We start from the raw sequence: 114019 nt of genomic DNA, 5'->3' as shown, positions 1-114019 counted from the left end.
ACCGAGGCGACCGGCGTGATTGCGGCGAACGCGCCGAGGAGCGCGTCAGAGTGACTGCTGCCTCGACCGACAGTGTCTCCGCCGATGAGGTCGACGTAGTTGAAGTCGTCGCCGGTGAACATGCGCACGTGCTCAGGCAAGCGCGAGCGCACCGAGATCTCGGACTCGGCGTTGAGCAGACTCATCTTGACCCCGGCGATCTTTCCCGGGTTCTCCTCGATGATGTCCAACAAGACCGCGGATGCGCTCTGCCAGTCCTCCGCACCGAAATAGCCACGGAGCTCTGGGTCAAAAGCGGTACCGAGCCAATGCAGCACCACGGGCACGGTCGCCGACTGCAGCACCTCGCGGTACACGCGGCGGTAGTCCGCGGCATCCGTCGCCACACGAGCGAGGTGGCGCGAAGCCATCAGCACTGGGGCTGCGCCCTGTTCCTCAGTGAAGTGCAACTGTTCCTTGTAGGCGTCGATCACGGCGCTAAGCGAGATGTGCGATTCGGCGACGTGATCGGTGTTGACACCGACGACGACCGAACCGCCCTCCTCACGGGCTACTTCGGCGCTGCGGGCGATGAGTTCGCGTGTGGCTGCCGCGTCCAGTCCCATGTTGCGCTGCGCGGTGTCCATCGCATCGGCAACCCCGAGGCCCCACGAGTAAACGTTGCGACGGAATGCGAGAGTTGCATCCCAGTCGATGTCTGCTGGCTGCCCAGGAGTGTTGTCAGCATGAACCTTGGGGACAACGTGCGCGGCGGCAAAGGCCACGCGGCTGCGCAGCGGCGCGATCGGGCGGGTGTACGCGCCCGTGTCGTTCAGCGTGGCATCCGACAGCAGACCATCAGCGGAGAGAAGGCGAAGCATTGTCATGGGTCAGTCCAGCGTCAGAGCTTCGAGAACGACCTTGCGACCCTCGGCGCTGGAGGTGAGGCCCGCCTCGGCGAACTGCACGCCCTTGGCCCCCGCAAGAAGGTCGAATGGATAGTCGGTGCCGAGCACGAAGGACTCCAGATACTCCTCCCACTGCTGGCGAAAACCGTTCAGGAAGATCTCGTTGGTGGGAACCTGCTGCCAGTCAGCGTCGTAGTCGTGAGTGTCCTCAAGGTCAGGGTTCCAGACCGGCTTGGGCGTGGCGTTACGCGGCTGGATCTTCGCACCGAAGAGTCCGACCACTGCGGATCCGTGCGTACCGTCGACCTGGAACTCGACGAGCTCGTCGCGGTTCACGCGCACCGTCCAGCTGGAGTTGATTTCGGCGATGACGCCGCCTTCGAGCTCGAAGATGCCGTAGGCGGCATCCTCGGCGGTAGCGGTGTATTTCTCACCGTTCTCGTCCCAGCGCTCGGAGATGTGGACCGCGGCCTGCGCGTAGACGCTCTTGACCTCACCGAACAGGTTCTGCAGCACGTAGTTCCAGTGCGGGAACATGTCGGTGATGATGCCGCCGCCATCCTCGGTGCGGTAGTTCCAGCTCGGGCGCTGCGCTGGCTGCCAGTCGCCCTCGAACACCCAGTATCCGAACTCACCTCGGACCGACAGGATGCGACCGAAGAAGCCCGAGTCGATGAGTCGCTTGAGTTTCTGCAGGCCTGGCAGGTAGAGCTTGTCATGCACCACACCGGTCTTCACGCCGGCATCCTTCGCCAGACGTGCAAGTTCGAGCGCCTCTTCGAGAGTCTCCGCAGTGGGCTTCTCGGTGTAGATCGCCTTGCCCGCCGCGATCGCCCTGCGGATGGCGGATGCTCTGGCCTTCGTCACCAGGAAGTCGGCGTAGATCTCCCACCGCGGATCAGCGAGCGCCGCGTCCAGATCGGTCGTGTAGTCCTCGATGCCGTGCAGAGCCGCAAGTTCAGCGAGCTTGATCTCGTTGCGACCGACAAGAATCGGCTTCACCGTCACCTTCGTGCCGTCGGAAAGCTCGATGCCCCCCTGATCCCGGATTGCGAGGATCGACCGCACCAGGTGCTGCCGGTAGCCCATTCGCCCGGAGACGCCATTCATGATGATGCCGATCTCGCGCACCTGGGGGCGAGTGGATGCCGCGGGGGCGGTAGCGAGCGTGGTCGTCTCTGACACTTTCGTTCCTTTTCTCCGGCCCACCACAACTCGGTAAGCGCTTTCCAATTGATTTATCATGACACCGGAACGCGCTTTCCGCAAGCCGCCCCGCACGCTGTTGCTCAGGCCAACCGCAGCGCCACCCAAGAGACCGCCGGCAGGCTCAGCAAGAGCTCGACGCCGGAGGTTGTTGCATCAGCGGGGCGCACGCCCACGCGCTCGGGGTCCTGGAGCGTATTGGCTGCGTAGATGTCGTCATCGTGCAGCAGGTGCGACTCGATGATGGTGAGCTCACGGCCGAAAGCCGCCCCGACCTGCGTCAGATCGAGGCGCAGCTGCGCGGCATCCGTCGTCGAACGGTTCACCACGAACACTGAGACGCCATCGTCGTCGATCGTCGCAACCGCGTTCACGGCGGCCACCTCGCCGAACCGCTCGCTCGTGAAGGTGCCGCCTGTCACAGGCACACGCACCGCGCGCTCGCCCGCCAGGCGGGAGGTGATCGAGAACGGGAAGAAGGTCGTCTGCCGCCATGCCGGCCCGCCGGGCTCTGTCATGATCGGTGCGATCACGTTGACCAGCTGCGCGAGCGACGCCGAACGAACGCGGTCAGAATGCTGCAGCAGGGTGATGAGCAGGTCTCCGAAGACCACGGCATCGAGGGCGTGATACTGATCCTCGAGCAGCCTTGGAGCGACCGGCCAGCCCTTGTCCTTCAGTTCCTCCCCCGACTGCGTTCCGTCCTCCCGGTGGAGATACCAGACGTTCCACTCATCAAACGAGATCATGATGCGCTTATCGCTCTTCCGCGTCGCCGCGACCGAGTCGGCGATCGCCACGACCGAATCGATGAACTTCGCCATGTCTACGCCGGATGCCAGGAACTCCTGCGCATCTCCGCCGTGCTCCTGATAGTAGGAATGACACGAGATGAAGTCGACGTCGTCGAACGTGTGCTCGAGCACGGTGCGCTCCCACGAACCGAACGTCGGCATGCCTCGCGAGGATGAGCCGCACACGACGAGTTCGATACCGGGATCGAGCATCCGCATCGCCTTCGCCGTACGCGAGGCGAGCTTGCCGTAATCGTCGGCGTTGCGGTGCCCCACCTGCCATGGGCCGTCCATCTCGTTACCCAAGCACCACATCTTCACACCGAACGACTGCTGCTGCCCGTTCGCGGCGCGCTGGCGCGTCCAGTCAGTGTCTGCAGAACTGTTGGCGTACTCGAGCAGATCGAGCGCCTCCTGGGTCCCGCGCGTGCCGAGGTTGACCGCGAGCATGAGGTCGCTGTCGACCCTGTCGAGCCAGCGCTGGAACTCGTGCAGCCCGACCTCGTTGGTCTCAGTGGAGTGCCAGGCCAGGTCGAGGCGTCGGGGCCTCTCCTCTACGGGGCCGACGCCGTCTTCCCACCGGTAACCGGAGACGAAGTTGCCGCCGGGATAGCGGATCGTCGAGACCCCGAGCTCAGTCACGAGATCGATCACATCGGTGCGGAAGCCGTCAGCGTCGGCACTCTCGTGCGTCGGCTCATGGATGCCGTCGTAGATGTGACGTCCGAGGTGCTCGACGAAGCCGCCGAACACACGTCGGTCGATGTCGCCGATCTCGTAGTGGGGGTCAAGGCGGCCGAAAGCGTCAGTCATCTGGCATCCGTTCTGAGAGAGGAAGCCGGTGGTCTTACCGGCTCAAAGGACCGCGGTCAGCGGGAACGGTGACGTTCTGGGATCGCGACGACAGCGAGTGCCGCGCATCCGATCGCCGGGACAAACAATGGCGGGAGCGCCCACGTGGTCGCGACGACGAACACTGCCGCAGCGACGAGATAGCAGGCGCCGACGACGTCGACCCTGACGACGCTCGGGATCGCACGCAGCGCACCCCTCCAGCCGAGCTCGGGCGTCCACGCGCCGGCGGCGGTGAGTAGCGCGAGTGCGCAGGCGGCGAGGCCAACCCAGCCGATGACCTCGATCGCCGCCCCTCCGGGCAGGAAGCCTGACCGCGCCAGATCGATGTCGAGCAGAAGCACGAGGGCGAGGAGGGTCGCGCCGAGACCGAGCGGCACGCCTGGCAGGATCGCCGACTTCACGTCCGCCCAGAACAGACTCAGTCGCGAGTCCTCCGCCGCGATGAACCGGCGCAGGTGACGCACGCCAGCGGCCAGCGCCGCTGGCAGTGTGACGACCAGCACGCCGACGATCGTGATGAGGAGCCCCGTGAGCAGCACCTCGCCGAACAGTGCGAACTTCGCGCCGGCACCCGGGAAGCGCGCGGGCGGCACGTCGCCCCTGGTGGGGCCACTGCCCGAGAGTGCAGCCCGGCGGGCGGTGCGCTCCTCGCGACGGGACATCGTCATCTCCTCCTGCATGACCACGCCGACTTAGCCTTTCAGTCCCTGAGTGGCGACGCCGTCGACGAGGAACCGTTGGAAGGCCAGGAAGAACAGCAGCACCGGCAACAGCGCGATGAACGAGGCCGTCACGGTAGCACCGTAGTCGCTGCTGGACGTCTGGTCGTTGTACAGACGCAGAGCGATCGGTAGCGGGTAGTTGTCAGGGCTCGTCAGGTAAAGCAGCGGCCCAAGGAAGTCGTTCCACGACCAGATGAACGAGAAGATCGCGCAGGTGATCAGGGCGGGCTTGATCAGCGGCAGGATGATCGCCCAGAAGATCCGGAAGTGCCCAGCGCCGTCGATGCGCGCAGCCTCGTCCAGGTCGCGCGGCATCTGCCGAATGAACTGCACGAGCAGGAACACGAAGAACGCTTCGGTGGCGAGGAACTTCGGCAGAACGAGCGGCCAGAAGGTGTCGACCAGTCCGAGGTTGTTGAAGATGATGTACTGCGGGATGATCACGACGTGGAACGGGAGCAGCAGCGTCCCGATCATCGCGGCGAAGAGGATACCAAGGCCCTTGAACCGCACGCGGGCGAAGGCGTACGCGGCCAGCGCCGAGGACAGCACCGTGCCGACCACGGCCGCGACGGCCAGGATGAGCGAGTTGAGGAAGAACCGCCACATCGGCACGCCGGCGATGCCGTCTGCGACCTTGATGTAGTTCTCGATCGTGGGCGAGTTCGGCAGCAGACCGGGGTTCTGGCCGAACTCCGCGTTGGGCTTGAAGGTGGAGAAGAACAGCCACAGCAGGGGGTACAGCACAATCGCGGTGAGCACCAGCAAGACAACAAGCCACACAACGGTCTGCCAGGTCTTGCGCTTCACCCGGCGGCGGGCGGACGGGGGGCCGACCGGTGTCGTCTGCTGCGCGGCGAAGACCGGAGTGGAGGCCGCACCGGACGTCGTGGCGGCATTGGAAGTACTCATCGGTTGTCTCCCGCGTAGTGCACCCAGGAACGCTGGGTTCTGAAGAGGATGAAGGCGATGATCGCTACGACGACGAGCAGCACCCACGCGATCGCCGCGGCGTAACCCATCTGGCCGTCGGCGAAGCCGCGCTTGTACAGATAAAGGGTGATGAAGTTCGTCATGCCGGCGGGGCCACCAGAGCCATTGGAGATGATGTACGCCGATGCGAACACCTGGAAGGCGCCGATCAGGCCGAGCAGCAGGTTGAAGAAGATCACCGGGGAGAGCATCGGAAGCGTCACTGCTCGGAAGCGGTGCCACGCGTTCGCACCGTCCATCTCAGCGGCTTCGTACAGCTCCTTCGGCACCTGCTTGAGGCCGGCCAGGAAGATCACCATCGTGGCGCCGAACTGCCAGATCGCCAGCACGATCATCGCTGGCAATACGAGTGCGGGGTTGCCGATCCAGCCACCCAGGTCGAGGCCGATGGAACTCAGCGCACTGTCGACGGGTCCGTCAGATCCGAACATCGCCCGCCACACGATCGCGACCGACACCGAGCCACCGATCAGGCTCGGGGCGTAGAACGCCGAGCGGAAGAAACCGGAACCCTTGTCTCGGTAGTTCAGCAGCATCGCGACCCCTAGGGCCGCGGCCAGAGTGATCGGGGTGCCGACCAGCACGTAGATCAGCGTGATCTGCGCCGACTGCATGAACTGCGGGTCGTTGGTGAACAGCCGCACGTAGTTGTCGAAGCCGACCCAGCGGGGCGGCTGGAAGATGTTGTACCGCGTGAACGACAGGTAGAGGGAGTACACCATCGGGATGATCGTGAGACCGAAGAAGCCGATCAACCACGGGATGAGAAAACCATATCCGGCGGCCGTCTCGCGCAACTGGCGACGCTTCTGACTGGGGCGGTTCAGGCTCTCGGGCCGGCGGCGACGCAGCGGCTGGCGCCGCTTCTCGCCGGTGACGATGACTCTCGTCTCAGTCGTGCTCACGGGGACTCCTGTGGTGATGAGGGCAGTTCGGATGGTGTCCGGGACACGGGGTCCGGGCGGTGATGATACCGCCCGGACCCCGAGTCCGTCAGCCAGATCAGCCGTTCAGGACGACGTCGATCTCTGTGAAGAGCTGCGCAACAGCGTCGTCGACGGTGATCGTGCCGAAGTTCAGCTCAGCGCCGAGCTGGCGGAACTTCTCTTCGATGGTGCCGTAGCCGACGATCGGCACCGGCGGGGCATCGCCGAGGCGGTCGGCGATCGCGGTCTCGTGGTCCTTGATCTGCAGGCTCAGCGGATCGAGGTCGGCCGCCTCGAGTGCGGTGCTCGACGCAGGCAAGCCGCGGTTTGTACCGAAGATCTCACCCGACTCCGGCGAGTTGATCAGGAAGTCGACCAGCGTGGCGGCGGCCGCGGGGTGCTCGGTGTTCGCGGAGATCGCGTGCAGCATCGAGGGCTTCAGGTACAGGTCCTTCGCACCTTCAACGGTCACGGGTGGAGCCTGCAGATTCAGTTCGGTGTACCCCTCGCCGAGGTTGCCGAGGTAGCCGCTGCCGAAGTTGTCCCAGGTGAGCTCGCTGGCGACCTTCGCCGCATCGAACGGGCCGAGGGGGTTCAGCTCTTCGACGAGCTGCTGTGAGACGCCGATTCCGTCGCGGATCTCTTGCCCTTCTTCCCAGAATTCGGCGAGGCGATCCTCATCGAAGCCGAGCGTGCCATCCTCATTGAAGAGGTTCCCGCCCTCTGCACGCAACTGGAGCTCGAAGTTCTGGATGCGACCGGTGTAGTCACTGCCACCCCAGAATTCGCCGCCTGCGGCCTCAGTGACACCGGCCATCCAGTCGGTGTAGTCGGCCCATGTGCCGCCGGTGAAGTCCTCAACGCCGACCGTCGCGAGCAGCGTCGGGTTAGTGAACAGACCCCACGCGTTGGTAGAGGTCGGGATCGCATAAGTGGTGTCAGCCACAACGCCGATCGACAGGATGTTCTCGGAGAGCGGCTCGGTCTGAATGATGTCACCCAGGAACGGGTCAAGGTCGAGGAGAAGCCCGTTCTCGGCGTACTGACGAAGGTACGAGTAGTCGAACTGCATGACGTCCGGCAGGTTCTTGCCTGCAGCCTCGGTCTGGCGCTTCTCCCAGAACTCGGGGAAGCCCAGGAAGGTGGCGTTCACCGTGATGTTCGGGTGCTCCTCGTTGAACGCCTCGATGACCTGGTTGTACAGGTCCGCGCGCACGTCGTTTCCCCAGAATGCGAGGTCGAGCGTGACTTCTGCCTCCGGGTCGAGCTCCTCTGCTGGCTCGTTGCCGCCGCCGGCGCAGCCGGCGAGGGCCAAGGCGGCGCCGGTGACGAGCGCGACCGCTGCGAGTGACCGCTTCTTGTTGAACATCTTTGTCCTCTCTGTGAACGTCAGCGTTCTCTGTGCTCTGGCGAACGTTCATTGTCCATGTGGGTGCAGTGTGGGCGCTATTCGTATCGAACAGAAGATCGCATTTTGGGAAAGCGCTTGCCGGTCACGGTACTACGCGTTGAATCGTTTTGCAAGCTTGGGAGGCAAACGCTTTCCGTCAATGGTGAGCAGACCGTCGATGACACCCAATGGCACCCGGTACACCGCGCAGCGTCGATCATCCATCGTCTCGACTTCGGAGCCGGGGATGACTGTACGAGCGGGGTGGCCGAAGAAGTAGAACCAGGATCGCTCCCCCTCGCGCACAGCCGCGCCGTGGTGGCCGAAGCCAGTGCCTGACACCTCGCCAGCGCCGAGGATCACCGCGTCCGGCCCACCTTGACGCTGCCAGTCGATCGCGTCGGAGGAGCGATACACCGCCATCCCCCGCCACTCGTCGACGATCATCCACCACCAGCCACCGAGCTCGAGCACGTACGGACCCTCGTGCGGGCGTCCCCCGATCGCGACACCCTCCACTGACCATTCGCCGAGATCGGCCGACACGGCAACCATGGTGACGCTGTCGGCTGCCTCGTCCTTGTACCAGATGCGCCAGCTGCCGTCCGGTGTCTGGGCGACCGCCGCGTCGATGACACGGTCGCTCGACAGCGCGATCGGTCCGCGGCGCGTCCAGAGGGCGAGATCGTCCGAGACGTACTCGACGATGCGGCGCGCGTGGCCGGGCCACTGGTCAGGGACGCCGTCAATCTCGGTGAGGTACATGCGCCAACGCGTGCCATCGTGAATGACATCTGGCGCCCAGTGCGTGCGGTCGGTGGTGCCTGGAGGCCCCGATGCCAACTGCAGTCCGGCGCCCTCCGGTTCGAGGGTGCCGGCATAGTGCCACTGCACCCCGTCATCGGAGTGAGCGACGCCGATGCGGCTGCCATGGACCCACGCCACGCCCGGTCCAGGATCAGGGTGGGTCGCGCGCCGCTGCGTGTAGAACATCCACCAGCGGCCGTCGGCGATGACGACCGTGGGGTCGGTCGCGCCGTCATAGACCGGGTCCCGATAGAGCTCGGTGAGCGTCATGCGTCGGCGGCCCGCATGTCGGTCACCGGGCTCGCGAAACCGGCGCGATGCGTCGGATGCGAACCGAGATCGGCCGGCGTGATGACGGCCCCGTCCCTCGCTGCTGAGGCGTAGATCGCAGCGACCAGCTCGAACGAACGGGCCGGTTCGTCTGCGGTCTCTGGCAGGTCGCGGCCGTCCAGCAGCGCGTCGAACACGTCGCGAAGCAGCACCGCGTGGCCGCTTTGTTCTTCGACGTGCGGCAGAGCCCAGCCGCCTGACTCGACTTCGAAGCCGGGAGCCGGCGTGACCGCCCAGTTCGCATGGCCGTGCCCGTAGAGGTGATCGACGGTCACGGTTGCCTTCTGGGTGTCGATACGGATCGAGCTGGTTTCGCGTGGCGAGACCGCACTGGTGGTTGCCTGCGCGACGACGCCGTTCGCGAAGGTGATGGTGGCCGTGGACGCGTCTTCGGTCTCGGTCTCGCGATCGAGCCGCCACAGCCGCCCCTGCACGCTCGCCCAGTCGCCGAGGAGAAACCCGAGCAGATCGAGCTGATGGATGCCGTGACCCAACGTCGTGCCGCCGCCCTCGGTCTCCCACTTGCCGCGCCACGGCGCCGCGAAGTAGTCCTCGCCGCGATACCAGAGCGTCTGGCAGACGGCGATCAGCGGCCGACCCAGCGTGCCCTCGTGCAGCAGTCGCCGGACGTGCGCGGCGGCGGTACCGGTGCGCTGTTGGAACACGACCGCCAGCTGACGATCGGCCGCCGCAGCCGCGGCGCGCATGTCTTCCAGTTCGTTCAGCGACGGCGCCGGCGGCTTCTCCACCACGACGTGCGCACCGGCGGCCAGCGCGGCGAGCGCCTGCTCGCGGTGCACCACCGGCGGAGTGCAGATGAGGACGACGTCCGGATGCTCCGCGTCCAGCAGCGCGTCGAGCGTGTCGTACACAGCCGGCCCACCGTGCCGCCCGGCGAAGGCGTCAGCCGCGACGCGGGACAGATCGGTCACGGCGACAAGCTCGGCGCGCGGATGCACCGCCACCGCCTGCGCGTGGAGGTTGGCGACGGATCCGGTGCCGACGATCGCGGCACGGAGGGGGGAGATCATGCGGGAACCTTAGAGTCTCGAAGAAGGAACGCTTAGAACTTTACGACGCTCGCCGGAAGACATCGCGCAGGTGCCGGTCACTCGTCGGTCCACTGCCAGGTGCGCAGTCGTCCGCACATGCCGAAAGTCCGCTCGGCGGCGGTCGGTGCGGCGCGGGTGACGGATGCCGCTGACATCAGTCCTGGCTCCCCCGCGGCGAGCGCAGTCAGCTGTTCGCCGACGCGCGCCGTCTCGGCGGCGACGGTTTCCTCCCACTGTGCGCGCCACTGCGCGGTTATCGGGCGGACGAGACGGACTGCTCGTTCGTGGAAGGCGATGAGCGCCGCGGCTCCGCCCTCACGAAGCTCGGCGAATCCCGCGAGGGCGAGGTCACGTCGGGCGCGAGCGGCGTCCGCCCGGCCGTCGCCTGCGGGCAGTGCAGCGGCGGCGGCGTAGGCGTCCGGATCGTCGAGTACCTCGGCAGGGAACGTGAGCACGGCATCGCCGGCCTCAGGGAGGCCAGCGTTGGACATCACGACCAGCAGACGCAGCTCGCCCTTGTTGACGAGGCGGTGCACCGTGCCCGGCGTGAACCACACGACGTCGCCTGGCACGAGCTGGTGCTCCTCGAACCCTGCGGCCGATAGCGTCTGCACGGCGCCTGTGCCGCCGATCACGACGTAGCCCTCGCTCGACGCGGTGTGCAGGTGGGGCGATCCTCCGCGGCATCCGTCGGCGGCCTCCCAGTCATACACCTCGAGGTCGGAGACGGCGACGCCGCCGGGAAACACGCCGGTCACAACAGCTCCCGTAATCGTGCCGCGAGATCCGCAGCGGCATCCGCCCCGGCATCCGCGATCCCGACCGCGTAGCGGAAGGTCGCCGTCTCACCCGGCGCGATCGTGAACTCTTCGCTGAAGAACGGCGCCGGATTCAACGCGGCGAACTCCTCGGAGCGTGCGAACCACTGCGGCGGATGATGCGGGTTGGACGCCGCATCGACCATCACGAGCAGCGACGTCTCATCAATCTCGTCATGCCGACCGGCGAAGCCCATCCACTCGTGACGCTGGCCACGGACATCCGACCCAGACCCGGTCCCGTCCACCGTCACAAGCGTGCCATCGGTGAACGAGCGCGGGCCACGCCAGAACAGCCCGCCGTATCCGGCGTTCTCCCGACCCTTCGTCGTGGGCGAACCGATCACGATCGGTGCGTCAGTGACGTTGGTCAGGACGGTCTCGAAGGTGAGCGCCCACGCATCGGCGTCTAGCGTGCGCGCAGTCAACTCCCGGCGCTCGGCGAACATGCGACGGCCGTCCTGGGCGATCCACTCAAGGTCGTGCGCGAACCGGGCGAGCGCGCCCTCCTCGACGAGGGCGACCGAGACGTGCGCCTGCGTGCCGTCGTTGGGAAGCTGGACGTACCCCTCACCTCGCACGTATGTGGGGCCGCCCCAGAAGTTCTCGTCGTCCACGACCGGCAGGGACCAGGCGATGCCCTTGTGCCAGACGTGATCCCATGGCCGGTACAGGCTCACCACCCGCCCGGCCCGCGTGCGCAGCGGATCGAGGTAGGGCTTCGGTGACTCGAGCTGCGGCGAATCAGGAACGAAGACGTAGCGGAACAGCTCGACGTCGCCGTCGCGGACGACGATCTCGCTGGCGGCACGATCGATGGTCAGGGTCATGCGATGACCTCCTCAGGACGGGCTTTGACAGCATGCCACGGCACGGCGCCGCCCGACATCGATCGAACGAACGGATCATCGCCGGTGAGCTCCCCCGCGGCGACCGGTCGCCCGCGGAAGGCGGACGCGTAGGTCGCCGCGGCGAACTCGAGGGTGCGGCGGGCATCGTCGACGCCCACCCCTGGTTCTTTCCCGGCGGCGAGCGCGCCAAGGATTGCGGCGACCTGGGCGCGATGCCCGCTGCGCTCACTCGAAGGCTCTGCCACCCAGCGCGCGGCCAGCTCTTCGTGACCGGGGGCTGGCGTGAACGTCCAGTCGGCGTCGGTGTAGCCGTAGACGTGCTCGACCTCGACGGTCGCGTGCTCGAAGTCGAAGCGCAGACGCGAGGATTCCCGCGGCGACACGATCGAGTTGACGACCGTGGCGAGTGCGCCGCTGTCGAACTCGACGAGCGCCATCGAGACGTCCTCGGTGTCGGTCGGCAGCGACTGGCGGGCGGCGAAAGCAGAAAGCCGCGCCCAGGGCCCGAGCACGGCCAGCAGCAGATCGAACTGGTGAATGCCGTGGCCCATCGTCGGACCACCGCCTTCAACCTCCCAGCGTCCACGCCACGGCAGGTCGAAGTAATCGGGAGTGCGGTACCAGAGCGTCTCGCAGGTCGCGACCAGTGGGCGTCCGAGCACCCCGTCGCGCACGAGGCCAATGAGTCGCTGGGCCGCCGCGCCGTAGCGATGCTGATACACGGTGAGCGCCGGCACACCCGTCTCGCGAGAGACGGCGACGAGCTCGTCCATCTCGGCGAGACTCAGCGCTGTCGGCTTCTCCACGAGCGCGGGCACGCCTGCACGCAGTGCCTGGATCGCAAGCGGCACGTGGGTCTGCGGCGGAGTGCACACGTGCACGAGATCGAGATCCTCCGCGTCGAACAGGGCGTCAGCTGTCGAATGCACTGCGGCCGCTCCGAATCGCTCCGCGAACGCGCGCGCACGGTCCTCATCGAGATCGACAACGGCGGCAAGCTGCACACGCGGCGCGAGGTCGACGATCGCCTGCGCGTGGGCGTGCGCAATCGACCCTGTGCCGATGATGGCGACTTGGAATGGTCGGTCCTGTGTCATTTCACTCCTTCGTGGATTCGGACGCGAGGCGCTAGCTCAGGTGAGCCCCGCCTGTGTGAGGTGCAGTTTCGCGTAGCGTCCTTCTGCGGCGAGCAGGTCGTCGTGGGTGCCGCTCTCGACGATCTGACCGTGCTCGAGCACGACGATGCGGTCAGCCTGCCGCACAGTGGACAGACGGTGGGCGACGACGAGTGTGGTGCGCCCGCGCATGAGCCGTTCGAGCGCTTCCTTGACGAGCCCCTCCGATTCGGGGTCGAGCGCCGAGGTGGCCTCGTCGAGCAGCAGGATCCGCGGATCGCGCACGAGCGCGCGGGCGATCGCCAGACGCTGCCGCTGCCCGCCTGACAGTCGCGCACCCCGCTCACCGACGACGGCGTCCCAGCCCTTCGGCTGGTCCTGCACGAACTCCCACGCGTTGGCATCGCGCAGCGCCTGGCGGATGCGTTCGTCCGTGGCATCCGGCATCCCATACGCAATGTTGTCGCGGATCGATCCTTCGAACAGCACCGACTCCTGCGGCACGACCGACACGAATCGGCGCACGGTGCGCATATCGAGTTCCCGCATGTCGGCGCCGTCGAGCAGGATGCGTCCCCCGCTCGGACGCACGAAACCAAGCACCAGGTTCATGAGCGTCGACTTGCCCGATCCCGACGAGCCAACGAAGGCGACTGTCGTTCCGGTGGGGATCACGAGATCGATACGATGCAAGGCGTCGACGTCCGCGCCGTCGTAACGGTGCGAGGCATCCTCGAGCGTGATCGAACCCTCGACGGCGTCGACCGAGAGCTTGCCCTCGTTCAGCTCGAGGTCTGGCTCCTGCAGCACCTCGGCGATCGAGCGCACGGACTCCAGGCCACGCGCACCGACCGGAATCAGCATGAGCAACTGGGTCAGCCCACCGGTGAGTAGCGTGAAGTATGTCGACAGCAGCACGACCTCGCCGGGAGTGACCGGCAGGAAGCCGGTGAGCGAGAACACTGCGGCGAGCACGAGGCAGCCGACCCCGAGCAGTTGCATCGCGACCCAGGAGATCGAGGCGACGTGCCCGTTGAGCATGTCGAGGTGAAGGCCCGCACGGCGCACACCATCGGCGCCGCTGGCCACACGGGTGACCGCGGTCTGCTCGAGGCCGTGCGCTCTGGTGATCGGGATGAGCGAGGCCATCTCCCCCACCCTCGCCGATAGCGTCTCCACCTCGCGGCGGAACACCTCGTTGCGCGTACGCGAGCGGTTGCGCATGCCGTATCGGATGCCGATCGCGATCGGCACGGTCAGCGCATAGACCGGCAGGAACTGCGGCACCACGATCGACGTCATCGCGATCGCCCCGGTCATGACCATCGCCGCGGACAGCAGTGGATGGGTGACCTGTTGAAGCATGAGTTCGACGTTCTCGACGTCACGCACGACCTTGGTCTGCACGATCGAGGAGCTGACTCTGGTGTGATATCCGATCGACAAGCTCTGCAGTCGCGCAGCCAGCGCATTACGCAGATCTGCGCCGGTATCACGCACGACCGTCATGAAGTTGCGGGTGTAGAGGATGTGGTTCGGGTAATTCTGCAGCAACAGGACAGCGGCGAGTGCGAACCACCACAGCACGGCGGATGGCTCACCCCGTTCGGCCACGATGTCGATGATGGCCGCCGTGACGACGGGGAGGAACCACAGTGGGATCTCCTTCATCGTGAAGGCGAGAACGGCCACAAGTATCCGTCCGGGGCGGCGCATGAGCAGCCGTAGCACCGACCACGTCGGGTGAGACCCATCGATGAGGTCGGGGATACGGGAAAGCGCTCTCCGTGTCACGGCTCCATGCTAGCCCCTCGAGTGTGGCATCCGTCCGCTGCGCAGCAATACAAGACGATTCACCGACCCTCCGCGACAGGAAAAGGCGTACTGGAGGCCACTAGGCTGACGGCGTGACTTCCCGATTCTGGGTCGGCGAGACCGACTTCTTCCCACGCGCCAACAAGGCCATGCTGCTGCGCGGCTCGAAGCCGGCGCACCTCGCCGAGGTCACCGAATGATGACCTTTTCCGCTGCATTCGACTGGGTCCGCCAGCACGTCGAGGCTGACCGCCTGCCCACCGCCGTGCTCGGTATCGCCTCCGCCGACGGCACGGTCGCCCTGGAGTCGTTCGGCGACGCCGGCGTTGACGACCGCTATCCGCTGTTCTCGATCACCAAGCCTCTCGTCGGCATCGCCGCGGCACGCGCGATCGAGCGCGGCCAGCTCACGCTGGATACGCCGCTGACGGCCGCGCTGCCTGCGTTCGGCGCCACGCGGGGCGGCGACGATATCGGCGACGACATCGTGCGGCTGCGGCATTTGGCCAGCCACACGTCCGGGATCAGCGAACCCCCAATGGACTCCGCGCCGCCGCTGCGCGAGGAGTTGCTCGCACAGGGCCGCGACTTCATCGCTGGCACAGCATCGCGGTACTCGACACTCGCTTTCGAAGGCATCGCCGCGCTCATCGAGCAGGCCACCGGCAGGACATGGGACGCCGAGGTCGCCACCTGGGCCGCCGAGATCGGCGCCGACGGGCTGAGCCTCGACCTGTCCGACGCGCATCCGGTCGCCGATGCGGCGGCGGCGGGTATCGATATGACCCTCTTCGCGCGCAAGCGATCCCCCGGCGCGGGTCTTGCCGGACGCGCCGACGACCTGCTGCGGCTCGGCACAGCACTGTTGCGCATCGGCGAGGGCGAGCACGGCGGGATCCTGCATCCGGCGACCCTGGAGATGATGCGTCGCCCGTTGACGGGCAAGATCCCCCGACATGAGCCGTACACCGTCGAACGAGGGCAGGATTGGGGCTTCACCTGGAACCTGCGCACGCGCGCGCCCGGCCTCGTCGACCGCGATGCGTACGGCCACGGGGGCTGGGCCGGAACGGAATTCTGGGTACATCCGACCGCCGGCGTCGCGTGGGTGCTGCTGACAAACCGGGCGATGCGTGAAGGCGTCAATATTGACGAGCTCGACAATGCGATCGTCGGAGGGCTCTGAGGCTCACGCCTCGGCCGTGACCTATACCGCCCGAGTGCTGGCTCGGTCGATGAGCGTGGCGGGAATGACTGCGGGCGGAACCGCCTCTTTCCCCTCGATCTCGGCAACGAGCGCCGAGACTGCATCGTTCGCGAGCGCGGCGAAGTCCTGCCGGATCGTCGTCAACGGCGGCCGGTAGTTCGCAGCATCCGGAACGTCGTCGAAGCCGATCACGCTGACGTCCTCCGGAACGCGGCGACCCTGCTCAGCGAGAGCACGGATGAGGCCGAGCGCCATCTGGTCGTTGGCGCTGAAGATTGCTGTCGCTGCGTCGAGGGCGGCCGCCGCCTCATGGCCCGACTCGGCCGACCAGTCTCCGCGCACGATGGAGTTCGGCGCGATGCCCTCGGCCTCCAACGTCTCCCGCCAGCCGCGCTCGCGCTCAGCCGCAGCGAAGGAATCTGCGGGACCCGCCAGGTGCCACACGGTGTCATGTCCGAGATCGAGCAGCCTCCTGGTCGCCGCCGCTGCGCCCCCGGCGTGGTCGCTGTGAACGACGTGAAGATCGGATGCCGCTGGCGCATCGACCACGACCGCGCGGAGCCCCTCTGGCAGATCGGCGGCCTGCATCATCGCCGAGGCCTCGTTCAGGACGATCGCACCGTCGACGCCCTGATCGTACAGACGGTCGAACGCCGTTGCGACTGAGTCGCCAACCGTGACGACGAGCAGCGCGTAGCCACGCCGCTCGGCCGCTTCTGCGGTGGCCTGCAGCATCCGCGAGTTGCCGACCGTGGCGAGGGTCGTGACGACGAGACCGACTGTCTGAGTACGCCCGGTGCGCAGGGCGCGGGCGGCGCGATGAGGCCGGTAGCCGAGTTCTGCCATCGCCTTCTCGACGCGCACACGAGTAGCGGGGTCGACACGAGGGCTATCATTCACGACGCGTGACACGGTCTGACCGGAGACTCCGGCGCGGCCGGCGACCTGCGCCATCGACACCCGACCGGACGAAGGCCGCGCCTTGCGCGCCCGATTGGGCTGGATCAGGTCATCTTCCCCGAGCATCCGTCTCCCTCAACCGTTTCGCCGTTTCGCCGCTCACAACTCCGCCACTTCGCCACTCATAACTCCGCAATGTTGACGTTACCACCGCCCAGAAGGTACCGTGTTTACGTGAACATGCAAGAATCTGCGGAGTTACGAACGACCGAACTGAGCGCCGGCGTCGTCAAGCGCGCCACGAAGCTCGCCGACGGCCGCGATCTCGTCTACTACGACGACCCGGGCACCACACTCGGCGCGGAGCGCGCGGTCGATGCCCGTGCGCTCGACCCGCGTCCTGACACCGCGAACATGCGCTTGGATGTGCTCACCGGAGACTGGATCACCGTCGCCGCAAACCGCCAGAACCGCGTCATGATGCCCGGCGCCGATGCCGACCCGCTCGCACCGCAGTCGCCGACGAACCCCTCAGAGGTGCCGTCGCTCTACGACGTCGCGGTGTTCGAGAACCGTTCCCCCGCCTTCGGCCCCGCCCTGCCCGATGGTTTCGGCGGGGTGCCGCTCGCATCCAACCCGCCACGCGGACTGGATGATCTCGCCGCGCTCGGCCTCGGCCGCACCCGCACCTCGGTCGGCCGCTGCGAGGTCGTGTGCTTCAGCCCAGACCACTCGGGTTCTTTCGGCACCCAGTCGGTGACCCGTGCCCGCACCGTGATCGAAGCCTGGGCAGACCGCACCGCCGCGCTGTCGCAGATCCCCGGCATCGAGCAGATCTTCCCGTTCGAGAATCGCGGCGAAGCGATCGGCGTCACGCTGCCGCACCCGCACGGCCAGATCTACGCCTACCCCTATGTCACCCCGCGCACCGCCCGTGCACTGGAGAGCATCGACCGCACCGCGCCGGATCTGTACCAGCGCATCCTCGAGTCGGAGCAGGCGTCGGAGCGCGTCGTGTTCCGCGGCGAGCACTGGACCGCCTTCGTGCCCTTCGCCGCACGCTGGCCTCTGGAAGTGCATCTCATGCCGCACCGCCACGTGCCAGACTTCGCCGAGACGACCGTCGCCGAACGCGATGAGCTCGCTCCGCTGTACCTCAAGCTGCTGAAGGGCGTCGACGCTCTCTACGACACCCCCACACCGTATATCGCCGCATGGCATCAGGCTCCGGTGAACGTCGGTCGCGAGACGGTGCGTCTGCACTTGCAACTGACAAGTCCGCGTCGCGCCGCCGACAAGCTGAAGTTCCTCGCCGGTTCCGAGGCTGCCATGTGGGCCTGGGCTGCTGAAGTCACTCCAGAGCAGGGCGCCGTCCGCATCCGAGAAGCCATCGAGCGCGCAGAGGACAGCGCTGATAACAACAGTGCAGAGGAGTTCAGCGCATGACCACTCCTCAAGATTCCGCACGCACCCTCTTCGAGCAGCTCACCGGGCACGCCCCCGCAGGCGTCTGGTCGGCGCCGGGCCGCGTCAACCTCATCGGCGAGCACACCGACTACAACGACGGCTTCGTGCTGCCGTTCGCGATCCCGTACCGCACATATGCCGCTGTCGGCATGCGTCAGGACGGCCGCATCCGCGTTGCCTCGACGTTGGCCGAGGAGCCGGTCGAGGTCGCCCTCGACGAGCTGAGCACCCTCTTCCCGACGCCGACCGGCTCAGAGCCGGCAGTGCAGGAGTGGGCCGCATACCCGCTCGGCGTCGCCTGGGCGATGCAGCTGGCCGGTGCCACAGGAGTGGGCGTCGACATCGCAATCGCCTCGGATGTTCCGGTCGGAGCCGGCCTCTCTTCTTCGGCTGCGATCGAGGGTGCAACGGCATCCGCCCTGAACGATCTCTGGAACGCGCAGCTCGACCGCAGGGCCCTCGCCCGCATCGGCCGCCGCTCCGAGAACGAGGCCGTCGGTGCCCCGACCGGGATCATGGACCAGATGGCGTCGATGCTCGGCGAGACCGACGCCGCACTGTTCCTCGACTGCCGCACTCTCGACGCAAATCTGGTGCCCCTCAGCTTGGCGGAGACCGGCCTGGCCATCCTCGTCATGGACACCCGCGTCAAGCACGCACACTCGACTGGCGGTTACGGCGAGCGGCGAGCGGCGTGCGAGCGGGGAGCCGCGACCATGCGCGTTCCGTCGCTGCGCGACGTGTCCGTCGATGACCTGCCCCGTGCCGAGGAGCTCATGGATGACGTGACCTTCCGTCGCGTGCGCCACGTCGTGACGGAGAATCAGCGCGTGCTCGACACCGTCACCGCGCTGCGCGAACAGGGGCCGCGGGCGATCGGCGACCTGCTCGTCGCATCCCACGCCTCGATGCGCGACGACTTCGAGATCTCGGTTCCCGAACTCGACACCGCCGTGGAGACGGCCCTCGCCGCAGGCGCAATCGGTGCCCGCATGACCGGTGGCGGCTTCGGTGGCGCGGCGATCGCGCTGATCGAGCAGTCTGATGTCGAGGCGGTGTCGGATGCCGTGACCGCGGCGTTCGCCGCATCCGGGTTCACCGCACCGCACATCTTCACGGTGACTCCCGCCGCCGGCGCCCAACGCGACGCCTGACCTCTGGGAGAATGAGAAGGAACACGAGGAAGAGGGAACGAATGTCCTGGATCGTCACCGGCGGCGCCGGCTACATCGGAGCGCACGTCGTGCGCGCACTTGCGGATGCCGGACTCACCCCGGTGATCCTGGATGACCTGTCCAGCGGGCAGAAGTCGTTCGTCCCGGAAGGCGTGCCGTTCGTGCAGGGCAGCATCCTCGATCGCGAACTCGTCGAGAAGACACTCCGCGACCACAACGCCGAGGGTGTCATCCACGTCGCAGGCTACAAGTACGCCGGGGTCTCGGTGCAGCGCCCGATGCACACCTACGCGCAGAACGTCGAGGGCACTCGCGTGATCCTCGAGGCAATGGATGCCGCGGGCGTCGCGAACATCGTGTTCTCCTCGTCGGCCGCTGTCTTCGGCACCCCCGACGTGTCGCTCGTCGTCGAGGAGACCGCGAAGAAGCCCGCCAGCCCCTACGGCGAGTCCAAGCTCATCGGCGAGTGGCTGCTGCGTGACCAGGCCATCGCAACCGCCGACTCTGACAAGCCGCTGCGCCACACCTCGCTGCGGTACTTCAACGTCGTCGGATCCGCAGACCCCACGGTGTACGACGTCAGCCCGCACAACCTCTTCCCGATCGTGTTCGAGGCGCTGATCGCAAAGAAGACTCCAAAGATCTTCGGCGACGACTACGACACCCCTGACGGCACCAACGTCCGCGATTACGTGCACGTCGGCGACATCGCCGCAGCGCACGTCGAGGCCGCGAAGCGCCTTGCGTCCGGCGCATCCATCGAGGCCGCTTACAACCTCGGATCCGGTGACGGCCTGAGCGTGAAGCAGATCATGGATGCCGTAGCCCGCGTCACCGGCATCGACTTCACCCCCGAAATCGGGCCCCGCCGCCCCGGCGACCCCGACCGCATCGTCGCCACCGGCGAGCTCGCCGCCCGAGATCTGGACTGGAAGATGCGCTACACCGTCGACGAGATGGTGCGCACCGGCTGGGAAGCTCGCCGCAACGCCGAGTAGTCCCTCGCGCGCTGCGTAGCCCGCCGTGCCCTCGCGTATCCGATGCCGCGTCACAGAAGCTGCGGGTGCCACGGCATCCGACCAGCAGGTACTGCGACGCGCTCGCGGCGCATGTCACTGAACCTGCGAGGTGTCGCACGTTGCCGCGAAGACGGCGATCCGGCGGCCATCTGCGACACCTCGTCGCGGCATCCTCCCGCGCCCGCGGGCGAGGTGTCACACTTTGCCGCTTCCACCGCCCGCAAGCGGCCATCTCCGACACCTGCCCACAGCCATACCCATCGTCCGCGCCACCGCCACCGCACGCGCCACAGGACGCGCCACATCCGAGGGGGCGGACATTGCCGCATTCACCGCCCGCAAGCGGCCACCTGCGCCACCCGCCACCCGCCACCCGCCACCCGCGGCGCGGCTTCTGTGACACGCGGCCCCGCGGCGCGACCGCGACCGGCGCGCTCAGGCCGAAGCGACCTCGACATCGCGCACCTTGATCGGGTACATCCAGAAGCACACCCACGCGAGCGCGGTGAACGCCATCGGCACGACGGCGAGCATGATTCGGATGCCACCATCCACGTCCTCCGGCTGCACATCGCCGAGCGTGGCATCGAAGCCGCTCGCGTTCAGCACCCAGGCGGCAACGATCGCCTGCAGCACCACGGAGCCCTTCACCACGAAGCCGTTGACCCCGAAGTACACGCCCTCACGGCGAAGTCCGGTGCGTCGAGCATCGTCGTCGATGATCTGCGCGAGCACGACCTCGAGCAATTGCAGCAGGCCGCCCACCCCGACGCCGACCGCGACGCCGACCAGCGCTGCGCCGAGCACGCCCGAGGGCAGCAGATAGCCGAGCACCGCGATGCCGAATACTCCGACTGCCCACAGCAGCGCAGCACGCGGCGAGGTGCGACGGACGACCCAACTCCACAGGAAGATCGCCGGCACCGCGACCACGAAGATCACACCCAGCAGGATGCTGCTCTCTCCCTCTGCCGCGTGCAGCGAATAGCGCACGTAGAACGGGATGGCCGCAAGAATGACGGCGATCGACGTCTGCACGAACAGCGACCCGAGCACATACGGCACGAAGGCACGGTTGGCGAAGGTGTACCGCAGCTGGTCCCTCCACGTCATCGACATCGATGACGAAGACGAGACCGCGACCTCACCCCGACGCTCGACCATCCCGCCGGCGAATGACCAGCCGAACATCACCAGGCACACGAACCCGAGTGCGATTGCCATCCCAGGCCAGCCGATGCTGTCGTAAAGCAGCGGTGCTCCGGCCGTGCCGAGAATCATGCCGACGATCGCGAAGACCTGTCGCGGCACATTTCCCCTGGCGCGTTCCTCGGTCGTGCGGAAGATCTCCGGAAACAGCGCCGAGATGTTCAGCACGACGACCACGAATGCGATGTCGTACACGGCCACGACGACGAGGAACCACACGATCAATCCGCCTGCGGGCAGCTCCGGCGGCATCCAGACCAGCGCGAACGCGACGACCAGCGGCACAATGCCGAGCCCGATCCACGGGATGCGTCGCCCCCAGGGCGTGCGAATTCGATCAGAGAGCGCACCGACCAGTGGATTGAGCACGGCGTTCAGGATGCCGTGGGCGATCATCGCCGCAGCCACCCACTCTGCAGCAACGCCGAGGTGGGCGACGTAGAAGTAGACGACGAAGGCCGAGAAGGTCTGACCCATCAGCTGCACAGGGAAACCCGATGCACCGAAAGCCATGGATTGTGCGCGGGTGGGCGCGGCATCCAGACGACGGTCGCGGATACGCACGGTGAGACTCATCTGCGGGGCTCCTATCGGCGCTGCACGTCGCGCAGCGCACGCCAGCCTATCCGGATGAGCCCCTCTTTCTCGATGGTCTGGCGAACAATCGGATCAGCGAGCAATCGACGCTCGTAGCCACGTTTGCTCGCACTGTGATCGACGGCCGCGCGCAGCTCTACAGAGTCGACCATCGGATGCAGGTAAATCTCGGTGACTCCGGCCGGCACTGCGCGCAGCAGTTCGAGGAACCCGTCCCTCACCTGTGCGTATGTTTCCTCGGCATCCGTGCCCTCATCTGCCAACGCGAACGGGTGCGTCCACAGCCTGTCCAAAATGACGATCCCCGCGGCATCCGCCGCCTGCGTTGCACGATCGAGCACCGGCTGGAGGTCTGCCCCGAACTCAGCACCGTCAACAACCCGTGGCAGCCGAAACGGCAGACCGTGCCGCACTGCAAGCTCGAAAACCGGGGCGAGCAGGTCACGTCCGGTGTGCAGGCCGTAGACCGAACCCATGTGGTTATCGATGTGGGTGACGTCGACGCCAGCAGCCAACGCCGCGACGAGCTGTGCCTCAAGCTCGGCGGCGACGTCAGCGGCAGTGACACCCTCTTCGACAGAGCGGACTTCTGCCGGGAAGTAGCCATCCGCATCGACGAGGGTGGATCCGATGCCAGTCAGCGGACGCCAGCGATACCGGCTCCACTCACTGGTGAGCACCAGATGTACTCCGACATCCAGCGTCGGGTTGGCCGCGGCGAAGGCGAGCGCTTCCGGCGCCCACGCGCAGGGCACCATAACGGTCGTCGAGTCGAGATACCCGCCGACGAGAAGCTCGGTGATGGCCTCATTCGCCGCATGGCACATGCCGAAATCGTCCGCGTTGAGAATGATCACTCTTGCATCACTCGCAAGGCCGAGTCGGGAAACGAGCGATGTCATCGCGTCGCCCTGACCTTTCCAGAGGGGCCGAGCTTTCCCGAAAGGATGCCGGTGAACTCGCGCTCGCGCAGCGCCGAAGTCGCCTCACCGATCGCACCAATCATCGTCGCTTCTCGCCCGAAGGCGGAGGTCACGAAATGCAAGGTCAGCAGATGAGACATCGCTTCAGCGGCCCGGACCACTGCCGCAAAGAAACACGGATGTGCCGCGTGCCCGGCCAGCACGAAGGCCTCTGGGTCGACGACCAGTGTCACACTTCCTGCAACGAGCACCAGCCGCCGAGCCAGCTCATTGATCATCGCCTGGGCAGCGTCTTCGCCGGCCGCGCACGCGTCGAGGTGTACGGAGAGCAGGTCAGCCGGATCACGCCCATTGCTGAGCGCGAGGTCTTCGACGATCGTTTCGTTGATGACCGGAACTCCGATCGGCACCGGCGGCTGCGGCAGATACTGCACTTCGCCAGCAACGCCGGCAAAGCCGCGATGCAGAACGCCGCCCAGCACTGTGCCCGCACCAAGGCCCTGATCGATCAGCAGCAGGGTGAAGCTCTCCAGCTCACGCCCGACACCGGACTCTGCTTCGGCGAGCGCCGCGAGGTTCACGTCGTTTTCGACCTGCACCTGGCAACCGAGAAGCCCTTCCAAAGCCGCACGGAAGGCACCGCCATCCGGGCCCTGGTCGTCTCTGATCTCACCGTCAGGCCGGACGATCCCCGGCATAGCGACAACCGCATGGCGCAACCGGCCTGGGGCGGTCTGGGCGCAATCCGCGATCATGCGGGCGATGTCGGCGGCGCGGTTCTCGACGCTGCCGAGCGGGGCGTCATGCTGCGCGCGTACGGTGCCGGTTGGGTCGATCAGGCTGACGTGCATCGCGTAGTGGTCGACGTGCACTGCGGCAGCGAAACCCAGCCGAGGATGAAGGGAGACCCGGGTTGCCGCCGGTCCTCGCGTGTCTCGGTCCACCCCAGCGGATGCTACGGCGTCCCCAGCCTCGAGCATCCTAAGGACCTGAGTCACAGCAGTCCGTGACAACCCGGTCTCGCCCATCAACTCCGCACGAGTCAAAGGCCCACGCTGAGCCAAAGCCTCCAGAATCGCTCTCGAATTCAGCGTACGCAGCAGGGTTTGCGGCCCCGCCAGAGGTTTCGTCACAGTATGTCCTCGTGCATCGTCGGCAACAGTATGACATGAAGTGTCACACAAGAGCGACACTTCTCGTCACATTTCTCCACCGACGCGCCGCTACGCTGGCGATGCCGCCCACATCCGAGGAGACAACGTGTCGCAAGCCCCCGTCGTCATCACCCACGCAGGGCCGGTGCGTGGTCTCACGCGGGACGGGTCGTTGGCGTTTCTCGGCATCCCCTTCGCGGCGCCGCCCGTCGGTGACCTGCGATTCGCAGCTCCCGTCCCACCAGAGCCGTGGAGCGAGGTGCGCGATGCGACCGAATACGGCGCAACCGCACTGCGCACGACGGGCACAGACACTCTCATCCCCGAGCCCGCAGTTCCGGGCGACAGCACTCTCAACGTCAACGTATTCACACCGTCGACCGTCGGATCGTTGCCAGTGCTGGTCTGGATTCACGGCGGCGGCTACACCGAGGGCTCCCCGGCCAGCCCCTGGTACGACGGCGCCCGGTTCAATCGCGACGGCATCGTCACCGTGTCACTCTCGTACCGGCTGGGCTTTGACGGCTTCGGCTACATCGAGGGCGCTCCACACAATCGCGGCGTACTCGACTGGATCGCCGCCCTCGAGTGGGTGCAGCAGAATATCGCGACCTTCGGCGGAGACCCGAAACAGGTGACGATCGGTGGACAGTCAGCAGGTGGCGGCGCCGTGCTCACCCTGCTCGCGATGCCATCCGCGCAGCACCTTTTCCACCGGGCGCTGTCTGCATCCGGAGCGCTGGCCGACGTCCCGATGGCAGAGGCCAAAGCGCGTTCGGCCCGGCTGGCGAAACTGGCCGGTGTCGACGCCACGGCCCAGGGCTTCCGCTCTGTCGACGAGACGACACTGCATGGGTTCCAGGGCAAGGCTGCCAGTGCCAAACGCGGGCTCGGAGTCATCGCCGATCTCATCGAGAACGGGCTGCCGTGGGGACCGATGATCGACGGCACATTGATCGCTCAGCCCACGGTGGATGCACTGCGGGCAGGAATCGGCGCCGACAAGCCGTTGTTGCTCGGCGCGGTCGACGACGAATTCACGATGATCGCCGAGCGCGAGGGCGCAGCGCTGCGCCGAATCCCGGCGCAGCTGCTGCTGCGCCCATTCCTGCGCGACCGCACGATACGGGAGGCGTACCTGGAGGCGAACGCCGCGCAGCATGCGAAGGGCACCGCCGCGATGGTCGGCCGCTACGTCAGCGACCACATCTTCCGAGTGATCGTTCCGCGAGTGGCGGAGGCCAGGCAGAACGCGGATGCCTCCACCTGGGCGTATCGATTCTCGTGGGTCTCCCCCACCAAGGGCTGGGCGTGCCACTGCCTGGACGTGCCGTTCTGGTTCGACGGGCTCGACAGAGTGCGCGTCGACGCACTCGCGGGCCCGCACCCACCGCAATCACTGGCCGACGATGTGCACGGCGCTGCGGTGGCGCTCATCACCGCCGGAGATCCTGGTTGGGCGACGTGGCGCACAGACCCCGGCACGACCCGGATCTTCGGCGGGTCAGGCGAAGACGTCACCAACGACGCCTATGACAGCGTGCTCGCACTGATCTGAGCAGCCAGCCGCTCGAGGATCTCCTGCACGAGCTCGTCCGGCCCCCGATCGACGATGGTGACGAAACCGGCCTCATCGGCGCCCAGCGTTTCCAGCGTTGCGAGCTGCGAGTCGAACAGCGCGGCAGGCATGAAGTGATCAGTCCTGGCCTGGGCGCGCTCGAGCAACAGGTCGCGTGAACCATGCAGGTGCACGAACAGCACATCGGGTGCGACCGAGCGGATCCGGTCGCGGTACACCCGCCGAAGTGCGCTGCAAGCCATGACGAGACCGGTGTCGGCGCTGCTGCGGAAGCGGTCACCGACCGTTTCCAGCCACGGCCAACGGTCATCATCTGTCAGCGGTGTGCCAGAGACCATCTTGGCGCGATTGGCGTCCGAATGCAGCGCGTCGGCGTCAGTGAACGGCACGCCCAACTGCTCGGCGAGGGCGATGCCGACGGTGGATTTACCCGCCGCCGACACACCCATCACGCAGATCAACGGCGCGTTTTCACCAATCATGCCCACTCACCAATCATGCCCATTCACCAATCATGCACTGTTCCGTCGGCGAGGCGGTTGTAGGGCAGGTAGGCCTGCTCGTACGGGTACTTGCCTGCTTCGTCGACGTCCAGAGTGACGCCAAGGCCTGGCTGGTCGCCGGGGTGAAGCATGCCGTTCTCCCAGGTGTACGACTGCTGGAACACCGAATCCGTCGCTGCGGAGTGCTGCATGTACTCCTGGATTCCGAAGTTGTGAATACTCAAGCCCAGATGCATCGCCGCAGCCATCCCCACCGGGGAGATGTCCGTCGGTCCGTGCATACCGGATTTGATCTGGTACTGCGCCGCGTAGTCCAGCGTCTTCTTCAACGGGCTGATTCCACCCATGTGCGTCACCGCACCGCGGACGTAGTCGATCAGCTGCTCACTGATCAGGTCCTTGAAGTCCCAGACCGTGTTGAAGATCTCACCGATCGCCAACGGCGTCGTCGTGTGCTGGCGAACCAGGCGCAGTGCTTCCTGGTTCTCGGCCGGCGTGCAGTCCTCGAGCCAGAAGAGGTCGTACGGCTCCAGCGACTTGCCAAGCTGCGCCGCCTGGATCGGCGTCATCCGGTGATGTCCGTCGTGCAGCAGCGGCAGTTCGGGACCGAACTCGTTGCGCACCGCCTCGAATACGCCGGGCAGGGTGCGCAGGTATGCCCGCGTGTCCCAGTCCTCTTCCGTGGGCGTGGCACCACGACGTGCCGGCTCGTGGTCGTAGCGGATGCTGCCGTCGCCGGTGTCCGCGGCCTGCGAGGCGATCCCGTAGATCGCCTTCAGCCCCGGCACGCCGGTCTGCACGCGGATCGAACGGTACCCCTGCTCCTGATGCGCGCGGATGGAGTCGAACAGCTCCGGCAGTTCCTTGCCAGAGGCGTGGCCGTATGCCATCAGCCCGGTGCGGCTCGCGCCGCCCAGCAGCTGGTACACCGGCATCCCGGCAGCCTTGCCCTTGATGTCCCACAGTGCCATATCGACCGCGGCGATGGCCGCCATCGTGACCGGACCCCGACGCCAATACGCCGAGCGGTAAAGGAACTGCCAGGTGTCCTCGATGCGGTGCGCATCCTTGCCCAGCAGCAACGGCACCACGTGGTCTTTCAAGTAGCTCACGACTGCGAGCTCGCGACCGTTGAGCGTCGCATCGCCGATGCCGACGTGCCCCTCATCCGTCGTCAAACGCAGCGTGACGAAGTTCCGGCCTGGGCTGGTGACAATCACTTCAGCCTTGTCGATGATCATGGGTCCTCCAGTGGTGTTCATCAGTTCTGTGCGAATTCGGCAGCGGCGTTGGTGACCGCTGCCACGATCTCAGGTTCGGTGAGGCGCTGATCGATCAGCGCCAGCAGCGCTGGCACTGCCGCCGATGTATCCAGTGTGGCGGCATCCGCCACTGCGGCGCCATTGCTGTCTGCCGGAAGCCGGCCGTCCAACGCACCCGCAACCCAGGCTGCGAGCACGCGGATACATGCCGCGCCTTCACGGCCGGCAGCACGCTCTGCGAACAGCACCTCGGGGATGCGGGCTCGCAGCTTGGTGGTGCCGTCCTGGCCGATCTGCGCAAGCAGGTGCTGGATGCGAGCGTTGTCGAACCGCTCCAGCAGAGCCGTGCGGTAGTCGTCTATGCCGAGGTGAGGCTCGGTGAGATGGCGTGCTGCTTCGTCCCACAGCTCACCCACCCAGGCACGAATCTGCGGATCACCAATCGCCTGCGCCACTGTCTCGTGGCCGCGAGCAGCACCCGTGTAGGCGAGGAACGAGTGCGAGCCATTGAGCAGCCACAGCTTTCGACGCTCGAAGGGGTCAATATCGTCGACGAAGCGCGCCCCAGCCTTCTCCCACTTCGGCCGTCCTGCAGGGAACTCCCCGCTGATCACCCAGTCGTGGAAGGGCTCGGTGACGACCGGGCTGCGGTCGTCCCATCCGGTCTGCTCGCGCACCAGCGCAATCTCACTGGATGTCGTCTTGGGCGTGATGCGGTCGATCGAAGTCGAGGGGAAGCTCACGTGCGCGTTGAGGTACGCGAGGGTGTCGGATGCTCCGGCCAGCTCTGCGAACGAGGTCAGCGCCTTCCGGGTCAGCTCGCCGTTGCCAGGAAGGTTGTCACATGAGACGACGGCGATCGGTCCGGAATCCGAACGACGCCTGGCCTCGAGACCGACCAGCAGTCGGGCGAGTGCCGTCCGAGGCGCCGTCGACAGGTCAAGCACATCCGCACCCAGGTTCGAGCGCAGCCAGTCGACGTCGTCCGAGACCACGGGGTTGCTCAGGTCGGGGCGATGCTCGGCATCCACCGCATAGCCCGCCTCGGTGATCGTGAGGGTGACCAGCGCTGTTGCTGGGTCGGCGAGTGTTGCAGCAAGGACATCGACACGGGCTCCATCGACCGCATCGACGATGGAGTCGATGAGCGTGATGCTGTCACCAGCACCGGAACGCTCGATCAACGAGTAGAGGCCGTCCTGGGCCGCGAGTTCTTCCGCGGCGGTCGCACTGCGCCCGGTGAACGCGCGGATTCCCCACTCGTTCGCCTCGTCGGCGACGTCGGTGTACCAGGCTTGATGTGCGCGATGAAAAGCGCCGAGGCCGAGATGCACGATGCGCACCGGCGCGCGATCGAACGCGCGCCCAGTGCGAGCAGAGGCCGATGCGCGGTCGAGCCCGGAGGTGACGGTACCGGTCATTGATTGAGAGTCGGTCACAGCTTGAAGGCCTTTCGCGGCACGGTCGTCACGAGGTCGACCGCAATGCGCTCGGCCTGCGCACGAGACAGGCGTCCTTCGCCGACGAATCGCGCGAGGAAAGCGGCATCGAGGCGGCGGGCCATGTCGTGACGGGCGGGGATCGACAGGAACGCCCTGGTGTCGTCGATGAAGCCGGAGCCGCGGTAGAAGCCGGCGGTCTCCGTCACGGCCGAACGGAAGCGGAGCACAGCATCCGGAGCATCCAGGAACCACCAGGGCACTCCGATGAACACGCTGGGATAGAACCCCGCGAGCGGAGCGATCTCACGCGAGTAGACCGTCTCATCCACGGTGAACAAGATGAGGTGGAGGTTCGGCTCCAGCCCGTGCTTCTCGAGCAGTGGGCGAATGTTCTGCGTGTACGTCGTCGTCAGCGGAATGTCGTGTCCAGTGTCCGCGCCGTACCCTTCGAACGTCGCCGAGGAATGGTTGCGGTACACGCCGGGGTGGATGGTCATGACGAGACCGTCACGCGCGCTCATCCCCGCCATCCGCAGCAACATGTTGCCACGGAACTCGCGGGCACCGGCAGCACCCAACTCGCCGGCGACCGCGCGGCGGTAGAGCGTGGCGGCGTCGTCATCGCTGAGATCGACAGTGTACGGATCGATGACACCGTGATCTGCCGAGACCGCACCGTGGGCGATGAAGTGGGCGCGGCGCGCTTCGAGAGCGGCGAGATAGCCCTGGAAATCGTCCGGTGCACTGCCATTGGATGCCGTTAGCCGCTCGATCCGCTCACGGAATCCTGCAGCCGACGGGTCGAGGTACGCGTCAGGGCGGAAGGTCGGCAACACGCGTCCGGTGAAGGTTTCGTCGGCGGCGAGCGCCGCGTGCACGGCCAGGTCGTCCATCGGATCGTCAGTGGTGGCCATCACCTCGATGCCGAACTTCTCGAATAGTGCACGAGGCCGGTATTCGGGCTCGGCCAGCCGCTCCGCGATTGCGTCGTAGATGGTGTCCGCTGTCTCGGCAGACGGCTCGACGTCAATCCCGAAGAGGGTGACGAGCTCGTGCGTGAGCCAGTAGCCGGATGCCGTGCCCGCCAGCAGATGCCAATTCTCGGCGAACAGTCGCCACACCGAGCGCGGGTCGGCGCCTTTCGTGCTGCCTGCGCCAAGAGAAGCGAGGTCGACACCCGCGGCATGCAACAGCCGCGTGACGTAGTGATCCTTGGTGATGAACAGCTCGGCCGGGTCGGAGAAGGGCAGATCATCGAGCAGCATGGCAGGATCCACGTGCCCGTGCGGAGAGATGATCGGCAGATCGGCGACCAAGGCATAGAGGTCGCGTGCGACCGCCCTGGTTGCGGGGTCCACAGGCAGAAGGCGGTCATCGTCTAGTTCGAGCGGCACTGGCATCCCTCCATAATTCAGACGGTCTGCGCGGACGTCAACCGGTTGCCATATGTGGCCGTGGAGCGGTTCGGTCATGATGTCACTGCGTGTCGATGTGTACGGCGACGCGCTCGAATCCGGCTCCGCGCACTGCACGCAGCACTTCGGAGCGCAGCGGATCACCGGTGAGCACCGGAATCTCGTTCAACGGAACGTCAAGGCACGCGAGCTCTCCGTGGGCACGGACCCGCACGTGGCCGAGGCCCAGCCTGCCCAGTTCTGCCTCTGCCATCTCGGCCTCAGCAAGCATGTCGTCGTTGTTCACGCGGGTCCTCATCGTCGTGCGCTCAGCGCTGTCGTAGTTCATGACAACTCCATTCAGTCCTCGCGGCAACAAAGCAGCAATCGGTTGCCATCAGTTGCATAGCTGACCTAGGCTCACGGCATGACTGAGGAGCCCTCTACCGACGCCGGGCGCAAAGCGCGCCCGACGATCTACGACGTTGCCAAAGCCGCCGGAGTCGCACCTTCCACCGTATCCAGGGCGTTCTCTCGCCCTGGCCGCGTCAACGCCGAGACCGCAGAGCGAATCAGACAGATCGCCGCTGGCATGGGCTACCGCACCAACCCCCTCGCCAGAGCGCTACCGACCGGTAAGACCTCGCTGCTCGCGATCATCGTCGCCGATGTGACCAACCCTTTCTTCTTCGAGCTGCTGCGCGGCGCGGAGGATGCAGCGACCAAGGCCGGCTACACGCTGCTGGTCGCCGATGTGCAGGAATCTGTCGAGGCCGAGCGACAAGCGCTCGACCGCGTGTTGCCCATGGTCGAGGGCGTTGTGCTCGCCACCTCTCGCATGTCCGACTCGTCCATCCGTGTCGCCGCGAAGCAGCGCCCGACAGTGGTGCTCAACCGCTCGATGAGCGATATCGCCAGCGTCGCGACAGACAATGCGCGCGGCATGCGCCGAGCCGTCGAGCATCTCGGCACACTCGGACACACCGGCATCACGTACGTCGCGGGCCCCGACGCGTCGTGGGCCAACGGCATCCGGTGGCAGGCGCTGCGCGAGGCGTGCCATGAGCTCGGGCTCCGCGCACGACGCATCGGACCCTTCTCTCCGACACAGGCCGGCGGACTCTCCGCAGCCGGTGAACTCACCTCGTCGCCGAGCACGGCCGTGATTGCCTACAACGATCTGCTCGCGATCGGTCTAATGCGCGGACTGCAGAGTCTCGGCATACGCATTCCTGAAGACGTCTCGGTTGTCGGCTTTGACAACATCTTCGGCGCAGACTTCTGCACCCCGCAGCTGACAACAGTTGCCGCGCCCCTTCGCCAACTCGGAGCCGTCGCCGTGCAGATGCTGCTTGATGATCTGCGTGGCACGCCTCGGATTCCGCGCACGTCGCCCGGAGGCCCGCTGAAGACGGCACTATTGCCCGCTCGCCTTGTCACCAGGGCGTCCACGGGGCCAGCGAACCCGACGAACGACTGGCCCAACGGCGGCCGTCCGGCGTTCACGGACGACGACGACAGCTGACCCAGGGGTATCAGCATCCCGATCACGAGCGCGAGGCAAAGCATGGCAACTGGTTGCCAAGATCTCGATGCAGATGGATGAATGTATAAAACCGGTCGTTGCAGACCGCTGTCCCCACACTCACAGCATTTCAAAGGAGAACTTCATGCGAAGCAATACTCGGATCGCCTTCATGGCGGCCACCGCGATCGCAGCGCTCACCCTGGCCGGATGCTCCGGCACCGGTGCCGACAGCGACGCCGGCGACAGCGCCGACGGCGGCAGCACCAGCACCACCGTCATGAAGCTGGCACTTAACCAGCCTGAGACCCACCCCTCATACATCGCGCTCGAAGCCTTCGGTGAGCAGCTCAAGGAGGCCACCGACGGCCGCTGGGACATCGAGGTGCACGCGAACAGCACCCTCGGCAACCAAGACGAGTACCTGCAGTCCGTCAGCCAGGGCGTCATCGACCTCGCGATTGTCTCGGCGCCGCAGCTGGAGAACCTCAACGAGGACTTCGTCCTCTTCAGCCTTCCCAAGGTCTTCGACAACATCGACCACCAGATGTCGGTGCTGGACGATAAAGAAATCGTCGGCGACGTGTACTCATCGCTCGAGGAGAGCAACAACATCTCCGTCGTAGGCGGCCTCACACAGGGTGAGCGCAGCATCTACACCAAGGACGGCATCGTCGAAACGCCTGCTGACCTGGCGGGCAAGAAGATCCGCGTACAGGAGAGCCCCGTCTTCCTCGCGATGATCGAAGCCCTCGGCGCATCGCCCACACCGTTGCCGTTCGGCGACGTGTACAGCGGTCTGCAGTCCGGCGTCGTCGACGGCGCTGAGAACAACGAGATCTCGTACTTCAGCAACAAGCACCACGAGGTCGCACCCTACTTCTCGCTGACGCGTCACCTGGTCGGTGCGGACTTCCTGATCATCAACAGCGACACGCTCGCCGAGATGTCAGACGAGGACCGCGCGGCCTTCGACGAAGGCTGGACCGCGGCATGGGAGCACCACACCGAGCTGTGGAAGACCGACACCAAGACGGCCATCGCCGATGCTGAGGCCGGCGGCGCCGAGTTCGCCGAGGTCGACACCGAGGCCTTCGCAGAAGCCCTCGAGCCCCTGATCGACGAGTTCCTCACCGAGGACTCCCAGATCGCTCTTTACGAAAGTATCCGCAGCGCTGCAGAGTAAGACTTGACGCACCCGGCGAGGGCGCAGGGCGGTCGCTTAGACCGCCTGGCGTCCTCGCCGGTCCGCTCAGGCTCCATCCCGCAACGACGACGTGCGAAATCGGCGACAGCATCCTGCTGTCAGGCCGGAACGGAGGACACCGTGACCACGAACCCACCCGATGACGCCGGCGAGGCGAACCCTCCGGCCGGTGCCACCCGCTGGCATGGCCTGATGGCTGTGCTTGGCACTGCCCGCAAGGGCGTTGATCGACTGCTCGGATGGCTGTGCATCATCGTCTTCGTGGCGCTGGTCGTCATCGTAGCCTGGCAGGTCTTCACCCGCGAGGTGCTCAACAACACCGCACCGTGGACGCAGGAGGCCGCACAGTACAGCTTCGTCATCCTGGCGATGATCGCTGCGGCGTATGTCTTCTCCGAGCGAGGGCACATCGCGGTCGAGATCCTCATCGAGAAGCTCCCGCTGCGCGCACGTCGCGCTGCCGCTGTGGTGATCGAGCTCATCGTGATCTTCTTCATCGTCGCAGTGTTCATCATCGGCGGCATCGCCGTCGCCCAGAACTCCTGGCAGCAGAGCCTCTCATCACTCCCCTTCACAATCGGGCAGATCTACCTGATCATGCCGATCGCTGGAGTGCTCATCCTCTTCTACTCCATCGTGCAGATCATCGGCCTCCTCGCCGGTGTCGAGGATCCCACCCCCGACACCAACGACATCAGCGAGGCGATCTGACATGGACACCATCACACTCGTCGCGTCGATCGTCCTGATCGCCGGCATCGCCATCGGTATCGCCATCGGCCTGCCCGTCGCCGTAGCCATGGGCCTGCCCTCGGCAATCGCGATCTTCATCCTCCTTGGCGACTGGGAGGGTGCGACATTCACTGCGTCCCAGAAGATCTTCCAGGGCAGCAATTCTTTCAGTCTGCTCGCGATACCGTTCTTCATACTCGCCGGCGGACTCATGAACACCGGCGGCATCGCCGCCCGCCTCATCGATCTGGCCCAGGTCGTCGCCGGTCGCCTGCCCGCATCGCTCGCGCAGACCACCATCGTCGCAAACACGATGTTCGGCGCAGTCTCTGGCGCTTCGGTCGCCTCTGCCGCTGCGATCGGCACCGTCATGACACCGCGGATGCGTCGAGAGAAGTACGACCCGGCATTCTCCGCAGCCGTTAACGCTGCGTCGTCACCGGCCGGGATGCTGATCCCGCCGAGCAACACCTTCATCGTGTATTCGCTCGTCTCGAGCACCTCGATCGGCGCGCTGTTCATGGCCGGTATCGGACCGGGCCTCATCTGGGCACTGGTCTGCATCGTGGTCGTGGCCCTCTACGCCCGCAAGCACCCCGAGCTGCGCCTCCCCAAGGGAACGGTGCGCCCGAGCTTCGGACAGGTCACGATCGTCTTCCTGAAGGCACTGCCCGCGCTGCTGATGATCTTCGTCGTCATCGGCGGCATCCTCAGCGGTTTCTTCACCGCGACCGAATCCGCTGTGATCGCCGTACTGTATTGCTTCTTCCTCGGCCTGATTCAGCGCACACTGCCGATCAAGGAACTGCCGAAGATCATCCTCGAGGCCTCCAAGGTCACCGGCATCATCATGCTTCTGATCGGCGTCTCCGGCATCCTCGGCTACGTGCTCGCGTTCGCTCGCATCCCGCAACTGGTGACCGAGGGACTGCTCGGATTCACCGACAACGTGGTAGTTGTGCTGATCATCATCATGATCGTTCTCCTGCTCGCCGGCACCGTGATGGACCCGACACCGGCAATCCTGATCTTCACGCCGATCTTCCTGCCTGTCGTCGTCGCCATGGGCGTCAGCCCGATCCACTTCGGCGCGATGATGGTCTTCAACATGTGCCTCGGGAACATCTCGCCCCCGATCGGCAACAACCTGTTTGTCGCCGCCCGCGTCGCGAACGTGCGCCTGGAGAAGGTCATCGCGCGGCTCTGGCCGTTCTTCTGGGCACTCGTGGTCGGCCTGTTCATCGTCGCGTTCGTACCTGCGCTGTCGATGTGGCTGCCGGAGACTCTCGGCCTGATCCGCTGAGCGTTGACCAGCTGAGGCTGTCGGCAACTGCATCGCATTCGCCGACAGCCTCAGTGCTGCGTCTAGCCGACTACGGTCATCTCATTCGGAACCTCCGGCAGCTCCGCAGCGGCAAGCTGTTCACCTGTGGTGGCATCGATCGCGAGGATCGTGCTGTTTGCGGCATCCGTCACGTAGACGACGTCGTCATAAGCAGCAATCGCCGGGTGCGGCTGCTGCCACTCGGAGGGCCCCTCCCAGGCATCGATCGCGTCGTAGGATGCCGTGATCGCACCGGTCGCCGGATCGATGACGTGCAGCTGTCCGTCGGAGCCGATAAGCACGGCGTCACCATTTTCCACACGGGTCACGCCGCGGAAGGTGTAGCTGATCCCCTCTGGAAGCTCGGCTTTCTCGAGGGTCTTCGCCTCGGTGTCGATCAGCGCGATGTCCGTCAGGAGGTAACCCTCAAGGTCGGGGTCATCCTTGTAGTCCATGACGACAAGCGGGCTGTTCTCGGAAACGTACGCGTTGCCGATGCGGCCGAAGTCATCCGGCGAGGTGAGCTTGGTGATCGCTCCGTCGTCGAACACGAGCGCGCCGTTCTCGCAGCCGAAGACGACCGCCTCATGCTGCGCGGTGCCCTCGCCGTGAACGCCGGGGCATTCGGCGCTGATCGCGATCTCAGTGCCAGCGGCATCAACGGCACGGATGCCGGTGCGGCCACTCGCGTCGCCGACGGTCGTCACGAAGGTGCCATCCTCCAGCAGCACCGATACACCGTGGTGAGCCTCGACCCCTTCGATGACCTGCGCCTCCGGCAGGCTGCCGTCGACATCGGCGAGGGATGCCGTGTCGAAGATGGTGGTGTCGCTAGTCGCGTCGTCGTAAAGCACGGTCTTGCCTCCGTGTCGGACGACGTGTCCGGCGGCGTCCGCCTCGATGACCAGGTCGGTGAGCTCTGGCTCGCGCACATTGAGCAGCTGGAAGCCCTCTGACGTGGTCACGAACGCGTGACTCCCGTCGCCCGCGTCGTTGAGCCGGACGAATTCTTCGGTCGGCAGGTCATCGATCACCTCGAGAGTCTCACCGTCGACGACGAGCACGCCTCCGGCGTAGGCCACCACGACGCGCGGTCCGTCTGCGGCGGCATCCGAAGTGGCGGGAGCATCCGAGGTGGTCGGAGCGGAGCCCGGAGATTCCGCCGCTGGTTGGGCACTGCACCCTGCCAGCAGTAGCGCGGTGACTCCCGCGCCGGCCGCGAATCGTGCGGTTCGGTTCAGCTGTGTCATTGTGTTCCTTTCGTGTCGCCCTTTCAGGCGGTGGTCGTTTCAGGGGGGGCTTTTCAAGGGGGTTCAGGCGGAGTTCAGCGGTTGAGGCCCGCTGTGATGCGCTCGGTGTTGACGCGCAGCATGTCGAGGTACGTGTCGCCGGGTTCTCCGGGCGGCGCGAGTGACTCGGTGATGAGCTCGACGACGGCTACCTCGCGGTCGGCCTCCTCGGCGAGCACCTGCACGAGTCGGTCGGGTTGCGAGGACTCGGCGAAGATCGTGCGGACCCCGGCAGCGTCGATCGCGTCGACGAGTTCCTGGAGGTCAGCGGGGCTGGGTGCGGCGAGCGTGGTGCCACCGGGGATGGCTGCCCCCAGCAGCGTCACGTCGTACCGGCGAGCGAGGTAGCCGAAGACATGGTGATTGGTCACGAGCGCGCGGCGCTCTGCCGGAATCTCCGCCAGCGCGTGCGCCATCTGATCGTCGATCGAGACGAGAGCCTCCCGGTATGCCGCCGCTGCGGCCAGCACATCCGCCCGCCCCGCACCGGCGAGCTCCGCGAGTGTCGGCGCAAGCGCGTCGAGGATGAGGATCATCTGCGCAGGGTCGGTCCAGAAGTGCGGGTCAGGGCCTGCGCCCTCCGCGTACTCGAGAACCTCGACATGATCACCCGCCGCCACGACGGGCACGCCCTCCGCGGCTGCGGCGTCGACGTGCTGCGCGAGTCCCTCCTCGAGACCGAGGCCGTTCGCCACGATGAGCTCTGCGTCTCGCAGACCAGCAGCCTGCTGCGCGGAAAGCTCGAAGGAGTGCGGATCGGCGCCGGGCGCCATGAGCGTGATGACCTCCAACTGATCGCCCGCGATCTCGGAGACCACGTCGCCGAGGATGTTCGTCGTGACGTAGACGCGTGGCCGGTCGGCATCCATCACAAAACCAGTGCAGCCGGCGAGGCCGACGGTGACGGCTGCCGCCGCCAGCACGGCAGCAGTGATTCTGCGCACGCGGTTCATCGGCCTGTCCCAGCGAGACGCAACGGCGACGTCGCCGACTCGAACACGCGGGCGATGCGCGCATTGTCGGCCGCGTCGATCTCCCACATCACGTTCTCTGCCGGACCGTTCAGATACGCCCGGTTCTGATCGACGACGAGGGTCACGCCCGTCGCGAGCTCAGGGTCAGCGAGGGATGCCGCGACGAGAGGCGCGGTCCTGGCGACGATCTCGCCGTCAGAGAGCACGAGTACCGAGCCGTCCGCAGCCAGGGCAAGCACTCGTTCCGCCTCATCATCAACCGCTGCAACCTGCACGATCTCCTCCCCGACATCGTGGAACGTCCAGCTGCGTTCGCGGGTGTCAAGCAGCCACACTCCCTCATCCCCTGCGAGTGCGGCCACGGTCGGGCGTGCCTTCCGCGCGTCGAAAGCGGTCGCCATCGGCGCAGCGTCCACGGGGTACGGAACTCGTTCCCATTTCTCGGGATCGCCACCGACGGCGAGCGCCGCTCCGTCTGCACATCCGATGACGACGCCGACGACCGTCGTGATGCTTCCCGCCGCGTTCGCGCACGGGATGGGGTCCCCCGCTGTTCCGTCCGCGGCGACGATGCGCAGCGTCTGCGCCGTTCCCTCGGCATCCGCCTCAGTCATGACCGCGCCAGTGGTCAGCGGACTGACGAGACCCACGTGCGGCTCGACAGGAATGCGGAAGTCCTCAACGATCTGCCCCTCGGCCAGCGCCGGAGTGTCGATCAGCACGGCTTCATCGTCGAACAGGATGCCGGCGCCTGTCTCTCCGGCGGTCACTGTCGCGAGGCCGCTGCCTTCGATCTCTCCGATCACGTGCGAAGGCGCTTCGTAGTAATGGAAGTGGTCGATGTGGCTCCAAGTCCAGACGCCGCTGTCGATGACGGTCACCGATCCGTTCCGTATGCCGAAGAGGTACCGCCCGTCCGTCACGAGGTCATCAATCGGCTCGATCTCGGCGAGGACCGAGGACTCTTCGTCGAGGAGGTCGAGGTGATGCACAGTTCCCTCCGCGTCCACGGTGGTCAGATGCAGAGCGGGTTCTGCGAGCTCGTGCGCGCCCGCAATCTCGCCATGGCTGTCCTCGATGGCGGTGCCCGCCGACGGGTCGGAGCTGGCAGGGGCTGCAGCGCATCCGACAAGGGCGAGCAGCAGGATGCCGGATACTCCGGCGGCACGGTATTTCATGCGGTCTTTTCGGTGAGGGCGCGACGGCGCCAGGTGATGTGGGCTGACAGCAGCCCGTGGAGCGCAGCGGACGCTGCGGCCGACAGGATCGCGACGAAGGCGATCGTGGCGCCGGCGGCGGTGCCTGCGTGCCAGGAGACGAGGAGACCGATGGCGACGGACGCGGTGCCGATGAGTGCGGCGAGTGCCATGGTCGAGGGGATGCGCGTGGCCCAACGCCCTGCGGCGACGGCAGGACCGAGCAGCATGCCGACGACGAGCAGCGAGCCGACGGCCTGATAGGCCGCGACGACGGCAAGTGTGATGAGTCCGACCAGGAGCACGTGCGCGATCCGGGGGTGGAGCCCCAGCAGCTGCGCCTGCCGCGGGTCGACGGTCACTGCAACGAACGAGCGGTGGCCTACGACTGCGACAGTCAGCGTGATGACGGCCACGATTGCGAGCGTGAGTATGTCTGACGGTTCGGCAGCGAGGATATCGCCGAACAGGATGGCTGTCGCATCCGTCGCGAAGCTGCGCGAGGCAGAGATCACAATCACGCCGAGCGCGAGGCTGGCTACGAAGAGCAGTCCGATGCTGGTGTCGGCGGAGAGTCGTCCCCGCCGCTGAAGTACGCCGATGCCTACGGACATGCCGGCGGCGCTGACCGCTGCGCCGAGAATCGGCGGAATGCCGAGCAGCGTCGCGACGGCGATGCCGGGGAGCATTCCGTGCGCCATGGCCTCTCCGAGGAACGCCATCCCACGGAGCACGACCCAGGTGCCGACAACGGCGCAGATCACCGCGACGAGCGCGCCGGTCAGCAGTGCACGCTGCACGAAGGAGACGGTGAATGGATCAAGCAAGGAGGACACAGTGAGTGACTGTAGCAGGTTATTGAGAATGATTTTCATTTGCAATAATGGGTGGCGTGACCACGTCCTCTCTCCTCTTGCCGACCACTCGGGTGCTCTCGCTGCGCGACATCGCGGTCGACCTTGATGGTCACCCTGCCCTGCGTGGCGTCGATGCGGAGGCACATGCCGGGCGTCTGCTCGCTGTCGTCGGAGCCAACGGCTCAGGAAAATCGACCCTGCTCGCGGTGGCAGCAGGACTCATCACACCGCATCGCGGAATCGTGGATATGCGGCCCGGTCTCCGCATCGCGCTCGTGCCGCAGTCGACTCCGCTCGCACCACACCTGCCACTGAGCGTCACCGACATCGTCGCGATGGGCACCTGGGGTCAGCTCGGTGCGTGGCGGCCGGCGCGCCGGGCAGATCGAGACCGCATCAAAGACGCGATCACCACTGTCGGTCTCTCCGACCTCGCCCGGCGCCCTATCGGCACGCTCTCCGGCGGGCAGCGACAGCGCGCACTTCTGGCACAGGCGCTCGTACAACGCGCCGATCTTGTGCTGCTCGATGAACCGATGGCCGGGCTCGACTCGCGGTCCCGCGCGATCATCGCGGAAACGATCGATGAGCTCGCCGCGACGGGATCTGGCGTCGTCGCCGTCACGCACGACATCACGGAGTTCACCGCTGTCGACGACGTCCTAGAGCTTCAGGACGGGCGGATGATCAGAGCGTCGTAACCTCGGCGTGCGGCATCCGCATCTGCATCACGCGCACCGCCTCCGGGTTGTCATCGACGAGCACGGCGTCGCGTCCAAGCGCGGATGCCACCGCTCCCGTGGTGCCACTGCCGGCGAAGAGATCGAGCACACGGTCGCCTGGACGACTGGAGGCCTGCACGATCCGGCGAAGGATCCCCTCGGGCTTCTGCGTCGGATAACCAGTCTTCTCCTTGCCGGTGGTGGGCACGATCGTGTGCCACCAGACGTCGGTGGGGAGCTTGCCTCTGGCCGCCTTCTCCGCCGTGACGAGGCCAGGCGCCATGTACGGCTCGCGATCGATGTCGTCGGCGTTGAAGACATGCCGGCCAGGGGTTTTCACGTAAACGAGGATCGTGTCGTGCTTGGTCGGCCAGCGGCGCCGCGACTTCGCACCGTAGTCGTAGGCCCAGATCAGTTCGTTGAGGAAGGCCTCGCGCCCGAAGACGGCATCGAGCATGACCTTGGCGTAGTGCGCCTCACGATAATCCAGGTGCAGATACAGCGTGCCGTCGTCGGCGAGCAGGCGCCAGGCCTCCTCCAGTCGCGGCATGAGGAAGTCGCCGTAATCGTCGAAGCTGTCGTCGTAGGTGCGCAGCATGCCGCGCACGCGCTCGTACTCGTGGCCGTGGAAGCCGTGCCGGATCTCCTTCGGCGGCGCTTCCGGTTCATAGCTCCTCAGAACTTCGTCGGAGTCAGCGGTTTCGGCGACATCCGCGGCTGAACCGGCCGGTTCTTGAGGAGTTATGGACGTTCGACGAGCCGTCACCACCTGCCTGCTCTGCGTGCGGCCCGTGTTGAAGGGCGGGTCGAGATAGACGAGCGTGAAGGATGCCGATGGCAGTGATCGCGCAGCGGTGAGGTTGTCGCCGTGGAGGATCGATACGGATCCAGGCTGAGGCTGGGGGACTGATTCCGACGAGCGCGGGCCGGAGGCGGGTGTGGGGGTCACGGCACCCGATGCAGCCACGCATCGGTCGCGAACTTCGACTCCACGAGCGCCTCGGCGTCGGCGTACTCATCCGCCGTGATCGCACCGTCTTCGGCATCTGTCAGCGAACGGAACGTCGCCTTGAAGCTGTCAATGATCTCGGCGCGACTGAGCCCGGTCTGGGTGCGCAGCGGGTCGACGCGCTTGGCGGCCGAAGTAGTGCCCTTGTCGCTGAGCTTCTCGCGCCCGATGCGCAGCACCTCGGTCATGACCTGCCCGTCGATGTCGTACGAAATCGTGGCATGGTGCAGCACGCCGCCGTTGGCGAGACGCTTCTGCGCGGCACCGCCGATCTTCCCGGTGGGACTCGCGATGTCATTGAGCGGCTGATAGGTCGCGTCGATACCGACGGTGCGCAGCGCCTGCAGCACCCAGTCATCGAGGAACGCATAAGAATCGGCGAACGTCATGCCCTGAACGAGGGATGCCGGAACGTACAGCGAGTAGGTGATGATCTGCCCCGCCGCCATGAGCATCGCGCCGCCGCCGGAGATGCGACGCACGACGTCGAAGCCGTGCTTGGCAGCCCCCTCAGGGTCGACCTCGTTGCGGTACGACTGGAATGAGCCGATCACGACCGCGGACTCATCCCACTCCCAGATCCTCAGCGTCGGGCGGCGACGCCCCTCACCGACGCGGGAGGTGAGCACCTCATCGAGGGCGAGGTTCATCCGTGGTGAGACGGCCTTCTCATGCACGATCTCCCAGTCAAAGTCGCGCCAGCCTGGTGCGGTGATGAGTGCGCGGCGCACGGCCGTGCCGACCGATTCCGGGTTGAACCCGAGCAATTGGGCACCATCAGGCAGTGCTGCTCGAACCGCAGCGGCGATGGCCGTGGCATCCGATTCCGCTGGCAGCCCGTTGACGGCCGCGTTGATGTCTTCGAGCGCGCTGTCTGGCTCGAGAAAGAAATCGCCAGCGAGGCGGAAGTCGCTCAGCCTGCCGTCTTCGATCTCGACGTCGACGACCACGAGCTTTCCACCTGGAACCTTGTATTCACCATGCACGAGTCCAGCTTAAGCCGCTCTCGTCAGGACCGGGCTGGCACGTGCTTATCGAGCCAGGCGAGCAGGTCAGCGCGAACCTCTTCCTGCTGCAGTTCGTTGAAGATCTCGTGGCGCGCATCGGGGTAGACGAGGGTCGTGACATCTGTCTGGCCAGAGCGCGTGCGGTATGCCTCAGCGAGCTTGTGCACGCTGTGCGGCCCACCCGCAGGGTCATCACGACCGACCATCAGCAGCATCGGAATGTCGCGCCCGCCCTTCGACGGGTTCAGAGCCTTGCTCGGGAGGCCGTAGATCTTGACCCCTTCAATCAGGCCGAACAGCCTCCGAATCGGCACATTCGTCGTCAGTGGATCATCGTCGAAGGCCTTACCGACGGCGGGATCGCGGCTTAGCCACTCGTAGCCGGTGGCAGCCGTCCCCTCCCATCGGGCATTCAACGGACCGGCGTTGAGATCGCGCGGAGTGCGCAGCCCGGAACCGGAGAGGATGACGGCATCCCACGCCTGTGGATGGTCGTTGACCAGCATCTGTGCGAGAAACGATCCCCAGGAATGGCCGAGCAACACGAGCGGCAGGTCAGGATGCTCGGCACGGATGATCCCGGTCAGCTGCCAGATCGCATCCTTGGCCGCGTTCATCCCGCCCTTGCCGAGCCTGCCGAGCTTCGCAGGGCCCCCATGCTGACGGATGCCGGTGCGCCCATGACCGCGGTGGTCATCTGCGTACACGGTGAAACCCGCCGCGGTGAGAGCACCGATCAACGCGCCGTAGCGACCGGCGTGCTCGCCGACGCCATGTATCAACTGCACCACGCCTCGTGGTTCGCCCTGTGCGGAGTGGACGTCGTAGACGATCACGACGCCGTGCGCGTCGGTGAACTCCGAAGTCTGGGGCATGGGTCGAGTCTACGGACGCGGCGGCAAACGGCTAGTCCTGTGTCAGAGTCCGACTCAGAGTCCGAGCGCCGCTCGCACCGCAAACGCGGCGTCGCGGTCGGTGACCTCATACCCTCCGACGCCGTCGGCAGCCGATCCCATCCGCACGCCACCACCGCCGCCACCGTCGACGACAACGTTGCGCTTGGCGGAGAAGTGCAGCGCGTCGACGCCCGCGGCGGCCAAAGCCGCCGCACTCGATGCGTTCACACCACTGCCTGCCATGATCTCGATGCGACCATCCGCGGCTACCGCCATTGCACGCAGCGTTTCGATGCCATCGATGGCGGCGGATGCACCACCAGAGGTGAGCACGCGCCGCAGGCCCAGGTCGATTGCGCTGTCGAGCGTCGCCACCGGATCGGCGGTGACGTCGATCGCACGGTGCAGAGTAACGGCGGCTTCACCTGCGGCATCGCGCAGCCGAGCCATCGCGTCAAGGTCAAGCGCACCAGTGGAATCGAGCGCACCGATGACGACCCCGGCGGCACCGGCGGCAACCGCCCTCTCCACGTCACGCACTGCCAGCGCGATCTCGTCGGTGTCGTAGTGGAATCCGCCCGCGCGAGGACGAACAAGAACGTGGATCTCGGGCCCTGCCTCCCCCGCGGCGTCCAGCGCCAACTCAAGAGTGGCGGGCGACGGCGTGAGCCCGCCAAGAGCGAGGGCCTGGGCGAGTTCGACGCGCGCAGCGCCGACCTCCCGGGCGATGCGAACCCCTGCGGGATCCTGGACGGCGAGTTCGAGCGCGATGTTCACGGCATCCATTCTGCCCCCATTTTCGGAAAATTTAGTTAGACTACCTAAGTAATGACTGAACCAGACGATCCCGTACTCGCCACCGCCACTGATCTCCGCCTCGCAACCTTCCGTCTCGCTCGCCGGCTGCGCCGCGAGAGGGCGGTGGACACGCTCAGCGACGCGCAGTTCGCCGTGCTCGCATGTCTGAGGATGAACGGCCGCCTGCCGGTGGGTGAGCTGGCTCAACGTGAACGAGTGAGTGCACCGACGATGTCGAACACGGTGGATGCCCTAGCGGAAAGCGGCCTCGTCGTGAGGGTTCCCGACGAAGATGACCGTCGCCGGGTGTACATCGAGATCATGGATGCCGGCATCGAAATCGTCACCGCAACCGTGCGCAAGCGCGACGCCGCCCTCGCCGCGGCGCTGGCCGAGTTCGACTTCACCGGTGAGGAACTGGCGACACTGCGAGCAGCCTCGGCCCTGATGCGGAAGGTGGCCGAACGATGAGCGCAATGTTCCGGTCATTCTCGAACTTCAACTATCGGATCTGGTTCCTTGGCGCCCTCGTATCGAACATCGGCGGCTGGATGCAGGCCACCGCTCAGGACTGGGTGGTCCTCACCGAACTGACGGACAATGATGCCTCCGCGATGGGCATCACGATGGCGCTGCAATTCGGTCCGCCACTGGCATTGGTGAGCGTGACCGGCTGGGTCGCCGATCGGTTCGACCGACGCAAGATCCTGCTGCTGACCCAGACAGTGCTGATGATGCTCGCGATCGGTGTCGCGGCGCTGCTGCTGACCGGTGTCATGACGTTGCCGGTGATGTTCGGCTTTGCGTTGGCCTTCGGCATCACGAACGCCTTCGACGCACCGGCACGCCAGGCCTTCGTCTCAGACATGGTCACACTCGAAGACGCTTCAAATGCGGTCGCACTTAACTCTGCGTCATTCAATATGGCACGACTCATCGGGCCCGCTGTCGGAGGCCTGCTGATCGTCGTCGTCGGCACCGGATGGGTGTTCGTGTTCAACGCGGCGACCTTCCTCGCCATGCTCATCGCGCTCGTACTGATCCGTACGCGGGAGCTCCTCCCTCGAATCAAAAGCAAGGGACGAAACGGCCTCGCCGAGGGCTTCCGCTATGTATGGGGCCGGAGCGATCTCAAGATCACCTTCGTGATGATCTTCCTGATCGGAGCCTTCGGGATGAACTTCCCGATCTTCGCCTCGACGATGGCGTTGGAGTTCGGCCGTGACGCCGACGGCTACGGAATATTGAGCTCGGTACTGGCGATCGGGTCGCTGGCCGGAGCACTGCTCGCTGCCAGACGCGAGCGAGCACGGGTCAGAGTTCTGATCTTCGCCGCCGGTGGGTTCGGTGTCGCATCCATCATCTCTGCGTGGATGCCGACCTATTGGACGTATGCCACCGTGCTCATATTCGTCGGATTCTCGACGGTATCCATGCTGACAACTGCGAACGGCTACGTGCAGACCACGACCGACCCCGCGCTGCGCGGGCGCGTGTTGGCGCTGTACATGGCCGTCGTCATGGGCTCGACCCCGATCGGTGCCCCGATCGCAGGGTGGATCACGAATGCCGCCGGCCCCCGCGCCGCCATCCTTGTCGGCGGCATCGCCGGACTCGTTGCCATGGCGATCGGTGTCGCGTGGATCCTGGCATCCGGTCGCCTGCGCCGCCAGGAGAACTCACGGTTCCGGCTGACGCTCGACGAGACCCTGCCGATCTCGGTCATGCGCGTCGATCCGGTGGAGTTCAGCGACGAGGTCGCGGCTGCCACCACGCCGATCCGCACGGCGCCGAAGGGTTGAGCCGGCCGCCTGCGCCGAAGGAGCCGCCTGCGCAGACGCGGCCACTGGCGTCAACGCGGCCACGGGCGCGGGCGCGGGTAATGCGGGAAGAATAAACCCGGCTGGGATCACCTTCCCAGCCGGGTTATTCTTCCGGCGTCAGCGGCCATGTGCCCGAGCGACGGCGCCCGCGGGCCGCGCTCAGCCTTCCAGCACCAGCCGCAGCTGCTCCAGCGCCCAGTCGATCTCGGTCGCGCGGATCACGAGCGGTGGGGCGATGCGGATCGTCTGGCCATGAGTGTCCTTTACGAGCACGCCGCGCTCCATCAGCTTCTCGCTGATCTCGCGTCCGGTTCCACGTTCGGGGTCGATATCGACTCCGGCCCAGAGACCAGCAACGCGGATGCCGATGACTCCATGTCCGACGAGTTTCTCCAGCCCGGTAGCCAGGTGAGCGCCGAGCGTCTTCGCGCGCTCCTGGAACTCTCCGGTCTCCAGCAGCTCGACCACGCGCAGTCCGACGGCAGCGGCCAGCGGGTTGCCGCCGAAGGTCGAACCGTGCTCGCCGGGGCGAATGACGCCCAGCACATCGCGGTTGCCGACTACCGCAGACACCGGCAGGATGCCGCCGCCGAGTGCCTTGCCCAGCAGGTAGAGGTCGGGCACGACGCCTTCGCGATCGCACGCGAATGTCTCGCCGACGCGGCCGAGCCCCGCCTGGATCTCATCGGCGATGAACAGCACATTGCGCTCATCGCAGAGCTCCCGGATGCGACGCAAATACCCCTCCGGCGGGACGATGACGCCCGCCTCACCCTGGATCGGCTCGACCAGAATCGCCGCGGTGTCATCCGTGATGGCTGCGGCGATAGCATCCGCATCTCCGAAGGGCACCACGTCGAAACCCGGCGTGTAGGGTCCGAAGTCATCGCGTGCCGACTCGTCATCGCTGAAGCTGACGATGGTCGTCGTGCGGCCGTGGAAGTTGCCGGCCGCCACGATGATGCGCGCCTTCTCGGGCGCGATGCCCTTGACCCGGTAACCCCACGCCCTGGCAACTTTGATGCCGGTTTCGACGGCCTCTGCGCCGGTGTTCATCGGCAGCACAAGCTCTTTGCCGCACATGCGCGCGAGTGCCTCTGAGAACGGTTCGAGCCGGTCGCTCATGAACGCACGGCTGACGAGGGTGACCCGGTCGAGCTGTTCGGTCACCGCAGCGATGAGCTTCGGATGCCGGTGGCCAAAGTTCACGGCCGAGTATGCCGCGAGCAGGTCGAGGTAGCGCTTGCCTTCTATGTCGGTGACCCACGCGCCCTCAGCTGAGGCGATCGTGACGGGCAGCGGGTGGTAGTTCTCGGCGACGTGTGCCTCGGTGTGCACGGGGGTGGTCGAAGCGGTCATGCGCTCTCCTCCTGCTCCGCCGCGCGCAGCTCGAGCGTGCAGCACTTGATGCCGCCGCCACCGAGCAGCAGCTCGGATAGGTCGACGGTGATGGGGTTGTATCCGCGTTCGCGCAACTGAGCCTCGAAGCCCTTCGCCCGCGGCGAGATGATGACGTTGTATCCGTCGCTGGCGGAGTTCAGGCCGAAGACGGATCCGTCCTCATCCGAGACCAGGATGGCGTCCGGAAAGCGACTCTCGAGGATCGCGCGGCTGGCGTCATCGAAGGCACCGGGCAGATACGCGATGTTCGCGTGCTCTGGACCGCCGTTCTGTTCGCCTTGCACCGGGTCGAGCACCGTGAGCGCGGTGTCGAGGTGGTAGAAGCGCGGGTCGACGAGGTTCAGCGAGATGACCTCGCGACCGAAAATCTCGCCCACCTCGCGGTGACTGTCGCCGGTGGAGCGGAAGCCGGTGCCGGCGAGGATCGTGTCGCCGACGAGCAGGAAGTCGCCCTCTCCTTCGTTGACCTCTTCGGGCTCGATCGTGTCGTAGCCATTCGCGCGGAACCAGTCCGCGAATGCCGGGGCTTCGCCGGCACGCTCTGTGAAGCGGAACTTCGGCACGTAGGCGCGTCCTTCGATCACGAATCCGCCGTTGGCCGTGTAGACCATGTCCGGGTAGCCGGCGAGCGGCTCGATGAGCTCGACTTCATGGCCGAGCTGGAGGTAAAGGTCGTACAGCATCTGCCACTGCGCAACGGCCCTCGCCGTGTTGGTGGGCTTGGCCGGCTCCATCCACGGATTGATCGTGTAGCTGACCGTGAAATGCTCCGGCCTGCACATCAGGTAGCGGCGGTGCTGCGCCGTGCGTGCGGGGGCGGCTGCGGGTGCGGTGATCGTTTCGGGCGTCGACATCTGTCTCCTTGAGAGGGATGCGGCGGACGCTGTCCAGGGGCCAGGCGGAAGTTCGACCCTCCGCTCATCGCAGAGACGAGGGGGAAGATGCGACGCTGGCACGCCAGTTCTCATTGTGGCATCCGCGACTGTGTGCGCGCCAGAGGCGGATCCGTCTCGTGGTAAGAGCGGAGCGAGTCTCGTCGAACGACGCTTCACTATGCGAGCACGACGACCTTCCCGACCGTGTGCCCGGATTCCAGGCGGGCGAGCGCAGCGCCTGCTTCAGAGAACGGCCGGACACTCTCAATCACCGGCGAGATCCGACCACTCACCGTCAGCTCGACGAGCTGGTCGATCACCGCTGACTTCGATACCGCCACCAGTGCGCGGATGCGTCGGCGTGAACCGATCGACAGCACCGCGCCGCGTAGCATCCGCGGGATCGGCCCGAACAAGCGGCCGTTGCCGGCCGCGCACATCACGAGCGTGCCTGGCACTGCCAACAATCGTCGCAGCTGCCCGAGCGGCGCGGAAGCTGCCAGGTCGATGATCGCGTCGAAACTACCGACCGGCAGCTCAGCCACTGATGTCGAGCGGTAGTCAAACGTGCGGGTCGCCCCGAGGCCCTCGACGAGCGCACGATTGCTGGCGCCGCAGGTGGCCCACACCTCCGCTCCGCGCGAGACCGCGAGCTGCACGGCAAAAGTTCCGACTCCCCCAGATGCGCCCAGAACGAGCACCCGATGGCCGGCCGATACGGCTGCGAGATCGAGCGCCTGAACGGCTGTGCCGCCGGCGATCGGCAGCGTTGCGGCCACGACGGGATCCAGATCGACGGGACGCGTCGAGAGCCTGTCGGCACGCACCACGGCGAAGGACGCCAGGCCGCCACCCCCGTTCAGTTCGGCGATGACTTCTTCCCCCAGCCTGTCCGCTGAGACTCCGTCGCCGACCGCGACGACGGTGCCCGCGACATCCATCCCGCGAATCGGTTGCTTCGGTCCGCGCAACCCGAAGGCGAGGCGCACGAGCAGCGGATCGCCGAGCATCAACCGCACGTCCCCTGCGTTGAGTGCCGTGGCGCGGATCTTCAACAACACCTCGTCCTTGCCGGGCGTGGGAACGGATGTCTCCACCGACCGAACACCGTCTGCGGAGCCGTAGTCCGAACGGCTCCACGCCGTCATACTCGAGGGAATTACTACAGCGTTCATGTCAGCCTTCCGGGTACTGGAAGAGGTCGTCTATACCAACCTCGAATGCGCGGGCGATCTGGAATGCGAGTTCAAGCGTCGGTGAGTATTTCCCCTGCTCGATCGCGATGAGTGTCTGACGTGTCACGCCGATGCGGCGAGCGAGTTCGGCCTGGGTGATGCCGGCATCCTCACGACGCACGCGGATGCCATTTGTCACGAGGGTGGGCTTGACCATCAGACGAGGCCCCGTCGGTAGGCGATCACACGGGCGATGCCGCCGATGATCGCCGAGACGGCGAAGCCGAGGAACATCGTGTTCGCGATCCAGAAGACATCGGCCCCGACGGCACACAGCACGATGACGCCGAGCCCCGCGATGACGAGAAAAGCGTGTTCGACTCGGCCGCCCAGTCTGCTGATGTCCACGTCTCGCACATCGGATGCCGTGGCCGACTCACGGTCACGTGAACCGACGACGATGCCCCAGATGATCGTGAGCAGGATGCTGAGGGCGATGCCGCCTCCGATGGCCCAGAGCATAAGCGGCCACCAGTCGGCATCCGTCAGCGCGTCACCACCGGACTGACCGAGAACCAGGGCGACATAGGTGACGAGGGTGGCGACCGCGGCGACGATTCCCGCCCAAGCGGCGCGCTCGTGATAGACCATGAGAACTCCTTGATGTAAAAGATTCTTGACACCTGAAATGTAGCGCGACACTGCGCGCGTGTCAAGAATCTTTTACATGGAGTTCAGATGACGTCCGCGCTCCAGTCGTCCGGGTTGCCGAAGCGATGCGCAGTGATGCTGATCGCCTGCTCGTGCACGAAAGGCAGCAGTTCAATGCGACCGGCCGACGTCACCTCGCCGTCATATACGGACAGGTCAGGGTCGCCGTGCACTGCCTCGGCTAGTGCGCGATGCACGGTGGCCACGGCATCCCTGGTGCCGACCAGGCGCACCCGCTGCGCACGGTGCTCGACCGCGGGATTGAGCACATCGGCCGGATCATCGCTCCGCGACATCCGATCGATCCACTCCTCATCGCTCTCAACGGCGACAGCGACGCGGAGTTCCGACAGCGCGCGCCGTACTTCGGCCGGCAGCCCGACCGGCGTACTCAGGAAGAATCTCGCGCCGGTGCGGATCGCGGCGATCACCACCCGCAACAGCTCGTGCCATGCGGCATCCCCCGACGCCCTGATCATCACTGGCACCGGTCGATACCGGAACAGGTTGCGCTCGACGCCGAGCTGCGAGACGTCGCGTACCTGTCCAAACTCGCGGTCCCAGGCGATCGCATCCGAAAGCGCGGCGCGGCGCAGCCATTCGAAGCTCTCGAAGTCCAGCGACGGCTGCGCTGATTCGATCAGCTCCGTGATCCGCGTGTCGAGACCACGCAGGTGCAGAGTGCTGGATGCCTGACCGCCTCCGCGAGATCGCCATGATCCGAGGCCGATGAGGTAGTTCGGCCCGCCTGCCTTGGTGCCGGGGCCGACCGAGGAGCGCTTCCAACCGCCGAAGGGCTGACGCTGCACGATGGCACCGGTGATTCCGCGATTCACATACAGGTTTCCGGCCTTCACCCGATCAAGCCACTCGGACAGATCATCGGGATTCTGCGTGTGCAACCCCGCCGTCAGCCCGTAGTCCACCGCGTTCTGCAGCTCAATCGCGCGGCCGAGGGTCGGGGCGTGCATGATGCCGAGCACCGGCCCGAAGAACTCCTCCATATGGAAACGCGAGCCCGGTTGCACACCGACGCGGATGCCAGGGCGCCACAGCCGACCGGTCTCATCTCCCTCAACACGCGAAGGCCTGATCAGCCATTGCTCGTCGCCCTCGAGTTCGTCGAGTGCCCAGGCGAGTTTGCCCTGCGGCTCCTCGATCACCGGACCCACCTCCGTCAGCGGATCACTCGGCCATCCGACGTGCAGCGACGCTACGGCATCCACCAGCTGACGCGCGAAACGCTTGGACCGGCCGACCGGCCCGACGAGAATCGCCAGCGACGCCGCCGAGCATTTCTGTCCGGCGTGACCGAACGCACTCTTGACCAGGTCGGCGACGGCGAGATCCAGATCTGCCGTCGGCGTGATCACGATCGCGTTCTTGCCACTGGTCTCCGCGAGAAGCGGCAGGTCTGGCCTCCAGGACCGGAACAACGCTGCCGTCTCCCATGCACCGGTGAGGATGACGCGATCCACCGCGTCGTGCGCGATGAGCTGCCGTCCGAGCTCGCCCTCTTCGAGGTCGACGAGAGTGAGGACGTCCCGCGGAATTCCGGCTTCCCAAAGCGCCTCGGCGACGACCGCCGCGCATCTGCGAGCCTGCGGCGCTGGCTTGAACACAACGCCAGAGCCTGCGGCGAGCGCGGCGAGCACTCCCCCGGCTGGAATTGCGATCGGAAAGTTCCACGGCGGCGTGACCACGGTCACGCGTGCGGGCACGAAGCTGGCGCCTGCGACAGCATCCAGCTCTCTTGCCTTCGCGGCGTAGTAGCGAGCGAAATCGACGGCCTCGCTGACCTCGACGTCACCCTCGGCGAGCACCTTGCCAGTTTCGGATGCCGCGACCTCGATGAGTTCCGCGCGACGAGACTCAAGCGCGACGGCCGCCCTTATCAACGTCTCGGCCCGCTCTGCTGCCGGGCGAGCACCCCACGCGGATGCCGCGGCGCTCACTCGCGCAATCGTCTTCTCCAGCGCTGCGGGATCAGTGATCCGTGCTTCGCGAAGCGTGGCCACACCCGCAGCGGAGGTCTCGGTGCGAGAGCGGATCTCATGCGCCCAGTCGCGATTCGCAGGCAACGCGGGGTCGCTGTCGGCCGTATTCGTGAAGCCGGGCGCCCCTGCGGAGTCGGAATCCACCTCGCGCCTGGAGTACACGGCGGTCTCGACGAAGGGCTCTCCGCCGGATCCACGGGCGATGCCGAGCACGACGTTCGTGAGGTCGGCATCCTCGACGTGCGATGCCGCTGATGGCCGCAACGACTCGTGCACCGGAGTCTGGCGATTCTGCGTACGTCGAGGGACGACCCGCAGCGTTCGGTCCTCAGCGCGCTCCAGCGCTCGAACAAAGCGATCGCGCTCTCGATCGAACAGGCTCTCATCGGTGTGCATCTGGAATGCCGCCGAGAGGAAGTTCGCAGGCTCCGCGTTCTCCTCCAGGCGCCTGACGAGGTAGCTGATCGCGACGTCGAACTCGTCTGGCTTCACGACCGGCACATACAGCAGCACGTGCCCGACCTCGCGGGAGACTGCCTGAACCTGTCCCTGCGTCATGCCCAGCAGCATCTCGAACTCGATCTGACTCCGCACGCCGCGTTCACCGGCCAGCAGCCAGGCGTATGCAATGCCGAACAGGTTGTGACCGGCAACGCCAATTCGCACGGCCTCGGTGTTCTCCGGGCGGAGCGCCTCGTCCAGCATCCGCAGGTAGTTCGCGTCGGTGTCGAGCTTGGTCTCGTAGGTTGCGAGCGGCCACCCGTGCATCACGGCATCCACTCGCTCCATCGCAAGGTTCGCGCCCTTGACCAGGCGGATCTTGATCGCAGCACCATCATGCTCGACACGATCCTTCGCCCACGCCGTCAGCTCACGCAGGGCGGAGAGCGCATCGGGCAGATACGCCTGCAATACGATTCCAGCCTCGAGCAGTTGCAGGCGAGGATCCTCGAGGATGCGAATGAACACCGCGATGGTCAGATCAAGGTCGCGGTACTCCTCCATATCGAGATTGATGAAGGTTCCGGTCTTAGCAGCAGTGACATACAGCGGCAGCAGTCTTTCAACCACCTTGTCGACGATCTCATCGAAGGCCCACAGCGAGATGTGGCTGATCACTGACGAGACCTTCACCGAGACATAGTCGACGTCGTCACGACGGATGAGGTCGTCGATGCCGTCCAGCCTCCGTTGCGCTTCGGCTTCGCCGAGCACGGCCTCACCGAGCAGGTTGAGGTTCAGCCGCGCGCCGCTGCCTCGAAGCTTCTCGATCGCAGCGCTCAGCTTCGCGGGCCGCGCATCGACGATGAGGTGGCCGACCATGTCGCGCAGCACACGCCTGGCAATCGGCACGACCGGAGAAGGCAACACTGGGGCGACACCGCCGCCGAGGCGCACGGCGCCGCGCAGATACCAGGGCAGGAAATCGGGAACGGACGGTGCGATGCGCTGCAACTGCGACGCCGCAGCCGCAAGACTTTCGGGCCGCATGACGCCGTCGACGAATCCCAGCGTGAAAGGCAGGCCCTTTTCGTCCTGCAGCACATCGGCGAGTCGAGCGGCAGCAGGGTCGACCTCGGCACCTGCTGCTTCGGCGATCCAACGACGCGCCAATTCGACCGATTGCTCGGCGAGCGAGACGGCGCCTGGCGCTGACGACTCTGACATGTCTTCAGCCTAGGAGCGCGGTATCCCCCGGGAGTGGTGACACACAGTGGCAAGGATGCTTCTTGTCTGGATTGCCGCATTCTATGCTGGAGCCGTGACACCGGCCGAGGGGGACAAACCGGGCGCGGGCGAGCAGAGCCTCGCCGCCGCGTTCGGCGCGACTCCTGCGGGCGCGAAGCCCGGCACACCGATGAATCCCGGTGGGTCTGCCGGAGCCACTCCCGCATCGCGCGCGGCGGCGACCGTTTCCGGCGCATCGATGACTCCTGCAGCCGCGGCTGCGGCATCCGGTGGTAAGCGCACGCTCGCGCAGCGCGCCATTGACCGGGTGCCGGTGAAGTGGCTCAGCACCGGGGCACTCGTGATCTTTCTCGGTGTGACGGCGTTGTTCGGCGGGCTCGAGGCTGTCCCGGCGCCGGAGACGCCGGTGATCGCAGCTGGCGAGACTGTCGTCGGCGCAGAGATCGAGATGACGCCTGTGCAGGCAACGGTGATCGACAAGCTAAACACGACCGGGGTCTTTCCCGACGAGGGGGAGCGCATCCTCAGCCTCGTCATCGACACCCGAAACCTCAGCGAGTTCGCGCGGTCCTCCTCGTCGAAAGACACCTTCGGTGGGGTCAGAGTCGAAGGAATGGCGGAGCTTCTCAGCGACGCGGGACTGACCGAGTTTGACGTGCAGGTCAAGGTCGCGCCGTCTGTCGCGCGCCTCGACGACGGCACCTTAGCCCCGTGGTTGCAGCCCGAGATCCCAGTGCGCCTCGTCCTCAGCTGGGCGGTTCCCACCGAGGCCTTCAATGAAGGTGACACCGTGCGCCTCAGCCTGCCGACGGCCGTCCGCCGCATCGGTCAATCCGTGCTCTACGGTGTCTATTGGTCCGATCAGCACACCGCCGCATACACCGATGTCACGATCGAGGATCTCGGGGCGGGGGACGCAACATGAACCGACTGATGACCTGGTCAGTGACCATCGTGTTACTCATCGCTGCCGGCGCTGTGTCTGCCATCGCCCCCGCTGAGGATGCCGAAGTCGCCGCGTTCGTCGTCAGCGGTGAGATCGGCGAGGAGGTGACGGGGCGCGATCTCGTCGCCACTGTGACCGATGTCCGCACTGCGACCACGGTGACCGGCGACGAAGACAGCAAGGGCGACACCACCTGGACCGCCGACGGGAACTGGCTTGTCGTCGATGTGGATGCCGCGAGTGTGAGCGGGCCGCGGGTCGCGTACCTCATCGGCCATGTCACTCTCGGAGGCGCCGTGTTCGAACTTGACGGGCGTGAATACCGCGCAACCGAACGCACGCCGTCGATGCTAAGCGAGAGGCTGAACCCAGGTGTCCCCCGACATGGCTCCCTTGCCTTCGAGCTAACGGAACTCGCCGGTACCGGGGTACTGAAGCTGTCGCTCAGCAGCGACACCAGGATGGACTCGGTGCTCGAGATCCCGATCGATCTCGACGAGGTCAGCCCGCTCCCCGAGGTACAGGTCATCGAACCGGAGTGGATCAAATGACCGGCTGGTGGCGGCGCAACGCCGTGGCGCTCGGCGCCCTCGCCGTGCTCGCACCCGTGACCTTCGGCGCCATCGCCTGGGACGGCTGGCAGGACTACAACCTGTTCCGCAACACCATCCCGATCGATGTCGCCGATGACGACAGCATCGACCTCATCGGAGCGGACTGGGGTCCGATTCGAGCGTCCGAGATCACCGACACCTCCGGTTTTGACATGCCTGCGGATGTGAAGATCATCGCCGCGGCCATCCCGGTCGACCCGCACGGCGATGCGCCGTCGTGCTCCGCGCCGACGCTCGTGCAGCAGAGCACTGGCATCCGATTCCCCGAATCACGCTTCCAGCTCGGTCTCCTCTCATCCAGCGAGGAGCCGACGAACTGCGTGACGGACGGCGAGAACAGGGTCCCGCCCTACGAGATGATCGTGCCGTTCATCGTGCCAGCCGACGCCGAAGGGCCATTCTGGGTGGAAATCGCATCGGTGGATGCCATCCCCTCGGTGATCCGCTTCTCGATCGATCCCTGATCAGGCTTCGTTGTGTTCTTACGCAGCCGCCCGAGGGTGCTGTCGTAGGCGCCGCTAACGATGGCGATGCGCAAAGGCTCGAGCAGGAGCGGAACGACGAGGAACAGCGCGGGGCCGTACGCCCGCCAGAAATCGTTCAAGTCCTGCGGACCCACAATGCGACTCAGCAGCCACTGGAGCGATGGGTCGAGTGCCAACACGATCGTGTAAAGCAGCACATATGAGGCGATGAGCACCGGCCCCGCCCGCCACATGAGCACGAGCGCGTTGACGATGGGCCGGAAGCGGGATGTGAACTCACCTGCGAGTTCTCCGAGCCAGCGCACGACGGTGTTCGGCAGTTTCTTGAGCCTCTTCTGCGTGGTCTCCGTGAACCTCTTCTGGAAGCCCGGCTGCTCGGCCTCGATTGCCTGCCCGTAGATGACACCCGCGATCGTCAACCAGGCCAGCGGCTGCACGAGAATGCCCGCAAGCGTGCCCACGAGCATGCCGATGGAATCCCACAGCCAGGCGAGCGGCACCAGCCATGCGCCGAGCCAGTCACGAACGTCCCCGAGCCACACCATCGCGACGCGCGTGTCGACCCACGCGCCGAGAGCGGCGAAGCCGTCGCTGATGAGGTACAGCGAGAAGAACACCCAGACGGCCTCGAAGTAGACCGCAAGCAGGGTTGTCCACTTCGGCAGCGTCGAGCCGAACCGTTTGAATGCCCACCGAGCGGAGAACGCGGAGACGATCGTGAACAGCGACAACGCAGTGACGTTCAGTTCGAGAACGGCGCCCCCTTCGAGGGAGTCTGTCCCGTCGACGATCGCTTGGAGCGCCAGCCCTGATCGGATCGCCAGTGCCCGCTGCGCGTATGAGTCGACGTCCTCCTGCAGGAATCCCCAGGCGGTGTAGATCGCAAAGAACGGCAGGATGCTGGCGAGCAAGGTCGACATGAACGTTCGGCGTCGTTCGACACTACTGTCCGGCAACGGCGCGATCGCTTGCAGTTCGCGCAGCGCGTCTCGAACGACGAGGAACATCGCGACGAACGCAATGAGCTTGGCGAGGATCGCGAGCGGGAGCAGTAAGAAGCCGATCGCGGCGCTCGTCGCTCCGGCATACGCGGCACCGATAATGCCGTAGTAATGCACCAGAGCGGCGCCGAGGTACCACGCCAGCAACGCCGGCCAGCGCGCGAGGAGCACGCGGCCGATGGTAGCGAGGAGCGTCAGCACGAGTCCACGCTAGCGCCGGTGGTAGCAGCGACGCCACACGCCTCGCTCAAGACCAGATGCTCGGCGCATCCGCGCGGGTGGGCGGGAGAGCGGATGCAGCGGCCCACTCGTGCACCCACGGATCGACATCCGGCAGGCCCTCCGGCCGTCCGATCGCCGCAAACAGCTCCTGATGCGAGAGCGTGCCACCGCTGCGTTTCAGCATCCGCGCGCGCACGATCACTCGTGCGTAGATCTCACCATCGACCACGGCACGGTGTTCGAGATAGATCGCCTTGTCATCGTGACCGATCAGGCGCGACTCGATGTCGAAGCGCTGCCAGAGCTCGAGCGATTTGCGGAAAGTGACCGTTTCAGAAGACACGACGGCATACCAGCCATGGCGCTTCATCGCACCGCTCATGCCGGTGCGCACCAGCAAATCCCAGCGGCCCAAATCGAACAGCGACAGGTAGCGGCCGTTGTTCATGTGCCGCAGGATGTCGATGTCGGTAGGCAGGGTCGTCACGCGCACGCGCCCCACTTCGGTGGGCGAGAGACGCCCTTCCCTGCGCAGGCGACGGCGCGCGCTCCACATCACAAGCAGGGTTCGCCAGATCACGTTCACGAGGGTCGATCGTAGTCACCGGCGCATGATCCGCGCACTCCTTTGTGGAAATCACACAGGAGAGTCGCTCGATTTCTCCTTCGCGCGGGTCGCGCGTAGAGTCGCGGCATGAGCGCCGAAGCCCAACCAGAAGTCATTGTCCGTCCGGTCCGTGATGTTGATTCGGAAGCGCTAGGACGCGTGCACGCCAAGTGCTGGCACGAGACCTACGACCACCTGATCAGCAAGGCAGCCCTCGAGAAGGTTTCCCCCCGCCGCCTGGCGGAGCTGTGGACGCACTGGGCCGCGCAAGGTGAAGATTTCCGCATGAGTGCAGCGCTCGTCGACGGCGAGATCGTCGGCTTCGTCGGCTCTGGACCCGCACGCGACAAGGACGCTCCCGCGTTCCGCGAGCTGTACTTCATCTACCTGCTGCACGAATATCACTCCACCGGCCTCGGCCAGAAGCTGTTCGATGCCGCTGTCGAAAAGGACGAGCCGCTGTACCTCTGGGTCGCCGAGGACAACCCTCGCGCCCACCGCTTCTACGAGCGCAACGGTTTTAAGCTCGACGGCGCGAAGCACACCGAGCCCTTCCTCGGCGAGACCCTGACCGAAGTACGTTTCGTGCGCTGAGGCTGGTTCCCCCTGGCACTTCCGCCGGGGCCCCTGGTTACCGTCGAGGCCCCTGGTTGCTGACGTCAGCAGCCAAGGGCCTCGGCGCTGTCGCGGGGCGTGGGTGCAGTAGCCTCGGCCGCGGCCCATCGTATGGCGCCGGTATCACCGCGCTGAGACGGTGCCGAACAGCTTGGCGATCGGCGCGAGCACCAACGGTCGCGCGGCCACCCACGCGATGGCGATGACGACGAGGCCTGCCACGAGGAACCAGAATCCGGTCCAGTTGTCGGCATACGCGTTCGGATCGACCGATCCCTGCGCTGCATACATATGGTTCAGGTTGCGCAGCGCACCCGTCGCGAAGACGAGGAACACGTGGATCGCGATGAACACCACGAAGTACAGCATCACCGGGAAGTGCAGTGCCCGCGCCAACTCGACCGGGTACGCCTTGTTCAGCTTCGCGGCGTTCTTCGGCCATAGGCCACTCATGCGCACTCCGGTGATGGCTGCGAGGGGTGCGGCGATGAAGATCGTCGTGCCGTAGGCGAGCTGCTGCAGGGAGTTGTAGTTCACCCAACCGTTCTCGGTCGGCCAGTCCAGCGACACGTACTGCAGCGCGGACGACAGCGCGTTCGGGAAGACTTCCCAGCTGGTGGGGATGACCCGCATCCACTGCCCTGTGGCGAATAGCAGGATGACGAAGACGATGCCGTTCACGAGCCACAGGATGTCGAGTGACTGGTGGAACCACAGCGTCAGACTGATCTTGGTCTTCGCGTTTCCGCGTGCGGTCCAAAACGCCGTCGGGCGTTTGTCATGTCGCACGCTGAGGCCTGTGCGGATGATCAGCACCATCAGGAACACGTTGAAGAAGTGCTGCCACCCGAGCCAGCTGGGGAAGCCCACCGGGGCGCCCTCTGGCAGGTGGTACTCGCCGGGGAATGCCTGTAGGAAGTCCTGCATGCCGGAAAGGCTCAGCAGCCAGCGCACGAACAGCACGGCCATCGCCGCGGCGCCCAACAGGCCAATACCGCCGACGATGACGGCACCCGCCCACTGTCCCTTCGTGAAGGGACCGATGCGCACCGGCTCAGGTGTGGGAGCGGGGCGAGTGTAGGCGTATTTACCGGGGAAGACTGTGCGTTGGAAAGGCAGCGGGGCGCTCACGTCCACCGGCGCCAACGCTGTCGACGGAGTGGGCTCGACGGATGCCACGGCTGCGGCGGTTTCAGGCGTCGCCGCGGGTACGTCGGCGAGCTCGGGCGCGACAGCAGCGATCGGTGCACTCGTCCCCGCAGGCGGCCACGGTTCACCACCGGGCGTGCGGGGCAGACCACGGCGCAGGGCAGAGCCTCCGCCAGTCGAGCCGGCGCTCGGCGCGCCGGCGACGGGTGTAACGGGTGTCTGCGTAACGGATGCTACGTCTGACGTGGCAGGCGCAGTGCTCGCGGCAGCCGCAACAGCCGCTGTGGGAGCACCTGACGCAGTGCTCGCGAAAGATGCCTCGGGTGCAGCGGCCGGCGATGCAGCCTCCGACGGCGGCCACGGTTCACCACCGGGCGTGCGCGGCAGTCCACGGCGCACGCCGCCGGCCACGGCCGGGGCAACCGGCGCGACCACGGCCGGGGCAACCGGCGCGACCACGGGGGCAGCGATAGGTCCCGACGGCTGAGACGCAGCTGGAGCCTCGGCGGCAGAAGCTTCAGCAACGGGAGCCTCATTGGCTGGCGCAGCCGCGGGAGCAGCATCCGCTACCGGAGCGACCTCAACAACATCCACCACAGCGACATCCACCACCACGGCATCCGCGGTCTCGACCTCACCGGCCGGCGGCCAGGCCTCGCCGCCGACAACGCGGGGCAGGCCCCGTCGCAGCTTCTGCGCACCCATCGTTCGCTACTTCTTTCGCGCTTCGAGCGCGGCAACCACCTGCGGCACGACGGTGAACAGGTCACCGACGATGCCGAAGTCGGCGACGTCGAAGATCGGCGCCTCGCCGTCCTTGTTGATCGCGACGATGTTCTTGGCCGTCTGCATCCCCGCGCGATGCTGGATCGCACCAGAAATACCGAGCGCGATGTACAGCTGCGGCGACACCGAAACCCCGGTCTGACCGACCTGGTGCGCGTAGGGAATGTAGCCGGCGTCGACGGCTGCGCGCGAGGCGCCGATGGCTGCGCCCAGCACATCTGCAAGCTGTTCGACGAGCACGAACTTCTCTTTCGAACCGAGACCGCGACCACCGGAGACAACCCTCGCGGCTCCACGCAGTTCAGGACGAGACGACTCAACCTCGATGACCTCAGTCACGCCTGCAGTCGCGGCGACGGATCCGGATGCCGTGACCTCAACTGCCTCGACAGTCGGCGAAGCGACCGCCTCAGCGCGAGCATCCACCGCACCCTGACGAACGGTGATGATGGGAGCACCGAAAGTGGGCGCAGAATCCACAAGGTACGCGCCACCGTAAACAGAGTGGTGCGCGACGATGCCCTCGTCGTCTCGGGAGACGCCGATCGCATCGATCGAGAGTGCGAGCTTCTCGCGCACCGCGAGACGGCCGGCGACATCACGGCCGGTGATCGAGTTCGACACCAGCACCGCGTCGGGCTGCACGCGCTGATACGCCGCCTGCAGGGCATCCACAAGCGGCACGGTGAGAGATCCGGCATCAGCATCGGCGGTCAGCACGACGGACGCACCGGCAGCAGCCGCAGCATCCACAGCACGTTGTACATCAGCACCGGGTGAGCCACCGGGCACCAACGCGACCGGTGAACCGATCAGGGACGCTGCACCCAGGAGCGCGGCGGTAGAGCTTGCCGCGTCACCGTTGGGCGTCACATCCACCAGGACGAGGATCGACTTCTCGGGGTAGCTCATCGTCACACCAGCCTGTTCTGCACGAGGAATTCGACCAGCTTCGTGCCAGCGTCACCCTCATCGATGATCTTCACACCCGCCGCACGCGGGGGCTTCTCGGAGAGGGTCGTCATGATCGTCCGCGGGGCCGCGGCAGGATCCGCCGAGACGCCAAGGTCGTCGAGTGACAACACCTCGAGCGGCTTCTTCTTCGCGGCCATGATGCCCTTGAAGTTCGGGAACCGCGCATCCGGCAAAGCCTCAGTGATCGAGATCACAGCAGGGAACGACGCCGAGACAGGCTGTGAGCCATCGTCAGCGGCGCGCGTACCAGAGACACCCTCGGCGGTGATCTCCACCGCGTTGAGGGCAGTGGCCTGCGCGTATCCAAGGTGCTCCGCCAGCATCGACGGAATCACACCACCAGACCCGTCAGTGGAGAGGTTCCCGGTGATCACCAGGTCAGGCTCGGCCCGGCGGATCGCCGCGGCCAGCGCCTCAGCCGTCAAGCCCAGATCGGCTCCGGCAAGCTGCTCATCGACAATGTGCACAGCGGATGCTGCACCGATCGCAAGCGCACGACGAAGCGAGGCAGTAGAGGACCCAGGAGCCATCGTAAGAGCCACAACCTCGGTGCCCTCAGCCTTGTCGGCGTACGACAGCGCAACCTCAAGAGCGCGCTCAGTGATCTCATCGAGAACCACATCACCGGCCGCACGATCGGCCAGCCCGGTCTCTAGATTCAGCTTGCGATCGCCATAGGTGTCCGGCACCTCTTTGACCAAGACGAAGATCTTCATCGACTACTCCTCACGATGGGGCCGAGTCTACCTATATCGTGGGCAATGTAGCCAATCCGGGTCGTATCCCCCGAACTTACTCCCGGAACCGATGCCTAATGTATACAGAACGAACAATTCATCCGTACGACGCGCTTCCCGGTACCGTAGACTCCGTGGCCCAACCTCGTCCGCTCCCGATCGATCCTCTCGCCGAGGCGAAGCGTCAGTGGATCGCGCACGGGTGGACGGATGCCGCAGACGGCATGGCCGTCGTGACCTCGATTATGCGCGCGCAACAGTTGCTGCTGGCACGAGTGGATACATCCCTCAAATCCTTCGGGCTCTCGTTCGCCCGCTTCGAGGTTCTGCGACTGTTGGCCTTCAGCCGCTCGGGTCGCCTGCCCCTGTCGAGCGTCGTCGCTCGCCTACAGGTGCACCCCACCACTGTCACGAGTACGGCCGACCGGCTGGTGCGCGACGGACTGATCCTGCGTGAGCCGCATCCACACGATGGGCGCGCGGCGATGCTGGCGCTCACCGAAGAGGGCCGCGCCCTCGTCGAGCAGGCAACAACTGCACTCAATGCGGACGTCTTCACCGAACCTGGCGTGAACCAGTCGGATGCCGCCGATCTCGTGTCGATCGTCGCCCGTCTGCGTAAGGATGCCGGAGATTTCATCGATCCGCGCCCGCAGCCCGATCCGCTCTGATGGCCCAGTTCGTGCTGGAGCGGGTCATCCACGCGACACCCGCCGCGGTGTTCGCCGCATCCCTCGATCCGGCGCTCCATGTCGAATCCATGGCGCGCTACGGCGAGACGATGGTCTCGGGCCCGGCCGGAGGCGCCTTCACCGAAGGATCGACGGTCACCTGGCGCGCACGACACTTCGGCGTGCCGTTCCATCTCAGCTCGATCGTCTTCGACATCGATCCTCCGCATCGCTTCTGCGATCGCCAGATCAAGGGACCGTTCGGCGCCTTCCATCACGAACATGAGTTTCTTGAGCATCCGGACGGGACAGTGATGCGCGACACGGTGACCTTTCGCTCACCGTTCGGACCGATCGGTAGCATCGTCGACCGCCTCTTCATGCGCGAGTACATGCGCCGCCTGATCGATGAGCGAGGCGATCTGCTCGCCGCATCCCTCGAACACTGAGCTCGAGAACACACAAACCGTCCTTCCCCGACCATCCGAGGGACGGTTTGCGTGTTCTCGATTCTGAATGCGTGGCGTTATACCCTGGGCGCCATGGCTGAACTGCATATCAAGACCGTCCTCGAAGGCCGCGGCCCCGCCGCCGCGATCAAGCTCACCGACGAGCAGGTCGCCAAACTCGGCGCAGGCAAAGCATTCCCCGTTTTAGTCGACTTCGGCGACCGCAGCATCCGGCTACGCCTTTCCCGCATGGGCGGAGACAATCTGATCGGGTTCAGCAAGGCCGCCCGCGCGGAGGCCGGAGTGGAAATCGACCAAGAGATCGAGGTGACGATCACCGTCGATGCGGCCGAGCGCACCGTCGAGGTGCCGTCGGCACTAGCTGAGGCACTGGCATCCGATCCGAAGCTGCAGCAGGCGTTCGACGCACTCGCCCCGTCGAAGCGTAAGGAGCTGGCCCGCCAGATCACCGAGGCCAAGGCGGAAGAGACCCGCGAGCGACGCCTGACGAAGATCCTCACCGATCTCCGGGCCTGACACACCACCGGGCGCGCACCGCAACATCCACTGCGTGAGACACCACGTCCTCGATGGTGTTTCACGCACCGCATGTATCCAAGCCCTGGGGCTGGCGTCTCAGCTGTTGCTGAAGTTCGGCGTGCGCTTCTCACGGAAGGCAGACATGCCCTCCTTCTGATCTGCAGTGTCGAACAGCGCGGCGAATGCCTGCTTCTCGTGCGCGAGCCCGTCGGCGAGAGACGTCTCCATGGCAGCATCCAGCGCCGCCTTAGCCGCAAACACCGACGGCAGCGACTTCGACGCGATCGTCTCGGCCAGCTTCGTGGCCTCTGCAAGAAGATCGGATGCCGCAACAACCCGAGACACCAAGCCAGCACGTTCCGCTTCTTCGGCGCCCATGATGCGGCCAGAAAGCACGAGCTCGGCGGCCTTGTAATACCCGATGGCGCGGATGAGTCGCTGCGTTCCGCCCATCCCGGGAATCACCCCGAGATTGATCTCTGGCTGCCCGAACTTCGCCGTGTCAGCGGCCAGGATTATGTCGCACATCATCGCCAGCTCGCATCCGCCGCCGAGAGCAAAGCCGCTCACCGCCGCGATCACGGGCGTGCGAACTGCGGCGAAGTCGCTCCACGCACCGAAGTGGTCGGTCTCGCGCATCTCGGCGGCCGACATCGACTCCATTTCCTTGATGTCGGCTCCGGCAGCGAACGCCTTCTCGGAGCCGGTCAGCACGATGGCGCCGACACCGTCATCCGCATCGAAGGCGACCGCCGCGGCAGTGACCTCCTGGGAGAGCCTGGCGTTCAGGGCATTCAGCGCCTGCGGACGGTTAAGGGTGATCCACCCCACGCGACCTCGCTGTTCGACCAGGATCGTCTCGTACTCGGTCATCTCGTTCCCTTCACCGCTTCGTGGTTCTCATCCAGAGTCGCCGTGGTTCTCATCCAGAGTCGCCGTGGTTCTCATCCAGTATCCGCGCATCCCCGTCACCTCCACACGCTCTGGAGCGCCTCGCTCCAGAAGACACCCGCCATCGTAGGCTGCACGGCGACCGCCAATCTTTCATGTTCGAGCGAGAACTGATCCGGATGCCGCGTGACGGTCGTGACCGTGTGCCCTTCGGCGAGCGCCTGAGCGCTCGCGAGCCGCCCGGTGGCACCGTTGGCGCCGAAGATGATGACCGTCACAGATGCGAGGCTATCCCGGGCAGCGCATACTCATCGGTCAAAGATCAGCAGAAGACGAGTCGCGAATGTCGGTGATGATGCCCGAGAAGTCGCGTCCCGCTCCACCCCCCGCGGCGAACGCCGCGTAGATCTGCTGGGCGAGCATGCCCATCCTGGCATCCGTCCCCGTGCCCTCGATCGCCTGCAGGGCGAGTCCGAGATCCTTCGCCATCAACGCTCCTGCGAAGCCCGGCTGATAGTCACGGTTCGCTGGGCTCGTCGGCACCGGCCCCGGCACCGGACAGTTCGTCGACATCGCCCAGCACTGACCGGTTGCATTGGATGCCACGTCATACAGCGCCTGATGCTCGAGGCCCAACCGCTCCCCCAGCACGAACGCTTCTGCCACGACAATCTGCGACACCGCCAGGATCATGTTGTTGCACACCTTCGCTGCCTGCCCGAGACCAGGACCACCGCAGTGCACGATGCGCTTGCCCATCGCCTCCAGCAATGGCAGTGCTGCACCAAAATCCTCGTCCAATGCGCCAACCATAAAGGCCAACGTCCCGTTCTCCGCACCGACAACGCCACCCGAGGCCGGTGCGTCGATGTTGCGATGACCGGCCTCCACTGCCAGCGAGTGCGCGGTCTGCGCCTCAGCCACCGCGATCGTGGACGATTCGATGAACAGCGTGCCTGGCCGAGCCGCTGAAAGCAGTCCACCCTGGTACGCCTCGATGACGTGCTTGCCTGCGGGGAACATCGTGATGACGACATCCGCATCGACCACGGCGTCCGCCGCGCTATCTGCGATCGGAATTCCCGCCGACTTCGCCGCCTCGATCGCGGCGGGCACCAGGTCGAAGCCATGCACATCATGGCCGGCCTTCATCAGATTGGCGGCCATCGGCATACCCATGTGGCCGAGACCGAGAAAAGCGATAACGGTCATGACGTGCTCCTCAGGTTTTCGTTCGCGGCGCTTCGCATGGACGCGGATCCGGCCGGGCGCAGCATCTCTCGTCCGACGATCAGCCGCATGATCTCGTTGGTTCCCTCCAGGATCTGGTGCACTCGCAGATCCCGCACCACCTTCTCGATCCCGTAATCCTGAAGGTACCCGTAGCCGCCATGCAGCTGAAGAGCGCGATTGGCGACATCAAAGCCAGCGTCGGTGGCAAATCGCTTGGCCATCGCGCAGCGCATCGTGGCATCCGGAGCATCCTCATCAACGGCCTGTGCACCGTCCCTGACCATCAGCCGCGCGGCCTGCAACTCGGTGCGCATATCGGCGATGGAGAACAGGATCGACTGCTTCTCTGCCAGCGGCTCTCCGAACGCGACGCGCTCTTGCACGTACTGCACCGCGCGATCCAGCGCCCACTGCGCGCCGCCCAGCGAGCATGCCGCGATGTTGAGGCGACCACCGTTGAGCGCTGACATCGCGATCGCGAAGCCTCGGCCCTCGTCGCCGAGCATTGCGGATGCCGGCACTCGCACCCCGTCGAAGATGACCTGCCGCGTGGGCTGAGCGTGCCAGCCCATCTTCTTCTCCAGCGCGCCAAAGCTGAGGCCGGTGGCATCGGCGGGAACCACAAAGGCGCTGATGCCGCGGGCTCCGCTCGATGCATCACCCGTGCGCGCCATGACGACGTAGACGCCCGACTCACCCGCACCCGAGATGAACTGTTTGACACCGGTGATCACGTACTCCTCACCTTCACGGCGCGCACTCGTCGCGATCGCGGCGGCATCCGATCCGGCACCAGGCTCGGTGAGACAGTAGCTGCCGAACTCCGTCATGGCCGTCAGCTTCGACAGCCACTCGCCGCGCTGCGCGTCATCGCCGTAGGTGTCGATCATCCAGGCGACCATGTTATGGATCGAAATGTACGACGCGATCGTGGGATCGCCCTTGGCGAGTTCCTCGAAAATCGCCACGGTGTCAACGCGGCCCAGCCCGGTGCCACCGGACTCCTCGCGCACATAAATGCCGCCGAGGCCTAGCTCACCACCTCGGCGCAGTGACTCGCGCGGGAACTCGTGCTTCTCATCGCGCTCAATAGCGAAGGGCGCGAGTTCGGTTTCGGCATACTCGCGAACGGCACCGAGGATCGCCTCGCGCTCCTCGGCTGTGGTGACAGTGCTGGTGATCGTCATGGCCAGCTCCTAACTCATCGTCGGAATGACGAAGCTGGCACCTTCACGAACGGTGTCTGAAAGCCATCTGCTCGTCACGGTCTTGGTCTTCGTGTAGAAGCGGAAGGCATCGGTGCCGTGCTGATTCAGATCGCCGAATCCCGACTTCTTCCATCCACCGAAGCTGAAGTAGGCGATCGGCACCGGGATCGGCACGTTGACCCCGACCATGCCGACGTTGACTCGCGCGGTGAAGTCACGCGCGGCGTCTCCGTCTCGCGTGAAGATTGCGACGCCGTTGCCGAACTCGTGATCGGATGCCATTGCCAGCGCCTGCTCGTAGTCATCAGCACGTGCGATCACGAGCACCGGCCCGAAGACCTCTTCGCGGTAGATCGCCATGTCGGTCGTGACGTGATCGAACAGGGTCGGGCCGAGGTAGAAGCCCTCTTCGTAGCCGGGCACGGTGAAGCCGCGACCGTCAGCCAGCAGTGTCGCGCCCTCGTCGATGCCCTGCTGAATGTATCCCTCAACGCGTTCGACGGCCGAGCGGGCAACGAGCGGACCATAGTCGACGCCCTCCGCGAGCGAGGGTCCGACCTTCAACTCCGCCACGCGTCCGGCGAGCTTCGCCGCCAGCGCGTCGGCAGTCTCTTGCCCCACCGGGACCGCGACGGAGATCGCCATGCAGCGCTCCCCCGCAGAGCCGTACCCAGCGCCAATGAGCGCGTCGGCAACCTGGTCGAGGTCAGCATCCGGCATCACGACCATGTGGTTCTTCGCGCCGCCGAAGCACTGTGCACGCTTGCCATGCGCGGCAGCAGTCGAGTAAATGTACTCCGCAATCGGAGTCGAACCGACGAATCCCACCGCCTGGATGCGCGGATCGGTGAGCAGAGTGTCGACGGCTTCTTTGTCGCCATGGACGACGTTGAAAACGCCAGCCGGCAGTCCGGCTTCAAGGAAGAGCTCGGCGAGCCGCACCGGCACGGAGGGGTCGCGTTCGCTCGGCTTGAGGATGAATGAGTTGCCCGCGGCGAGCGCTGGGCCTGCCTTCCACAGCGGGATCATCGCCGGGAAGTTGAACGGAGTGATCCCGGCGACCACGCCAAGAGGCTGGCGCATTGAATAGACATCGATGCCAGCCCCGGCACCTGTCGAGTACTCCCCCTTGAGTAGATGCGGGGCGCCCGCGGAGAACTCGATGACTTCCAGACCGCGTTGGATGTCGCCCTTCGCGTCGTCAATGGTCTTGCCGTGCTCGCTGGAGAGTAGGCGAGCCAGCGAATCCATGTCACGGTGCACGAGATCGAGGAAGCGCAGCAGCACGCGCGCACGCTTCTGCGGATTGGTCGAAGCCCAGGCTGGCTGCGCGGCCTCGGCGTTGTCGATCGCGCGACGAACCTCGTCGGCAGAGGCGAGTGGCACGCGCGCCTGCACCGTGCCGGAGCTTGGATCGTACACGTCACTGAAGCGTCCGGCATCCGGGGTGAGGAGCGATCCGCCTACGAAATGGGGGATAGTGCGAGTCATTATGCGATGTCCCTTCGTGCCGTCGTTGGCACGATGACCAGATTACTCTGGCATCCTGAGATTTACTAGGGCATCCATGTATTTCCATCGCACCGCGGTCTCGCGGATGATCGCGTCAGTGCGGTTCGCACCCGCGCGCGCCGCGAGCCGCATCTCAGAGGTAGTCGTCGGGATGAAGCTGCCGCACGCCACGCGAGTGCACGATGAACTGCGCGCGCAGCGGCACCTCGAGCTTCTGCGCCACCTCGGCCATCGCCTGTGCCCAGGCTCGATCATCCGGAAAGACTGCACTTGTCCCCTGCCTCTCCCACGCGAGCACGACACTGGTATTGCCCGTCATCTGGCGTAGCGCGTCCGCGCGATGCATGAGCACGTGCGCTTCGGACACTTCGCCGAGATCATCGAGCATCACCACGTTGTTCGGCTCTTCGGGATAGTCGGCGATCGGCATGAGCAGGTCACCGAGGCATCCGCGTTGATCCATGAACATCAGCCACATCTGCCGCCTGTTCGCGCGCTGCAGAAGCACCTCCAGCACGTCACGCAGGTCATCGTCGCGGTCAAGAACTCGACTCTTCAGGGAGTTGGTCGTATTAGTCATGCCCCGATGATGACCGAATCGCGTGATGCCCGCTCCCGAGATTCCGGGGGCTGTGGATAAGTCGGAGCAAACTCCCGATCTGTGCAGAATCAGACGCACCCGCCTGTTCTGCCCTCGTTCACCATCCGGCCACCTTCGACACGTACAACTACTTGTGCGCGGGAGAATCTCAGACCGGATCGGGTAACTCAGACTCCTCCTGCGCCACGGTGAGCTCAGCTCCCGGATGAGAAGATCCCCGCCGAATCGGGTCGGCGGGGATCTTTCCTTTTGCGCAGCGCAGAAGTTCAACAGGCGCAAATGGCTGTATCCGGCGGTCAGATGCAGCCATTTGCGCTTGTCGAACGGCGCTCAGGCCGCGGCGCGCGACTCAGTACGCGATCACCGGCAGCGGGATCCGCGTGTGGGACGGCTGCAAGAGCCCGACCCCCTCGAACTGCAGGGTGAGCAAGTGCAGACCGCGGGCGATCTTCGGTAACTCCACCGAGACCTTCCCGTCCGCATCCGCCGTCAGCTCGACCGTCGCGACAGCCTTGCCCCTGTCACTGAGAGTGACCGTGCCGACCGGCACGCTGCCATCCGCGGCGGTCACTGCGGCGTTCACCGTGTACGTCGATCCAGACTTCACGAGAACCTTCTGGGACAACAGGCGGATCTTCGTATCCACCGGCTGAGCCTGATCATCCACGAGCACGGCCACCGAACGGGCGGGCACGGTGACAGTGCCGGTCGCGGCATCCCAGGTCGTCGTCTTCACAACGGCATCCGCTCCGTTCGCCTGGGCGGCGGTCAGCGCGAAGTCGCGACCGGCGAGCGAGTCGACGGTCTGCGTCACAGCATCCGGCGACGAGTTGAACACAACGAGCGCGCCCGCCAGAGCCGGGTCGACATCGGTGCCGACCAGGTCATCGATGAGCATCACGATGACGCCGGGGGTGGCCTCTGCCCCACTGTTCGGGAACGACAGTTTCTGCTCGATGAGCTCTGCCGAACCCAGCTGCAGGAGGTCGACCTCGCCACGCACTCGGAGCAAGTCGAGCGATGCGGCCTCGGCCGCCTGGATGTCGGCGGCGCCGGGCTTGAGCGCAGCATCCGACAGGAGTGGTGCCATGATCGGCCACTTCTCCTGATTGTCTGCCGCCATCGGAAGCCCGGAGCCGAAGGTCGATTCCTGGCCGGTCCAGTCGATGCGATTGAACCAGTCACCGGAGTCGTAGCTGTTCCGATCCAACGACTTCGAGCGCAGCAGTTCGGTGCCCGCATGCCAGAACGACGGCGACTGCGACAGTGTGACGGTCGCGAGCGACAACGTGTTCATGCGCACCCGGTCGGCCATGGCCGTATCTACCGGGAGCTTCAGCACCGACAGGTCGTAGAGCGTCTCGTTGTCGTGCGCGTCAACGTAATTGATCACGTCGCCCGGCTCATCGGCATAGCCGGCCTGAGACCCGCGGTAGTCAATGTCGGAGCCAGCGGTCACCTGCCCGTCACTCGTCGTGAACGCGAAGTTCCGCAGGTTGCCCGCCAGCCCAAGCTTCACGAGGTCCGTCTCATGGCCCAAGTCGGCGATCGCCTGCTCAGTCGTGCCGTTGATCGCATCGCCGTTCGGGTCGGTGCCGAGGCCCGTGCCGTAACCCTGCCGGAACGTGGACGAGGAGTCCACCGGGCTCCCTCCGTGCACGGCGTCGCGCAGCCGGTCATTGAAGGTGCCGATGCCGGTACCGCCGAGCTGTCCTTGGACGGCCTGTTCGAAGAGGGCATTACCTGCCACCTCGCCGAAATTCCAGCCCTCGCCGTACAGGTAGATCGCCTTGCCGTCGACGCCGTCCTTCTTGGGGGTCAGCTCGTCCAGCGCGTCGCGAATCGCCTGCATGTTGGTCGTGGAGTGGTGACCCATCAGGTCGAATCGGAACCCGTCGACCTTGTAGTCGCGCGCCCAGGTCACGATCGAATCGACCATCAGCTTCTGTGCGACGAGATGCTCGGTGGCCACATTCTGGCAGCAGGTGGAAGTCTCCACGCCGCCCGCCGCATTCAAGCGATGGAAGTAGCCGGGCACGACCTGGTCGAGCACCGATGTGTCGGCCTGACCAGACGACGCAGTGTGGTTGAACACCTGATCGAGCACGACCTGCAGACCCATCTCGTGCAGCGACCCGACCATGGTACGGAACTCGCCCACTCGCGCCCCACCATCGGCATCGACGGCGTAGGAGCCCTCAGGTGCCGAGTAGTGGTACGGGTCGTAGCCCCAGTTGAAGCCGTCCTCGCCGGCCACCGCCTGGATGCACGCCTGCTGCGCCTCGTCCGCTGGGCCGTAGGAGGCCAGGTCACAGTCAGGTACTGCCTGGACTGCTCGATCCTCCTCGATCGTGGCGATGTCGAAGGACGGCAGCAGGTGCACGGTGTTGATGCCGGCATCCGCGAGTTCTCGCAGCTGATCCGTGCCGGCACTGTCTTCGGCGAACGCGAGATAAGTGCCACGCTTCTCCTCTGGCACCGTCTCGTCTGTGATCGAGAAGTCACGGATGTGCAGCTCGTAGATCGCGCGGTCGACGGCGCGTTCCACTTCGGGAGCCTCAGCCTTCTGCCATGTCTTCGGCCGCCAGGTCTTGTCGTCGAGATCGACGGCGACCGAGCGTTCGGAGTTCAGGGTGAGTGCCACCGAGTACGGGTCGGTCACGGCGTTCGTCTCGATCTTCCCTGTACTCGGCGCGTAGACCGCGACCTCCCAGAGGAACTCATCGTTCTTGAGGTCCTTGTTTCCCTTCACCGCCCAGACCCCGGATGCCGCATCCCACGCCGCTTCGTGGCGCACTGGGTCCGAATCGTCGCCGGCGTTCCAGGTGAGCAGGGTGGCACTCTGCGCCGTCGGTGCCCACAGACGGAAGGCCGGCTTCTTCCCGTCGAAACTCACACCGAGCTCGACCTGATCGACAGCGGACGCGTACAGGTCATCGAGGATGCCGGGAATCTGCACTCCCGTGTACGCCGTCAGTGCGCCGTCGACGCCGACCTGCGCGACCGCGAGTTGCGTGCGCAGGAGTGCTGCAGCATCCACATCGGAGATCTTCAGCGCGAGGTAGCCAGTCAGCGCAGGGAACCGTGCAATCTGATCCTCGGTCAGGGTGCCGGAGGCAGTCAGTTCGATCGGCTCCGCACCGGTTACCGCGCCGTCCTCGACAGCCAGCGACGCATCGGACGCCGAGTACAGCCGGTATCCGGCATCCGCGGTGGCACCGAGCGTCGCAGGCCATGCGATCGTCTGCGCGTCGATCCAGTGCGCGCGCAGCTCACCGGTACCCGGCAGCGGTGCGTCATCACTGATCACCTCGAGTAGGTGGGTTTCGAGCGTGTATCGGAACGTGGTGACCTTGCCGTCGCTCGCGCTGAACGAGATGTTCGCACCGTCGCGGACGCCGTCTGCGCCGTAGTTCTCATCCCAGCTCAGGCCGTGTGCAACCTTCAGCTCATAGGCACCGGTCGGAAGATCCGACGTCGAGAACTCGTAGATGCCGTCTCCATCGCCGTCGGCCATGAGCGTGCCGAGACAGTCCGGTGCCCAATCTGCGGCGCACCCGAGCTCACTCTGGAGAGAGCCGGCCAAGGTCACGATGGGGCCTTGGGCGGTGGACTGCGTGATGTTCGTCCGCGGGTCGAAGTAGAAGCTGATCGGTCCGCCCGCGTGCGAGATCGCGATGTTTGAGCCGTCGGCGACGCCGTTCGCGCCGTAGTTGATGCTCCAACTGCCGTTGATCGCCGCCTTGTACTCGTAGTCGCCGGCCGGCAGGTCGAACGTGCCCGTCCAGACGCCGTCGGCACCAAGGGTCAGCTTCGCCTTCTCGCAGGCCGGGTCCCAGTCGGACGCGCACCCCATCTCGGAGTTCAGGCTGCCCGCCACGACGACCGACTCGAACTCGGTCTCTGGCTCCTCGCCAGGAGTGAGCGTCACGGCGTTTCCGACGGACGCGTAGGTGGATGCTGCGGCGTGGTGGCCTGCGGCATCCGTCGTCACGGCGCGGTACTCGACCAGCGTGCCCGCGGCCAGCCCGTCGAGGTCATGGAAGACGCGCGGAGCGGTGTCTTCGGCAGTGCCGAGCGCGTGCCACTCGTCGGATCCGACGACTCGCCAGGCGAAGCTCGTCTGCAGCCATTGATCGGCAGTCTCGGCCTGAACGGCCGCCTGACCTGTGACGCCAGCGCCCGCAGCAGGAACGGCAAGGGTCAGCGGGGCCGCCGCCTCGGGGGCGGTGACGGTGGCATCCGCCTTCCACACGATTGCAGAGAGTGCGGGGACCGTAATCGTCGCAGCTGCTCCCTGATCGGTGGTGAAGCTGCCGGCGTCCCCGTAGAGCGGCGTGAATCCGGCATCCGCCGTCAGCGTGTTGAGGTCGACCGTCTGGGCAGTCGCGTCATTGTTCAGGGCGACCAGGTACTCGACCTTCTCGTCGGCGTCGACGCGCGAGAAGGCGTAGATGCCAGCTCCGGATGCCGCGTACCGCTCGATCTGTGCGCCGTCGGCGAGTGCGGGGTGTGTGCTGCGCAGCTCGGAGAGCGCCGCGATGTGCGCGTACAGCGGCGCCTCGGTGTCGTATCGATCGACCGACCCGGCAACCTCACCGGTGACGAGGTTCTGGTTCGCGTACTCGTCGACCTCGGTGGCGAACAGGCTCTGGCGGGCGTCCTTGTCACCGCCGGGGCCGGCGAATCCCTGCTCGTCGCCGTAGTAGACGACGGGCTGGCCTCGGCTGAGGAACAGCAATTCGTGGGCGAGCTCGTCGCGCTCCAACGGGGCATCCGCGTTCTGCAGGAACGATCCGACCCGACCCATGTCGTGATTGCCGAGGAAGGTCGGCAGAGCCGTCGATGACGAATCGGAGGTCGTGTAGTAGTCGTCGCCGGCGAACAGCGACTGCAGTCCCTTGGCGGAGTTGCCGGAGGCGAAGCTCACGCCCGCGGACTGGAAGGTGAAGTCCAGCACCGAGTTCATGTCGGTGTCGCGCACGTACGGGGAGAGCTTGACCGGGTCGGCGTCGTAGACCTCGCCGAACATGAAGAACTCGTCGTTTCCCTGCGCGTGGGCGTAGTCGAGCACCGCGGTTGACCACTGCTCCCAGAATTCGAAGTTCACGTGCTTGACCGTGTCGATGCGGAAGCCGTCGATGCCGAGGTCGACCCAGTCCTCGTACACCTCGACGAAGCCGTTCACGACCGTCGGATGCTCGGTCATCAGGTCATCCAGGCCGTCGAAGTCACCATGGGTGACCGATTCCCCTGACCAGGTCGAGTTTCCACGGTTGTGGTACAGCGTCGGGTCGTTCAGCCAGGCGGGAACCTTGATGTCCTCGGTCACCACTGGGGTGTAGGGAAAACTCGTCGCTGGGTCGAGGTCAGGGAAGTCGCCTGTATCGGCGCTGTCCGCCGGGTCGAAGGCCGTGCCGGAGGCATCCGTGTAAGGCGAGGTCGCCTGGTCGATGTAGCCATAGGAGGCTTCGGCGTAGTCGATGACGTCAGCGGTGTGGTTCGTGATGATGTCGAAGTAGACCTTGATGCCGCGCGCATGCGCATCGGCGATGAGCGCTTCGAGCTCGGCGTTGGTGCCGAGGTGCGGGTCGATCTGAGTGAAGTCGGTGATCCAGTAGCCGTGATAGCCGGCGGATGCGTTCTCGCCCACACCCTGGACCGGCTTGTTGGCGAAGCTCGGGGTCAGCCAGAGCGCCGTGGTGCCAAGGCCTTCGATGTAGTCCAGATTGTCGTGCAGACCTGCGATGTCGCCGCCCTGGTAAAAGCCCTTATTGGTGGGGTCGTAACCGGTCGTGAGGCGGTCGCCCTCGAGGCCACCGGTGTCGTTCGTGGTGTCGCCGTTGGCGAACCGGTCGGTCATCACGAAGTAGAACTGCTCACCGGCACCGGCCTGGCGCACCGGGTCCGAGATCAGGGCGCCGTCGTCGGCCGTGTAGCTGCCGCGGAGATTTTCAACCTCGACGCCGACCCGCTTGAGGGCATCGTCGAATGTGAACCGAAGGGTCGCAGGGCCTGCGACGGTCAGCGGGATGTTGGTGTCTGTGCCGTCAAGCCCGTAGGCCTCGTCCCAGCCGTCATCGAGCGCGACCTTGTACTCGTAGCTGCCCGCCGGGACGTCAAACGTGGCGCTGTAGATCCCTTCGGCAGCGGTGGCCGCGAGTTCGGTCTCGGCACAGTCGGGCGCCCAGTCGGCCGCGCAGCCGAGTTCGGACTGCAAATCGCCGACCAGGGCGACGGTGCGATCGGCGGCGGATGCCGGGGCAATGCCGAATGCGGCGAAGCCAGAGGCCACCAGCATCACAGTGGCAAACAGCGCGGTACGGCGTGGGGCGGTCTTCTTCGACACGAGGTCTCCCTGGAGGGGTGGGGAATGGCACGACTATGTGCCCGGGAGTGAAGCTAGCAGGATTCATCGTGCGACTGCAAGCGCTTACAGGTTTTGCATCCCCGTTGGGCAAGTAGCAAACGCGAAACACAGCCGACGTACACTCGGATTCGCCACAAGCAGCTTTCCTTCCCGAGGGGCCCACCATGTCCAGCGAACCCATCACCGTTTCGATCCGCCGAGAGGTCGATCCCGCACGTATCTCCGAGGCGACGACCTGGGTGCAGACCGGGGTAAACCTTGCCCACAAGTACCCCGGATTCCTGGGTTCAGGTTGGGTGCGCGCTGGCGATGATTCCCAGGTCTGGCATATGCTCTACCGCTTCGCGAGCACCGAGACGCTCGAAGCGTGGGAGAACTCGTCCGAGCGCGGCTGGTGGCTGTCGATGGGTCAGGGCTTCGTCCGAAGCGAGCGTTCAAGACGTCGCACCGGAATCGAGGGATGGTTCGACGAGCCGGCGACCGGTTCGATCAGCCTGCCGGATGCCGTAGCGCTCGAGGATGCGCCAGCTGCCCCTCCGCGGTGGAAGCAGGCCGTGACGATCTGGCTCGGATTCTTCCCCGTCAATCTGCTCTTCAGCCTTGCGATGACACCGGTTCCCGGTTGGGGTGAACTCCCCCTCTGGCTGCGCGTGCTCGCAACGACGCTCGTGCTGACGCCGATCATGACCTACTGGGTGCTCCCCTGGGTCACGAGGCTGCTGCGCCGCTGGCTGGCGCGCTGACCGCCTGCCGCAGCGACGATTCGACGATCGAGACGGTGGATGCCGGCGCCCCCGGCCTGCGCACGAGGAAGAGCGTGTTGATCGGAGGATCATCCGTTGCGAATAGTTCCACGAGCCGGCCATCCGCGAGCTCGGAGCGGATCAGGTAATTCGGCAGCACCGTGATACCCGCGCCCGCCACCGCCGCGGCCGCAAGGGCTCGGAGATCGGGGACCGTGAGCCCCGGCTCGCGCTCCAGACGCACTCCGAACACATGCCGCCAGTACCGGCGCAGGATCGGCACGTCATGCGCGTAGGCGAGCAGGGGCTGCTCCGCCAGCGCCTGCTCACCGCGCGCGGCCACATCCGCCACGTCGACGCCGAGCGATGGGGCTGCGACCAGCACGAACTCCTCGTCGACGAGCCCGGTGTGCGCCAGTACCCGTCCCCGCGGGCGAACCGCCGAGACAACGAGGTCGAGACGCCCTGCGCGCAGATCATCGAGCAGGCCGTCGGCGAGCCCCGTGGTCACCTGTACCCGGAGTCCACCCGCGATCGCGGGTGCGAGCGCCGGCATCATGACGGATGCCGTGAAATCCGATGCCGCCCCGAGTCTGACCACCGGCTCCTGTGCGTTGGGAGCCGAGCCGTCGAGGGCCTGCGCCAGCTGATCGAAGGGCGCGGCCAGCCGAGATGCGAGCTCATCTGCCCCGGGTGTCGGCAGCATCCCGCGCGCTGTCCGGGTGAACAGCGGTTCCCCGACCGTGCGCTCCAGCGCCTGCAACTGCGCCGTCAATGTCGATTGCGCGACGCCGATGACTCTGGCCGCGGCAGACACCGATCCCGCTCGATGTACGGCGAGGAACGCCCGCCACAGCGCCAGATCTTCCAAGCCATCTGAATACCGATTTCTCATATCGAAAATCTATCGGAATGACGATAGTTTAAGCTCGGTTCTCCTCAGTGTCACCAGCCCGCGGCATCTGCCGTCTGAATCAAGGAGAACCATGTCAACCGTCCTCTTCGTCGTCACCGGAGCCCGCACCTGGACCCTGACGGACGGCACCGAGCACCCCACCGGCTACTGGGCCGAAGAGCTGCTCGCCCCGTATCGACTCCTCACTGAAGCCGGCCACGACGTCGTCTTCGCCACACCTGGCGGCGTTGTCCCCGTCGCGGATGCTGGCAGCCTGCAAGACGGAGACGCCGATGCGATCGCCGCAATTGACGATCTCGCCACGCCTCTCGACCTCGCATCCGTCGACCCTGCGGCATACGAGGCGGTGTACTACCCCGGCGGGCACGGCCCGATGCAGGACCTCGCCGTCGACGAGACATCCGGCGCCCTCATCACGGCGACGCTCGCCGCTGGGCGTCCACTCGCTGCCGTCTGCCACGGTCTCGCCGCGCTCCTGCCTGCACGTGATGCAGACGGCACGCCGATCGTCGCAGGCCACCGCATCACCGCGTTCACGGATGAGGAGGAGCGCCTCGGCGGGCTCGCCGATCGTGCGCCGTTCTTGCTCGAGTCGAAGCTGCGCGAACAGGGCGCGTCCCTCGATATCGCCGCACCATGGAGTGACCACACGGTCATCGACGGATTGCTGATCACCGGGCAGAACCCGCAGTCGTCCGCATCCGTAGCGCAGGCCCTTATCGCGGCTCTCGCCTGATCGACGTCCTGTGTCGCTCCTTGTTGTCGCTCAGCCGCGATGACGAAGGAGCGCCGCACCGTGCGGCGGGAGCGTGAGCCGGAGCGCGGCACTGCCCGGCGCGACGCCGCGGGCGGCGACGCTCTGCGCATGCACCGGATCGAGCAGGATCGCGGCACCGCTCCACAGCTCGGTCGCCTCCCCAACGTGGCCGAATCCGAGGTTGCCTGCGTCGAGCACGGCATCCATCGGATCGTCACCGAGGTTGAACGCCGCCGCGTACTGCTCGCCATCGACACCGTCAGCCGCCCACAGCACGAGTGCACCCTCGCGGAACACCTCACGGGCCCGTCGCGAATCACGCAGCACCGCCAGCGCATCCGCGTTCTGGAACAGGGCGATGGTGGCAGGGTCAGAGGAGGGCAGGTCGCCGCCGATCATGAGCGGTGAACGCGCGATGATCCACAGCGTCAGCAGTGCCACCCGCTCGTCCGGCGTCAGCCGATCGTCGCGCGGCTCGCCTCGTTCGGCGCGGATGCCGATGCGCCCGAGCGGCAGCATGTCTCCGTCCGGCCAACCAGCGTCGCCCGCAAACGGTGCCCAGCGCGCGAAGCGAGCGAAGTTCGCCTCCACGTCGCGCCAATTGTCCCAAAGGTCGTCGCAGATGCGCCACATGTCCGCATGAGCGCGAAGATGGTCCAGTCGCTCCAGCGACAGATCACGGCCGGGCGAAAGGCTCAGTACGATGTCACGCCCTGACCGCTGGATCGCCGCGGCATAGGCCTCGACATCTGCGGCCTGGTATGGCCACAGCATGTCGTCGGATTTGATGAAGTCCACGCCCCAACCGGCGTAGAGCGCGAGCGTGGAGTCGTAGTACGCCTGCGCGGCCGGATGCGTGTGATCGAGTCCGACCATATCGGGGTTCCACTCGCACGCGTTCGTCGGGTCGGCGACGTCGGCGGCACCGGCATCCGCTTCGAGGATCGGCAGGTTCTGCGCGACCGCACGCCGCGGGATACCGCGCATCGTGTGAATGCCGAAGCGGAGGCCCAACTCGTGCACCCGCGCAGCGAGCGGCCCGAAGCCGGCCCCGTCTACCGAGGTCGGGAAGCGCTGCGGATCAGGGATCAGTCGGCCGTACTCGTCGAGGTGTAGCGGGGCGTCAGCGTTGTAGCCGTGCGAGCGGGCGGTGGGGTCGGCCCAGTCGATGTCGACGACGATCGTGTCCCAACCGTAGGGCAGCAGGTGCTCGGCCATGAACTCGGCGTTGGCGAGCACCTCTGCCTCGGTCACAGTCGTGCCGTAGCAGTCCCAGCTGTTCCACCCCATCGGCGGGGTCAGGGCTGTCATACGGCCTGAAACCGCCAGGATGCCGACGACTGTGCGCCTGGCTCAAGAACGATCAGATCCACGCCGGAGTTGAACGCGTCCGGAGGGCATGTCATCGGCTCGACGGCAAGGCCGATCCGATGGGTGGCCGGGTCCGGAGTATCTGCGGTGTGCACCTGCACCCACGGGCAGTTCTCGTCCCATCTCAGCGCGACACCGTGACCGTCCGCAGCCACGACGCGTACCTCCGCGATGCCGTCGGTGCGATCGAGTTCGGTGAACGCGTGGTCGATGAAGACGTCGCCGATCGTGCGCGCCTTACGGAAGTCCCATTCCGGATGCTGCTCGACAGGCTCCACCGCGACCGGGCTCAGCCGATCGGGGGTGACCGTGAGCACCTCGGATGCCGGAAGCGTGAGCGTCCAGTCGTCGACGCGCCCGTCACCTCCGACGAGATACGGATGCGGCCCGGTGCCCCAGGGCGCAGCATCCGCCCCGAGGTTGCGCGCCGTCACCGTCTGCGTGAGACCGTCCACGCCAAGTCGGAACTCGACCTCGACCTCGACGCGGAAGGGGTAGCCGAGCTGTGGTTCGATGACCGCGACCAGCACGACGCGGTCGCTCTCGACGAGACGGTCAGCGAACTCCGTCCACGCCAGAAGACCGTGCAGCGCATGCCCGCGCGCAGGCTCGGTGAGTGGCAGCTGATATTCGGCATCCGCGAAGGAATACTGCCCGTCGACGATGCGGTTCGGCCACGGCGCAAGAGTCGCGCCGCGGTAGGCGGGGCGGACCTCGTCAGCGGCGAATGGTACGACGAGGTGGCGGCCCTCATGCCGCAGAGTCCGCAGCGAGGCGCCGACACTGGCGATATCGACCTCGTACCCGTGCGCCGCGAGACGCAGCTGCCGGCCCGAGCGCTCTTCGACAGAAACCGACACCATTACAGCCCCTGCGCGAGACGGTAGTAGGCCTGGTTCCAGCGGACCTGCTTCTGGAACTCCGGCAGCGTGGTGTCGTCGTCGATCACGAGCAGCTCAACCTCGGCCATCTCGGCGAAGTCGCGGAAGGCCTCCAAGCCCACGGCCGTCGACATGACGGTGTGGTGTGCGGCCCCAGCGGTCAGCCAGGCTGCGGCGCTGGTGTTGAAGTCAGGCTGCGGCTTCCAGACGGCACGACCCACCGGCAAGTTGGGCAGCGAGGCGCGCGGCGCGACGTTCTCCACCACGTTGGCGGTGAGGCGGAAGCGGTCGCGCATGTCACTCATGGCGACGACGATCGCAGGTCCCGCGTCAGCGGTGAAGACCAGGCGCACCGGGTCATCCTTGCCGCCGATGCCGAGCGGGTGGATCTCCAGCGTGGGCTTCGCTGTGGTCAGCGACGGCGATACCTCGAGCATGTGCGCGCCGAGGATAAGTTCGTCGCCGGGTGTCATGTCGTAGGTGTAATCCTCCATGAGGCTCGCACCACCCGGAAGGCCAGCGCCCATCACGTTCGCGATACGCACGAGGACGGCGGTCTTCCAGTCGCCCTCTGCGCCGAAGCCATAGCCCTCGGCCATCAGCCGCTGCACGGCGAGACCCGGCAGCTGCTTCAGGGATCCGAGATCTTCAAACGACGTCGTGAACGCACCGAAGCCGCCCTCTTCGAGGAACGACCGCAGTCCGATCTCGATCGCCGCCCCGTCGCGCAGCGACTGGTGACGCTCGGCGCCCTTTCGGAGTTCAGGAACGACCTCGTAGAGCTCTTCGTACTCGGCGACGAGCGCGTCGATCTCTGCATCGGTGGCTGCATCCACAGCCTCTGCCAGCTCGTTCACGCCCCAGGTGTTCACCTGCACACCGAAGCGCAGCTCGGCCTCGGTCTTGTCGCCCTCGGTGACGGCGACGAAGCGCATGTTGTCACCGAAACGAGCCAGCTTCAGCGAACGGGATGCCGCGAATCCGGCCGCTGCGCGCTGCCATGTGCCGAGCTCCTGCTGCACGCGCGGATCGCTGGCATGGCCAACGATCGTCTTGCGCGGCACGCCGAGACGGGTCTGGATGTAACCGAACTCACGGTCGCCGTGCGCCGCCTGATTGAGGTTCATGAAGTCGAAGTCGATGTCTGCCCACGGCAGTTCGACGTTCGCCTGCGTGTGCAGATGCGCGAGCGGCTTCTTCAATGCATCCAGGCCAGCGATCCACATCTTCGCGGGGCTGAAGGTGTGCATCCAGGCGACGAGTCCGATGACCCGGTCGTCAGCGTTGGCCTCGAGCGCGGTGCGGCGAATCGCGTCACTGTCGGTGAGGACGGGCTTCCACACGATCCTCACGGGAACGTCGTCCGCGGTGTCGAGCAGACGAGCAATCTCCTGCGACTGCGCGGCGACCTGGGCGAGAGTCTCCGGCCCGTACAGGTGCTGGCTGCCGGTGAGGAACCAGACCTCGAAGCCGTCGAGTGTTGTGTTGAGCGTTGCCATGGTGTTCCTTTCACTAGCTCGCGAGACTTCGCGTGTGTCACGTTTTCGGCCCGAAAAGGTGACGTACGTGAAGTTTCGCGAGCTGGGACGGGGTTAGAGCGAGTTGACGGCGGCGGACTCGATGGCGAGGCCGGCGCGGTAGCGATCGAGGTAGGTGGCGAAACCCTGGACATCAGCCGGGTTCGGATCGACGGTCGAGATGGATGCCGTGGCGAACACCTGCTCGTCGAGGTAGGTACCGAGATCTGAAGATTCGGCGTGCGAGAGGTATGAGGCCAGCACGGCGATACCCCAGGCGCCGCCCTCAGCCGCGAGTTCTCCGACAGCAACCGGTGCTCCGAGCGCACCGGCGAGGAAGCGTTGGGCGACACCCGCCGTTCGGAACATCCCGCCGTGCGCGAACATCCGATCAAGCCCCACACCCTCTGCCTCAAGCACCTTCATGCCGAGCGCGAGCGTGCCGAACACGCCGTAGAGCTGCGCACGCATGAAGTTCGCCAGAGTGAAGGCGCTGTCCGGGGTACGCACGAACAGCGGACGTCCCTCGGTGAGACCAGCGATCGGCTCACCCGCGAGGTGGTTGTAGGCGAGAAGCCCGCCGGCATCCGCTTCGCCTTCCAGCGCTTCACGGAAGAGCGCTTCGAAGACGACATCGCTGTCGAGCGGCTGACCGGCGGCCGCTGAGAACTGGGAGAAGAGCCCCACCCATGCGGCTAGCTCGCTGGCTCCGTTGTTGCAGTGCACCATCGCGACGCCGTCTCCGGCCGGTGTGGTGACGAGGTCGAGTTCGTGGTGCACCTCATCCAGCGGATGCTCCAGCACCACCATCGCGAAGATGCTCGTGCCCGCTGAGACGTTGCCGGTGCGCGGAGCGACCGAGTTCGTCGCGACCATGCCAGTGCCGGCGTCGCCCTCTGGGGGGCAAAGCGGGATGCCCTGATCCAGAATTCCACGACCCAGCACTCCAGTCGGATCCAGCAGGGCTGCTCCCTCGGCGGTGAGCGATCCACCTGATGCACCGGCGGGAAGCACCAGCGGAAGCAGATCCGTCACCGGTGCAGGAAGACGGTCGGCTGCCAGCGCGCTGTAAGCGTCCAGCATCCGCGCGTCGTAGTCACAGGTGGCGGAGTCGATCGGGAACATGCCGGAGGCATCTCCCACACCGAGCACCTTTTCGCCGGTGAGACGCCAGTGCACGTAACCGGCAAGCGTCGTGACGAAGTCGAGGTTCGGCACATGCGGTTCGGCGTCGACGACGGCCTGGTGCAGGTGCGCGATCGACCAGCGCAGCGGAATGTTGACACCCAGCAGTTCGGTGAGCTCCACAGCCGCGACACCGGTGTTGGTGTTGCGCCAGGTGCGGAACGGCACGAGCAGTTCCCCTTGCTGGTTGAAGCCGAGGTAGCCGTGCATCATCGCCGAGATCCCGATGGCGCCGAAGGTCTCAGGGCGGATGCCATGACGCTTCTCGGCATCGTTGATGAGTTCCGCATACGCGGCCTGCAGCCCCTGCCAGACCTCGTCGATCCCGTAGGTCCAGAGGCCGTCTTCGAGGCTGTTCTCCCAGGAGAATGAGCCGGTGGCGAAAACCTCGGTGGCATCCGGACCGATCAGGCAGGCCTTGATGCGGGTGGAGCCGAGCTCGATGCCGAGACTTGTGCGGCCTGCGGCGATGTCAGCTGCGGCGCTCGCGCCCTGTCCAAGAGTCATCGGCGGGCATCCGAGTTCTGGCCGTACACGTTCTGGTATCGGTTGAAGAGGGCGTCGATCGCCTCTTGCGGAATCGGAATCACCGGGCCGGCCTCACGCGCGTAGTGCACCGTGCGGGCGACGTCTTCGACCATGACCGCTGCCTTCACGGCATCCTTCGCATCGACGCCGATCGTGAAGGGTCCGTGATTCTGCATGAGAACCGCGCGCGAACGGTGACCTGTCAGGGTCTCTACGACGCCGCGGCCGATGGAATCATCTCCGATGATCGCGAACGGGCCGACCGGGATGGGGCCGCCGAACTCGTCAGCCATCGCGGTGATGACGCACGGGATCTCCTCGCCGCGCGCAGCCCATGCGACCGCGAACGTGGAGTGCGTGTGCACGACACCGCCGACGCCTGGCATGTTCCGGTACACGTAGGCGTGAGCCGCCGTGTCGCTCGACGGGGACCGATCGCTGCCGGGCGTGCCTGGGATGACGTTGCCGTCGAGGTCGCACAGGATCATGTTCTCTGGAGTCAGGTCGTCGTAAGAAACACCGGACGGCTTGATCACGAGCAGGTCGGCGCCCCCGTCTTCTGAAAGGCGCACGCGGCCAGAGACATTGCCGCCGGTCCAGACGACGAGTCCATTGCGGACCAGTTCGCCGTGCAAACGTGCGACGTCGGCGCGGACGGCTGCGATGGATGCTTCGGCCTCTCGGCTGAAGTTGGACGAGGTCATCTACTACTCCTTCTTGCGGGTGACAGCGCGCTGCAGCAGCACGAAGATCAGCAGGATTCCACCGGTGATGATTGTCGTCATCTCTGGCGGAATCTTGCCATCACGAGTGATGAGCACGTTCATGAGTCCGAGCACGAGGGCTCCGACCACGGAACCGAGTACGTAGCCGTACGCACCGGTGAGTACGGTGCCGCCGATCACTGCCGCAGCGATCGCGTCGAGCTCCCACCCTACGCCGGTGATGTTCTGGGCTGTGCCCAAGCGCGAGGTGTAGAGCACAGCCGCAATGCCCGCGAGCGTGCCACTGATGACGTAGACGAGGACCTTGGTGCGTTGCACCGACAACCCCATCAGCGAGGCGGAGCTTTCGGACCCGCCGATCGCGTACACCGTCCGACCGGTGCGAGTGCGGTGCAGGACGAAAAAGGCCGCAAGCACGACAACGATCGCGATGAACACCGCAGGGGTAATCACCAGATCGTTGACCTTCGGACCATCGATGATCTTCATCTGCGAGCCGATCCAGCGCAGCGGCGAGTCCTCGCCGAGGCGCTCCGGCACCGTGCTCAGCAGCGACGCGAGGCCGCGGCCGAGGAACATCATCGCCAGTGTGGCGATGAAGGGTTGCACGTTGAAGTAGCGGATCAGGATGCCGGACACGAGGCCGAACAGAGCACCAGAGCCGATCATGACGATGAGCACAGCGATCGGGTGCCAGCCCGCGTTCGAGAGCATCACGCCCGCGACTGAGGAGAAGGCGATGATCGATCCGACCGAAAGGTCGATGCCGCCGGTAAGGATGACGAACGTCAGCGCCACGGCGAGCACGATGAGGTGCGTGTTATTGATCAGCAGGTTCGACAGCGTGCTGGCTTGCACGATGCGGCCGTACGCGATCTCGCCGTAAATGATCATGCCGACGAGGATGACGACGGAGGCCACGGTGGGCAGTGCTGACGGGTTCGTCGAGACGAGTCGGCGAACGCGAGACAGGATGCTCGACCCGACACCTGTGCGGGTCGGTGCTTCGATCAGCGCGGTCACGCCGTCACCTCCTCTTTCGATGCTGCGAATTTCGGTGGAATCGGGGGCAGCACCCTCCTACGCAAGACAAACCAACTGCGCACCCGCTCGGACTGCAGCAGGCACAACACGACGATCACGATCGCTTTGAAGGCGGGAGTCGCCGACGACGAGATTCCAAGGAACACCACGGTCTTGTCGAGCGTCGCGATCAGCAACGCGCCGACGAAGGCGCCACTGAGCGAGAACTTTCCGCCCGCCAACGAAGCCCCGCCGATGACGACCGCCAAGATCGCGTCGAGCTCAAGCTGGTACCCGGTGCGAGAGATATCGACCGTCATCACAGTGCCCACTGACAGGATGCCGGCGACGCCCGCAAAAACTCCGCTGAGGATATAGACGGTCAACAGCAGACCGCGCGGCTTGATCCCTGCCATCCGGCTGGCCTTCGGGTTGATGCCGATCGCCTCGATCATGAGGCCCAATGCGCTGCGGCGCACGACCGCGGCGACAACCAGCACAATGAGCACCGCAAAGAGGAATACCACGGGGATGCCGATGACGTACCCGTTCGCAATCCACCGGAAGGGCTCGTTAGAAGCCGAAGTGTTCTGGCCGCCAGTGATCACTTTGGCAATGCCGCGTCCAGCAAGCATCAGCACCAGGGTGGCGATGAACGGCTGCAGTCCGACGTAAGCAATCAGGACTCCGTTGATGGCGCCGAGAATTCCGGTGACGAGGAGGGTAAGACCGACCGCTGCGAACGCGATACCGACCGAGCTTGAGTTTCCGACCCCCTTGAGAAACTCCATCGATACGGCACCGCCGACTGCCATCAGCGAGCCGACCGAGAGGTCGATGCCAGCGGTGGCGATCACGAGCGCCATGCCCAGCGCGATCATCATGATTGGTGCTGCGGCCCTCAGAATGTCGATCAGGTTGCCGACGAGGTTGCCGTTGTTCGGGTTGATCGAGATGCCGAGGTAGGTGGGGTCTTTCAGCACGTTCAGCGCGAGCAACGCGACAAGGGCGACGATTCCCCAGAACCACGGCTTGTGGATCAGGTCCCGCCACCAACGGGTGCGGGCAGTTCCTGCGATGCTCATCGCGTCTCCTCTTCTGCTGCGATGGTCGCATCGTTGTTCGCGGAGTTCGCCGCTTCGGGCTCTCCGCCTGGAGCCTCATCAAGGGTGTCTGCAGCGTGCTCCACACCGTGAGCAGCAATGATGTCGACGACCGACTGCGCGGTGACGTCGGGGCCGTTGTGGATTTCGCCGATCTTCTGGTGGTCCTTGAGCACGACGATGCGTTCGGAGAGGCGCACGACCTCCTCCAGCTCGGAGGAGATGAACACCACCGACATGCCATCCTCGGCCAGTTGCGCAACGGCCTCTTGGATGTCTGCCTTTGCACCGACGTCGATACCTCGAGTCGGCTCGTCAAGGATCAGCAGCTCTGGCTTCGTGGCGAGCCATCGGCCGAGCAGCACCTTCTGCTGGTTTCCGCCGGAGAGATTCTTGATCGGGCGCTCAGGGTCTGCGGGGCGCACGTTGAGCTCGGAGATGTACTTGTCGACGATCTCGTCTTGCTCTTTCCTTGGGATGGGACGCGCCCAACCGCGCTCTGCCTGCAATGCGAGGATGATGTTCTCGCGGACGGAGAGGTCGGCGATGATGCCCTCATCACGGCGGTTCTCGGTCGAGAAAGCGATGCGCTTGGCAAGTGCATCCGAGGGCGACTTTATGTCGCTCTTGCGTCCGTTGAGTTCGATGGTGCCCGTATCGGCGCGATCCGCGCCGTAGAGCAGACGACCAAGCTCGGTGCGGCCAGAGCCGAGCAGGCCGGCGAAGCCGACCACCTCACCGCGGTGAATGTCGAGATCGGTAGGCTCGACGGAGCCGCGGCGCCCGAGACCCTTCGCCGAGATGACGAGCTCTTCGCCGGCCTGGCGTTCCTCAGTGCGTCGGTTTCCGCCGAGGGCCGAAAGCGCATCTAGGTCCTTGCCGATCATCTTCGAAATAAGGTCGTGGCGGCCGAGGTCGCGGGTGAGGTATTCACCGACATACTGGCCGTTGCGCAGAACCGTGAGACGGTCGCTGATCGTGTAGATCTGGTCGAGAAAGTGCGAGACGAACAGGATGGCTACACCCTGGTCGCGGAGCGTGCGCATCACCCGGAACAGGCCCTCAACCTCTGCGGCATCGAGGCTGGAAGTCGGTTCGTCGAGGATGAGTACCTTCGCCTTGATGGCCATCGCTCGGCTGATTGCGACGAGTTGCTGCATTGCAATGGACAGGCTCGAAAGCGGCCTGTGCGTGTCGAGGTAATCGAGGCCGAGCCTAGCAAGTGCCTCAGTCGCGGCCTTGTGGGTTGCTCGCCAGTTGATACCGAGGGGCCCGCGCACTTCGTGGCCGAGCATGACGTTCTCTCCGATGGAGAGATTGGTGACCAGGTTGATCTCCTGGTAGACGGTGGAGATACCGGAGGCTTGAGCGTCACCTGGGCCCTTGAAACTACGTTCCTGACCGTTGACGACGATCACTCCGGAATCGATTCCGTAGACACCCGTGAGCGCCTTGATGAGGGTCGACTTGCCGGCGCCGTTCTCGCCCATCAGGGCGTGCACCTCACCCTGGAAGAGACGGAAATTCACGCCGTCGAGCGCCTTCACACCCGGGAACTCGATCGAGATCTCGCGCATCTCGACGATGGGCAGTTCTTCGGACATCTCTGCCTCTCCGTTCTGCGGGGGACCACCCCGCGCTCAGCGGTGCGGGGCACGAGGCCCCGCACCGCTTGTGCTCACCGGAGGTCACGCCTCCGGGTAGTTCGTTCAGTACTTACGGTCCGCAAGCACTGCCTGGGCAGCTTCGGCCGAGTCAAACGCCTCACTCGGAACGATGATGTACGAGTCGACCGACTCGCCGGCAAGTGCCTTCTCAACGACGTCGAGTGCTGTCTCGCCGAACAGCGGGTTGTACTCGTGCACGTAGCTGAGCTGTCCGTCGGCGAGCGCCTGGATGGCGTTCTTCGTGCCGTCGATCGTGGCGATCTTCACGTCGGTGCCGACGGCCAGTCCGGCCTCTTCGACAGCCTGAGCGGCTCCGAGGCCCATCTCGTCGTTCTGCGCGAAGATGAACTGGATGTCGTTGTTGTTCGACTTCAGCAGCGTCTCGGTGACGCTCTTGCCCTCTTCGGTCGACCAGTTTGCCGTCTGCGCTGCGACCTTGACCAGCGACGAGTCCGCGAGGCCCTCGTCGAAGCCCTTATTGCGCTCGTTGACGACGCCTACGCCGGCGGGGCCCTCGAGGACGATGTAGTTGCCGCCGTCCGGGAACTCAGCCGCAGCCCACGTACCGACCTCCTTGGCGACCTCGACGTTGTCCGGGGCGATACGCGTGACGTAGAGGCTGTCGTCGTCAGGCTCAATACCGCGGTCGAGCAGGACGACCGGAATCTCGGCCTCCTGCGCGCGCTTGAGCGAGTCTTCCCAGCCGGTGGCCTCGGTAGCCGACAGCAGGATGACGTCCACACCCTCATCGACGAACGACGTGAAGTTGTCGATCTGCGACTTCTGGTCGAGGTTCGCCGCGGGAGCGTACTTCAGGTCGAAGCCGGCATCCTCGGTGAACGTGTCCTGGATGTTCTGTTCGTTAGCCTCACGCCAGCCGCCCTCGGGGCCCACTGCCACGAAACCAACCGTGATCACGTCGGCCGTGCCGCCACCGTCACCGGCACCGGAATCGGCGTTGTCGGTGCTGGCGCTGCAGCCGGTCAGGCCCAGCGCGAGCGCGCCTGCGCTCACCAGGCCGATGATGCCGAGCAGTCGCTTGGAATTAGCCATGTCATCTCCTCTTTGAGTCCTCAGGCGCATCGCCGTCGGGTATGTGTTTGTCCGCCGTGGACACTGTGCATTTAGATTGTGCGCGCTAACAATTGGGAATGCAAGTCGCACCTAACCCCGTTATGACCTCGTTATCGCGACCGTGCAGGTGCCGTCGAAGAGCGTACGACGAGCGTCGGCTTGATCAGCGCCCGCTCCTCGCCTTCGTCGCCCGCGATGGCGGCGAGCAACTCCCGGATCACGAGTCGCCCGAGTTCAACGAAATCCTGCCGAACGGTGGTCAGCGGAGGCAGGTAGTGCCGCGCGTCGGGCACGTCGTCGAAACCAATAACACTCATGTCCTCTGGAACATGGATACCTCGCTCGGTCAGACCATGAATCACGCCGAGCGCCATCTGATCGTTCGAGACGAATACTGCCGTGGCGTCACCAAACTCATGAGTCAGTCCATAGTCGTAGCCGGAGTCAGACGACCAGTCGCCGATCACAGGCTCGCGCTCCTCGAGGCCAGCGTTCTTGAGACAGTCGCGCCACGCCTCGGCACGCGCCCGAGCGTCAAACCAGTCCGGGGGACCTGCCAGATGCAGGATCACACGATGACCGAGATCGATGAGATGGCGCACTGCCTGTTCCCCACCCGCACGCTGATCGACAGAGGCCGTGTGCATCTCGGCATCCGCTTCCTCTTTGATGACGAGGATTGGCAGACCGAGTGACTGCTGGCGCAGCAGGTCGAGCGATGATGACCGCGGTGCGATCAGACACAACGCATCCACACCCTGCGTGAGCAGGTCGATCACACCGGCGTCGACGCGGTGATGTTCGTCATCGGCAACGGAGAAGGTGCTGACCGAGTAGCCATGTTCACGCGCAGCATTTTCCAGCGCGCGCAGGGTGCTGTTGGGTCCGTACTGGCCTGGGCTGTCGACCAGGACTCCAATACGCATCGTCTTCTTGGTCGCGAGTGCGCGGGCGATCGTGCTGCGCGTATAACTCATCTCGTCGATCGCGCTCAGAACGCGCTCACGGGTGGCATCGCGGATGTTCGGGTGATCATTCAACACGCGCGACACCGTCATGTGCGACACACCCGCACGGTCTGCCACGTCGTAGATACTCGGCCGACGCGACCCACCACCTAGCGTCTTCGATTCCATCCTCAAAGACGCCCCCTCAGACTCGTGACCCGAACACTCGCAATAGTACTGGCAAGGCACGAGCTCGACTCCGACCTTCACGCCTCCGGCGCGCACGCTGTGACACCCTGGACTCATGCGCATCGCTCTCACTGGATCATCCGGCAAGCTCGGCACCGTCGTCGCCCGCGAACTACGTGCGAGTGGACATGATGTGATCGGTATGGACGTCACGGGTCAGCGTGGGCCGTCGTTCGTGCAGGTAGACCTCACCGATTACGGGCAGGTCATCGACGCTTTCAGTGGCGTCGGCGAACGAGGCGACCAGCACCACGGCTTCGATGCGATCGTTCACCTCGGCGCGATTCCCGCGCCGGGAATCCGCAGTGACGTCACGACCTTTCACAACAACATGCCCGCGACGTTCAACGTGTTCTGGGCCGCGGTCCGGCTCGGCATCCGACGCATCGTCTATGCGTCGAGCGAGACGGTACTGGGTCTGCCTTTTGATGTCTCACCGCCGTACATCCCGGTCGACGAGGAGTACCCGCCTCGCCCCGAGTCGGTCTACTCGCTCGTGAAGACGCTGGAGGAGCGGATGGCCACGGAGCTGGTGCGGTGGCATCCGGATGTCTCGATCACCGCTTTGCGATTCTCGAACGTCATGAACCCCGAGGACTATGCGGCATTCCCCGACTTCGATGACGACGCGCTGCTGCGCAAGTGGAACCTCTGGGGCTACATCGACGCGCGTGACGGCGCTCAGGCCGTGGAGCGTGCACTGGAGGCGGCCGTACCAGGCTTCGACCAGTTCATCATCGCCGCCGCTGACACGGTGATGTCGCGCCCGAATGCGGAACTGATCGCCGAGGTCTTCCCTGACGTCCCTCTCACCCGCGACGTGACTGCGAACGAGACGCTGCTGTCGATCGAGAAGGCGCGGCGCGTGCTCGGCTTCGAGCCGCGCCATTCCTGGCGCGACCAGGTGTAGCGCAGCGTCGACTACATCGTGGTATCCGCGATCCGCCCGACTAAACTGACCGGATGACAGCGACGCTGCCGCCACGCGCGACGATGAAGGATGTCGCCGCTCTCGCAGGGGTGTCTCCCAAGACGGTGTCCAACGTCGTCACGGGCACTGTCGCCGTTCGCGAGGAGACCAGGGCGAAGGTCGAGGCAGCCATGCTGCAGCTCGACTTCGTCCCGAACCTCAGCGCCCGCGGTCTGCGGAAGGGGCGCTCCGGAATCATCGCGCTCGCGCTCCCCGACCTCGCCACCGCGTACTCGGCCGAGTTGCTGCACCGGATCGTCGCCGCCGCGCATGAGCGCGGACTCGCCGTACTGATCGAGGAGACCGCCGCCGAGCCTGAACGCGAGAAGGAACTCCTCTCACGAGCACGCTCGCACCTCATCGACGGACTTATCCTGAACCCGATCCGCCTCGAGGACAGCGTCATCCGCTATGCGGACCGCCTGCCGCCCCTCGTCGTGATCGGCGAGGTCGAGCAGAACCGCGCCGACCACGTGCGCATCGACAGCCGCCTCGCGGCGGCCGATGCCACCCGGCACGTGCTGTCGCGCGGTGCGAAGAGGATCGCAGTGATCGGCGCGGACGACGACGCATCTATCGCGACCGCCACCAGCAGGCTTCGCCTCGAAGGTGTCCACGATGCGTTGCGCGAAGCCGGCATCCCGCGGGATCCGCGCCTAGAAGTGAACCGACTGCCGTGGTCGATGGCATCCGGCGCCGACGCCGCGCGGAGCCTGCTCGCCCGGGATATCCCCTTCGACGCCGTCGTGGCGCTTACTGACTCCCTCGCGCTCGGCGTGCTGCACACTCTGCACGATCATGGAATCCGCGTCCCGGACGACGTGATCGTCACCGGATTCGACGACGTCGAGTTCTCGGAGTTCACCTCACCCTCGCTGACAACCGTCGCGTTCGACCGCCGCGAGTTCGCCGAGGCCGCACTGGGTCTGCTCGAATCTCGGATGGACGATCGCACCGCTCCCGCGCGCTCGCTCACCCTCTCGCACCGGCTCCTTGAACGAGCGAGCACAGCGCGAACGCCCTCCGGTTACCGCCCCTGAGATGGGTAGTAGCGGATTGCGGGCTTTCGCTTGCGTCGCAGATTACATCGATGTAATGATGTAGACGCCCCGCCCCGGTCACGAAGGAGTGACGATGACGCCCCCGCTCGATCTGTCCCGCCGGCAGTTCATGACTGCTGCCTCAGTAGCTGCCGCCGCTGCCCTGCTCGCAGGATGCGCCCCCGGCTCCAACCCCGCATCGAACGCCCAAACCCTGCAGTTCTGGCATCTCCTCAGTGGTGGGGACGGCGTCACCATGTCGTCCCTTCTCGACCAGGTCAATACCGCGCAGGACGCGTACAACATCCGCCCGACAGTGCTCGCTTGGGGCACGCCGTACTACACGAAACTCGCCATGGCGGGTGCCGGCGGCCGCGCGCCGGACGTCGCCATCATGCACGCCACGCGCGTCAACGGCTGGGCACCTGGCGGACTCCTCGACGACTGGGATCTCGATCGGCTTGCCGAGCTCGGCGTCGACGCATCCACCTTCCCCGCCCCCATCTGGGAGAAGGGGTTCGTGGGAGACCGGTTGTTCAGCGTCGCGCTTGACGCGCATCCGTTCGTCCTGATGTTCAACACCGATATCTGCGATGCGGCAGGTGTACTCGACTCCAAGGGGCGACTGCAGGAGACTTCATCCCCCGAGGAGTTCCTCGATCAGCTCCGCACAGTCAGCGACGCAGCTGGCGGACACGCCCTCTCATACGGGTATCTCGGAGACGGCGCGCAGATGTGGCGCCTCTTCTACGGCCTCTACGCGCAGCACGGGCTCGCCATGGAGCTGCCCGTCGGCGGCAAGGCCGTGATCGACAAGGATGCCGCGGTCGAGGTGCTCACTCTCATGCAAACGCTGCTCGATGGCGAGATCGCCGCCGCGCAGAACGACTACGGCAGCGCGATCGCCGAGTTCGCTACCGGTAAGAGCGGCATGCTGATGACGGGGGTCTGGGAACTGCGCACGATGCAGAACGCCGGTATCCCGTTCGACGCGACGATGATCCCCACCCTGTACGGCACGCCGGCCGTCTACGCGGACTCGCACTCGTTCGTTCTCCCCCATCAGGCGAACGCCGATCCGGCGAAGCGTGACCTCACCTATCAATTCGTCGCCGACATGCTGAAGGGCTCCTTCGGGTGGGCCGAGGCCGGGCACATCCCCGCCTTCCTTCCGGTGACGTCCTCCCCCGAGTACGCGGAGCTGATCCCCCAGGCCAACTACGCCGAGGCCGCAGAGCACGTCGTCTATGACCCGACCGCGTGGTTCACCGGTTCCGGATCCAACTTCCAGGGCGAATTCGGGGCCGCAGTGCAGGGCGTGCTGCTCAGCGGCGACGACCCTGCCGCCGCGATCGATCGCTTCGAGTCCCGTGTGAACACACTGCTCGCCCAGCCCAATCCGGCAGACCCCGAAGGGACGTGGAAGCCATGACGACCACCGCCAGTGCCACGCGCGTGATCGTCACCGCCGGAGCATCCGATCTCCGCCCCCGCCGCGCCGGATTCCAGCGTCGAGAACAGCTGATCAGCTGGGCGTTCCTCGCCCCGTTCCTCGTCGCTTTCATCCTGTTCCTCGCCTGGCCGATCGTATTCGGCATCTACCTGAGCTTCACCGACCAGTCACTCACCGGCGCCGGTGGAGCATTCGTCGGGTTCGCCAACTATGCCGAGGCGCTCACCGACCCCGTGATGTGGCAGTCGCTGTGGAACACCGTCTGGTTCACGCTACTGTCCACGGTGCCGCTCATTGTGATCGCACTGCTGATGGCGGCGCTCGTCGATCGTGGCCTGCCTGGTCAGTGGCTCTGGCGGCTGTCCTTCTTCATGCCGTACCTGCTGGCGTCGACCGTGATCTCGCAGATCTGGGTGTGGATCTTCAACCCGCAGATCGGTGCGGCGAACAACATCCTGAGCTTCTTCGGACTCGAGCCGATCGCCTGGCTGCAGAACCCGGAGACGAACATGCTGTCCATCGTCATCGCGACGGTGTGGTGGACGGTCGGTTTTAACTTCCTGCTGTACCTCGCCGCGATGCAGAACATCCCCTCTCAGCAGTACGAAGCCGCGTCGCTCGATGGGGCGGGTGCCTGGCGTCAGTTCTGGACGATCACGCTGCCGCAGCTTGGCCCGGCGACCGTGCTGATTCTGATCCTGCAGATCCTCGCCTCGCTGAAGTTGTTCGACCAGGCGTACCAGATGCTCGGCGGCGTCGCCAGCGACACGACCCGCTCAATCGTGCAGTACATCTACGAGACCGGATTCGTGAGCTATCGCTTCGGCTACTCGGCCGCGATCTCGTATGTCTTCTTCGCCCTCATCGTCATCATCGGCATCGCGCAGGCCCTGGTCATGCGCCGCCGGAAGGAGCAGTGATGTCCACCGCAACCCTGTCTCCGACCGAGGCGATCACCGTGCCGAAGGCCCGTCGCTCTCGTCGTCCTCGCCTGCCGGGTCAGAAGCCCTTCAGCCCGTTGCGCGTCGCTGCATTCGTGGTGCTCGCACTGCTCGCCATCGGCTGGTTGCTTCCGTTCCTGTGGGCCATCGCGACGGCGTTCAAGACAGAGACGGATGCCGCATCAGGCGACCCCGGCTGGATCGGCGCGACCGGGCCGACCATCGAAGCGTTCGTCGCGATCCTGTCGCAGGGCAACGTCTACACCTGGGCATTCAACAGCCTGTGGACGTCTGTCGCGGTGACTCTGATCACACTGACGATCTCGGCTCTCGCCGCCTACGCATTCTCGCGCCTGGACTTCTCCGGACGGAAGTGGCTGTTCGTGGCGATTATCGCCTCGATCGTAGTGCCGCCGCAGGTGCTGATCATTCCACTGTTTTACGAGATGCTCGCGTTCAACATGATCGATACGTACTGGGGGCTGATTCTCCCTCAGGTGGTGGCACCGGCCATGGTGTTCATCCTCAAACGGTTCTTCGATGCGATTCCGATCGAGCTCGAGGACGCTGCCCGCGTCGACGGTGCCAGCCGGCTGCGAATCTTCTGGTCGATTGTGCTGCCGCTGTCTCGGCCGATCATGGCATCCGTCGCGATCTTCGTGTTCATCGGCGCGTGGAACAACTTCCTCTGGCCCTTCCTCGTCATCAACGACACCACGCTGATGACCCTGCCCGTCGGTCTCCAGACCGTGATCAGCGCCTATGGCGTGCAATACGCGCAGGTCATGGCGCAGGCTGTGCTCGCAGCACTGCCGCTCATCATCGTGTTCATCATCTTCCAGAAGCAGATCGTCAAGGGAGTCGCGACCAGCGGCTTCGGCGGTCAGTAATCCATCCCACCCGGCGTCAGAGCCAGAATCAAGGAGTGCAATGAGCAAGGCCCGCATCACCATCGACCGCGACTTCACGATCGCCGAGGTGCCGCGTAGGCTCTTCGGCTCCTTCGTCGAGCACATGGGTCGTTGCGTGTACACCGGCATATACGAACCCGGCCATCCGGCCGCGGATGACCGCGGCTTCCGCAAGGATGTGCTGGAGCTTGTACGTGAGATGGGACCGACCGTCATCCGCTATCCCGGCGGCAACTTCGTCTCCGGATATCTCTGGGAAGACGGCGTCGGACCTGTGTCCGAGCGCCCGACGCGCATCGACGGCGCCTGGCACACGATCGAGACCAACGCCTTCGGTCTACACGAGTTCGTGGACTGGGCGAAGGAGGCTGAGGTCGAAGTGATGGAGGCCATCAACCTGGGCACCCGCGGCGTCGAAGAAGCGCGCGCTCTCGTCGAGTACGCAAACCACCCCGGCGGCACGGCGTGGTCAGACCTGCGTCGCAAGAACGGCGCGGCTGACCCCTTCGACATCAAACTCTGGTGCCTGGGCAACGAACTGGACGGACCGTGGCAGATCGGGCACAAGACCGCCCACGAGTACGGCCGGCTCGCGCAGGAGTCAGCGAAGGCCATGAAGCTGGTCGATCCGTCTATCGAGCTGGTGGCAGTCGGATCCTCCAATCGCGGGATGCCAACCTTCGGGACGTGGGAGCACACGGTGCTCACGCACGCCTACGACGAGGTCGACTACATCTCGATGCACGCCTACTACCAGGAGCACGACGGAGATGCGGAGTCGTTCCTCGCCGAGGCGGTTGAGATGGATGCTTTCATCGAGGGCGTCGTCGCGACGATCGACGCGGTCAAGGCCGCAGGCAAGCACACCAAGCAGGTCGACATCTCGTTCGACGAGTGGAACGTCTGGTATCAGAGCGGCCTCGACAGCGACGACCAGCCGCACCAGGTGTCGAAGTCCTGGCGCACGCATCCTCGCCTGATCGAGGACACGTATTCGGTCACGGATGCCGTCGTCGTAGGTACCTTCCTGAACAGCCTGCTGCGTCACGGCGACCGGGTGCGCATCGCGAACCAGGCTCAGCTCGTGAACGTAATCGCGCCGATCCGATCCGAAGAGGGCGGCGCGGCGTGGCGACAGGCAAGCTTCTGGCCGTTCGCTCGGATGTCCCAGCTCGCGCGTGGCCGCATCCTGCGCCTGGCCGTCTCGTCGTCGCAGATCAGCACGAAGCGCTACGGCGACGTCGACGCTGTGGACGCCGCGGCGACCTATGACGAGGAGACGGGTCGGGTCGTCGTATTCGTAGCGAACCGATCGCTGGAAGAGTCAAACGATCTCACGATCGACCTTCGCGGCCTCGGCAATCTGCGGGTCACGAACGCCGAGACGCTGACGATTCCCGAGTCCGGCGATCGTCACACCGCGAACCTCGAGACCGCACCGGATGCCGTGCGCATGGTGCCGCTCGCCGCGGCCGAGGTCGTCGAGGGTGCAGTCCGCGCGACGCTGCCCCCGCTGTCCTGGTCAGTGATCGAGCTCGCGGCGTAGCTCCCCCGCGTTCGACAAGCGCAAATGGCTGCATCCGGGGCATGGATGCAGCCATTTGCGCTTGTTGAACCTGTCAGACCGGCGACTACTCACATTCTTCCTGCGTCTGCTCGGTGATGATCCATTCGGATGCCGGCCGCGTCATAACCACCGTTCCGCAGTCGCCGGAAGCGAGATAGGTGACGTGCAGCACGGCATCCGTCTCGGTCTCCGACTCAACGGCGATAGTGATGTCTGCGTTCTGATCGAATGAGCGGTAGAGATCTGCGGCGACCGTGATCATCTCCTCGCATGTCGACGCCTCGATGCCCGACTCCGCCATCTCCGCGAGCATGCGCGCCACGAGCTCCGGAGCCAGCGCGGCACAGGCCTCATCGACCTCGGGGATGCGCGAGGCCTCCAGCCACGCACGAAAGCTCTCGGTCGCCCCCAGCGTGGGCTCGGGCGTGGGCGTGGGCGTGGGGTCAGGCTCGGCTGTCTGCTCGGTCACCTCAGAAGGCGTCTGCTCGACGTGCGGCGCAGGTTGCTCCGCCGTCGGCGAGGTGCATCCTGTCAGCACGAAGCTCACCGCGATCACCGCGGCACACAGGGCGAGTTTCGCCTTCCTCCGAGCAGGAGCGCTGGTGCTGGCAGTGACTCTTCGCGCCGTTTCCCTCATAGATTCCACTTTGGCATGCATCGACTCATCGCCGTCGGATAGTTCGCGACGTGTAGGCTCCTGCGCAGTGCTGCCCACGATCGTCATCACTGGCAACGAAGCAGCCGATTCCACCATCGAAGGGGAACCATATGCCCATCTCATCAGCGTCGGCGATCCAGGCCGTCGGACAGTTCGGTGTGTGGCGCGGCGGCGGCCTCCTCACCCCCGAGATCGCGTCATCCATCGAGAAGCTCGGATACGGCGCACTGTGGATCGGAGGCTCACCCGCAGCCGATCTCGCCATCGCCGAGGAACTGTTGGATGCCACCGAGCACCTGACGATCGCCACCGGGATCGTGAACATCTGGACCGCCTCAGCTGCCTCGGTCGCAGCATCCTTCCACCGCCTCGAGCAGACGCACCCCGGCCGCTTCCTCCTGGGGATCGGTATCGGGCACCGTGAATCCTTGGGCGACACCTATCAAAAGCCCTACGCCGCCCTCGTTGCATATCTCGACGCACTCGACGACGCAGGAGTGCCAGCCGAGCGCCGGGTGATTTCAGCGCTCGGACCGAAGACCCTCAAACTTGCGGCCGAGCGCGCAGCGGGCACCCACCCGTATATGACGACGCCAGCACACACCCGGTTCGCTCGAGAAATCGTCGGCGACGACACTCTCGTTGCGCCCGAGCAGCGGCTCATCCTGAACACGGACCCAGAGGAAGCCCGCGCAGCGGGTCGCCGTTTCCTCTCCCGCTACCTCTCCCTGTCGAACTACCGGCGCACGTTGGAGAGCCACGGCTTCACCGCCGAAGATCTCGACGACGGAGCAACCGACGCGGCCGTGGATGCGCTCACCCCGCACGGAACGGCAGCTCAGCTCGCGACCACTGTTCGGGGACATCTCGATGCCGGCGCCAACCACGTCTGCGTCCAGGTTCTGCCCGCCGGGGAGGACCCGTTGGAGACCCTGCGCCCGCTCGCGAGCGAGCTCGGGCTCTCCGCGTAGACACCGGTTCGGCTAGACTCGCCGCACACCTCGCCCGCATTGGCAGGGTTTCTCGGCCGGAATCTTGGCCGCTCGTCTTCATCATCGACTTGCGCTCAGGAGATCCATGCCCATGTTCAACGGCCGCCCCCTCGCGGCATCCGCCATTCTGCTCACCGCGCTCGTCGCCAGTGGATGCTCCGCCAGCGCCCCAAGCGCGGCGGTCGAGGATGCGCCGGCTCCCGCCGCAGGTTCTACCTACCCGCTGACGATCGACAACTGCGGCACCACTGTCACGTTCGACGAGGCGCCCGAAGACGTTCTCGCGATCAAGTCGACATCGATCGAGATGATGCTCGCGCTGGGGCTCGATGATCGCCTGATCGGCACTGCCTTCTCGGACGGACCGGTCGCAGAAGCGTGGGCCGATCGCGGCGCCGAGGTCCCGCTGATTTCCGACAAGGTGCCCGGCCAGGAGGCGACACTCGAGCTCGAACCCGACCTCGTCTACGCGGGCTGGGAGTCCAACGTCACCGCCGACGGTGCCGGCGACCGCGAGGTGCTCGCCTCGCTCGGTATGAACACGTTCGTCTCGCCGTCGGCCTGTCAGGAGCCCGACTATCAGCCCGTTCCGCTGACGTTCGATGACGTCTTCGCCGAGATCGAGCAGGTCGGTGCGATCTTCGATGCATCGGATGCCGCGGCCGATCTCGTCTCCGATCTGCAGGCCCGACTCGATGCGGTCACTCCTGATGATCGCGGGCTGACCGCCCTCTGGTTCAGCTCCGGCAGCGACACCCCGTTCGTCGGCGCCGGCATCGGCGCACCGCAGATGATGATGGATGCCGCAGGCCTCACCAACATCGCGGAAGACGTGGACGAGACCTGGTCGAGCCTCAGCTGGGAGGTCATCGTCGACGCCAACCCGGATGTCATCGTGCTGGTCGATTCTGCGTGGAGTTCGGCGGAGAAGAAGATCGACATGCTCGAGGCGAATCCGGCGACGGCACAGCTTCCGGCAGTCCTGAACGGTCGGTACCTGATCGTGCCGTTCCCGGCCGGCGAGGCCGGAGTCCGCAATGTCGAGGCGGTCGAATCTCTGCTCACCCAGTTGGAGGCGATCGACCTACCGTGACCGCCCTCACGTCGAATCAACGAGCTATCGCGCCGGATTCCGATCGGCGCGATCGCTCCGGTGCGCGCACCGGCGCGTGGACGGTCGCGTTGATCATTGCCCTCGGGCTCTCCGTCGTGGTCAGTGTCACCCTGGGCCCGGCACAGATATCCGCGAGCGAGGTGTGGAGAAGCATCCTGTCTCACCTGGGGATCGGGGAGTCGTCTCTGACGACGTTGCGCGACGGAATCATCTGGCAACTGCGGATGCCGCGCGTGCTCGCAGCCGCCGCAGTAGGCGCCGGTCTCGCGATCTGCGGGGCGATCATGCAGGCGGTGCTGCGCAACCCGCTCGCTGACCCCTATCTGCTCGGCCTCTCCTCCGGTGCATCATTCGGGGCAGTCCTGGTGATCGTGCTGGGATTCTCGATCGCACTTCCTCTCGCCGCATTCGGCGGCGCACTAGGCGCGTTGGCGCTGACGCTCTTGATGGCCGGTGCGATCGGACGCATGACCGCGTCGCGGACGATCCTGGCCGGCGTCGCCGTCTCTGCGGCGCTCGGCGCCCTGACCAGCCTGGTGATCTTCTGGAGCGCGACCGGCGACACCTACCGGGAGATCCTCGGGTGGCTGCTCGGATCGCTGGCCGGGGTCACCTGGCCGATGGCGCTCCTCGCACTCGCGGCGATCGTGCTCGTGGGCGGGCCTTTGATGCTCAGCGCGGGCGCACTCGATGCCTTCGCCTTTGGCGACCGTGCAGCAGCCTCCCTCGGGGTCTCGGTCGAACGGACTCGCTGGATCCTGCTCGGCGCCACGGCGCTGCTGACCGGGTGCCTGGTCGCGGTGAGCGGTTCGATCGGCTTCATCGGCCTGGTCGTTCCCCACGCCGTGCGACTGATCGTCGGCGCGCGACACCGCGTGCTGCTGCCGCTGTCTGCGTTGACCGGGGCGATCGTCCTGATCTGGGCCGACACCCTGGCCCGCACGCTCTTCGACCCGAGGGAATTGCCCGTCGGCGTCGTCACGGCACTCATCGGTGCCCCACTGTTCGGGCTCCTGCTGCTGCGCTCTCGGAGGATCTCATGACTCGACCACCCCTTACTTCCGGGCCACCCCTGCGAACCGACGGCGTCTCGTTCATCCGGGGCGGCCGGATGCTGATTGACGGAATCGACTGCACTGTCGAGGCCGGATCTCTCACCGCGCTCGTGGGCCCGAATGGTGCCGGCAAGTCGACACTGCTGCATCTGATCGCCGCAGCAGAGGCGCCGACAGCCGGCGCGATTGAGCTTGACGGGACGGATGCCCGCACTATGCGGCGCCGTGCGAGGGCGCGCTACACCGCGCTCGTCGAACAGCAGGCAGATACCGATCTCGATCTGAGTGTGCTTGATGTCGTCCTTCTCGGACGCACCCCCCACCTCTCCATGCTCGGCAGCCCGGACCAGGCGGATGCCGAGATCGCCCGAACGGCCCTGCACCGCGCCGGTGCGGATGCATTCTCTGAGCGGCGGTTCCAGGAGCTCTCCGGCGGCGAGCGCCAGCGAGTGCTGCTAGCCCGCGCGCTCGCGCAGGAGCCGACGCTGCTGCTCATGGACGAGCCGACCAATCACCTCGACATCCACTCGCAGTTGCACACACTGGGACTGATGCGCACGCTTGCCGACGACGGCATCGCGATCCTCGCCGCGCTGCACGACCTCCCGCTCGCTGCCCGCTACGCCGACCAGGTCATCGTTGTGGACCGTGGCCGGGTCGTGGCATCCGGAGCGCCGGCCGATACTCTCACTCCAGAGCTGATCCAGCTCGTCTACGGGGTGCGCGCCGACGTCATCCCGCATCCAGTGGATGGCTCGCCGTTGATCGCGTTCTCGCCGCTTGCGGTCGACTCTTCGCCGCCCGCTTCGCACGAAGAGCCCTCACCGACGCGTGCGTCGGTAGTCTCGATGGGATGAGCACCCCGAAGTTTTCCGACCACCTGATCGACCTGCTGGAGCGACCGCTGCACGGCGCACTGGGCACGGTCGGCCGCGATGCCGCGGTGAATGTGAGCCCGATGTGGTTCGAGCGTGATGGCGACACCATCCGCTTCACCCACACGACAAAGCGCGCCAAGTACCGGAATCTTCAGCGCAATCCGTCGATGAGCCTGGCGGTGTTCGATCCCAACAATCCGTCCCGATACGTCGAGGTACGCGGGCGCCTCGTCGAGATTACGGAAGACCCCACCGGGGCCTTCTACCAACAGCTCGGCCGCCGATACGGCACACCCGACACCCCTGCACCGCCGGACAGCGCCGACCGCGTCATCCTCGTGATGTCGATCGACCGCGTGATCGGGCGCTGAGGCGCCGACTCTTCTCAGAGCAGGTCAGGTCAGGTCAGGTCATTTCAGCTCAGCGCGGGAATGACCTGTCGCTCGAAGAGCTCGATCCCTGAGCGGTCGTAGGCGGCTTCGGGGAAGTAGTGGATCGCGTAGCCGAGCCCGCGGGTCGACATCTCCTGCAGTCGCTCGACGATCTGCTCCGGAGTACCTACGAGCGCCTGATCGCCACGATAGTTCTGCATGTACGCGTCTGTGTGATCGCCGAGGTGGGGAGCGACCCGCGCCTCGATGGCGGTGAGTCGTTCGGCGACCTCGGCCTCGGTTGCACCGATCACCGTGTTGAAGTTGGTTGACCGCACGATCGCGTCGAAATCCGTTCCGACATCCAGCGTGTGCTGTCGCAGAATCTCGCTCTTGCGGCTGAACTCGTCTGGTGTGCCAGCGAAGTTCGTGTAGTTCGCGTACTTTGCGGCGATCTTCAGCGTGACCTTCTCCCCACCGCCAGCGATCCACAACGGGATGCCACCCTCCTGGAGCGGGAGCGGCCGGACGATCGCCCGATCGACCTGGTAGAACTTCCCATCTAGAGTGGCCTCGCCGGTCGTCCAGGCTTGGCGCATGATCTGCACACCCTCGTCGAGACGGCGGAGGCGGTCACCCACCGAGGGGAATCCGTAGCCGTAGGCGCGCCACTCGTGCTCGTACCACCCGCCGCCGATGCCCATCTCGGTGCGCCCGCCGGAGACGATGTCGACCGTCGCTGCAACCTTCGCGAGGTACGCCGGATTGCGGTACGTCATGCAGGTGCACATCTGTCCGAGGCGGATGCGACTGGTCGATGCGGCGAATGCCGACATGAGCGTCCAGGCCTCGTGGGTGGCCTCTTCGCTGGGAACCGGGGTCGTGTGGAAGTGGTCGTACACCCACAGCGATTCCCATGGCCCGGCATCCGCCGCCTGCGCGAGATCACGCATCGCCGTCCACTGATCGGCAGGCTCGATGCCGACGAGGTCGAATCGCCAGCCTTGGGGAATGAAGGTTCCGAAGCGCATGCGGCCAGCTTAGGGCTACAGCGCGCGCCGTCTCGGCGACGGCTCGCGAGCGCGCTCTCCGCGTAGCCGGCTGTTCCGCTAGACTCGCCGCACACCTCGCCCGCATTGGCAGGGTTTCTCGGCCGGAATCTTGGCCGCTCGTCTCATAGTCGACTTGCGCTCAGGAGATCCATGCCCATTCTCACCGGCCGCCCTCTCGCGGCATCCGCCCTTCTGCGTGCTGCGCTCACCGCCAGCGGATGCTCTGCCAGCGCTCCGAGCACGGGTGGCACACATGGGCGATGATGCACCTGTGATGCCGTGCGGCGGAAGCGCGGCGCGCATGTGGACGGTGATCGTGCCGGTCAAGAACACCAAGCGCGGGAAATCGAGGTTCAACGTCGCAGAAGGCGAGCGTGCGGTCCTCGCTCTGGCGCTGGCGACAGACACCATTCTCGCCGCTCTGGCCTGTCCTGCGGTGGGCGAGGTCATCGTCGTGACCGATGACGATGACCTTCCCCTGTGGTTGCCCGACACCGTGCGTTTCGTGCCCGATCCAAATGCGGGGCTGAACGCGGCGATCGCCGCCGGCGCGGCAGCCGCGTCACTCCATCGGCGTGCGGCACTGCTCGGCGATTTGCCGGCGCTCACCCCTGTCGATCTCGGCGAAGCACTTCACATTGCGTGCGGCGTGCCCCGCGGGGTGGTGGCGGATGCTGAGGGCATCGGATCCACGCTGGTGACCGCGTCGGCGGGCGTCGACTGGAAATCGATGTTCGGACCGGGATCGTTCGCGGCGCACCAGCGGATGGGATGCGTCATCATCGACGTCTCCACCCAGTCGTCCCTGCGTCGCGACGTCGACACTGCTGCCGGACTCGCCCATGCGGCCGAACTCGGCCTTGGCGTGCATACCGCGGCGTGGCACACCTCTTACAAAGCGGCCTGACGACGCCTCTGCCGGTGCACCTCACCGGCGCGCATGGCGTCCTCCGCGAGCACGGCCGACGTGTCGAGGTCTCGCATCCACAAGGGCCGGACGACCGCAGTGATGCCGGATGCGTCGATGTCGGCGGCGAGCGCGGAATCCTCCTCGGCGATCAGCCATGCATCGAGCAATCCTCCGTCTGCACGCGCTCCGTAGTGCGTCGCGATCGCCGCCGCGCTCGAATCGACACCGATCGCCGCGAGACAGACATCGGCCATGCCTCTGACAACGCTGCCGTCGATGATCGGCGACGTTCCGACAACGGATGCCGGAGTGTCGCGCAGCGCGTCACGGATACCAGGAACAGCGAGGATGGGGCCGATCGAGACGACAGGATTCGAGGGTGCGAGCAGCACCAGATCCGCGCCGGCGATGCTCTCGATCACGCCGGGCGCAGGAGATGCTGTGGCGACCCCTGGATTCTCGAAACGCACAGGTGTCAACGCCGCCCGGTATCGGGTCCACCATTCTTGGAAGTGCATCGAGCGCTCAGCGGAGCCTTCGCAAACGGTCACGATCGTGTCGACCTCCGCGTCGGTCATCGGAAGGATCCGCGCCCCCAGAGGCCATCGCCCCGCCATCCGGCCGATCACTTCGCTGGGTGTCGCACCATCGCGCAGCCATCCCGTCCGGGCGAGATGCAACCCGAGATCCAGGTCGCCGAGAGTGAACCATGGCCAGCCGGCATCCCACTGCGTGAGTTCCGCGCTGACGCGCTCGGATTCGCCAGCGCGACCCCACCCGCGTTGAGCGTCGTTGACCCCCGCGAGAGCGTAAACGAGGGAGTCGACGTCGGGCTGGAGCCGCACTCCTGTCAGCCACAGATCATCACCGGTGTTCGCGATGATCGTCAGATGCGAGGCAGCCTCTGCTCCCCTGCGTCGCAGCGCCTCGCGCACGCCGAGCGCGAACTTCGAGCCGCCGACTCCCCCGGCGAGCACCACGATCCGGGGAGGACTGGAGTCGCTCACTCTGACAGCGCCCGCAGCCTCGGAGCCAGGTCCCGCTCGAACAGCGTCATGAAGCGTTCCTGGTCATGGCCGGGGGCGTGGAAGACGAGGTGGTTGAAGCCCCAGTCGACGTACTCCTTGATCTGCGCGACGACCTCATCCGGGTCAGTACCCACGATCCAACGTTTCGCGACCTGCTCGATCGGGAGGGCATCCGCGGCCTTCTCCATCTCGATCGGGTCGGTGATGTCGTGCTTCTGCTCCTTCGACAGCGACAACGGCGCCCAGAAGCGAGTGTTCTCCAACGCGGCCGCAGTCGTCTCCTCATAGGACAGTTTGATCTCGATCATCCGATCGATCTGCTCGAAGCTACGGCCGCCAGCCGCCGCCCCCTCCTTGACCGCGGGCACGAGACTGTCGACGTACAGCTCCCGGCCCTTGCCCGAGGTGCAGATGAACCCGTCACCGGCGCGCCCGGCATACTTCGCGACCGTCGGTCCGCCCGCGGCGATATACACCGGGACACCGCCCTCTGGGACGTCATAGATGGATGCATCGTGCGTGGAGTAGTAGTCGCCGTCGAAGCTCGTCCGCTCCCCCGTCCACAACGCACGCATCAGGCGGATCGATTCCCGCAGCCGCGCGAAGCGCTCACGGAACTCCGGCCACTCCTGCTCACCCGCACCCTGGAATCCGGTGGCGATCTCGTTCAGCGCCTCACCCGTGCCGACGCCGAGGAATACCCGTCCAGGGCTCAGGCATCCGAGCGTCGCGAACGCCTGCGCGATGACCGCCGGGTTGTATCGGAACGTCGGCGTCATCACACTCGTACCGATCCGGATGCGCTCGGTGCGTGCGCCGACAGCCGCCGCCCACGCGATCGAGAACGGCGCGTGACCGCCGGTGTAGCGCCACGGCTGAAAATGGTCGCTCACTGCCACCGACTCGAACCCGTGCCGCTCTGCCGCGACAGCGATGTCGACCAGCTCACGCGGAGCGAACTGCTCAGCGGATGCCTTATATCCCAGTGTCAGCGTCATTGACTGTCTCCTTCGATTGTGTAGTTTCTTGCTCGGTAGCGGCGGCCGCACCGGCAGCTTTATATCCCTCGTCGAATCCGATTCGGTGCGCCTCGTCGGCACCCAGCCGAAACATGTCCTTCTCGGAAGATCTCACGATGCTCGAGGCGCCGGGAAGATCAAGATCGCCCACGAGGCGTCCCCGTCCCCGTACAACAGCAACCGGGCATCCGCTGATCTTGCCCTTGACCAGGTCGCCGGCAGCCGCTAACTCATCCGCGACACAGGGCTGCGTCACAATGAGCGGCCGACCCGCACTGTCGAGCTCGCCATGCAGCTGATCGAAGACGTGCACTCCCGCCGCGCCGATAGCGACGTCGGTCTGCCCATCGCGCCACGGGCGCCCCAGGGTGTCACTCACGATGATGCCGACGTCCACGCCGGTCTCAGCGCGGATCGCCGACGCGATCGCTCGGGCGGATGCATCCGGGTCCAGCGGCAGCAGCAGGATCGTTCCCGGTTCAGTGTTCGAGGCGTCCACTCCCGCCGCAGCCCCGACGATTCCAAGACGGTTCTGCACGATGCGCGTCACACCACCATCCGCTCGTTGACGCGTCGCGACGACGCGCACGGTCTCGGCGGTGATCGCGTTCTCGCGGTCCTCCGCTCGCACCGACCGCCCTTCAGCCTTCGAGATGACCTTCGAAGTAACGACCAGGATGTCACCGTCAATCAGCTGGTCTCCGGCGGTGCCGATGGCATCCAGAATCATCCGTGGCAGGTCGGCGCCTGCGGTCACTTCGGGGATTCCCTCAAGTGCCCACACCAGCATCCGGTCAGTCATGTCATTTCACCAATTTCGGAAGAATCTCACGGCCGGCGATCTCGATCCATGCATCCTGCGTGCGAGACCCGACGTTGTGCACATGCACCGCGTCGAACCCGAGATCGAAGAACGACTGCAGGTGGGTGCGATGAACTTCCGGGTCGGATGAGATGGGGATGCGTGCACGGATGTCGTCCGCTGAGACGGAACGCGCGAGCTGATCGACGTCGAACGGAGAGCGGATGTCGCCTCTGGGAAATCGCAGGCCGGCCATCGGCCAGTCCCGCAATGCCTGGGCCATCGCTTCGTCATCGGTGGGCGCCCACGACAACTGCGCGTGAACTACCGTCTGCGCTGACACGACGGAACGTCCAGCCTCCCGCCGGCCCTCCCGAAACGCGTTGAGTAGTGCCGTCAGTCGATCCGCCGGGCCCGCCTGCACGACCATTCCGTCGAGGGTGCGCCCCGCGCGACGCGCAGTCATCGGGCCACCTGCCCAGACCTGCATCATGGGCGGCGACGCGGGCATCGTCCACAGGCGCGACGATTCGAGACGGAAGTGCGGGCCGGAATGCCGAGTGTCATTGCCTTTGGCCGAGGCTGCGAAGAGTTTGCGGATGATCTCTGCCGCATCGAACAGCCTCGCCGCACGCTCGGAGGCTTCCGGCCAATACTGGCCCACGATGTGCTCGTCAATCGCATCACCCGCAGAAAGGACGAGCCGGTGTCGGTCCGGGTACAGCGCGGCAAGTGTCGCGCTGGCCTGCGCCACCGTCGCCGGGTGCATTCGATAGCCGGGAACGGCCGAGGCCGTCACCATTCCGGCGGTCTGCTGCCCGATCGCTCCCAGCACAGCCCACGCGAACGAGGCATTTCCCTGGCTCGGTAGCCACGGCTGGAATCGGTCGGCGACCACGGTGCCGGCAAAGCCATTTTTGTCGGCGGCCGTCGCAAGCTGGACCGCTGCGGGCGGAGCGAACTGCTCCAGCGCGACGACGTGATGAACTTCACCGGGCGCGGAGTTCATCGAGCTGGAGGGCATACCGGAAGCCTATTGCTCAGCAGAGAGGGCGGGGCACCCCGTGACAAGTCAGCCAAACGCGGGCACCGCGTTATCCGCACGCTGGGCCAACCGCATCCAGGTCTCGACCACCGTGTCGGGGTTCAACGACATCGATTCGATGCCCTGGTCGAGCAACCAGTCGGCGAGGTCCGGATGATCCGACGGACCCTGCCCGCAGATGCCGACGTACTTGCCCCGGCGCAGGCATGCCTCGATCGCCATCGCGAGCATCTTCTTCACTGCGGGGTCCCGCTCGTCGAACGTCTGCGCGACAAGTGCGGAGTCTCGGTCGAGGCCGAGGGTGAGCTGGGTCATGTCGTTTGACCCGATCGAGAATCCGTCGAAGTGGTCGAGGAACTCGTCAGCCCGCAGGGCGTTCGACGGCACTTCGCACATCATCACGACCTCGAGTCCGTTCTCGCCGCGACGGAGACCGTTTGCGGCGAGAAGCTCGATAACGGCCGCACCCTCGGCGACGGTGCGCACGAACGGGATCATGATCTTGACGTTTTTCAGGCCCATGTCATCGCGCACGCGGCGGATCGCCTCGCATTCCATGTCGAAGCACTCGCGGAAGTCAGCCGAGATGTAACGTGAGGCTCCGCGGTACCCGATCATCGGGTTCTCCTCGTGCGGCTCGTAGCGGTCACCGCCGAGCAGGTTCGCGTACTCGTTCGACTTGAAGTCGCTCATGCGCACGATCACCGGTTCTGGCGCGAACGCCGCGGCCAGCATCGCTACGCCCTCGACGACGCGCTGCACGAAGAACTCGCGCGGTGACCGGTACGCCGCGATGCGCTCGGCGATCTGGGCCTTCAGGTCATCCGGGAGCGTTTCGTATTCGAGCAGAGCACGCGGGTGAATGCCGATCTGGCGGTTGATGATGAACTCCAGGCGCGCGAGTCCGATACCGCGATTGGGCAGGCGCGAGAAGGAGAAAGCCTGATCAGGGGTTCCGACGTTCATCATGATCTTGACCGGGACCTCCGGCATCCGATCCAGGTGGGTCTCCTCCTCGGTGAAGTCGAGGAGGCCCTGGTAGACGAGGCCGTCGTCGCCTTCGGCACACGAGACGGTGACGTCGAGGCCGTCAGGGAGCACGCTGGTCGCATCTCCCGTACCGACGACGGCGGGGATGCCGAGCTCACGCGCAATGATCGCCGCGTGACAGGTGCGGCCGCCACGGTTCGTGACGATCGCGGACGCCTTCTTCATGATCGGCTCCCAGTCGGGGTCGGTCATGTCGGCCACGAGCACGTCACCGGCTTTGAAGCTCGCCATCTGATCGATGCTGCGGAGCACACTGACCGCGCCGGAACCGATCTTCTGCCCGATCGCGCGTCCGGTAGAGAGCACCTCGCTGCGCTCGGCGAGCACGAAGCGGCGCATGACGTTCGCGTCGGCGCGAGAGACGACGGTCTCGGGACGGGCCTGGAGGATGTAGATCCTGCCGTCGACGCCGTCGCGCGCCCACTCGATGTCCATCGGGCGTCCGTAGTGCTGCTCGATCGTGACTGCGTGACGGGCGAGCTCTTCGACCTCGGCATCCGTGATGCTGAGAAGACGACGCTGGTTGGCCGGGACGTCTTCGAAGACGGTCGTTCCGCCGACCTGCGCACTCTCGGTGTATCGCATCGCGATCGCCTTCTCCCCGACGGAACGCTTGAGGATCGCGGGGCGGAAGGCGGCGAGCGCCGGCTTGTACACGTAGAACTCGTCGGGGTTCACGGCGCCCTGAACGACGGCCTCCCCCAGTCCATACGAGCTGGTGATGAAGACGGCGTCCTCGAAACCGGATTCTGTGTCGACGGTGAACATGACTCCGGACGCTCCGATGTCAGAGCGCACCATCCGCTGCACGCCGACGGAGAGCGCGACGTCGTGGTGATCGAAGCCGTTGTGCACCCGGTATGAGATCGCGCGGTCGTTGTAGAGCGAGGAGAACACCTGCTTCACTGCCTGCAGGATGTGCTCGATGCCGGCGATGTTGAGAAACGTCTCCTGCTGACCGGCAAAGGAGGCGTCGGGGAGATCTTCTGCTGTGGCCGAGGAGCGGACTGCCCACGAGACCGATTCGGGTGCAGGGTCGTTCTCGACCAGGCGCGTGTAAGCGTCACGGATGTCGCGTTCGATATCGGCGGGCAGGGGCTGCTGCTCGATCCATTCGCGCACCGCTGCACCCACGCGAGAGAGCTGGGTCACGTCATCGACATCGATCGCTTCGACGGCTTCGCGGATGCGCAGGTCGAGGCCGTTCGCCCTGAGGAAGGAGCGATAAGCATCCGCTGTCGTCGCGAAGCCGCCGGGAACGCGCACGCCAAGATCGGAGAGGTGAGAGACCATCTCGCCGAGGGAGGCGTTCTTGCCGCCGACCTGAGGAAGGTCTGCCATGCCGACCTCGTCGAACCACAGGATGTTGCTCATAGGAATGCTTCTTTCACTGGGGTTATATAGGGCGCGGTCACGCGCGCAGCTTCATGGTCTGCATGATGACCGCGGACATCTCCTCGACGCTTTTGGTCGAGGAGTTCAGGAAGGGAACACGGTTTCGTCGGTAGAGGTCTTCGGCGCGGCGTAGCTCGATGGTGCACTGCTCGAGGCTGGAGTACTGCGAGCTGGGGCGCCGTTCGTGACGCACCTGGCTCAGCCGCAGTGGGGTGGTGGTGAGCCCGAAGCAGCGGGCGCCGTACTTCGCGACGCTGCGCGGCAACCCCTCCGTCGGGTAGTCGTCGTCTGTGAGGGGGTAGTTCGCGACGCGAAGGCCGTGCTGCAGCGCGAGATACATGGTCGTGGGCGTCTTCCCGCACCGGGACGGGGCGATGATGACGACGTCGGCCTGGTCGAGGGCACGCGAGCTCTGCCCGTCGTCGTGCTCGATCGCGTATTCGACGGCGCGCATGCGCGCGAAGTAGCGGTCGGTGTCGCCGAGGCCGTGGAACTGGCCGAGCTGTTCGGATGCGGTCGTGCCGAGCGCTGTCTCCAGCTCGGTCAGGTGCCCGGCGAGGAGGTCGATGAGTGTGGCTTTGGAAGTGGCGAGGATGCTGCGGATCGCCGCATGCTTCACCGTAGTGAAGACGAGCGGTGCGCGGCCGGCATCGGCATCCGCGTCGATGCTGGCGACGACGGCGCGCGCCTCGGCATCGGTGACGACGAATGGGATCGTGTGCTTGAGGAAACGGATGCCGGGGAAGTTCGCGAGAAGTGCATTGCCGAGGGTTTCGGCGGTGACACCCGTGCTGTCCGAGACGAAGTACGCGGCGCGCGGGGTAGCGACGTCGGGGACTGTGGGGGTGGTCATGATTCGACGGTACGGAAGGATTGAGCACTCCAACGACAAAAACGGAACGAAGGAAACTGCTTATTTATCAATCAGATATGGAGTTGCGGCGAGCGCATCCAGGGACGCCTCGCTTACACGAGCACACTCGCCCTAGGGTCGACCGTCCGATCCGCATTCGCCAGCGCGACCACCGTCGTCGTCGCAAAGGCGCCCACACGGTCGTACATGGTTGAGAGACCGACCGAGATTCCGTCCGATTCCAAGCGCTCAACACTGGAGATCCCCATCTCTGCGCTGTACGGCAGTCGGGACATCGCGAGCGTGACATCTGCATTGATGAAGGCCAGCCCCGCGTCTCCCCAGTTGCTGATGACATTCGAAATGTCGGCAACGCCAGCGGCCGCTTGGAACGGGGTCAGCGATTCACCTGCGACCACCGGAACCGGATAGTGCCAGCTCTGTTTTCTGGTTGCCGCCTGGCGAGTGTCACGACTCGACTGCCAGCCGTCTTCTGCCGAGTAATAGAGTCGCCGCTCGCCAGCAGGAGGCTCGACCCCCGGCGGAGGGGCGACGGGACGCTCACCCGCTGACCACACCTTGCCAGTCGGCGTGGAAGTCGCCACGATGAACAGCGTTGATGACCGAGCGACGATCCTGCCTTCGCTGCCATATTCAGCATCGATGAGAGCGAGTCGGTTGCCTCGGCGGCGGACACTCGTTCGGATGGTGGCTGGCTGTGTCGGGGCGGGACGAAAGAGATCAAGCGTCAAACGCGCGGGGCGCAAATCGATGAGCCCCAAGCCGTCGGCTGTCCGTTCAGTAGCGCGCGCCAGCGCGGCAGAGACGGCAGACCCTCGCAACTGCGACGACGCCCACCCACTGACTGCTGACTCTTGCGGAATGAGGAATTCGCCGCCGCCCCCTTGCCTGAGGAGGAAATACGCGATGCTCAATACGACACGACCCCTCCGCTATCGAGCGCCACCAAAATCGGGATCCTGCACCTGCGCGGTCCATGGATCGATCGTGCGAAGAGGCCCGTGGTACAGCACACGCTCACTGTCTGCATAGGGTGCTCCCCGCCCGGCGAGATCCCACACACGCTGCTGACGAGTGATCTCTGCCGCGACTTGTACCGGATCTTCATCGAGGAACAGCAGAATGATCCTGATGGACTCGGGCACATAGCCACCTTCTCCTACACTCGCGCCACCCCCGTTCGTGCTCTTGGGGTGATATTCCCGGCTGAATGTGAACGTCCACGCACCCGCGATACCGCTGCACAACAGGAGATCGGGAATGCGAACTCGGTCGTGCCACCGATATTGCTCGTGCGCCTCCGCGCTGTGTGGCTCGTCGTAGTGCAGGACTGTGACGTGGATGCCTCGATGCGGCCGAAACGGCAGCACGTCTGCATCCATGTGAAGGCGCGGCGCGGCGTAACCGCGCACCGGCACAAAGAGCCCCGCCAACGAGCGACTGATACCGGGGAAGACCGAACCGCGCCCCCACTGGACGGTGTCGCGGGACAGCTTCGCCCATTCAGCGATCGAAGCATCATGCGGCTGCGAGAACCAGTACATAGTAAGAAAATCGGCCGCCGAGAGTGTTCCGACGTCCGGCTGCGCACCGCAGTCAGCCGTACGCTCCCAGCGGTCACCCCATGCGATGCCCTCCAGCCGTCGATTCTCGGGCGTGTGATCCCAGGCGCCCCAGGCGTTATAGCGACGGCGGCTCGCCTCGTCACTGAAGGAGATGAAAGTGAAGAAAGCGAGTTCAGAAAGCAATAGGTTCAAACCCCTGCAATGTCTGCGATGTCGTCATATCCGATCAGACTGTGCGACGGCCGCCGGTAGGTGAACGGCGCCTCCACGTGCGACTCATACTCCGTCAGCCCAAAGGCCATGACTCCGATGGCTTCGCCACCGGTGACCCGCTCAACCAGTTCAAGCGACAGCGAGACACACTCGGCCAGTGTGGCGGCGTCGACAGTCACTGTGACAGTCACCAGGACTCTCCCATCTGTTGGCGCTCGCTCCACGACGCCTATATCCGGAGCATTTGTCGAGAGCTGAATCATCCAACTGTCAAGTTCGCGTCGACTTGGCTCCGTTGCCCTCGCGATCTCGACGTCAACAGACCAACTTGTCTTCGTCATGCCTCCATGATGGCACGACTTGCGAACTTCTGCACGCATCTGTATACATATGTGTACAGGAGCAAGCGATAGGAGTCTTCCATGACAGAAACTGCCGAAAGATTCGATGTAATTGTGGTCGGTGGCGGCAATGCTGGATTCTCAGCTGCCCACGCGGCGGCCGAACGCGGGCGCAAAGTGCTGCTGCTCGAGCGAGGCTCGGCCGACATGGCCGGCGGAAACAGCTTCTACACCGCTGGCGCCACCCGCATCCCTCACGAAGGACTCGACAGCCTGAAGGACGTCGTGGTGCCCGATGAACGACACGCCGCCACTGTGGTGCCTCCATACTCCTCGGCGGAGTACCTCGCCGACCTGATCAAGGTCACCGACGGCAAAACCGACCTAGACATGGCTCAAGTTCTCACTGCTGAAGCCGGCGATGCGGTCCGCTGGTTGAGCGGGCTCGGGCTGAAGTACCGTCTGATGTACGAGCGCCAAGCATACGAACGCCCCGATGGCTCCTACCTCTTCTGGGGCGGCCTGCATGTCGGAAATGTCGGTGGTGGCGAGGGACTGGTCGAGGATCACGTCGCAGTGGCCGCAAAGCTCGGCACGGAAGTTCGCTACGGCTCCCGCGTGACCGACCTGATCACTGCGACAGACGCGGTGGTCGGCGTCTCGTACAAGGACAGCGACGGTGAGAGCCACGAAATCCGTGCCGAGAGCATCGTCCTGGCCGCCGGCGGCTTCGAGTCTTCCCCTGAACTGCGCCAGAAGCATCTGGGTCCTGGGTGGGAGAACGCGAAGGTACGCGGCACCCCATACAACGTCGGAGACATGATCATTGCTGCACTCGACTTGGGCGCAGCCAAGGGCGGCGACTGGTCGACCTGCCA

At 65.5% G+C, this 114019-nt stretch carries 104 protein-coding genes and 2 pseudogenes (2 of these 106 running past the window's edge); 34 read left to right on the top strand and 72 right to left on the bottom strand.

Features of this window, described 5'->3' with window-relative positions; all coding sequences use genetic code 11:
- From AC1C2O_RS15565 to AC1C2O_RS15505, 13 genes are all read right to left on the bottom strand, one after another.
- Positions 1 to 866: the 5' portion of a dihydrodipicolinate synthase family protein gene (locus AC1C2O_RS15565; protein ID WP_495431345.1), read on the bottom strand. Its footprint begins 307 nt before the window's first position; the window shows 866 of its 1173 coding nt (coding positions 1-866); it begins with the start codon at positions 864 to 866; its stop codon lies off the left edge, out of view.
- A gap of 3 nt (positions 867 to 869) precedes the next feature.
- Positions 870 to 1997 carry a Gfo/Idh/MocA family protein gene (locus AC1C2O_RS15560; RefSeq protein WP_495431756.1) on the bottom strand — a complete coding sequence of 376 codons (1128 nt, stop codon included), beginning with the start codon at positions 1995 to 1997 and terminating at the stop codon, positions 870 to 872.
- A gap of 179 nt (positions 1998 to 2176) precedes the next feature.
- Entirely contained in the window at positions 2177 to 3700 is a 1524-nt protein-coding gene (arfA, locus tag AC1C2O_RS15555; protein ID WP_495431344.1) for an arabinosylfuranosidase ArfA, read from the bottom strand.
- A 56-nt stretch (positions 3701 to 3756) separates the two neighbouring features.
- A complete protein-coding gene (locus AC1C2O_RS15550) occupies positions 3757 to 4404 on the bottom strand; it encodes a hypothetical protein (RefSeq protein ID WP_495431343.1) in 648 nt (215 codons plus the stop codon).
- A 30-nt stretch (positions 4405 to 4434) separates the two neighbouring features.
- A complete protein-coding gene (locus AC1C2O_RS15545) occupies positions 4435 to 5376 on the bottom strand; it encodes a carbohydrate ABC transporter permease (RefSeq protein WP_495431342.1) in 942 nt (313 codons plus the stop codon).
- Positions 5373 to 6362: a carbohydrate ABC transporter permease gene (locus tag AC1C2O_RS15540; protein ID WP_495431341.1), complete on the bottom strand. Its 990-nt coding sequence runs from the start codon at positions 6360 to 6362 to the stop codon at positions 5373 to 5375. The genes AC1C2O_RS15545 and AC1C2O_RS15540 overlap by 4 nt, the downstream gene beginning before the upstream one ends.
- 97 nt (positions 6363 to 6459) lie before the next feature.
- Positions 6460 to 7752: an ABC transporter substrate-binding protein gene (locus tag AC1C2O_RS15535; protein ID WP_495431340.1), complete on the bottom strand. Its 1293-nt coding sequence runs from the start codon at positions 7750 to 7752 to the stop codon at positions 6460 to 6462.
- A gap of 132 nt (positions 7753 to 7884) precedes the next feature.
- Entirely contained in the window at positions 7885 to 8850 is a 966-nt protein-coding gene (locus AC1C2O_RS15530; RefSeq protein ID WP_495431339.1) for a family 43 glycosylhydrolase, read from the bottom strand.
- Positions 8847 to 9941 (bottom strand): Gfo/Idh/MocA family protein, encoded by a 1095-nt coding sequence (locus AC1C2O_RS15525; RefSeq protein ID WP_495431338.1) that lies wholly within the window; start codon positions 9939 to 9941, stop codon positions 8847 to 8849. Before AC1C2O_RS15525 ends, AC1C2O_RS15530 begins: the two co-directional genes overlap by 4 nt.
- 77 nt (positions 9942 to 10018) lie before the next feature.
- Positions 10019 to 10720: a cupin domain-containing protein gene (locus AC1C2O_RS15520; protein ID WP_495431337.1), complete on the bottom strand. Its 702-nt coding sequence runs from the start codon at positions 10718 to 10720 to the stop codon at positions 10019 to 10021.
- The gene (locus AC1C2O_RS15515) at positions 10717 to 11610 is read right to left on the bottom strand and encodes a DUF6807 domain-containing protein (protein ID WP_495431336.1); all 894 of its coding nucleotides are present in this window, start codon (positions 11608 to 11610) and stop codon (positions 10717 to 10719) included. Before AC1C2O_RS15515 ends, AC1C2O_RS15520 begins: the two co-directional genes overlap by 4 nt.
- A complete protein-coding gene (locus AC1C2O_RS15510) occupies positions 11607 to 12728 on the bottom strand; it encodes a Gfo/Idh/MocA family protein (protein ID WP_495431335.1) in 1122 nt (373 codons plus the stop codon). Before AC1C2O_RS15510 ends, AC1C2O_RS15515 begins: the two co-directional genes overlap by 4 nt.
- A gap of 36 nt (positions 12729 to 12764) precedes the next feature.
- Entirely contained in the window at positions 12765 to 14540 is a 1776-nt protein-coding gene (locus AC1C2O_RS15505; protein ID WP_495431334.1) for an ABC transporter ATP-binding protein, read from the bottom strand.
- Between the two features lie 217 nt (positions 14541 to 14757).
- Between AC1C2O_RS15505 and AC1C2O_RS15500 the strand changes: the two genes are divergently transcribed.
- Positions 14758 to 15747: a serine hydrolase domain-containing protein gene (locus AC1C2O_RS15500; RefSeq protein WP_495431333.1), complete on the top strand. Its 990-nt coding sequence runs from the start codon at positions 14758 to 14760 to the stop codon at positions 15745 to 15747.
- A gap of 21 nt (positions 15748 to 15768) precedes the next feature.
- Here AC1C2O_RS15500 and AC1C2O_RS15495 read toward each other — a convergent pair whose 3' ends face one another.
- Positions 15769 to 16722, bottom strand: a complete 954-nt coding sequence (locus tag AC1C2O_RS15495; protein WP_495431755.1) for a LacI family DNA-binding transcriptional regulator — start codon at positions 16720 to 16722, stop codon at positions 15769 to 15771.
- A gap of 186 nt (positions 16723 to 16908) precedes the next feature.
- On the opposite strand from AC1C2O_RS15495, the gene galT reads away from it, so the two are divergent.
- From galT to galE, 3 genes are read left to right on the top strand one after another with little or no spacing between them, the layout of a single operon-like run.
- A complete protein-coding gene (galT, locus tag AC1C2O_RS15490; protein WP_495431754.1) occupies positions 16909 to 18114 on the top strand; it encodes a galactose-1-phosphate uridylyltransferase in 1206 nt (401 codons plus the stop codon).
- A complete protein-coding gene (gene galK / locus AC1C2O_RS15485; protein WP_495431332.1) occupies positions 18111 to 19289 on the top strand; it encodes a galactokinase in 1179 nt (392 codons plus the stop codon). Before galT ends, galK begins: the two co-directional genes overlap by 4 nt.
- A 41-nt stretch (positions 19290 to 19330) precedes the next feature.
- Positions 19331 to 20308 carry a UDP-glucose 4-epimerase GalE gene (gene galE / locus AC1C2O_RS15480; protein WP_495431331.1) on the top strand — a complete coding sequence of 326 codons (978 nt, stop codon included), beginning with the start codon at positions 19331 to 19333 and terminating at the stop codon, positions 20306 to 20308.
- 456 nt (positions 20309 to 20764) lie between these two features.
- On the opposite strand, the gene AC1C2O_RS15475 is transcribed toward galE, so the two are convergent.
- The 4 genes and pseudogenes from AC1C2O_RS15475 to AC1C2O_RS15460 all read right to left on the bottom strand — a co-directional run.
- On the bottom strand, positions 20765 to 22114 hold the full coding sequence (locus tag AC1C2O_RS15475) for an MFS transporter (RefSeq protein ID WP_495431330.1): 1350 nt from the start codon (positions 22112 to 22114) through the stop codon (positions 20765 to 20767).
- Between the two features lie 11 nt (positions 22115 to 22125).
- Positions 22126 to 22992: a polysaccharide deacetylase family protein gene (locus AC1C2O_RS15470; RefSeq protein WP_495431329.1), complete on the bottom strand. Its 867-nt coding sequence runs from the start codon at positions 22990 to 22992 to the stop codon at positions 22126 to 22128.
- Between the two features lie 41 nt (positions 22993 to 23033).
- Positions 23034 to 23930: an ROK family protein gene (locus AC1C2O_RS15465; protein WP_495431753.1), complete on the bottom strand. Its 897-nt coding sequence runs from the start codon at positions 23928 to 23930 to the stop codon at positions 23034 to 23036.
- 108 nt (positions 23931 to 24038) lie between these two features.
- A pseudogene (locus AC1C2O_RS15460) lies at positions 24039 to 24191 on the bottom strand (winged helix-turn-helix transcriptional regulator); the annotation flags it as partial.
- A gap of 127 nt (positions 24192 to 24318) precedes the next feature.
- On the opposite strand from AC1C2O_RS15460, the gene AC1C2O_RS15455 reads away from it, so the two are divergent.
- Complete coding sequence (locus AC1C2O_RS15455) at positions 24319 to 25770, top strand: carboxylesterase/lipase family protein (RefSeq protein WP_495431328.1); 1452 nt, start codon at positions 24319 to 24321, stop codon at positions 25768 to 25770.
- Here the strand turns inward: AC1C2O_RS15455 and AC1C2O_RS15450 are convergent.
- The 5 genes from AC1C2O_RS15450 to AC1C2O_RS15430 all read right to left on the bottom strand — a co-directional run bounded on the left by AC1C2O_RS15450 (position 25743) and on the right by AC1C2O_RS15430 (position 30741).
- Complete coding sequence (locus AC1C2O_RS15450; RefSeq protein WP_495431327.1) at positions 25743 to 26273, bottom strand: gluconokinase; 531 nt, start codon at positions 26271 to 26273, stop codon at positions 25743 to 25745. The two genes, AC1C2O_RS15455 and AC1C2O_RS15450, sit on opposite strands and share 28 nt — an antisense overlap.
- Before the next feature lie 23 nt (positions 26274 to 26296).
- Positions 26297 to 27535 carry a D-mannonate dehydratase ManD gene (gene manD, locus AC1C2O_RS15445; RefSeq protein ID WP_495431326.1) on the bottom strand — a complete coding sequence of 413 codons (1239 nt, stop codon included), beginning with the start codon at positions 27533 to 27535 and terminating at the stop codon, positions 26297 to 26299.
- Positions 27536 to 27555: 20 nt separating this feature from the next.
- Positions 27556 to 28977 (bottom strand): mannitol dehydrogenase family protein, encoded by a 1422-nt coding sequence (locus tag AC1C2O_RS15440; RefSeq protein ID WP_495431325.1) that lies wholly within the window; start codon positions 28975 to 28977, stop codon positions 27556 to 27558.
- Positions 28978 to 28991: 14 nt separating this feature from the next.
- Positions 28992 to 30398: a glucuronate isomerase gene (uxaC, locus tag AC1C2O_RS15435; protein ID WP_495431752.1), complete on the bottom strand. Its 1407-nt coding sequence runs from the start codon at positions 30396 to 30398 to the stop codon at positions 28992 to 28994.
- Positions 30399 to 30474: 76 nt separating this feature from the next.
- Positions 30475 to 30741, bottom strand: coding sequence for a hypothetical protein (locus tag AC1C2O_RS15430; RefSeq protein WP_495431324.1), 267 nt, complete (start codon positions 30739 to 30741; stop codon positions 30475 to 30477).
- A 78-nt stretch (positions 30742 to 30819) separates the two neighbouring features.
- On the opposite strand from AC1C2O_RS15430, the gene AC1C2O_RS15425 reads away from it, so the two are divergent.
- The 4 genes from AC1C2O_RS15425 (at position 30820) to AC1C2O_RS15410 (ending at position 35159) form a co-directional block, all read left to right on the top strand.
- On the top strand, positions 30820 to 31917 hold the full coding sequence (locus AC1C2O_RS15425; RefSeq protein WP_495431323.1) for a LacI family DNA-binding transcriptional regulator: 1098 nt from the start codon (positions 30820 to 30822) through the stop codon (positions 31915 to 31917).
- Between the two features lie 145 nt (positions 31918 to 32062).
- On the top strand, positions 32063 to 33103 hold the full coding sequence (locus AC1C2O_RS15420) for a TRAP transporter substrate-binding protein (protein ID WP_495431322.1): 1041 nt from the start codon (positions 32063 to 32065) through the stop codon (positions 33101 to 33103).
- A gap of 141 nt (positions 33104 to 33244) precedes the next feature.
- The gene (locus AC1C2O_RS15415; protein ID WP_495431321.1) at positions 33245 to 33835 is read left to right on the top strand and encodes a TRAP transporter small permease; all 591 of its coding nucleotides are present in this window, start codon (positions 33245 to 33247) and stop codon (positions 33833 to 33835) included.
- Between the two features lies 1 nt (position 33836).
- Complete coding sequence (locus AC1C2O_RS15410; protein WP_495431320.1) at positions 33837 to 35159, top strand: TRAP transporter large permease; 1323 nt, start codon at positions 33837 to 33839, stop codon at positions 35157 to 35159.
- Between the two features lie 62 nt (positions 35160 to 35221).
- Here AC1C2O_RS15410 and AC1C2O_RS15405 read toward each other — a convergent pair whose 3' ends face one another.
- The 4 genes from AC1C2O_RS15405 to aztB all read right to left on the bottom strand — a co-directional run bounded on the left by AC1C2O_RS15405 (position 35222) and on the right by aztB (position 39475).
- Complete coding sequence (locus AC1C2O_RS15405) at positions 35222 to 36430, bottom strand: hypothetical protein (RefSeq protein WP_495431319.1); 1209 nt, start codon at positions 36428 to 36430, stop codon at positions 35222 to 35224.
- Positions 36431 to 36504: 74 nt separating this feature from the next.
- Positions 36505 to 37422, bottom strand: a complete 918-nt coding sequence (locus AC1C2O_RS15400) for a metal ABC transporter solute-binding protein, Zn/Mn family (RefSeq protein ID WP_495431318.1) — start codon at positions 37420 to 37422, stop codon at positions 36505 to 36507.
- A complete protein-coding gene (locus AC1C2O_RS15395) occupies positions 37419 to 38621 on the bottom strand; it encodes a hypothetical protein (RefSeq protein ID WP_495431317.1) in 1203 nt (400 codons plus the stop codon). Before AC1C2O_RS15395 ends, AC1C2O_RS15400 begins: the two co-directional genes overlap by 4 nt.
- Entirely contained in the window at positions 38618 to 39475 is an 858-nt protein-coding gene (gene aztB / locus AC1C2O_RS15390) for a zinc ABC transporter permease AztB (protein WP_495431316.1), read from the bottom strand. Before aztB ends, AC1C2O_RS15395 begins: the two co-directional genes overlap by 4 nt.
- A 56-nt stretch (positions 39476 to 39531) precedes the next feature.
- On the opposite strand from aztB, the gene aztA reads away from it, so the two are divergent.
- Positions 39532 to 40197 (top strand): zinc ABC transporter ATP-binding protein AztA, encoded by a 666-nt coding sequence (aztA, locus tag AC1C2O_RS15385; protein WP_495431315.1) that lies wholly within the window; start codon positions 39532 to 39534, stop codon positions 40195 to 40197.
- On the opposite strand, the gene AC1C2O_RS15380 is transcribed toward aztA, so the two are convergent.
- From AC1C2O_RS15380 to AC1C2O_RS15365, 4 genes are read right to left on the bottom strand one after another with little or no spacing between them, the layout of a single operon-like run.
- Complete coding sequence (locus AC1C2O_RS15380; protein ID WP_495431314.1) at positions 40184 to 41167, bottom strand: DNA-methyltransferase; 984 nt, start codon at positions 41165 to 41167, stop codon at positions 40184 to 40186. The two genes, aztA and AC1C2O_RS15380, sit on opposite strands and share 14 nt — an antisense overlap.
- Positions 41164 to 42213 carry a lipoate-protein ligase LplAB gene (gene lplAB, locus AC1C2O_RS15375; protein ID WP_495431313.1) on the bottom strand — a complete coding sequence of 350 codons (1050 nt, stop codon included), beginning with the start codon at positions 42211 to 42213 and terminating at the stop codon, positions 41164 to 41166. The genes AC1C2O_RS15380 and lplAB overlap by 4 nt, the downstream gene beginning before the upstream one ends.
- Before the next feature lie 23 nt (positions 42214 to 42236).
- Positions 42237 to 43109 (bottom strand): alpha/beta fold hydrolase, encoded by an 873-nt coding sequence (locus AC1C2O_RS15370; protein ID WP_495431312.1) that lies wholly within the window; start codon positions 43107 to 43109, stop codon positions 42237 to 42239.
- Between the two features lie 54 nt (positions 43110 to 43163).
- Positions 43164 to 43916 carry a copper homeostasis protein CutC gene (locus AC1C2O_RS15365; protein ID WP_495431311.1) on the bottom strand — a complete coding sequence of 251 codons (753 nt, stop codon included), beginning with the start codon at positions 43914 to 43916 and terminating at the stop codon, positions 43164 to 43166.
- Between the two features lie 42 nt (positions 43917 to 43958).
- On the opposite strand from AC1C2O_RS15365, the gene AC1C2O_RS15360 reads away from it, so the two are divergent.
- Both AC1C2O_RS15360 and AC1C2O_RS15355 read left to right on the top strand, forming a co-directional pair.
- Positions 43959 to 44399, top strand: coding sequence for a MarR family winged helix-turn-helix transcriptional regulator (locus AC1C2O_RS15360; RefSeq protein ID WP_495431310.1), 441 nt, complete (start codon positions 43959 to 43961; stop codon positions 44397 to 44399).
- Between the two features lie 5 nt (positions 44400 to 44404).
- Entirely contained in the window at positions 44405 to 45730 is a 1326-nt protein-coding gene (locus AC1C2O_RS15355) for an MFS transporter (RefSeq protein ID WP_495431751.1), read from the top strand.
- Positions 45731 to 45910: 180 nt separating this feature from the next.
- On the opposite strand, the gene rocD is transcribed toward AC1C2O_RS15355, so the two are convergent.
- The 6 genes from rocD to AC1C2O_RS15325 form a co-directional block, all read right to left on the bottom strand.
- Complete coding sequence (rocD, locus tag AC1C2O_RS15350; protein WP_495431309.1) at positions 45911 to 47110, bottom strand: ornithine--oxo-acid transaminase; 1200 nt, start codon at positions 47108 to 47110, stop codon at positions 45911 to 45913.
- Positions 47107 to 48006: a dimethylargininase gene (gene ddaH / locus AC1C2O_RS15345; protein WP_495431308.1), complete on the bottom strand. Its 900-nt coding sequence runs from the start codon at positions 48004 to 48006 to the stop codon at positions 47107 to 47109. The genes rocD and ddaH overlap by 4 nt, the downstream gene beginning before the upstream one ends.
- A 197-nt stretch (positions 48007 to 48203) precedes the next feature.
- Positions 48204 to 49202 (bottom strand): NAD(P)-dependent alcohol dehydrogenase, encoded by a 999-nt coding sequence (locus AC1C2O_RS15340; protein WP_495431307.1) that lies wholly within the window; start codon positions 49200 to 49202, stop codon positions 48204 to 48206.
- Between the two features lies 1 nt (position 49203).
- Positions 49204 to 49419, bottom strand: coding sequence for a helix-turn-helix transcriptional regulator (locus AC1C2O_RS15335; RefSeq protein ID WP_495431306.1), 216 nt, complete (start codon positions 49417 to 49419; stop codon positions 49204 to 49206).
- Entirely contained in the window at positions 49419 to 49853 is a 435-nt protein-coding gene (locus AC1C2O_RS15330; protein ID WP_495431305.1) for a hypothetical protein, read from the bottom strand. The genes AC1C2O_RS15335 and AC1C2O_RS15330 overlap by 1 nt, the downstream gene beginning before the upstream one ends.
- Positions 49854 to 49936: 83 nt before the next feature.
- Positions 49937 to 53578, bottom strand: coding sequence for a proline dehydrogenase family protein (locus AC1C2O_RS15325; protein ID WP_495431304.1), 3642 nt, complete (start codon positions 53576 to 53578; stop codon positions 49937 to 49939).
- A gap of 94 nt (positions 53579 to 53672) precedes the next feature.
- On the opposite strand from AC1C2O_RS15325, the gene AC1C2O_RS15320 reads away from it, so the two are divergent.
- From AC1C2O_RS15320 to AC1C2O_RS15310, 3 genes are read left to right on the top strand one after another with little or no spacing between them, the layout of a single operon-like run.
- On the top strand, positions 53673 to 54524 hold the full coding sequence (locus tag AC1C2O_RS15320; RefSeq protein WP_495431303.1) for a hypothetical protein: 852 nt from the start codon (positions 53673 to 53675) through the stop codon (positions 54522 to 54524).
- Complete coding sequence (locus tag AC1C2O_RS15315; protein ID WP_495431302.1) at positions 54521 to 55096, top strand: DUF4352 domain-containing protein; 576 nt, start codon at positions 54521 to 54523, stop codon at positions 55094 to 55096. Before AC1C2O_RS15320 ends, AC1C2O_RS15315 begins: the two co-directional genes overlap by 4 nt.
- Positions 55093 to 55623 (top strand): hypothetical protein, encoded by a 531-nt coding sequence (locus AC1C2O_RS15310; protein WP_495431301.1) that lies wholly within the window; start codon positions 55093 to 55095, stop codon positions 55621 to 55623. The genes AC1C2O_RS15315 and AC1C2O_RS15310 overlap by 4 nt, the downstream gene beginning before the upstream one ends.
- On the opposite strand, the gene AC1C2O_RS15305 is transcribed toward AC1C2O_RS15310, so the two are convergent.
- Both AC1C2O_RS15305 and AC1C2O_RS15300 read right to left on the bottom strand, forming a co-directional pair.
- The gene (locus AC1C2O_RS15305) at positions 55509 to 56846 is read right to left on the bottom strand and encodes a hypothetical protein (protein WP_495431300.1); all 1338 of its coding nucleotides are present in this window, start codon (positions 56844 to 56846) and stop codon (positions 55509 to 55511) included. The two genes, AC1C2O_RS15310 and AC1C2O_RS15305, sit on opposite strands and share 115 nt — an antisense overlap.
- A gap of 46 nt (positions 56847 to 56892) precedes the next feature.
- Positions 56893 to 57453 carry a thioesterase family protein gene (locus tag AC1C2O_RS15300; protein ID WP_495431299.1) on the bottom strand — a complete coding sequence of 187 codons (561 nt, stop codon included), beginning with the start codon at positions 57451 to 57453 and terminating at the stop codon, positions 56893 to 56895.
- A 108-nt stretch (positions 57454 to 57561) separates the two neighbouring features.
- On the opposite strand from AC1C2O_RS15300, the gene AC1C2O_RS15295 reads away from it, so the two are divergent.
- Positions 57562 to 58068: a GNAT family N-acetyltransferase gene (locus AC1C2O_RS15295; protein WP_495431298.1), complete on the top strand. Its 507-nt coding sequence runs from the start codon at positions 57562 to 57564 to the stop codon at positions 58066 to 58068.
- Positions 58069 to 58212: 144 nt separating this feature from the next.
- Here AC1C2O_RS15295 and AC1C2O_RS15290 read toward each other — a convergent pair whose 3' ends face one another.
- Genes AC1C2O_RS15290 through AC1C2O_RS15280 form a run of 3 tightly spaced genes read right to left on the bottom strand, consistent with a single transcriptional unit; the run spans position 58213 to position 61715 of the window.
- Positions 58213 to 59943, bottom strand: a complete 1731-nt coding sequence (locus AC1C2O_RS15290) for a cytochrome b/b6 domain-containing protein (RefSeq protein WP_495431297.1) — start codon at positions 59941 to 59943, stop codon at positions 58213 to 58215.
- 6 nt (positions 59944 to 59949) lie between these two features.
- Positions 59950 to 60936, bottom strand: coding sequence for an electron transfer flavoprotein subunit alpha/FixB family protein (locus AC1C2O_RS15285; protein ID WP_495431296.1), 987 nt, complete (start codon positions 60934 to 60936; stop codon positions 59950 to 59952).
- A gap of 2 nt (positions 60937 to 60938) precedes the next feature.
- On the bottom strand, positions 60939 to 61715 hold the full coding sequence (locus tag AC1C2O_RS15280; RefSeq protein WP_495431295.1) for an electron transfer flavoprotein subunit beta/FixA family protein: 777 nt from the start codon (positions 61713 to 61715) through the stop codon (positions 60939 to 60941).
- A gap of 155 nt (positions 61716 to 61870) precedes the next feature.
- On the opposite strand from AC1C2O_RS15280, the gene AC1C2O_RS15275 reads away from it, so the two are divergent.
- From AC1C2O_RS15275 to AC1C2O_RS15265, 3 genes are all read left to right on the top strand, one after another.
- Entirely contained in the window at positions 61871 to 62407 is a 537-nt protein-coding gene (locus AC1C2O_RS15275; protein ID WP_495431294.1) for a MarR family winged helix-turn-helix transcriptional regulator, read from the top strand.
- Positions 62407 to 62856 carry an SRPBCC family protein gene (locus AC1C2O_RS15270; protein WP_495431293.1) on the top strand — a complete coding sequence of 150 codons (450 nt, stop codon included), beginning with the start codon at positions 62407 to 62409 and terminating at the stop codon, positions 62854 to 62856. The genes AC1C2O_RS15275 and AC1C2O_RS15270 overlap by 1 nt, the downstream gene beginning before the upstream one ends.
- A gap of 93 nt (positions 62857 to 62949) precedes the next feature.
- Entirely contained in the window at positions 62950 to 63393 is a 444-nt protein-coding gene (locus AC1C2O_RS15265) for a YdeI/OmpD-associated family protein (protein ID WP_495431292.1), read from the top strand.
- Positions 63394 to 63492: 99 nt separating this feature from the next.
- Here the strand turns inward: AC1C2O_RS15265 and AC1C2O_RS15260 are convergent, their stop codons facing one another.
- The 7 genes from AC1C2O_RS15260 to pulA form a co-directional block, all read right to left on the bottom strand.
- Positions 63493 to 64269: an enoyl-CoA hydratase-related protein gene (locus AC1C2O_RS15260; RefSeq protein WP_495431291.1), complete on the bottom strand. Its 777-nt coding sequence runs from the start codon at positions 64267 to 64269 to the stop codon at positions 63493 to 63495.
- 95 nt (positions 64270 to 64364) lie between these two features.
- Positions 64365 to 64565: an NAD(P)H-binding protein gene (locus AC1C2O_RS15255; RefSeq protein WP_495431290.1), complete on the bottom strand. Its 201-nt coding sequence runs from the start codon at positions 64563 to 64565 to the stop codon at positions 64365 to 64367.
- A gap of 37 nt (positions 64566 to 64602) precedes the next feature.
- Positions 64603 to 65499, bottom strand: coding sequence for a 3-hydroxyisobutyrate dehydrogenase (gene mmsB, locus AC1C2O_RS15250; protein ID WP_495431289.1), 897 nt, complete (start codon positions 65497 to 65499; stop codon positions 64603 to 64605).
- Complete coding sequence (locus tag AC1C2O_RS15245; protein WP_495431288.1) at positions 65496 to 66707, bottom strand: acyl-CoA dehydrogenase family protein; 1212 nt, start codon at positions 66705 to 66707, stop codon at positions 65496 to 65498. The genes mmsB and AC1C2O_RS15245 overlap by 4 nt, the downstream gene beginning before the upstream one ends.
- Positions 66708 to 66716: 9 nt before the next feature.
- Positions 66717 to 68219 (bottom strand): CoA-acylating methylmalonate-semialdehyde dehydrogenase, encoded by a 1503-nt coding sequence (locus tag AC1C2O_RS15240; RefSeq protein WP_495431287.1) that lies wholly within the window; start codon positions 68217 to 68219, stop codon positions 66717 to 66719.
- Between the two features lie 154 nt (positions 68220 to 68373).
- Positions 68374 to 68820 carry a hypothetical protein gene (locus AC1C2O_RS15235; protein WP_495431286.1) on the bottom strand — a complete coding sequence of 149 codons (447 nt, stop codon included), beginning with the start codon at positions 68818 to 68820 and terminating at the stop codon, positions 68374 to 68376.
- Between the two features lie 370 nt (positions 68821 to 69190).
- A complete protein-coding gene (gene pulA, locus AC1C2O_RS15230) occupies positions 69191 to 75142 on the bottom strand; it encodes a pullulanase-type alpha-1,6-glucosidase (protein ID WP_495431750.1) in 5952 nt (1983 codons plus the stop codon).
- Between the two features lie 233 nt (positions 75143 to 75375).
- Here pulA and AC1C2O_RS15225 point away from each other — a divergent pair, with 233 nt between their 5' ends.
- Positions 75376 to 75954, top strand: coding sequence for an antibiotic biosynthesis monooxygenase (locus AC1C2O_RS15225; protein WP_495431285.1), 579 nt, complete (start codon positions 75376 to 75378; stop codon positions 75952 to 75954).
- Here the strand turns inward: AC1C2O_RS15225 and AC1C2O_RS15220 are convergent.
- Positions 75920 to 76849 carry a LysR family transcriptional regulator gene (locus tag AC1C2O_RS15220; RefSeq protein WP_495431284.1) on the bottom strand — a complete coding sequence of 310 codons (930 nt, stop codon included), beginning with the start codon at positions 76847 to 76849 and terminating at the stop codon, positions 75920 to 75922. The genes AC1C2O_RS15225 and AC1C2O_RS15220 overlap by 35 nt on opposite strands.
- Positions 76850 to 76940: 91 nt before the next feature.
- Between AC1C2O_RS15220 and AC1C2O_RS15215 the strand changes: the two genes are divergently transcribed.
- Complete coding sequence (locus tag AC1C2O_RS15215; RefSeq protein ID WP_495431283.1) at positions 76941 to 77606, top strand: type 1 glutamine amidotransferase domain-containing protein; 666 nt, start codon at positions 76941 to 76943, stop codon at positions 77604 to 77606.
- Between the two features lie 30 nt (positions 77607 to 77636).
- Here AC1C2O_RS15215 and AC1C2O_RS15210 read toward each other — a convergent pair whose 3' ends face one another.
- From AC1C2O_RS15210 to AC1C2O_RS15165, 10 genes are all read right to left on the bottom strand, one after another.
- Positions 77637 to 78938, bottom strand: a complete 1302-nt coding sequence (locus tag AC1C2O_RS15210) for a glycoside hydrolase family 27 protein (protein WP_495431282.1) — start codon at positions 78936 to 78938, stop codon at positions 77637 to 77639.
- Positions 78935 to 79861, bottom strand: coding sequence for an aldose 1-epimerase family protein (locus AC1C2O_RS15205; protein ID WP_495431281.1), 927 nt, complete (start codon positions 79859 to 79861; stop codon positions 78935 to 78937). The genes AC1C2O_RS15210 and AC1C2O_RS15205 overlap by 4 nt, the downstream gene beginning before the upstream one ends.
- A complete protein-coding gene (gene araA, locus AC1C2O_RS15200; protein ID WP_495431280.1) occupies positions 79861 to 81378 on the bottom strand; it encodes an L-arabinose isomerase in 1518 nt (505 codons plus the stop codon). The genes AC1C2O_RS15205 and araA overlap by 1 nt, the downstream gene beginning before the upstream one ends.
- A gap of 93 nt (positions 81379 to 81471) precedes the next feature.
- Positions 81472 to 83088 (bottom strand): xylulokinase, encoded by a 1617-nt coding sequence (locus AC1C2O_RS15195; RefSeq protein WP_495431279.1) that lies wholly within the window; start codon positions 83086 to 83088, stop codon positions 81472 to 81474.
- The gene (locus AC1C2O_RS15190; protein WP_495431278.1) at positions 83085 to 83813 is read right to left on the bottom strand and encodes an L-ribulose-5-phosphate 4-epimerase; all 729 of its coding nucleotides are present in this window, start codon (positions 83811 to 83813) and stop codon (positions 83085 to 83087) included. Before AC1C2O_RS15190 ends, AC1C2O_RS15195 begins: the two co-directional genes overlap by 4 nt.
- Before the next feature lie 3 nt (positions 83814 to 83816).
- A complete protein-coding gene (locus tag AC1C2O_RS15185; protein ID WP_495431277.1) occupies positions 83817 to 84857 on the bottom strand; it encodes an ABC transporter permease in 1041 nt (346 codons plus the stop codon).
- Positions 84854 to 85942: an ABC transporter permease gene (locus AC1C2O_RS15180; protein WP_495431276.1), complete on the bottom strand. Its 1089-nt coding sequence runs from the start codon at positions 85940 to 85942 to the stop codon at positions 84854 to 84856. Before AC1C2O_RS15180 ends, AC1C2O_RS15185 begins: the two co-directional genes overlap by 4 nt.
- Entirely contained in the window at positions 85939 to 87564 is a 1626-nt protein-coding gene (locus tag AC1C2O_RS15175; protein ID WP_495431275.1) for a sugar ABC transporter ATP-binding protein, read from the bottom strand. Before AC1C2O_RS15175 ends, AC1C2O_RS15180 begins: the two co-directional genes overlap by 4 nt.
- 105 nt (positions 87565 to 87669) lie before the next feature.
- Positions 87670 to 88680, bottom strand: coding sequence for an ABC transporter substrate-binding protein (locus AC1C2O_RS15170; RefSeq protein ID WP_495431274.1), 1011 nt, complete (start codon positions 88678 to 88680; stop codon positions 87670 to 87672).
- A 131-nt stretch (positions 88681 to 88811) separates the two neighbouring features.
- On the bottom strand, positions 88812 to 89786 hold the full coding sequence (locus tag AC1C2O_RS15165; RefSeq protein ID WP_495431273.1) for a LacI family DNA-binding transcriptional regulator: 975 nt from the start codon (positions 89784 to 89786) through the stop codon (positions 88812 to 88814).
- A 166-nt stretch (positions 89787 to 89952) separates the two neighbouring features.
- Between AC1C2O_RS15165 and AC1C2O_RS15160 the strand changes: the two genes are divergently transcribed.
- The 6 genes from AC1C2O_RS15160 to arfA (AC1C2O_RS15135) all read left to right on the top strand — a co-directional run bounded on the left by AC1C2O_RS15160 (position 89953) and on the right by arfA (AC1C2O_RS15135) (position 96758).
- On the top strand, positions 89953 to 90807 hold the full coding sequence (locus AC1C2O_RS15160) for an NAD-dependent epimerase/dehydratase family protein (RefSeq protein WP_495431272.1): 855 nt from the start codon (positions 89953 to 89955) through the stop codon (positions 90805 to 90807).
- A 53-nt stretch (positions 90808 to 90860) separates the two neighbouring features.
- Positions 90861 to 91907, top strand: coding sequence for a LacI family DNA-binding transcriptional regulator (locus tag AC1C2O_RS15155; RefSeq protein ID WP_495431271.1), 1047 nt, complete (start codon positions 90861 to 90863; stop codon positions 91905 to 91907).
- 94 nt (positions 91908 to 92001) lie between these two features.
- Complete coding sequence (locus AC1C2O_RS15150) at positions 92002 to 93339, top strand: extracellular solute-binding protein (RefSeq protein ID WP_495431270.1); 1338 nt, start codon at positions 92002 to 92004, stop codon at positions 93337 to 93339.
- On the top strand, positions 93336 to 94280 hold the full coding sequence (locus AC1C2O_RS15145) for a carbohydrate ABC transporter permease (RefSeq protein ID WP_495431269.1): 945 nt from the start codon (positions 93336 to 93338) through the stop codon (positions 94278 to 94280). Before AC1C2O_RS15150 ends, AC1C2O_RS15145 begins: the two co-directional genes overlap by 4 nt.
- Positions 94280 to 95191 carry a carbohydrate ABC transporter permease gene (locus tag AC1C2O_RS15140; RefSeq protein ID WP_495431268.1) on the top strand — a complete coding sequence of 304 codons (912 nt, stop codon included), beginning with the start codon at positions 94280 to 94282 and terminating at the stop codon, positions 95189 to 95191. Before AC1C2O_RS15145 ends, AC1C2O_RS15140 begins: the two co-directional genes overlap by 1 nt.
- 40 nt (positions 95192 to 95231) lie before the next feature.
- Positions 95232 to 96758, top strand: coding sequence for an arabinosylfuranosidase ArfA (gene arfA, locus AC1C2O_RS15135; protein ID WP_495431267.1), 1527 nt, complete (start codon positions 95232 to 95234; stop codon positions 96756 to 96758).
- Positions 96759 to 96843: 85 nt separating this feature from the next.
- Here arfA (AC1C2O_RS15135) and AC1C2O_RS15130 read toward each other — a convergent pair whose 3' ends face one another.
- Positions 96844 to 97326, bottom strand: coding sequence for a hypothetical protein (locus AC1C2O_RS15130; RefSeq protein WP_495431266.1), 483 nt, complete (start codon positions 97324 to 97326; stop codon positions 96844 to 96846).
- 221 nt (positions 97327 to 97547) lie between these two features.
- On the opposite strand from AC1C2O_RS15130, the gene AC1C2O_RS15125 reads away from it, so the two are divergent.
- From AC1C2O_RS15125 to AC1C2O_RS15105, 5 genes are all read left to right on the top strand, one after another.
- Complete coding sequence (locus AC1C2O_RS15125; protein ID WP_495431265.1) at positions 97548 to 98408, top strand: LLM class F420-dependent oxidoreductase; 861 nt, start codon at positions 97548 to 97550, stop codon at positions 98406 to 98408.
- Between the two features lie 106 nt (positions 98409 to 98514).
- Positions 98515 to 99522 carry a putative F420-0 ABC transporter substrate-binding protein gene (locus AC1C2O_RS15120; protein WP_495431264.1) on the top strand — a complete coding sequence of 336 codons (1008 nt, stop codon included), beginning with the start codon at positions 98515 to 98517 and terminating at the stop codon, positions 99520 to 99522.
- Positions 99519 to 100586 carry a putative F420-0 ABC transporter permease subunit gene (locus AC1C2O_RS15115; RefSeq protein ID WP_495431263.1) on the top strand — a complete coding sequence of 356 codons (1068 nt, stop codon included), beginning with the start codon at positions 99519 to 99521 and terminating at the stop codon, positions 100584 to 100586. The genes AC1C2O_RS15120 and AC1C2O_RS15115 overlap by 4 nt, the downstream gene beginning before the upstream one ends.
- Positions 100583 to 101455, top strand: a complete 873-nt coding sequence (locus AC1C2O_RS15110) for an ABC transporter ATP-binding protein (protein WP_495431262.1) — start codon at positions 100583 to 100585, stop codon at positions 101453 to 101455. The genes AC1C2O_RS15115 and AC1C2O_RS15110 overlap by 4 nt, the downstream gene beginning before the upstream one ends.
- Positions 101452 to 101847, top strand: coding sequence for a PPOX class F420-dependent oxidoreductase (locus tag AC1C2O_RS15105; protein ID WP_495431261.1), 396 nt, complete (start codon positions 101452 to 101454; stop codon positions 101845 to 101847). Before AC1C2O_RS15110 ends, AC1C2O_RS15105 begins: the two co-directional genes overlap by 4 nt.
- 44 nt (positions 101848 to 101891) lie before the next feature.
- Here AC1C2O_RS15105 and AC1C2O_RS15100 read toward each other — a convergent pair whose 3' ends face one another.
- Positions 101892 to 102878, bottom strand: coding sequence for an LLM class F420-dependent oxidoreductase (locus AC1C2O_RS15100; RefSeq protein WP_495431260.1), 987 nt, complete (start codon positions 102876 to 102878; stop codon positions 101892 to 101894).
- A 274-nt stretch (positions 102879 to 103152) separates the two neighbouring features.
- Between AC1C2O_RS15100 and cofC the strand changes: the two genes are divergently transcribed.
- Positions 103153 to 103806, top strand: coding sequence for a 2-phospho-L-lactate guanylyltransferase (cofC, locus tag AC1C2O_RS15095; RefSeq protein ID WP_495431259.1), 654 nt, complete (start codon positions 103153 to 103155; stop codon positions 103804 to 103806).
- Here cofC and cofD read toward each other — a convergent pair.
- The 10 genes and pseudogenes from cofD to AC1C2O_RS15045 form a co-directional block, all read right to left on the bottom strand.
- Positions 103791 to 104816 carry a 2-phospho-L-lactate transferase gene (gene cofD / locus AC1C2O_RS15090; RefSeq protein WP_495431258.1) on the bottom strand — a complete coding sequence of 342 codons (1026 nt, stop codon included), beginning with the start codon at positions 104814 to 104816 and terminating at the stop codon, positions 103791 to 103793. The two genes, cofC and cofD, sit on opposite strands and share 16 nt — an antisense overlap.
- Entirely contained in the window at positions 104813 to 105835 is a 1023-nt protein-coding gene (gene fgd / locus AC1C2O_RS15085) for a glucose-6-phosphate dehydrogenase (coenzyme-F420) (RefSeq protein ID WP_495431257.1), read from the bottom strand. Before fgd ends, cofD begins: the two co-directional genes overlap by 4 nt.
- Complete coding sequence (gene cofE, locus AC1C2O_RS15080; RefSeq protein WP_495431256.1) at positions 105813 to 106658, bottom strand: coenzyme F420-0:L-glutamate ligase; 846 nt, start codon at positions 106656 to 106658, stop codon at positions 105813 to 105815. The genes fgd and cofE overlap by 23 nt, the downstream gene beginning before the upstream one ends.
- Before the next feature lies 1 nt (position 106659).
- The gene (locus AC1C2O_RS15075) at positions 106660 to 107682 is read right to left on the bottom strand and encodes a TIGR03557 family F420-dependent LLM class oxidoreductase (RefSeq protein ID WP_495431255.1); all 1023 of its coding nucleotides are present in this window, start codon (positions 107680 to 107682) and stop codon (positions 106660 to 106662) included.
- A 48-nt stretch (positions 107683 to 107730) separates the two neighbouring features.
- Positions 107731 to 110127 (bottom strand): phosphoenolpyruvate synthase, encoded by a 2397-nt coding sequence (gene ppsA, locus AC1C2O_RS15070; protein ID WP_495431254.1) that lies wholly within the window; start codon positions 110125 to 110127, stop codon positions 107731 to 107733.
- A 37-nt stretch (positions 110128 to 110164) separates the two neighbouring features.
- Complete coding sequence (locus AC1C2O_RS15065) at positions 110165 to 111001, bottom strand: pyruvate, water dikinase regulatory protein (RefSeq protein WP_495431253.1); 837 nt, start codon at positions 110999 to 111001, stop codon at positions 110165 to 110167.
- 113 nt (positions 111002 to 111114) lie between these two features.
- Positions 111115 to 111606 carry a hypothetical protein gene (locus tag AC1C2O_RS15060; RefSeq protein WP_495431766.1) on the bottom strand — a complete coding sequence of 164 codons (492 nt, stop codon included), beginning with the start codon at positions 111604 to 111606 and terminating at the stop codon, positions 111115 to 111117.
- Positions 111607 to 111621: 15 nt separating this feature from the next.
- Positions 111622 to 111843, bottom strand: a pseudogene (locus tag AC1C2O_RS15055) (acyl-CoA thioesterase domain-containing protein); the annotation flags it as partial.
- 111 nt (positions 111844 to 111954) lie between these two features.
- Positions 111955 to 112770: a hypothetical protein gene (locus tag AC1C2O_RS15050; RefSeq protein ID WP_495431252.1), complete on the bottom strand. Its 816-nt coding sequence runs from the start codon at positions 112768 to 112770 to the stop codon at positions 111955 to 111957.
- A gap of 5 nt (positions 112771 to 112775) precedes the next feature.
- Entirely contained in the window at positions 112776 to 112991 is a 216-nt protein-coding gene (locus AC1C2O_RS15045) for a hypothetical protein (protein ID WP_495431251.1), read from the bottom strand.
- 231 nt (positions 112992 to 113222) lie between these two features.
- Between AC1C2O_RS15045 and tcuA the strand changes: the two genes are divergently transcribed.
- On the top strand, positions 113223 to 114019 hold the 5' portion of the coding sequence (gene tcuA / locus AC1C2O_RS15040; RefSeq protein WP_495431250.1) for an FAD-dependent tricarballylate dehydrogenase TcuA. Its footprint extends 679 nt past the window's final position; 797 of the gene's 1476 nt are visible here — the first part of the coding sequence; the start codon lies at positions 113223 to 113225; its stop codon lies beyond the right edge, outside the window.

It is taken from the genome of Microbacterium sp. Y355 (assembly GCF_059445345.1).
This window is presented reverse-complemented; position numbering and strand designations above follow the sequence as displayed.

What these genes read in the sequence shown, in the direction of transcription:
- AC1C2O_RS15560 (WP_495431756.1), bottom strand. Translation starts at nt 1,997, where the DNA reads ATGAATGGCGTCTCCGGGCGAATGGGCTACCGGCAGCACCTGGTGCGG.
- arfA (WP_495431344.1), bottom strand. Translation starts at nt 3,700, where the DNA reads ATGACTGACGCTTTCGGCCGCCTTGACCCCCACTACGAGATCGGCGAC.
- AC1C2O_RS15550 (WP_495431343.1), bottom strand. Translation starts at nt 4,404, where the DNA reads ATGTCCCGTCGCGAGGAGCGCACCGCCCGCCGGGCTGCACTCTCGGGC.
- AC1C2O_RS15545 (WP_495431342.1), bottom strand. Translation starts at nt 5,376, where the DNA reads ATGAGTACTTCCAATGCCGCCACGACGTCCGGTGCGGCCTCCACTCCG.
- AC1C2O_RS15535 (WP_495431340.1), bottom strand. Translation starts at nt 7,752, where the DNA reads ATGTTCAACAAGAAGCGGTCACTCGCAGCGGTCGCGCTCGTCACCGGC.
- AC1C2O_RS15530 (WP_495431339.1), bottom strand. Translation starts at nt 8,850, where the DNA reads ATGACGCTCACCGAGCTCTATCGGGACCCGGTCTATGACGGCGCGACC.
- AC1C2O_RS15525 (WP_495431338.1), bottom strand. Translation starts at nt 9,941, where the DNA reads ATGATCTCCCCCCTCCGTGCCGCGATCGTCGGCACCGGATCCGTCGCC.
- AC1C2O_RS15515 (WP_495431336.1), bottom strand. Translation starts at nt 11,610, where the DNA reads ATGACCCTGACCATCGATCGTGCCGCCAGCGAGATCGTCGTCCGCGAC.
- AC1C2O_RS15510 (WP_495431335.1), bottom strand. Translation starts at nt 12,728, where the DNA reads ATGACACAGGACCGACCATTCCAAGTCGCCATCATCGGCACAGGGTCG.
- AC1C2O_RS15500 (WP_495431333.1), top strand. Translation starts at nt 14,758, where the DNA reads ATGATGACCTTTTCCGCTGCATTCGACTGGGTCCGCCAGCACGTCGAG.
- AC1C2O_RS15495 (WP_495431755.1), bottom strand. Translation starts at nt 16,722, where the DNA reads ATGGCGCAGGTCGCCGGCCGCGCCGGAGTCTCCGGTCAGACCGTGTCA.
- galT (WP_495431754.1), top strand. Translation starts at nt 16,909, where the DNA reads ATGCAAGAATCTGCGGAGTTACGAACGACCGAACTGAGCGCCGGCGTC.
- galK (WP_495431332.1), top strand. Translation starts at nt 18,111, where the DNA reads ATGACCACTCCTCAAGATTCCGCACGCACCCTCTTCGAGCAGCTCACC.
- galE (WP_495431331.1), top strand. Translation starts at nt 19,331, where the DNA reads ATGTCCTGGATCGTCACCGGCGGCGCCGGCTACATCGGAGCGCACGTC.
- AC1C2O_RS15475 (WP_495431330.1), bottom strand. Translation starts at nt 22,114, where the DNA reads ATGAGTCTCACCGTGCGTATCCGCGACCGTCGTCTGGATGCCGCGCCC.
- AC1C2O_RS15450 (WP_495431327.1), bottom strand. Translation starts at nt 26,273, where the DNA reads ATGATTGGTGAAAACGCGCCGTTGATCTGCGTGATGGGTGTGTCGGCG.
- manD (WP_495431326.1), bottom strand. Translation starts at nt 27,535, where the DNA reads ATGATCATCGACAAGGCTGAAGTGATTGTCACCAGCCCAGGCCGGAAC.
- AC1C2O_RS15440 (WP_495431325.1), bottom strand. Translation starts at nt 28,977, where the DNA reads ATGACCGGTACCGTCACCTCCGGGCTCGACCGCGCATCGGCCTCTGCT.
- uxaC (WP_495431752.1), bottom strand. Translation starts at nt 30,398, where the DNA reads ATGCCAGTGCCGCTCGAACTAGACGATGACCGCCTTCTGCCTGTGGAC.
- AC1C2O_RS15430 (WP_495431324.1), bottom strand. Translation starts at nt 30,741, where the DNA reads ATGAACTACGACAGCGCTGAGCGCACGACGATGAGGACCCGCGTGAAC.
- AC1C2O_RS15425 (WP_495431323.1), top strand. Translation starts at nt 30,820, where the DNA reads ATGACTGAGGAGCCCTCTACCGACGCCGGGCGCAAAGCGCGCCCGACG.
- AC1C2O_RS15420 (WP_495431322.1), top strand. Translation starts at nt 32,063, where the DNA reads ATGCGAAGCAATACTCGGATCGCCTTCATGGCGGCCACCGCGATCGCA.
- AC1C2O_RS15410 (WP_495431320.1), top strand. Translation starts at nt 33,837, where the DNA reads ATGGACACCATCACACTCGTCGCGTCGATCGTCCTGATCGCCGGCATC.
- AC1C2O_RS15405 (WP_495431319.1), bottom strand. Translation starts at nt 36,430, where the DNA reads ATGACACAGCTGAACCGAACCGCACGATTCGCGGCCGGCGCGGGAGTC.
- AC1C2O_RS15400 (WP_495431318.1), bottom strand. Translation starts at nt 37,422, where the DNA reads ATGAACCGCGTGCGCAGAATCACTGCTGCCGTGCTGGCGGCGGCAGCC.
- AC1C2O_RS15395 (WP_495431317.1), bottom strand. Translation starts at nt 38,621, where the DNA reads ATGAAATACCGTGCCGCCGGAGTATCCGGCATCCTGCTGCTCGCCCTT.
- AC1C2O_RS15370 (WP_495431312.1), bottom strand. Translation starts at nt 43,109, where the DNA reads ATGCCCCAGACTTCGGAGTTCACCGACGCGCACGGCGTCGTGATCGTC.
- AC1C2O_RS15365 (WP_495431311.1), bottom strand. Translation starts at nt 43,916, where the DNA reads ATGGATGCCGTGAACATCGCGCTCGAACTCGCCGTCCAGGATCCCGCA.
- AC1C2O_RS15360 (WP_495431310.1), top strand. Translation starts at nt 43,959, where the DNA reads ATGACTGAACCAGACGATCCCGTACTCGCCACCGCCACTGATCTCCGC.
- AC1C2O_RS15355 (WP_495431751.1), top strand. Translation starts at nt 44,405, where the DNA reads ATGTTCCGGTCATTCTCGAACTTCAACTATCGGATCTGGTTCCTTGGC.
- rocD (WP_495431309.1), bottom strand. Translation starts at nt 47,110, where the DNA reads ATGACCGCTTCGACCACCCCCGTGCACACCGAGGCACACGTCGCCGAG.
- ddaH (WP_495431308.1), bottom strand. Translation starts at nt 48,006, where the DNA reads ATGTCGACGCCCGAAACGATCACCGCACCCGCAGCCGCCCCCGCACGC.
- AC1C2O_RS15340 (WP_495431307.1), bottom strand. Translation starts at nt 49,202, where the DNA reads ATGAACGCTGTAGTAATTCCCTCGAGTATGACGGCGTGGAGCCGTTCG.
- AC1C2O_RS15335 (WP_495431306.1), bottom strand. Translation starts at nt 49,419, where the DNA reads ATGGTCAAGCCCACCCTCGTGACAAATGGCATCCGCGTGCGTCGTGAG.
- AC1C2O_RS15330 (WP_495431305.1), bottom strand. Translation starts at nt 49,853, where the DNA reads ATGGTCTATCACGAGCGCGCCGCTTGGGCGGGAATCGTCGCCGCGGTC.
- AC1C2O_RS15325 (WP_495431304.1), bottom strand. Translation starts at nt 53,578, where the DNA reads ATGTCAGAGTCGTCAGCGCCAGGCGCCGTCTCGCTCGCCGAGCAATCG.
- AC1C2O_RS15315 (WP_495431302.1), top strand. Translation starts at nt 54,521, where the DNA reads ATGAACCGACTGATGACCTGGTCAGTGACCATCGTGTTACTCATCGCT.
- AC1C2O_RS15310 (WP_495431301.1), top strand. Translation starts at nt 55,093, where the DNA reads ATGACCGGCTGGTGGCGGCGCAACGCCGTGGCGCTCGGCGCCCTCGCC.
- AC1C2O_RS15295 (WP_495431298.1), top strand. Translation starts at nt 57,562, where the DNA reads ATGAGCGCCGAAGCCCAACCAGAAGTCATTGTCCGTCCGGTCCGTGAT.
- AC1C2O_RS15290 (WP_495431297.1), bottom strand. Translation starts at nt 59,943, where the DNA reads ATGGGTGCGCAGAAGCTGCGACGGGGCCTGCCCCGCGTTGTCGGCGGC.
- AC1C2O_RS15285 (WP_495431296.1), bottom strand. Translation starts at nt 60,936, where the DNA reads ATGAGCTACCCCGAGAAGTCGATCCTCGTCCTGGTGGATGTGACGCCC.
- AC1C2O_RS15280 (WP_495431295.1), bottom strand. Translation starts at nt 61,715, where the DNA reads ATGAAGATCTTCGTCTTGGTCAAAGAGGTGCCGGACACCTATGGCGAT.
- AC1C2O_RS15270 (WP_495431293.1), top strand. Translation starts at nt 62,407, where the DNA reads ATGGCCCAGTTCGTGCTGGAGCGGGTCATCCACGCGACACCCGCCGCG.
- AC1C2O_RS15265 (WP_495431292.1), top strand. Translation starts at nt 62,950, where the DNA reads ATGGCTGAACTGCATATCAAGACCGTCCTCGAAGGCCGCGGCCCCGCC.
- AC1C2O_RS15260 (WP_495431291.1), bottom strand. Translation starts at nt 64,269, where the DNA reads ATGACCGAGTACGAGACGATCCTGGTCGAACAGCGAGGTCGCGTGGGG.
- mmsB (WP_495431289.1), bottom strand. Translation starts at nt 65,499, where the DNA reads ATGACCGTTATCGCTTTTCTCGGTCTCGGCCACATGGGTATGCCGATG.
- AC1C2O_RS15245 (WP_495431288.1), bottom strand. Translation starts at nt 66,707, where the DNA reads ATGACGATCACCAGCACTGTCACCACAGCCGAGGAGCGCGAGGCGATC.
- AC1C2O_RS15240 (WP_495431287.1), bottom strand. Translation starts at nt 68,219, where the DNA reads ATGACTCGCACTATCCCCCATTTCGTAGGCGGATCGCTCCTCACCCCG.
- AC1C2O_RS15235 (WP_495431286.1), bottom strand. Translation starts at nt 68,820, where the DNA reads ATGACTAATACGACCAACTCCCTGAAGAGTCGAGTTCTTGACCGCGAC.
- pulA (WP_495431750.1), bottom strand. Translation starts at nt 75,142, where the DNA reads ATGCTGGTGGCCTCTGGCTTCGCCGCATTCGGCATTGCCCCGGCATCC.
- AC1C2O_RS15225 (WP_495431285.1), top strand. Translation starts at nt 75,376, where the DNA reads ATGTCCAGCGAACCCATCACCGTTTCGATCCGCCGAGAGGTCGATCCC.
- AC1C2O_RS15220 (WP_495431284.1), bottom strand. Translation starts at nt 76,849, where the DNA reads ATGAGAAATCGGTATTCAGATGGCTTGGAAGATCTGGCGCTGTGGCGG.
- AC1C2O_RS15215 (WP_495431283.1), top strand. Translation starts at nt 76,941, where the DNA reads ATGTCAACCGTCCTCTTCGTCGTCACCGGAGCCCGCACCTGGACCCTG.
- AC1C2O_RS15210 (WP_495431282.1), bottom strand. Translation starts at nt 78,938, where the DNA reads ATGACAGCCCTGACCCCGCCGATGGGGTGGAACAGCTGGGACTGCTAC.
- AC1C2O_RS15205 (WP_495431281.1), bottom strand. Translation starts at nt 79,861, where the DNA reads ATGGTGTCGGTTTCTGTCGAAGAGCGCTCGGGCCGGCAGCTGCGTCTC.
- araA (WP_495431280.1), bottom strand. Translation starts at nt 81,378, where the DNA reads ATGGCAACGCTCAACACAACACTCGACGGCTTCGAGGTCTGGTTCCTC.
- AC1C2O_RS15195 (WP_495431279.1), bottom strand. Translation starts at nt 83,088, where the DNA reads ATGACTCTTGGACAGGGCGCGAGCGCCGCAGCTGACATCGCCGCAGGC.
- AC1C2O_RS15190 (WP_495431278.1), bottom strand. Translation starts at nt 83,813, where the DNA reads ATGACCTCGTCCAACTTCAGCCGAGAGGCCGAAGCATCCATCGCAGCC.
- AC1C2O_RS15180 (WP_495431276.1), bottom strand. Translation starts at nt 85,942, where the DNA reads ATGAGCATCGCAGGAACTGCCCGCACCCGTTGGTGGCGGGACCTGATC.
- AC1C2O_RS15175 (WP_495431275.1), bottom strand. Translation starts at nt 87,564, where the DNA reads ATGTCCGAAGAACTGCCCATCGTCGAGATGCGCGAGATCTCGATCGAG.
- AC1C2O_RS15170 (WP_495431274.1), bottom strand. Translation starts at nt 88,680, where the DNA reads ATGGCTAATTCCAAGCGACTGCTCGGCATCATCGGCCTGGTGAGCGCA.
- AC1C2O_RS15160 (WP_495431272.1), top strand. Translation starts at nt 89,953, where the DNA reads ATGCGCATCGCTCTCACTGGATCATCCGGCAAGCTCGGCACCGTCGTC.
- AC1C2O_RS15155 (WP_495431271.1), top strand. Translation starts at nt 90,861, where the DNA reads ATGACAGCGACGCTGCCGCCACGCGCGACGATGAAGGATGTCGCCGCT.
- AC1C2O_RS15150 (WP_495431270.1), top strand. Translation starts at nt 92,002, where the DNA reads ATGACGCCCCCGCTCGATCTGTCCCGCCGGCAGTTCATGACTGCTGCC.
- AC1C2O_RS15145 (WP_495431269.1), top strand. Translation starts at nt 93,336, where the DNA reads ATGACGACCACCGCCAGTGCCACGCGCGTGATCGTCACCGCCGGAGCA.
- AC1C2O_RS15140 (WP_495431268.1), top strand. Translation starts at nt 94,280, where the DNA reads ATGTCCACCGCAACCCTGTCTCCGACCGAGGCGATCACCGTGCCGAAG.
- arfA (WP_495431267.1), top strand. Translation starts at nt 95,232, where the DNA reads ATGAGCAAGGCCCGCATCACCATCGACCGCGACTTCACGATCGCCGAG.
- AC1C2O_RS15125 (WP_495431265.1), top strand. Translation starts at nt 97,548, where the DNA reads ATGCCCATCTCATCAGCGTCGGCGATCCAGGCCGTCGGACAGTTCGGT.
- AC1C2O_RS15120 (WP_495431264.1), top strand. Translation starts at nt 98,515, where the DNA reads ATGCCCATGTTCAACGGCCGCCCCCTCGCGGCATCCGCCATTCTGCTC.
- AC1C2O_RS15110 (WP_495431262.1), top strand. Translation starts at nt 100,583, where the DNA reads ATGACTCGACCACCCCTTACTTCCGGGCCACCCCTGCGAACCGACGGC.
- AC1C2O_RS15105 (WP_495431261.1), top strand. Translation starts at nt 101,452, where the DNA reads ATGAGCACCCCGAAGTTTTCCGACCACCTGATCGACCTGCTGGAGCGA.
- AC1C2O_RS15100 (WP_495431260.1), bottom strand. Translation starts at nt 102,878, where the DNA reads ATGCGCTTCGGAACCTTCATTCCCCAAGGCTGGCGATTCGACCTCGTC.
- cofC (WP_495431259.1), top strand. Translation starts at nt 103,153, where the DNA reads ATGGGCGATGATGCACCTGTGATGCCGTGCGGCGGAAGCGCGGCGCGC.
- fgd (WP_495431257.1), bottom strand. Translation starts at nt 105,835, where the DNA reads ATGACGCTGACACTGGGATATAAGGCATCCGCTGAGCAGTTCGCTCCG.
- cofE (WP_495431256.1), bottom strand. Translation starts at nt 106,658, where the DNA reads ATGACTGACCGGATGCTGGTGTGGGCACTTGAGGGAATCCCCGAAGTG.
- AC1C2O_RS15075 (WP_495431255.1), bottom strand. Translation starts at nt 107,682, where the DNA reads ATGCCCTCCAGCTCGATGAACTCCGCGCCCGGTGAAGTTCATCACGTC.
- ppsA (WP_495431254.1), bottom strand. Translation starts at nt 110,127, where the DNA reads ATGAGCAACATCCTGTGGTTCGACGAGGTCGGCATGGCAGACCTTCCT.
- AC1C2O_RS15065 (WP_495431253.1), bottom strand. Translation starts at nt 111,001, where the DNA reads ATGACCACCCCCACAGTCCCCGACGTCGCTACCCCGCGCGCCGCGTAC.